92 protein-coding genes and 2 pseudogenes (2 of these 94 cut by a window edge) are annotated in these 115,343 nt (G+C 67.5%); 45 read left to right on the top strand and 49 right to left on the bottom strand.

Features of this window, described 5'->3' with window-relative positions; genetic code table 11:
• On the bottom strand, window positions 1-16 hold the 5' end (the start) of the coding sequence (locus tag OYT95_RS20335) for a sucrase ferredoxin (RefSeq protein ID WP_268788808.1). It extends 914 nt beyond the left edge of the window; 16 of the gene's 930 nt are visible here — the first part of the coding sequence; the start codon lies at window positions 14-16; its stop codon lies beyond the left edge, outside the window.
• Window positions 17-78: 62 nt separating this feature from the next.
• On the opposite strand from OYT95_RS20335, the gene OYT95_RS20330 reads away from it, so the two are divergent.
• The 3 genes from OYT95_RS20330 (at window position 79) to OYT95_RS20320 (ending at window position 2,460) form a co-directional block, all read left to right on the top strand.
• On the top strand, window positions 79-1,047 hold the full coding sequence (locus OYT95_RS20330) for an ABC transporter substrate-binding protein (protein ID WP_037230143.1): 969 nt from the start codon (window positions 79-81) through the stop codon (window positions 1,045-1,047).
• A 73-nt stretch (window positions 1,048-1,120) separates the two neighbouring features.
• Window positions 1,121-1,939 carry a DUF2786 domain-containing protein gene (locus tag OYT95_RS20325; protein WP_112302455.1) on the top strand — a complete coding sequence of 273 codons (819 nt, stop codon included), beginning with the start codon at window positions 1,121-1,123 and terminating at the stop codon, window positions 1,937-1,939.
• Window positions 1,936-2,460 carry a TIGR04338 family metallohydrolase gene (locus OYT95_RS20320; protein ID WP_037230149.1) on the top strand — a complete coding sequence of 175 codons (525 nt, stop codon included), beginning with the start codon at window positions 1,936-1,938 and terminating at the stop codon, window positions 2,458-2,460. Before OYT95_RS20325 ends, OYT95_RS20320 begins: the two co-directional genes overlap by 4 nt.
• A 5-nt stretch (window positions 2,461-2,465) precedes the next feature.
• Here the strand turns inward: OYT95_RS20320 and OYT95_RS20315 are convergent, their stop codons facing one another.
• Together OYT95_RS20315 and OYT95_RS20310 are read right to left on the bottom strand one after the other, a co-directional pair.
• Window positions 2,466-2,945 carry a nitroreductase family deazaflavin-dependent oxidoreductase gene (locus OYT95_RS20315; RefSeq protein WP_112302456.1) on the bottom strand — a complete coding sequence of 160 codons (480 nt, stop codon included), beginning with the start codon at window positions 2,943-2,945 and terminating at the stop codon, window positions 2,466-2,468.
• Complete coding sequence (locus OYT95_RS20310; protein WP_268788807.1) at window positions 2,923-4,530, bottom strand: MFS transporter; 1,608 nt, start codon at window positions 4,528-4,530, stop codon at window positions 2,923-2,925. The genes OYT95_RS20315 and OYT95_RS20310 overlap by 23 nt, the downstream gene beginning before the upstream one ends.
• Window positions 4,531-4,597: 67 nt before the next feature.
• On the opposite strand from OYT95_RS20310, the gene OYT95_RS20305 reads away from it, so the two are divergent.
• Window positions 4,598-5,257: a winged helix-turn-helix transcriptional regulator gene (locus tag OYT95_RS20305; protein WP_037230154.1), complete on the top strand. Its 660-nt coding sequence runs from the start codon at window positions 4,598-4,600 to the stop codon at window positions 5,255-5,257.
• Between the two features lie 404 nt (window positions 5,258-5,661).
• Window positions 5,662-6,456: an LLM class F420-dependent oxidoreductase gene (locus OYT95_RS20300; protein ID WP_037230156.1), complete on the top strand. Its 795-nt coding sequence runs from the start codon at window positions 5,662-5,664 to the stop codon at window positions 6,454-6,456.
• A gap of 68 nt (window positions 6,457-6,524) precedes the next feature.
• Here the strand turns inward: OYT95_RS20300 and OYT95_RS20295 are convergent, their stop codons facing one another.
• Window positions 6,525-7,739: an acetyl-CoA C-acetyltransferase gene (locus OYT95_RS20295; protein WP_268788806.1), complete on the bottom strand. Its 1,215-nt coding sequence runs from the start codon at window positions 7,737-7,739 to the stop codon at window positions 6,525-6,527.
• Window positions 7,740-7,994: 255 nt separating this feature from the next.
• On the opposite strand from OYT95_RS20295, the gene OYT95_RS20290 reads away from it, so the two are divergent.
• The 4 genes from OYT95_RS20290 (at window position 7,995) to OYT95_RS20275 (ending at window position 14,086) form a co-directional block, all read left to right on the top strand.
• Complete coding sequence (locus OYT95_RS20290) at window positions 7,995-9,461, top strand: class I adenylate-forming enzyme family protein (RefSeq protein WP_268788805.1); 1,467 nt, start codon at window positions 7,995-7,997, stop codon at window positions 9,459-9,461.
• Window positions 9,462-9,525: 64 nt separating this feature from the next.
• Complete coding sequence (locus OYT95_RS20285; RefSeq protein ID WP_268788804.1) at window positions 9,526-11,346, top strand: DUF3556 domain-containing protein; 1,821 nt, start codon at window positions 9,526-9,528, stop codon at window positions 11,344-11,346.
• Window positions 11,343-12,776 (top strand): phytoene desaturase family protein, encoded by a 1,434-nt coding sequence (locus tag OYT95_RS20280; protein ID WP_268788803.1) that lies wholly within the window; start codon window positions 11,343-11,345, stop codon window positions 12,774-12,776. The genes OYT95_RS20285 and OYT95_RS20280 overlap by 4 nt, the downstream gene beginning before the upstream one ends.
• Window positions 12,773-14,086, top strand: a complete 1,314-nt coding sequence (locus OYT95_RS20275; RefSeq protein ID WP_370181938.1) for a PucR family transcriptional regulator — start codon at window positions 12,773-12,775, stop codon at window positions 14,084-14,086. Before OYT95_RS20280 ends, OYT95_RS20275 begins: the two co-directional genes overlap by 4 nt.
• 18 nt (window positions 14,087-14,104) lie before the next feature.
• On the opposite strand, the gene OYT95_RS20270 is transcribed toward OYT95_RS20275, so the two are convergent.
• Window positions 14,105-15,514 (bottom strand): aminotransferase-like domain-containing protein, encoded by a 1,410-nt coding sequence (locus OYT95_RS20270; RefSeq protein ID WP_268788802.1) that lies wholly within the window; start codon window positions 15,512-15,514, stop codon window positions 14,105-14,107.
• Between OYT95_RS20270 and OYT95_RS20265 the strand changes: the two genes are divergently transcribed.
• On the top strand, window positions 15,513-16,445 hold the full coding sequence (locus tag OYT95_RS20265) for a DMT family transporter (RefSeq protein WP_268788801.1): 933 nt from the start codon (window positions 15,513-15,515) through the stop codon (window positions 16,443-16,445). The two genes, OYT95_RS20270 and OYT95_RS20265, sit on opposite strands and share 2 nt — an antisense overlap.
• A gap of 43 nt (window positions 16,446-16,488) precedes the next feature.
• Here the strand turns inward: OYT95_RS20265 and OYT95_RS20260 are convergent, their stop codons facing one another.
• The 3 genes from OYT95_RS20260 to OYT95_RS20250 are packed head-to-tail and all read right to left on the bottom strand — an operon-like array spanning window position 16,489 to window position 20,363.
• Window positions 16,489-18,180, bottom strand: a complete 1,692-nt coding sequence (locus OYT95_RS20260; RefSeq protein ID WP_112302464.1) for an acyl-CoA dehydrogenase family protein — start codon at window positions 18,178-18,180, stop codon at window positions 16,489-16,491.
• An 18-nt stretch (window positions 18,181-18,198) separates the two neighbouring features.
• A complete protein-coding gene (locus OYT95_RS20255) occupies window positions 18,199-19,704 on the bottom strand; it encodes a class I adenylate-forming enzyme family protein (RefSeq protein WP_128640642.1) in 1,506 nt (501 codons plus the stop codon).
• A gap of 23 nt (window positions 19,705-19,727) precedes the next feature.
• On the bottom strand, window positions 19,728-20,363 hold the full coding sequence (locus tag OYT95_RS20250) for a TetR/AcrR family transcriptional regulator C-terminal domain-containing protein (protein ID WP_112302466.1): 636 nt from the start codon (window positions 20,361-20,363) through the stop codon (window positions 19,728-19,730).
• 135 nt (window positions 20,364-20,498) lie between these two features.
• On the opposite strand from OYT95_RS20250, the gene OYT95_RS20245 reads away from it, so the two are divergent.
• Window positions 20,499-22,310 (top strand): ABC transporter substrate-binding protein/permease, encoded by a 1,812-nt coding sequence (locus tag OYT95_RS20245; RefSeq protein WP_268788800.1) that lies wholly within the window; start codon window positions 20,499-20,501, stop codon window positions 22,308-22,310.
• A gap of 4 nt (window positions 22,311-22,314) precedes the next feature.
• Complete coding sequence (locus OYT95_RS20240; protein WP_005249317.1) at window positions 22,315-23,040, top strand: amino acid ABC transporter ATP-binding protein; 726 nt, start codon at window positions 22,315-22,317, stop codon at window positions 23,038-23,040.
• Window positions 23,041-23,108: 68 nt separating this feature from the next.
• On the opposite strand, the gene OYT95_RS20235 is transcribed toward OYT95_RS20240, so the two are convergent.
• Genes OYT95_RS20235 through OYT95_RS20210 form a run of 6 tightly spaced genes read right to left on the bottom strand, consistent with a single transcriptional unit; the run spans window position 23,109 to window position 30,846 of the window.
• The gene (locus OYT95_RS20235; RefSeq protein WP_268788799.1) at window positions 23,109-26,501 is read right to left on the bottom strand and encodes an NAD-glutamate dehydrogenase domain-containing protein; all 3,393 of its coding nucleotides are present in this window, start codon (window positions 26,499-26,501) and stop codon (window positions 23,109-23,111) included.
• Window positions 26,502-26,544: 43 nt separating this feature from the next.
• Window positions 26,545-27,408, bottom strand: a complete 864-nt coding sequence (locus tag OYT95_RS20230; protein ID WP_268788798.1) for a biotin-dependent carboxyltransferase family protein — start codon at window positions 27,406-27,408, stop codon at window positions 26,545-26,547.
• Window positions 27,405-28,055: a 5-oxoprolinase subunit B family protein gene (locus OYT95_RS20225; RefSeq protein WP_112299953.1), complete on the bottom strand. Its 651-nt coding sequence runs from the start codon at window positions 28,053-28,055 to the stop codon at window positions 27,405-27,407. Before OYT95_RS20225 ends, OYT95_RS20230 begins: the two co-directional genes overlap by 4 nt.
• Complete coding sequence (locus OYT95_RS20220) at window positions 28,052-28,807, bottom strand: LamB/YcsF family protein (protein ID WP_268788797.1); 756 nt, start codon at window positions 28,805-28,807, stop codon at window positions 28,052-28,054. The genes OYT95_RS20225 and OYT95_RS20220 overlap by 4 nt, the downstream gene beginning before the upstream one ends.
• Window positions 28,797-29,585 (bottom strand): putative hydro-lyase, encoded by a 789-nt coding sequence (locus OYT95_RS20215; protein WP_128640637.1) that lies wholly within the window; start codon window positions 29,583-29,585, stop codon window positions 28,797-28,799. Before OYT95_RS20215 ends, OYT95_RS20220 begins: the two co-directional genes overlap by 11 nt.
• A complete protein-coding gene (locus tag OYT95_RS20210) occupies window positions 29,578-30,846 on the bottom strand; it encodes an MFS transporter (RefSeq protein WP_112299956.1) in 1,269 nt (422 codons plus the stop codon). The genes OYT95_RS20215 and OYT95_RS20210 overlap by 8 nt, the downstream gene beginning before the upstream one ends.
• A gap of 169 nt (window positions 30,847-31,015) precedes the next feature.
• On the opposite strand from OYT95_RS20210, the gene OYT95_RS20205 reads away from it, so the two are divergent.
• Window positions 31,016-31,729 (top strand): GntR family transcriptional regulator, encoded by a 714-nt coding sequence (locus tag OYT95_RS20205; protein WP_037230199.1) that lies wholly within the window; start codon window positions 31,016-31,018, stop codon window positions 31,727-31,729.
• A 16-nt stretch (window positions 31,730-31,745) separates the two neighbouring features.
• Here the strand turns inward: OYT95_RS20205 and OYT95_RS20200 are convergent, their stop codons facing one another.
• From OYT95_RS20200 to OYT95_RS20180, 5 genes are all read right to left on the bottom strand, one after another.
• Window positions 31,746-32,630, bottom strand: a complete 885-nt coding sequence (locus OYT95_RS20200; RefSeq protein ID WP_268788796.1) for a hydroxymethylglutaryl-CoA lyase — start codon at window positions 32,628-32,630, stop codon at window positions 31,746-31,748.
• Window positions 32,631-32,659: 29 nt separating this feature from the next.
• Entirely contained in the window at window positions 32,660-33,985 is a 1,326-nt protein-coding gene (locus OYT95_RS20195) for an SLC13 family permease (protein WP_268788795.1), read from the bottom strand.
• 81 nt (window positions 33,986-34,066) lie between these two features.
• On the bottom strand, window positions 34,067-35,287 hold the full coding sequence (locus OYT95_RS20190; protein ID WP_268788794.1) for a CaiB/BaiF CoA transferase family protein: 1,221 nt from the start codon (window positions 35,285-35,287) through the stop codon (window positions 34,067-34,069).
• Window positions 35,288-35,470: 183 nt separating this feature from the next.
• On the bottom strand, window positions 35,471-36,118 hold the full coding sequence (locus tag OYT95_RS20185) for an IclR family transcriptional regulator (RefSeq protein ID WP_037230209.1): 648 nt from the start codon (window positions 36,116-36,118) through the stop codon (window positions 35,471-35,473).
• Window positions 36,119-36,287: 169 nt separating this feature from the next.
• Window positions 36,288-36,995, bottom strand: coding sequence for a FadR/GntR family transcriptional regulator (locus OYT95_RS20180; protein ID WP_128640634.1), 708 nt, complete (start codon window positions 36,993-36,995; stop codon window positions 36,288-36,290).
• 79 nt (window positions 36,996-37,074) lie between these two features.
• Here OYT95_RS20180 and OYT95_RS20175 point away from each other — a divergent pair, with 79 nt between their 5' ends.
• From OYT95_RS20175 to OYT95_RS20165, 3 genes are read left to right on the top strand one after another with little or no spacing between them, the layout of a single operon-like run.
• Window positions 37,075-37,830 carry a (Fe-S)-binding protein gene (locus OYT95_RS20175; protein ID WP_037230213.1) on the top strand — a complete coding sequence of 252 codons (756 nt, stop codon included), beginning with the start codon at window positions 37,075-37,077 and terminating at the stop codon, window positions 37,828-37,830.
• Entirely contained in the window at window positions 37,827-39,308 is a 1,482-nt protein-coding gene (locus OYT95_RS20170; RefSeq protein ID WP_268788793.1) for a LutB/LldF family L-lactate oxidation iron-sulfur protein, read from the top strand. Before OYT95_RS20175 ends, OYT95_RS20170 begins: the two co-directional genes overlap by 4 nt.
• The gene (locus tag OYT95_RS20165; protein ID WP_268788792.1) at window positions 39,305-39,916 is read left to right on the top strand and encodes a LutC/YkgG family protein; all 612 of its coding nucleotides are present in this window, start codon (window positions 39,305-39,307) and stop codon (window positions 39,914-39,916) included. Before OYT95_RS20170 ends, OYT95_RS20165 begins: the two co-directional genes overlap by 4 nt.
• A gap of 43 nt (window positions 39,917-39,959) precedes the next feature.
• Here OYT95_RS20165 and OYT95_RS20160 read toward each other — a convergent pair whose 3' ends face one another.
• Window positions 39,960-40,766, bottom strand: a complete 807-nt coding sequence (locus OYT95_RS20160; RefSeq protein ID WP_268788791.1) for an alpha/beta hydrolase — start codon at window positions 40,764-40,766, stop codon at window positions 39,960-39,962.
• The gene (locus OYT95_RS20155; protein ID WP_037230223.1) at window positions 40,763-41,779 is read right to left on the bottom strand and encodes a PHP domain-containing protein; all 1,017 of its coding nucleotides are present in this window, start codon (window positions 41,777-41,779) and stop codon (window positions 40,763-40,765) included. The genes OYT95_RS20160 and OYT95_RS20155 overlap by 4 nt, the downstream gene beginning before the upstream one ends.
• Window positions 41,780-41,936: 157 nt before the next feature.
• Here OYT95_RS20155 and OYT95_RS20150 point away from each other — a divergent pair, with 157 nt between their 5' ends.
• On the top strand, window positions 41,937-44,003 hold the full coding sequence (locus OYT95_RS20150) for a PhoX family protein (protein ID WP_037230377.1): 2,067 nt from the start codon (window positions 41,937-41,939) through the stop codon (window positions 44,001-44,003).
• A gap of 40 nt (window positions 44,004-44,043) precedes the next feature.
• Here the strand turns inward: OYT95_RS20150 and OYT95_RS20145 are convergent, their stop codons facing one another.
• The 10 genes from OYT95_RS20145 to OYT95_RS20100 form a co-directional block, all read right to left on the bottom strand.
• Window positions 44,044-44,856, bottom strand: coding sequence for an NmrA family NAD(P)-binding protein (locus OYT95_RS20145; protein WP_268788790.1), 813 nt, complete (start codon window positions 44,854-44,856; stop codon window positions 44,044-44,046).
• Between the two features lie 4 nt (window positions 44,857-44,860).
• Window positions 44,861-46,810: a hydantoinase B/oxoprolinase family protein gene (locus OYT95_RS20140; protein WP_268788789.1), complete on the bottom strand. Its 1,950-nt coding sequence runs from the start codon at window positions 46,808-46,810 to the stop codon at window positions 44,861-44,863.
• Window positions 46,807-48,909 (bottom strand): hydantoinase/oxoprolinase family protein, encoded by a 2,103-nt coding sequence (locus OYT95_RS20135; protein WP_112299968.1) that lies wholly within the window; start codon window positions 48,907-48,909, stop codon window positions 46,807-46,809. Before OYT95_RS20135 ends, OYT95_RS20140 begins: the two co-directional genes overlap by 4 nt.
• Before the next feature lie 182 nt (window positions 48,910-49,091).
• Window positions 49,092-49,748: an SRPBCC family protein gene (locus tag OYT95_RS20130; protein ID WP_037230233.1), complete on the bottom strand. Its 657-nt coding sequence runs from the start codon at window positions 49,746-49,748 to the stop codon at window positions 49,092-49,094.
• The gene (cutA, locus tag OYT95_RS20125) at window positions 49,745-52,243 is read right to left on the bottom strand and encodes an aerobic carbon-monoxide dehydrogenase large subunit (RefSeq protein ID WP_268788788.1); all 2,499 of its coding nucleotides are present in this window, start codon (window positions 52,241-52,243) and stop codon (window positions 49,745-49,747) included. Before cutA ends, OYT95_RS20130 begins: the two co-directional genes overlap by 4 nt.
• On the bottom strand, window positions 52,240-52,884 hold the full coding sequence (locus OYT95_RS20120; RefSeq protein WP_037230237.1) for a (2Fe-2S)-binding protein: 645 nt from the start codon (window positions 52,882-52,884) through the stop codon (window positions 52,240-52,242). The genes cutA and OYT95_RS20120 overlap by 4 nt, the downstream gene beginning before the upstream one ends.
• Window positions 52,885-52,886: 2 nt before the next feature.
• Window positions 52,887-53,798 (bottom strand): FAD binding domain-containing protein, encoded by a 912-nt coding sequence (locus OYT95_RS20115; protein WP_268788787.1) that lies wholly within the window; start codon window positions 53,796-53,798, stop codon window positions 52,887-52,889.
• 76 nt (window positions 53,799-53,874) lie between these two features.
• Window positions 53,875-55,302 (bottom strand): uracil-xanthine permease family protein, encoded by a 1,428-nt coding sequence (locus OYT95_RS20110; protein WP_128640626.1) that lies wholly within the window; start codon window positions 55,300-55,302, stop codon window positions 53,875-53,877.
• Window positions 55,303-55,466: 164 nt separating this feature from the next.
• Entirely contained in the window at window positions 55,467-57,170 is a 1,704-nt protein-coding gene (locus OYT95_RS20105; protein WP_268788786.1) for a PucR family transcriptional regulator, read from the bottom strand.
• Between the two features lie 91 nt (window positions 57,171-57,261).
• Window positions 57,262-58,365 carry an XdhC family protein gene (locus OYT95_RS20100; RefSeq protein WP_268788785.1) on the bottom strand — a complete coding sequence of 368 codons (1,104 nt, stop codon included), beginning with the start codon at window positions 58,363-58,365 and terminating at the stop codon, window positions 57,262-57,264.
• Window positions 58,366-58,545: 180 nt separating this feature from the next.
• Between OYT95_RS20100 and OYT95_RS20095 the strand changes: the two genes are divergently transcribed.
• A complete protein-coding gene (locus OYT95_RS20095) occupies window positions 58,546-59,733 on the top strand; it encodes a CaiB/BaiF CoA transferase family protein (RefSeq protein ID WP_112299974.1) in 1,188 nt (395 codons plus the stop codon).
• A gap of 23 nt (window positions 59,734-59,756) precedes the next feature.
• On the opposite strand, the gene OYT95_RS20090 is transcribed toward OYT95_RS20095, so the two are convergent.
• Window positions 59,757-61,118 (bottom strand): amidase, encoded by a 1,362-nt coding sequence (locus OYT95_RS20090; protein WP_268788784.1) that lies wholly within the window; start codon window positions 61,116-61,118, stop codon window positions 59,757-59,759.
• 144 nt (window positions 61,119-61,262) lie between these two features.
• On the opposite strand from OYT95_RS20090, the gene OYT95_RS20085 reads away from it, so the two are divergent.
• Window positions 61,263-62,438 (top strand): MFS transporter, encoded by a 1,176-nt coding sequence (locus tag OYT95_RS20085; RefSeq protein WP_268788783.1) that lies wholly within the window; start codon window positions 61,263-61,265, stop codon window positions 62,436-62,438.
• A 43-nt stretch (window positions 62,439-62,481) separates the two neighbouring features.
• On the opposite strand, the gene OYT95_RS20080 is transcribed toward OYT95_RS20085, so the two are convergent.
• The 4 genes from OYT95_RS20080 to OYT95_RS20065 form a co-directional block, all read right to left on the bottom strand.
• On the bottom strand, window positions 62,482-63,330 hold the full coding sequence (locus OYT95_RS20080; protein ID WP_268788782.1) for a hypothetical protein: 849 nt from the start codon (window positions 63,328-63,330) through the stop codon (window positions 62,482-62,484).
• A 160-nt stretch (window positions 63,331-63,490) separates the two neighbouring features.
• A complete protein-coding gene (gene proS / locus OYT95_RS20075; protein WP_268788781.1) occupies window positions 63,491-64,927 on the bottom strand; it encodes a proline--tRNA ligase in 1,437 nt (478 codons plus the stop codon).
• A gap of 220 nt (window positions 64,928-65,147) precedes the next feature.
• Window positions 65,148-65,855 carry a class F sortase gene (locus OYT95_RS20070; protein WP_268788780.1) on the bottom strand — a complete coding sequence of 236 codons (708 nt, stop codon included), beginning with the start codon at window positions 65,853-65,855 and terminating at the stop codon, window positions 65,148-65,150.
• Window positions 65,852-67,153 (bottom strand): ice-binding family protein, encoded by a 1,302-nt coding sequence (locus tag OYT95_RS20065; RefSeq protein WP_268788779.1) that lies wholly within the window; start codon window positions 67,151-67,153, stop codon window positions 65,852-65,854. Before OYT95_RS20065 ends, OYT95_RS20070 begins: the two co-directional genes overlap by 4 nt.
• A 754-nt stretch (window positions 67,154-67,907) precedes the next feature.
• Here OYT95_RS20065 and OYT95_RS20060 point away from each other — a divergent pair.
• The 3 genes from OYT95_RS20060 to OYT95_RS20050 all read left to right on the top strand — a co-directional run bounded on the left by OYT95_RS20060 (window position 67,908) and on the right by OYT95_RS20050 (window position 69,600).
• Entirely contained in the window at window positions 67,908-68,171 is a 264-nt protein-coding gene (locus tag OYT95_RS20060) for a hypothetical protein (RefSeq protein WP_328286503.1), read from the top strand.
• A 283-nt stretch (window positions 68,172-68,454) separates the two neighbouring features.
• Window positions 68,455-69,135 (top strand): TetR/AcrR family transcriptional regulator, encoded by a 681-nt coding sequence (locus tag OYT95_RS20055; RefSeq protein ID WP_268788777.1) that lies wholly within the window; start codon window positions 68,455-68,457, stop codon window positions 69,133-69,135.
• Between the two features lie 303 nt (window positions 69,136-69,438).
• Window positions 69,439-69,600, top strand: coding sequence for a hypothetical protein (locus OYT95_RS20050; RefSeq protein ID WP_158461285.1), 162 nt, complete (start codon window positions 69,439-69,441; stop codon window positions 69,598-69,600).
• Between the two features lie 173 nt (window positions 69,601-69,773).
• On the opposite strand, the gene OYT95_RS20045 is transcribed toward OYT95_RS20050, so the two are convergent.
• Window positions 69,774-72,794 carry an NAD-glutamate dehydrogenase domain-containing protein gene (locus OYT95_RS20045; protein ID WP_268788776.1) on the bottom strand — a complete coding sequence of 1,007 codons (3,021 nt, stop codon included), beginning with the start codon at window positions 72,792-72,794 and terminating at the stop codon, window positions 69,774-69,776.
• A gap of 181 nt (window positions 72,795-72,975) precedes the next feature.
• Between OYT95_RS20045 and gabT the strand changes: the two genes are divergently transcribed.
• From gabT to OYT95_RS20030, 3 genes are read left to right on the top strand one after another with little or no spacing between them, the layout of a single operon-like run.
• Window positions 72,976-74,334: a 4-aminobutyrate--2-oxoglutarate transaminase gene (gene gabT, locus OYT95_RS20040; RefSeq protein WP_268788775.1), complete on the top strand. Its 1,359-nt coding sequence runs from the start codon at window positions 72,976-72,978 to the stop codon at window positions 74,332-74,334.
• 31 nt (window positions 74,335-74,365) lie between these two features.
• Window positions 74,366-75,832 (top strand): aldehyde dehydrogenase family protein, encoded by a 1,467-nt coding sequence (locus OYT95_RS20035; protein ID WP_128640617.1) that lies wholly within the window; start codon window positions 74,366-74,368, stop codon window positions 75,830-75,832.
• A complete protein-coding gene (locus OYT95_RS20030; protein WP_268788774.1) occupies window positions 75,829-76,662 on the top strand; it encodes a gamma-glutamyl-gamma-aminobutyrate hydrolase family protein in 834 nt (277 codons plus the stop codon). Before OYT95_RS20035 ends, OYT95_RS20030 begins: the two co-directional genes overlap by 4 nt.
• Window positions 76,663-76,785: 123 nt before the next feature.
• Here OYT95_RS20030 and OYT95_RS20025 read toward each other — a convergent pair whose 3' ends face one another.
• Together OYT95_RS20025 and OYT95_RS20020 are read right to left on the bottom strand one after the other, a co-directional pair.
• The gene (locus OYT95_RS20025; RefSeq protein WP_268788773.1) at window positions 76,786-77,526 is read right to left on the bottom strand and encodes a cache domain-containing protein; all 741 of its coding nucleotides are present in this window, start codon (window positions 77,524-77,526) and stop codon (window positions 76,786-76,788) included.
• Window positions 77,523-78,275, bottom strand: a complete 753-nt coding sequence (locus OYT95_RS20020; RefSeq protein WP_217999419.1) for a FadR/GntR family transcriptional regulator — start codon at window positions 78,273-78,275, stop codon at window positions 77,523-77,525. The genes OYT95_RS20025 and OYT95_RS20020 overlap by 4 nt, the downstream gene beginning before the upstream one ends.
• Before the next feature lie 162 nt (window positions 78,276-78,437).
• Here OYT95_RS20020 and OYT95_RS20015 point away from each other — a divergent pair, with 162 nt between their 5' ends.
• The 8 genes from OYT95_RS20015 to OYT95_RS19980 are packed head-to-tail and all read left to right on the top strand — an operon-like array spanning window position 78,438 to window position 87,051.
• Window positions 78,438-79,988, top strand: coding sequence for an APC family permease (locus tag OYT95_RS20015; RefSeq protein WP_128640614.1), 1,551 nt, complete (start codon window positions 78,438-78,440; stop codon window positions 79,986-79,988).
• Complete coding sequence (locus OYT95_RS20010) at window positions 79,978-81,177, top strand: cytochrome P450 (RefSeq protein WP_268788771.1); 1,200 nt, start codon at window positions 79,978-79,980, stop codon at window positions 81,175-81,177. The genes OYT95_RS20015 and OYT95_RS20010 overlap by 11 nt, the downstream gene beginning before the upstream one ends.
• A 44-nt stretch (window positions 81,178-81,221) precedes the next feature.
• The gene (locus OYT95_RS20005) at window positions 81,222-81,413 is read left to right on the top strand and encodes a ferredoxin (protein ID WP_037230252.1); all 192 of its coding nucleotides are present in this window, start codon (window positions 81,222-81,224) and stop codon (window positions 81,411-81,413) included.
• A gap of 4 nt (window positions 81,414-81,417) precedes the next feature.
• Window positions 81,418-82,686 (top strand): NAD(P)/FAD-dependent oxidoreductase, encoded by a 1,269-nt coding sequence (locus OYT95_RS20000; RefSeq protein ID WP_268788770.1) that lies wholly within the window; start codon window positions 81,418-81,420, stop codon window positions 82,684-82,686.
• A 35-nt stretch (window positions 82,687-82,721) separates the two neighbouring features.
• Complete coding sequence (locus OYT95_RS19995; RefSeq protein WP_037230255.1) at window positions 82,722-84,089, top strand: glutamine synthetase family protein; 1,368 nt, start codon at window positions 82,722-82,724, stop codon at window positions 84,087-84,089.
• The gene (locus OYT95_RS19990; RefSeq protein WP_037230257.1) at window positions 84,086-84,793 is read left to right on the top strand and encodes an ABC transporter substrate-binding protein; all 708 of its coding nucleotides are present in this window, start codon (window positions 84,086-84,088) and stop codon (window positions 84,791-84,793) included. The genes OYT95_RS19995 and OYT95_RS19990 overlap by 4 nt, the downstream gene beginning before the upstream one ends.
• A complete protein-coding gene (locus OYT95_RS19985; RefSeq protein WP_268788769.1) occupies window positions 84,786-85,544 on the top strand; it encodes a gamma-glutamyl-gamma-aminobutyrate hydrolase family protein in 759 nt (252 codons plus the stop codon). Before OYT95_RS19990 ends, OYT95_RS19985 begins: the two co-directional genes overlap by 8 nt.
• A 1-nt stretch (window position 85,545) precedes the next feature.
• Complete coding sequence (locus OYT95_RS19980) at window positions 85,546-87,051, top strand: aldehyde dehydrogenase (RefSeq protein WP_268788768.1); 1,506 nt, start codon at window positions 85,546-85,548, stop codon at window positions 87,049-87,051.
• A 45-nt stretch (window positions 87,052-87,096) separates the two neighbouring features.
• Here OYT95_RS19980 and OYT95_RS19975 read toward each other — a convergent pair whose 3' ends face one another.
• Together OYT95_RS19975 and OYT95_RS19970 are read right to left on the bottom strand one after the other, a co-directional pair.
• Complete coding sequence (locus OYT95_RS19975; protein ID WP_128640610.1) at window positions 87,097-88,653, bottom strand: PucR family transcriptional regulator; 1,557 nt, start codon at window positions 88,651-88,653, stop codon at window positions 87,097-87,099.
• A gap of 175 nt (window positions 88,654-88,828) precedes the next feature.
• Window positions 88,829-90,370: a PucR family transcriptional regulator gene (locus OYT95_RS19970; RefSeq protein ID WP_268788767.1), complete on the bottom strand. Its 1,542-nt coding sequence runs from the start codon at window positions 90,368-90,370 to the stop codon at window positions 88,829-88,831.
• Window positions 90,371-90,497: 127 nt separating this feature from the next.
• Between OYT95_RS19970 and OYT95_RS19965 the strand changes: the two genes are divergently transcribed.
• From OYT95_RS19965 to OYT95_RS19955, 3 genes are all read left to right on the top strand, one after another.
• The gene (locus OYT95_RS19965; protein WP_442972517.1) at window positions 90,498-92,558 is read left to right on the top strand and encodes a hydantoinase/oxoprolinase family protein; all 2,061 of its coding nucleotides are present in this window, start codon (window positions 90,498-90,500) and stop codon (window positions 92,556-92,558) included.
• A complete protein-coding gene (locus OYT95_RS19960; RefSeq protein WP_268788765.1) occupies window positions 92,555-94,525 on the top strand; it encodes a hydantoinase B/oxoprolinase family protein in 1,971 nt (656 codons plus the stop codon). Before OYT95_RS19965 ends, OYT95_RS19960 begins: the two co-directional genes overlap by 4 nt.
• 402 nt (window positions 94,526-94,927) lie before the next feature.
• Window positions 94,928-96,208, top strand: coding sequence for a purine-cytosine permease family protein (locus OYT95_RS19955; protein WP_268788764.1), 1,281 nt, complete (start codon window positions 94,928-94,930; stop codon window positions 96,206-96,208).
• A 69-nt stretch (window positions 96,209-96,277) separates the two neighbouring features.
• On the opposite strand, the gene OYT95_RS19950 is transcribed toward OYT95_RS19955, so the two are convergent.
• Window positions 96,278-96,745 (bottom strand): maleylpyruvate isomerase N-terminal domain-containing protein, encoded by a 468-nt coding sequence (locus OYT95_RS19950; RefSeq protein ID WP_268788763.1) that lies wholly within the window; start codon window positions 96,743-96,745, stop codon window positions 96,278-96,280.
• A gap of 34 nt (window positions 96,746-96,779) precedes the next feature.
• On the opposite strand from OYT95_RS19950, the gene OYT95_RS19945 reads away from it, so the two are divergent.
• The gene (locus OYT95_RS19945) at window positions 96,780-97,442 is read left to right on the top strand and encodes a class I SAM-dependent methyltransferase (protein WP_128640606.1); all 663 of its coding nucleotides are present in this window, start codon (window positions 96,780-96,782) and stop codon (window positions 97,440-97,442) included.
• Between the two features lies 1 nt (window position 97,443).
• Here the strand turns inward: OYT95_RS19945 and OYT95_RS19940 are convergent, their stop codons facing one another.
• Entirely contained in the window at window positions 97,444-98,046 is a 603-nt protein-coding gene (locus tag OYT95_RS19940) for a TetR/AcrR family transcriptional regulator (RefSeq protein ID WP_268788762.1), read from the bottom strand.
• A gap of 31 nt (window positions 98,047-98,077) precedes the next feature.
• Between OYT95_RS19940 and OYT95_RS19935 the strand changes: the two genes are divergently transcribed.
• Window positions 98,078-98,674, top strand: coding sequence for a DUF2867 domain-containing protein (locus tag OYT95_RS19935; RefSeq protein ID WP_268788761.1), 597 nt, complete (start codon window positions 98,078-98,080; stop codon window positions 98,672-98,674).
• A gap of 14 nt (window positions 98,675-98,688) precedes the next feature.
• Here OYT95_RS19935 and OYT95_RS19930 read toward each other — a convergent pair whose 3' ends face one another.
• Window positions 98,689-99,624 carry an RNA polymerase sigma-70 factor gene (locus OYT95_RS19930; RefSeq protein ID WP_268788760.1) on the bottom strand — a complete coding sequence of 312 codons (936 nt, stop codon included), beginning with the start codon at window positions 99,622-99,624 and terminating at the stop codon, window positions 98,689-98,691.
• Between the two features lie 207 nt (window positions 99,625-99,831).
• Between OYT95_RS19930 and OYT95_RS19925 the strand changes: the two genes are divergently transcribed.
• On the top strand, window positions 99,832-100,317 hold the full coding sequence (locus tag OYT95_RS19925) for a carboxymuconolactone decarboxylase family protein (RefSeq protein ID WP_268788759.1): 486 nt from the start codon (window positions 99,832-99,834) through the stop codon (window positions 100,315-100,317).
• A gap of 117 nt (window positions 100,318-100,434) precedes the next feature.
• Window positions 100,435-100,857, top strand: a complete 423-nt coding sequence (locus OYT95_RS19920) for a hypothetical protein (protein WP_128640603.1) — start codon at window positions 100,435-100,437, stop codon at window positions 100,855-100,857.
• Window positions 100,858-100,880: 23 nt separating this feature from the next.
• Here the strand turns inward: OYT95_RS19920 and OYT95_RS19915 are convergent, their stop codons facing one another.
• The 4 genes from OYT95_RS19915 to OYT95_RS19900 form a co-directional block, all read right to left on the bottom strand.
• Window positions 100,881-101,660 carry a DUF899 domain-containing protein gene (locus tag OYT95_RS19915; protein ID WP_268788758.1) on the bottom strand — a complete coding sequence of 260 codons (780 nt, stop codon included), beginning with the start codon at window positions 101,658-101,660 and terminating at the stop codon, window positions 100,881-100,883.
• Window positions 101,661-101,807: 147 nt separating this feature from the next.
• Window positions 101,808-102,224: a hypothetical protein gene (locus tag OYT95_RS19910; protein ID WP_112299998.1), complete on the bottom strand. Its 417-nt coding sequence runs from the start codon at window positions 102,222-102,224 to the stop codon at window positions 101,808-101,810.
• A 123-nt stretch (window positions 102,225-102,347) separates the two neighbouring features.
• A complete protein-coding gene (helR, locus tag OYT95_RS19905) occupies window positions 102,348-104,492 on the bottom strand; it encodes an RNA polymerase recycling motor ATPase HelR (RefSeq protein ID WP_268788757.1) in 2,145 nt (714 codons plus the stop codon).
• A gap of 4 nt (window positions 104,493-104,496) precedes the next feature.
• A complete protein-coding gene (locus OYT95_RS19900) occupies window positions 104,497-104,667 on the bottom strand; it encodes a hypothetical protein (protein ID WP_268788756.1) in 171 nt (56 codons plus the stop codon).
• Window positions 104,668-105,260: 593 nt separating this feature from the next.
• On the opposite strand from OYT95_RS19900, the pseudogene OYT95_RS19895 reads away from it, so the two are divergent.
• The 4 genes and pseudogenes from OYT95_RS19895 to OYT95_RS19880 all read left to right on the top strand — a co-directional run.
• A pseudogene (locus OYT95_RS19895) lies at window positions 105,261-105,512 on the top strand (AAA family ATPase); the annotation flags it as partial.
• A gap of 51 nt (window positions 105,513-105,563) precedes the next feature.
• Window positions 105,564-106,214, top strand: a complete 651-nt coding sequence (locus OYT95_RS19890; protein ID WP_268788755.1) for a DUF1345 domain-containing protein — start codon at window positions 105,564-105,566, stop codon at window positions 106,212-106,214.
• Window positions 106,211-106,735 (top strand): annotated as a pseudogene (locus OYT95_RS19885) (bile acid:sodium symporter). The gene OYT95_RS19890 and the pseudogene OYT95_RS19885 overlap by 4 nt, the downstream one beginning before the upstream one ends.
• A 112-nt stretch (window positions 106,736-106,847) precedes the next feature.
• The gene (locus tag OYT95_RS19880) at window positions 106,848-108,113 is read left to right on the top strand and encodes a hypothetical protein (RefSeq protein WP_037230294.1); all 1,266 of its coding nucleotides are present in this window, start codon (window positions 106,848-106,850) and stop codon (window positions 108,111-108,113) included.
• A gap of 16 nt (window positions 108,114-108,129) precedes the next feature.
• Here OYT95_RS19880 and OYT95_RS19875 read toward each other — a convergent pair whose 3' ends face one another.
• Window positions 108,130-108,876: a glycoside hydrolase family 25 protein gene (locus tag OYT95_RS19875; protein ID WP_037230296.1), complete on the bottom strand. Its 747-nt coding sequence runs from the start codon at window positions 108,874-108,876 to the stop codon at window positions 108,130-108,132.
• Window positions 108,877-109,117: 241 nt separating this feature from the next.
• On the opposite strand from OYT95_RS19875, the gene OYT95_RS19870 reads away from it, so the two are divergent.
• Window positions 109,118-115,343: the 5' end (the start) of a non-ribosomal peptide synthetase gene (locus tag OYT95_RS19870; RefSeq protein WP_268788754.1), read on the top strand. It continues 19,439 nt past the right edge of the window; the window shows 6,226 of its 25,665 coding nt (coding positions 1-6,226); the start codon lies at window positions 109,118-109,120; its stop codon lies beyond the right edge, outside the window.

Here is a 115,343-nt window from a genome sequence, read left to right as displayed (position 1 = left end):
TCGTCTGCACGCTCACGCACCAGACTGTATAAGGTTAGGTTCGCCTATCTTCTACCCCCTTCGAGATCGAGGTCCAGGATGCGTTCAGCCACGTGCTCCCCGAATGTCACCGACGTCCAATGGCAAGAGATCGTCGATGCCCTGACACGACGAGAATTCGGCGCCGGGCTGGGAGCAGCCGCGCTGGCCGCGCTCACCGCCGCATGCGCGCGACCCGACGCCGCAACTGGCAGCGACAGCGGCGCCCAGCGCACCGTCACCCACGCCATGGGGACGACGACGGTGAGCAATCGGCCCAGTCGCATCGTCGCCCTCGACAGCCTCCCCATCGACACCGTCGTCACACTCGGAAAGACACCGGTCGGCGCAGCTCAGGCGGGTTCCGCCGACGCGCTGCCCGCATACCTCGGCGGCGGACTGGACAGCACCACCGTCGTCGGGTCGATCGCCGAACCGAACCTCGAGGCGATCGCCGCGCTACAGCCCGACCTCATCCTCAGCAGCAAGCAGCGGCACGGCGACCTGTACGACGCGCTGTCGGCAATCGCGCCCACCGTGTTCTCCGTGTCGCCTGCGGTCGACTGGCAGGGGACGCTGCGGCTGTTCGCCGAGGCCATGGGGGAGACGGAAGCAGCCGAACAGAAGCTGTCGGCGTTCCACACCCGCGCCGCCGCGTTGAGCGAAACCAACCGGGGCCGCACCGCGCACGTCATCCGCGTGATGGACGACGGCCTGCGCCTCCACGGACCCGGCACGTTCTCCGGTTCCGTGCTGACTGCGGCCGGCTACACCATCACCGGACAGCCGTGGGACGCGAAGAACGACATGTCCGAGATCTCGCTCGAGAATGTCGCCCTGATCGACTCCGACATCGCGTTCGTCGCCAACACGTCCGCACCGGGGGAACTGGGGATCGACCCCGTACTCGTCGGGCAGATGGGGCCGTCACGACGCGACGGCGTCCGCCAGACCGACTACCGGGTGTGGATCACCGGCATTGGCCTCACCGGCGCAAACCTGATCCTCGACGACCTCGAGCGGCTGTAGGCGGCTCCGCCGCCCGTGCGCGGTTAAGGAGTGTCAGGACTCGTCAACCACGCACGGGGGCTAGCCTGCCTGGGTGAGTTCCGACAAGATGCTGACCCGCATCGGTGGGCTCCTCCGGCAGGCGGAATCCACCGACAACCCGCACGAGGGCGAGGCCTTCATGGCCGCCGCGCAGCGGCTCGCCACCGCCTCCTCGATCGACCTCGCGGTGGCGCGCGCACACGCCGCGGGCAGGGAGAAGCGGGCCACCCCCACGCAGCGCCTGATCACGATCGGTGAACCGGGCAAGAAGGGTCTGCGGACGTACGCGCAACTGTTTCTTGTGATCGCCGCCGCCAACGACGTCCAGTGCGACATCGCCCAGACGTCGGCCGTCATCTACGCGTACGGATTCGCCGGCGACATCGACGTCTGCGAGGCCCTGTACGCGAGCCTGCTGATCCAGATGGTCCGGGCGTCCGACGGCTACATCAAGTCGGGTGAGTACCGCAGCGAGACGACGCTGCGGACGCAGGTCGAGAAGCGCGGGCGCCGCCGGGTCGCGACACGGGTGCGACGGCCCGTCGCCGGTGTCACCGCCCGCTTGAACTTCCAGCTCGCCTACGCCGCGCGGATCGGGCAGCGCCTCGCCGACGCCAAGAAGGAGGCCGAGGATCAGGCGGTGTCCGTGCCGGAGTCGTCGGCGGAGACGGCGCTGGTCCTGCGCGACAAGCAACTCGAGTTGAAGGACTACTACTCGGAGAACTCGCAGGCCCGCGGCACGTGGCGGGGAGGGCGCGCGTCCGCCGGACATTCGTCGAGTGCCCGCCGGGCCGGCGACCGCGCCGCCCGGACCGCACGACTGAGCAACTCACCCGAACTGTCGACCGCCCGCAAGCAGATCCCGTCGTGAAGCGGCCCCGCGACACTCAGCGGACCGCCGTGTACGACGCGGAAGCCCTGGTGCGCACCATGTTCGACCGCGCCGACGAGCGTGGACTGCGCGTCGTCGACGTTCTGGGATCGCAGGTGACGCTGCCGGTGGAACGCAAGTTCGCGTCGATCGATTCGGTGCAGGACTACGTGGACCGGGTGCTCGCCCTGAATTGGGTGCGGTCGACGTGGACGCGGGCAGCCACCCCGATTCACGTCCGCGCGCGGTCGGGCAACAAGGCCGCGCACTACGAAAGCGATTGCGCGACAATCGCGGTACCCGAGCACAGGAACGGCAACGCTTGGGCCTTCCGCGAACTGGTGGTGCTCCACGAAGTCGCCCACCACCTCGATCCGTCCGACCCCGAGTACCCGACGGTCGCGCCGCACGGACCGGAGTACGTGGACCGCTACCTCACCCTGGTCGGGGAGATCATCGGCCCCGAGGCGGCATTCGTCCTGCGGACCATGCTCCTCGCGGGCGGGGTCCGGCTGAACTGACGACCTCAGGCCCGGGTTCGCAGCCTGACGAAACGGATCTCACGGCCCGCCGCCCGGAAGTCGGACGCGCTGCCGTCGACGTCGAAGCCCATGCCCCGGGCGATCCGCATTCCGAGTTTCGGATGCTCCGCCGCGTAGTGCGCCATGAAGTCCGCACCGGTCTCCGGATCGAGGAATTCGGCTGTCACAGGCAGTCGCCGACGGCCCACCTGGATGTTCGCGTGCGGCTGCGCCCGCAGGTTCCGGTACCAATCGGACTTGGGTCCGAACCCGGCGGCCAGCACGTACCCGTCGCCGACGGCGTCGTGGTTGACCACCTCGAGCACGACCTGCCGCCGGGCGCCGGTCTTGCGTCCGACGTGTTCGAGAAGCAGGAATCGACCGCCGAGCAGCGACCCGAGATGGAAGCGGTAGAGGTAGATGGGGGCGCGAAAGAACGCCCGCCGGATGCCGGTGGGCGGGTCAGGCCTCTGCGTGACCTTCACACACCCAGTCTTCCACGTCCGCCGCGTGGTCGGGTGGTGATGCGGCCGCGTCCGTTTCGGAAACGATGGGCGGAAGATGCCGGAAGTACACGGCGTCGACGACGGCGACCAGCAGCGCGATCGCGGCGGCGACCCATCCGACGACGTGCACGCTGGTGGTGAAGGCCTCGCGGGCGGAGTCGAGCAGCGCGGCGCCATCGGGCCCGAGTTGTGCCGCCGAAGTCGCGGCGCCGGCGAGGCTTTCGCGTGCCCCGTCGGCAAGGTCGTCGGGAACATCCGGGGCGATCGACAGCTGGGTGCGGTACACGAGCGCGCCGAGGCTACCCACCACGGCGAGCCCGATGGCGTACCCGAACTCGGCGCTCGTCTCGGACATGGCGGCAGCCGAACCGGCTTTGGCACTGGGCACCGAACCCACGACGATCCCGGTGCCGAGCGTGACCAGCGGTCCGCAACCGAGGTTCATGACGGCCAGGCCCGCGATGATCGCGACCAGTCCACCGTCTGCGTCCGCGAGCGTGTAGAGGAAGCAACCCGCCGCGGCGACCAGCATGCCGCCGGAGATCGCGAACACCGGCCGGATGTGTTGCGCGAGTATCGGGGCTCCGCCGAAACTGACGATCGCCGCGAGCGCCGCCGGTAGCATCGCGAATCCCGCCTGCAGCGGCGTGAGACCGGCGACGAGTTGCAGGAACTGCGCGGTGAAGAACATCAGCGAGCCGATGACGGTCACGAGCATCATGCTGATCACGACGGTCGTGAACGCCCGGTTGCGGAAGAGACTCAGATCGACGAGCGGGTCGTCCAGGCGTTGCTGCCTGCGCACGAAGACCCACCCGAATGCGGCGCCCACGACCACGGCGAGACCGGATGTCGCGGCCCAGCCGTGGGTTGCGAACTCCTTCAGCCCGAACACCGCGGGCAGGATGGCGGCGAGCGACAGGGCGACACTGGTCAGGTCGACGCGACCCGCGGCCGGATCGCGTTCCTCGGGAAGCAGAATCGGCCCGAGGACGAGCAGCAGGACCATCGCCGGCACGCCGAGGAGGAACACCGAACCCCACCAGAAGTGCTCGAGCATGAAACCGCCGACGACGGGTCCGGCGGCGGCACCGCCCATGAACCCGATCATCCACAGCCCGATCGCCACCGACCGTTGCCGGGCGTCGCGGAACATCGTGCTGATCAGGCCGAGAGTCGACGGCGCCAGCGTGGCACCGGCGATGCCGAGCAGCGCGCGTGCGGCGATGAGCATCTCCGGGCTCGTGGAAAAGGCGGCAACCACCGACGCGGCCGCGAACCCCGCGCCGCCGAGAAGCAGCAGGGTGCGGCGCCCGATCCGGTCACCGAGCGTGCCTGCGGTCAGCATGAAGCCGACGAGCAGGAATCCGTAGATGTCCATGATCCACAACTGCTCGGTGGCACTGGCGTCGAGATCCCGACTCAGGCTGGGCAGGGCGAGCAGCAGCACGAACACGTCGATGGACACGAGCAGGGAGGCGAGGCCGAGGACCGCGAGACCGGCCCATTCGCGAGTGCCTGCGGTGGCGGTCCGGGTTGGTGAGGGATCGGTCGATTCGCTCATGAGAGCCACCGTAACCAGGCGTGGTCCTAAAACACAACCACTTAGTCGTGATTTGGTACCATCAGGTATGGCGTCCCGACGTACCTACGGCTCCTACGACGACGGCTGCGCCGCCGCCCACGCACTCGACCTGGTCGGGGAGCGGTGGTCGCTGATCGTGGTCCGCGAACTGATGCTCGGGCCCAAGCGCTTCACCGACCTCCGCACTGGCGTACTGGGCGCGAGCGCGAATGTGCTGTCGCAACGACTGCGCGACCTCGAGGACGCGGGCGTCGTCCGCAGGGTCACCCTCGGACCTCCGACGCGGGCGCAGGTCTACGAACTGACCGAATGGGGGCTCGAACTCGAGCCGGTGCTCCGGGCGCTGGGACGCTGGGGAGTGCGCTCGCCCACCATGCCGCACGGCGCGCAGGTCAGCAACGAGACCACCGTGCTGTCGATGCGGACCATGCTGGAGGACACCCCGCTCGGCGACGTGCAGGTGCGCCTCGAACTTCGACTCGGGAGGGGAGACGTCATCCGAATCGACACCACCGACGGTCTCGTCATCGAGCGCGGCGCCGCCACCGATCCCGATGCGGTGGTGACCACCGAATCCACCGTCTTCACGTCCATGGCGTTCTACGGCCGCGACCTGGACGAGGCCGTAGACGCCGGCGACGCCACCGTCGACGGCGACCGGGCAGCGGTACGGCGCTTCCTCGACCTGCTGCCCGAGTTGACCTGAGCCGCAACACCCGTCCGATCCGCGGGCCCAGCGCATCGTGCCCGGATCCACGTCGACGCCGCTCGCTTCACCGATGTTCGCCCGCACTGCACCGAACTTCGCAAAGAAGAGCAGGTCGCAGGCCTTTCAACTCGTCCAGCGGAATGTCGGGCGCCATCAGGTCGGCGGCGAGGCGCGTGTGCACCTCGACGGGAATCACCTCGTCCGCGTGCGGACACCCAGCCGGCGGACACAGCCCTCATGGTCGAACGAACCTCTCCTCGGGTTCGGAGGTGAATTCATGCTGTGCACGGGTCACGGCCGTAGTAGCCGCACTCGGCGCGGGCGAGCAATATGGTTCAGGGAGGGACTTGCACGCACGGGCCCTGCACGCAGGGTCTCCGTACTCATCCGAGGAGCCACGAATGACTCGTCCAGTTCGCATCGGTGTCCAACTTCAGCCGCAGCACGCGCCCGACTACGGGATGATCCGCGACGCGGTGCTGCGGGCCGAGGACGCCGGCGTCGACATCGTCTTCAACTGGGATCACTTCTATCCGCTGTACGGCGACCCGGCCGGCGCGCACTTCGAGTGCTGGACGATGCTCGGGGCGTTCGCCGAGCAGACGGAACGGGTGGAGATCGGCGCCCTCGTCACGTGCGCCGGCTACCGGAATCCGGACCTCCTCGCCGACATGGCCCGGACCGTCGACCACATCAGCGGCGGACGGCTGATCCTGGGCATCGGCTCGGGCTGGTTCGAGCGCGACTACGACGAGTACGGCTACGAATTCGGCACCGCGGGGTCGCGGCTGAACCTGCTCGCCGAATACCTTCCGCGGATCACCGCGCGGTTCGGCAAGCTGGAACCCGCACCCACCCGGCACATTCCGATCCTCATCGGCGGTGGCGGCGAGAAGAAGACGCTGCCGCTGGTCGGTCAATACGGCGATATCTGGCACAGCTTCAGCGACATGGACACGTACAAACGCAAGTCGGGGATCCTCGCCGGGTACGCACGGGATGCCGGGCGCAGCCCCGACAGCATCCAGCACTCCACGTCGTGGCCGGGTGTCGACGACGCGGCAGCCCACGTCGACGCCGGCGTCACCCTCTTCACCGTGGGTGTGGGCGGTCCGGACTACGACCTCGGCACCCTGAAGGAGGCCATCGCCTGGCGGGACGAGAACACCCCGCCGCCGCTGTCGGGCCTGGCCTAGGTGCTTCGCACCCGTGCGTGGTTGACGAGTCCAGAGACTCGTCAACCACGCACGGGCGGCGGAGCCGCCTACAGCCGCTCGAGCACCATCGCCATGCCCTGTCCGCCTCCGACGCACATGGTTTCGAGGCCGAACTGCTTGTCGTGGGTGGTCAGGTTGTTCAGCAGGGTGGCGGTGATCCGGGCACCGGTCATGCCGAACGGGTGGCCGAGGGCGATGGCACCGCCGGAGACGTTGAGCTTGTCCTCGTCGATGCCCAACTCCCGCGCCGACCCGATCACCTGCACCGCGAACGCCTCGTTGATCTCGACGAGGTCGATGTCGGAGATGCCCAGGCCCGCGATCGCCAGGGCACGCTTGGACGCCTCGATCGGGCCCAGCCCCATGATCTCCGGCGACAAACCGGACACCCCGGTGGACACGATCCGGGCCAGCGGGGTCAGTCCCAGCTCCTTGGCCTTGGTGTCGGACATGATCACCAGGGCGGCGGCGCCGTCGTTGAGCGGGCACGCGTTGCCGGCGGTGACGGTGCCGTCCGGACGGAACACCGGCCTCAGCTGGCTGACCGCCTCGTAGGTGGTGCCGGCGCGGGGGCCGTCGTCCTTCGTCACGACGGTGCCGTCGGGCAGGGTCACCGGGGTGATCTCGCGTTCGAAGAAACCGTTGCCGATGGCCTCCTCGGCGCGGTTCTGCGAGCGCACCGCCCAGCGGTCCTGCTCCTCGCGGGTGATGCCGGTGATCTGCGCGACGTTCTCCGCGGTCTGGCCCATCGCGATGTAGGTGTCGGGGACCAGCCCCTCCTGCCGCGGGTCGACCCACCCCTGGCCGCCCTGGGCGAGCTTCTCGGTGCGGGTCTGCGCATCGGCGTACAGCGGATTCTGGGTGTCGGGCAGCGAGTCGGAGTTGCCCGCGGTGAACCGGGAGACGGTCTCGACGCCGGCGGAGATGAAGACGTCGCCCTCACCGGCCTTGATGGCGTGCAGGGCCATGCGGGTGGTCTGCAGCGACGACGAACAGTACCGGGTGATGGTGGTGCCGGGGATGAAGTCGTAGCCGAGCTGGACCGCGACGTTGCGGCCCATGTTGAAGCCCTGCTCGCCGCCGGGCAGGCCGCAGCCCAGGATGAGGTCGTTGATGTCGGTGGGGTCGAGCGCGGGCACCTTGTCGAGTGCCGCCTGGACCATCTGCGCGGCGAGGTCGTCGGGGCGCATGCCCTTGAGCGATCCCTTCATGGCGCGACCGATCGGGGAACGGGCGATGGAGACGATGACGGCCTCGGGCATGAGTAACTCCTACCGATTGACGTGGTGGACGGCAGTCGGTGCGGACCTGCAGCCCCTCAGTTCTAAGCATGTGCTTATTTTCTAAGCGTTTGCATATATTGACCACGCCCGCGGCGCGGTGTCAACCCCCGGGGGGTCGCGATTGTGCTCAACCGACAACGAACCGCCCGAACTCGAGCCCCCGAGGCCGTTTCTTGCACGAAAACCCGTCGATAGTGTTGTGGATCACACCACAACGAAAGGGCGGACGAAATCGTGTCGCACATCGGCTATTTCGCTTGGAACCTCGCCACAGAGCGTTCGGACGCGCCGTGCCTGCGCGATGACCGACTCGAACTGACGTACCGGCAGTTCGCGGACCGGGTCGATGCCTTCGCCGCGCAGCTGTCCGAGAACGGTGTCGGACGGGGCGACGTCGTCGCGATCATGCTGCCGAACCGGGCGGAACTGCTCATCGCCCTGATGGCTGCCTGGCGAATCGGTGCGGCCGCGACGCCGGTCAATCCCACTTTCACCGCGAGCGAGGCGGACTATCAGATCGACGACGCCACAGCGGTTCTCGTCGTCAATGAGGGACCCGACGCACCGACCGGCGGCCGTCCGGCGATCGCCGTCGACGACATGGCCACCATCCCCGATCCCGCCTGGGAACCGGGCATCACCGCCGGCGGAGACGACCTCGCCCTGCTGATCTACACGTCCGGGTCGACCGGTCGCCCCAAGGGCGTCATGCTCACCCACGACAACCTGCAGTTCATGAGTGCGTCGATGGTGCAGCACTTCTCGTTGACCGCCGACGACCACTGCCTCCTGATCCTGCCGCTGTTCCATGTCAACGCGATCTGCGTCAGCTTCCTGGCCCCGATACTCGCCGGCGGCCAGTTGAGCGTCACCGGACGTTTCTCGCCGGCGCGGTTCTTCGGCGACGTCGCCCGCCTGCGCCCGACGTACTTCTCCGCGGTACCGACCATCTACGCCCTTCTGGTCTCGCAGGACACCGTCGGCGACACCTCCTCGCTGCGCTTCGCGGTCTGCGGGGCCGCCCCGATCTCGAAGGAACTCCTCGACCGCGCCGAACAGCGTTTCGGACTCGTCATCGTCGAGGGCTACGGGCTGACCGAGGGCACGTGCGCGTCCGCGTGCAATCCGCCTGCCGGTGTTCGCAAACCGGGCACCGTCGGCCCCGCGCTGCCGGGTCAGACCATCGCGATCGTCGACGAGTCCGGGACACCGGTCCCGGCGGGGACGGTCGGCGAGGTGGTGATCCGGGGCGCGAACGTGATGCGCGGTTACCTCGGCCGCCCCGAGGAAACGGAACGCACCGTCGTCGACGGCTGGTTGCACACCGGCGACGTCGGCCGACTCGACGAGGACGGCTACCTCACCCTCGTCGACCGCATCAAGGACATGATCATCCGCGGCGGGGAGAACATTTACCCCAAGGAGATCGAGAACGCCCTCGCCACGCACGACGACGTCCTCGAGGCAGCCGTGATCGGAGCCCCGCACGACGTGTACGGCGAGGTGCCGGTCGCGTACGTGGTCACGTACCCGGACACCACCGTCACCCACGACGTCCTGGCCGAGCACCTGACAAGCCGACTCACGAAAGTCAAACTGCCGGTTGCCATTCACATCGTCGACGCGCTGCCCCGCAACCCCGTCGGCAAGATCGACAAGCCGGGACTGCGGAGCCGGCATCGGCCTGCCGCCGTCAGCTGATCCAGTAGAACTCCACACCTCGGGACGCACCCGAGGCGATGCCCCCTACCCTCAGGAGCCTCCCATGGGATTCAAGACCGGGAACTTCCCCGAAGTCGACCCCGCCACCTTCCTCGACCTTCCGTTCCGCGACCGCCTGCGCGCCATGTCGACCCATTGGGTCGACTACGGCTTCGGAACCCCGAAGATGGTGCACACCATCTACATTCTGAAACTGATCGTCCTCTACCTCGGTATCGGGCTGTCGCTCGCGACGTTCACGTCCGGCCTGAACGTCCTCGACGTCGGCGCCTGGTGGAACCAGCCGATCGTCTACCAGAAGCTGATCCTGTGGACGATGCTGCTCGAATCGGTGGGTCTCGCCGGTTCGTGGGGTCCGCTCGCCGGCCACTTCAAGCCGATGACCGGCGGCATCCTGTACTGGCTGCGCCCCGGGACCATCAGGCTCCCACCGTGGCCGGGGAAGGTGCCGTTCACCTCGGGCGACACCCGTACCGTCGGCGACGTCCTGATCTACGCGGCGTTACTGCTCAACATCATTGTGGCGCTGATACTTCCGGGAGTACACACGTCGTCGATCGACGCGGCCATCACCGACAACTCCGGACTCGTCCGCCCCGCCGTGCTGTTTCCCCTCATCGCGCTGCTGGTGCTGATCGGTCTGCGCGACAAGGTCATCTTCATCGCGGCCCGCAGCGAGCAGTACCTGCCCGCGATCGTCTTCTTCGGGGTCCTTCCGTTCGTGGACATGATCATCGCGCTGAAGCTGCTGATCGTCTCGGTGTGGGTCGGGGCGGGCGTCTCCAAGCTCGGCCACCACTTCTCGATGGTGGTGCCGCCGATGCTGTCCAACACCCCGTGGATGCCGTTCAAGAAGATCAAGCGCGCCCACTACCGCAACTTCCCCGAGGACCTGCGGCCGTCGATCGTCGCCGGTGGTGTCGCCCACGTACTCGGGACGGTCGTGGAAGTGGTGACCCCGCTGGTGCTGCTGTTCTCCACCAACCGCACGCTGACCCTGCTCGCGGTTGCGTTGATGGTGGCGTTCCACCTGTTCATCCTGTCCACGTTCCCGCTGGCGGTGCCGCTCGAGTGGAACCTGCTGTTCGCCTACGCGTCGATCTTCCTGTTCCTCGGATTCCCCGCCTGGGACGGGTACGGCGTCGCCGACATGTCCTCGGTGTGGCTGACCGCGGTGATCGTCGCCGCCCTGGTGTTCTTCCCGATCCTCGGCAACCTGCGCCCCGACCTCGTCTCGTTCCTGCCCTCGATGCGTCAGTACGCCGGCAACTGGGCGTCCGCCACCTGGGCCTTCGCCCCGGGCGCCGAGGAGAAGCTCGACGAGCACATCATCCGTCCCACCAAGAACACGCGCACCCAGCTGCTGGCCACCTACCCGCCCGAGGTCGCGGACGTGGTGATGCACCAGTTGCTCGGCTGGCGGTCGATGCACAGCCAGGGGCGGGCGTTGTTCTCGCTGATGATGCGCCACCTCGGCGACGACATCGACACCTACTCGCTGCGCGAGGCCGAGTTCAGCTGCAACTCGCTGGTGGCGTTCAACTTCGGTGACGGCCATCTGCACAACGAGTTCCTGATCGCCGCACTCCAGCGGCGCTGCAACTTCGCGCCCGGCGAGTTCGTCGTCGCCTGGATCGAATCGCAGCCCATCCACAAGGGCACTCAGCAGTACAAGGTGATCGACGCGGCTCTCGGTGTCATCGAGCGGGGAACGTACAAGGTATCCGACGCGATCGACGAGCAGCCGTGGCTGCCGAACGGTCCCATTCCGTTCGACGTGCAGTGGACACTGGAACGTGACGGCTCGAACGTGCGAACGCGGGAGGCGAAGATGCAGGAGACAGATCTGGTGGTGCGGCCGTGACCACGGCAGTCGTCGTCGGCAGCGGGCCCAACGGGCTCGCTGCCGCGGTCCACCTCGCCCGGCACAGCGTCGACGTCCAGGTCCTCGAGGCCGCCGACACCATCGGCGGCGGCACCCGCTCCGGCGAACTCACCGTCCCCGGCCTGCTGCACGACGAGTGCTCGGCGTTCCACCCGATGGGCGCCGGATCGCCATATCTGCAGACCCTCGACCTCGGCCGATACGGCTTGACGTGGAAGTGGCCGGAGATCGACTGCGCCCACCCCCTCGACTCCGGTGAGGCGGGGTTGCTGCACCGGTCGGTCGCGGCCACCGCCGCCGGACTCGGCGAGGACGGCGGGCGCTGGCAGCGCATGTTCGGCGGGCTCGCCGACGGCTTCGACGACCTCGCCGCCGACCTGATGCGTCCGATCGCGAACGTGCCCCGGCACCCGCTGAAGCTCGCGAGCTTCGGGCCCCGAGCCCTCCTGCCTGCCGCCGTCACGGCCCGCTGGTGGCGCACCGACAAGGCCCGCGCACTGTTCGGCGGTGCCGCCGCGCACGCCTATTACCGCTTGGACCGCCCCGCGACATCGGCGGTCGGCATGATGATCATCGCCGCCGGTCACCGATACGGCTGGCCGGTCGCCGAGGGCGGATCGCAGTCGATCACCGGTGCACTGGCGGCCATGCTCACCGACCGGGGCGGCAAGATCACGACCGGTGTCCACGTCCGCGAGTGGAACGAACTCCCGACCGCCGACGTCGTCCTGCTGGACGTCGCGCCGTCCGCCGCGCTCGGCATCCTGGGCGCTCGCCTGCCCGACCGGGTGGCCCGCGCGTACCGGCGGTTCAAGCACGCGCCCGCCGCGTTCAAGGTCGACTTCGCGATCGAGGGCGGGGTGCCGTGGACCGATCCCGACTGCGGACGCGCCGGGACCGTCCACCTGGGTGGCACTTTCGCCGAGATCGCCGCCGCCGAACGCGACATCGCATCCGGGCGGATGCCGCAGCGGCCGTTCGTCCTCGTCGGCCAGCAGTATGTCGCCGACCCCGGACGATCGAACGGAAATCTGCATCCGCTGTACGCGTACGCCCATGTCCCGCACGGCTACACGGGAGACGCGACGGAGGCGATCACCGCGCAGATCGAACGATTCGCGCCCGGGTTCCGGGACCGCATCGTCGCCACGGTCAGCAGCGGACCGGCGCGCCTGGCCGCGTCGAATCCCAATTACGTCGGCGGTGACATCATCGGCGGGGCCAACACCGAGACGCAGGTGGTGCTGCGGCCGCGCATCGCCCTCGACCCGTACAGCACCGGGATCCCCGGCACCTACCTGTGCTCGGCATCGACGCCGCCCGGCGCCGGGGCACACGGCATGTGTGGGTACAATGCGGCGCAATCGGCCCTGCGCTTTCTGCGACGAGGCGGAGGGGACGTGCTGTGAGCAGTCCCGCCCCCGGCGACCGCGGCGCCGGTGCCAGGCGCCGCATGGCGCGGGTGCCCGCGATGGCGGAGGCCGAGGTCCTCGACATCGTCGCAGGCATCGCCCGGAAACTCGATGCGCGGCAGGCGGAGATCACCCGCACGATGAGCGCGCTGCTCGCGCACGAGATCGACCAACTCGACGAAGACCCGCAACTCGTCGAACTGCTCGAGGCCAGCGTGAACGGCAACGTCTCGACGATCGTGCACGTCCTCGCCAACGACATTCCCGTCGATCACCTGCAGCCCACCACGGCCGCCGTGGAGTACGCGCTGCGGCTGGCGCAACGCGACGTGTCGTCGAACTCGCTGGTCCGCGCGTACCACATGGGCCAGGACGACCTGATCAAGATCTGCTACGACGAGGTCAGCTCCCTCCAATTGTCCGGACCGCTGACCCTCGCTGTGCTCAAACACATTTCGGAGGTCGTGTACAGCTACATCGACTGGATCACGCTGTACGTGTTCGACGCCTACGAGCAGGAACGACGGCGATGGCTGGGTGCCCGCGGCAACGTCCACTCGTCGACCATCCACACCCTCCTCACCGGAACGGGCAACGACGGGTCCGCATTCGAGGCCGAGACGCACTACCGGCTCGAGCAGACGCACGTCGCGATGATCCTGTGGTCCACCGGTCCCGACACCGAGGCGAGCCTCAACACTCTCGACCACTACGTGCGGGACCTCGCCCGCCACCTCGCCACCGACTCCGCACCCATCGTCACCGCCATCGACCGCCGAACACTGTGGGCCTGGCTCCCTTTCGGTCGCCGGAAACCCGTCCTCGACACCACCGAACTCGCCGCGGCCCTGCCCGCGAACCCGGGAATCCGGACCGCGATCGGCCTACCCGCGACCGGGGTCGCGGGATTCCGGCGATCGCACGAGCAGGCCCGCGCCGCCTACTCGGTCGCCACCGTGCCCAACACCCCGGCCCGGCCGATCGTCGGCTTCGGCGACCGCGGTGTAGCCGTCGTCTCGCTCCTCGCCGAGAACCTGGACTCCACCCGTGCCTGGGTGTGGGAGGTCCTCGGCCCACTCGCGGAGAACACCGACCAGGCCGCGACACTGCGGACCACGCTCAGCACCTACTTCGCGACCGGCGAAAGCCACCTCCACACCGCCCAGCAGATGAACCTGCACCGCAACACCGTCAAATACCGCATCACCAAGGCACTCGGCGACCCCGCCACCGGCACGCACAGCAAGCTGGATCTCGCTCTCGCCCTGCAGGTGTGCGAGTTCCTGGGTCCGACGGTGCTGAAGTAGGCGCTTCGCGGAGCCGCCTCAGGTGTTGCGGGCGAGTTTGTCGCCGATCACGCGTAGGCCTTCGGGGAAGGCGCCGGGGTTGGTGCCGGAGTAGTTGAGTCGGATGAATGGCCCGGCGGGTTCGGCGGGGAACCACTCGGCGCCGGGGGCGATGAGCACTCCTGCCGCTTCGCAGTCGCGGACGAGTTGTCCGAGGTTGGTTTCGTCGGGCAGACGCACCCACAGGTTGAGTCCGCCTTTGGGCACGCTGGTGAGGTGGGCGCGGGGGACGTGCTCGCGCAGGCTGGTGACGAGCAGGTCGCGGCGCGCTCGGAGTTGTTGCCGGAGATTGCGCAGGTGGGTCTGCCACCCGGGCTGGGTGACGACGTCCAGTGCCGCGGCCTGGAGGAGTCCGCTGACGTACATCGAGGAGGCTCCGCGGTCGGCGAGGATGCGTTCCCGGGCCGGACCGCGGGCGATGACGGCGGCGACGCGTATGGACGGCGACACGCTCTTGGTCAGCGAGCGGAGGTAGACCACATGGCCGGCGTCGTCGTGCGCGGCGACGGGGTTGGAGTTGGTGTCGATTCCGAAATCGTGGGCCCAGTCGTCTTCGACGAGGAAGGCCCCGTTCGCCCGTACGACCTCTAATATGTTTTCGGCCAACGTGTTCGACCATTGTGCGCCGGTGGGGTTGGCGTAGTTCGGTTGCGCGTAGAACACACGCGCGCCGGTCTCCTCGAAGGCTCGGGCCAGCTCGTCCGGGTCGGGGCCGTCAGGTCCGCTGGGGACGGGGACGACGCGCACTCCGGCCTGGGCCGCGGCCAGGATCGCGCCCCAGTACGTGGGCGACTCCGTCAGCAACGGTTGCCCGAAGGGGACCAGGGCCCGGAAGACGGAGCTGAGCCCGCTCTGGCTTCCGGGCAATACGATGACGTCGCTCGCTGTGGGCGGCGTGACGCCGACCGGTGTCGAGCTGCCGAGCTCGTGGGCGAACCACGATTGCAGCTCCGGCAGACCCGCGGCGGGAGAGGGCGACAGCGCGACGTCGCTGCGGGCTGCTCGGGTCAGCGCCGACCGGACCAGGCGCTCCGGTAGGAGTTCCCGGTCCGGATAGCCGGCGTGCAACGCGATCGCGTCGTTGGGTGCTCGGCGCATCGGGGTCGACAGCGAAGGCAGGCGGCTCGGCGGGGATCGCAGAGCCGCGGTCTGCCATCCGTAGTCGAGCGGCCGCGCCGTCCGAACGGCGCGAACGAACGTCCCGACGCCGGGCCTGCTCTCGATCAGCCCCTGCGCGGTGAGGGTGCGCAGGGCCTTCTGCACGGTGACCGGACTTGCGGCGTATTCGGCGACCAGCGAGCGGGTCGATGGGAGCCGCGCCCCGGGTGGCGCCTGGGCGATCCACTTGCCCAGTGCGGCGACGATGCGCGCACTGCTATCGTTGACCATGACGGTAGATAGTAGCGCTACTCTAATTCACGCACCAGTGTTATCGCATTCTCGTGCCGGTCTCTGGTGGGGCCTGCTCGGGGTGGCGGCGTTCTCGTTCACGGTGCCGTTCACTCGGGTGGCGGTGGGCGGATTGTCGCCGCTGTTCATCGGCTCGGGCCGGGCCGTGATCGCGGCGGTGCTCGCAGCGGCGGCCCTGACGATGACCCGGCAGCACCTGCCGCAGCGTGCGCAGTGGATGCGACTCGCCGTGGTGGCGGCGGGAATCGTCTTCGGCTTCCCGCTTCTCACGTCCTTCGCCCTGACGACTGCGTCCGCCAGCCACGGTGCCGTCGTCATCGCGCTGCTGCCGGCGGCGACGGCAGTCACGGCTGTTCTCCGGGGCAAAGAGCGTCCACCGCTGTCGTTCTGGATCATGGCGGGGGTGGGTGCCCTGGCGTCCGTCCTATTCGCATCCATGCAGGGCGGCGGGGTTGGTCAGTTGCACTGGTCGGACCTGCTGCTGTTCGGAGCCGTCGTGGCCGCCGCTGTCGGATACGCCGAGGGCGGCCTCCTCGCCCGCGAGCTCGGCGCATGGCAGACGGTGTCCTGGGCCCTGGTGCTCTCCGCGCCGCTGATGATCGCCCTGACCGTCATCTCGGCGGTCCGGCAGCCGCCGACCGCCTCACAGATCGAGTGGGCGGCGTTCGCGTACCTGGGCGTGGTGAGCATGTTCCTCGGCTTCTTCGCCTGGTACCGCGGGCTCGCGATCGGGCCGATGGCGCAGGTCAGCCAGGTCCAACTGGTCCAACCCGTGTTCACCCTTTGCTGGGCGGCCCTGCTGCTGCGTGAACAGCTCACCTGGGCCACCGTTCTCGGCGGCGTAGCCGTCGTCGTGTGCGCGGGGACCGCGGTCCGAGCCCGAGGGCGCTCCGCACCCGTGCGCGGTTAAGGAGTCCAGAGACTCGTCAACCGCGCACGGGCGGCGGAGCCGCCTACGCCCGCCTGAGGATCGCCTGCAGGTCGGCGGACGGGGAGAGAGTGCCGTATTCGTGGGTCCGGTCGGGGCCGAGGCGGGCGTCGATGAATGCATCGGCGACGGCGGCGGGCGAGAACCGGGTCAGCAGCGACGCCTGAAGTGCGAGGGCCATCGATTCGACGACGGTGCGGGCACGCAACTGGGCGGACGCAGCGTCGAGTCCGGCGAGTTCGCCGAGTTGACGACGGACCCGGTCGAGGTGGTCGTCCAGCAGCGCGTTGCTGCCGCGGGCCAGGTTCACCTCGGCGTCGAACGCGGCGACGCTGTCGGGTTCGCGGGTCATCGCGCGCAGGACGTCGAGGGCGATGACGTTGCCCGACCCCTCCCACACGGCCATGACGGGCTGCTCCCGGTAGCGGCGGGCGAGCGGGAAGTCCTCGGTGTACCCGTTGCCGCCCAGGCATTCCAGCGCCTCGTAGGCGTGGTGCGGGCCGCGCTTGCAGATCCAGTACTTCGCGACCGCGGTCGCCAATCGGCGGAAGCTGCGTTCCTGCTCGTTCGCGTCCTCGTCGTGTGCCCGGGCGAGGCGCAGCGCGGTGACGGTGGCCGCCTCCGACTCCAGCGCCAGGTCGGCCAGCACCGACGTCATGGCCGGCTGATCGGCCAGGACCTTCCCGAACGCCGAGCGGTGCCGGGCGTGCCACACCGCCTCGGCGACGGACTGCCGCATGCCCGACGTGCTGCCGAGCACGCAGTCGAGGCGGGTGCGCGCGACCATTTCAATGATGGTGCGGACGCCGCGTCCCGGTTCGCCGACCATGACGCCGACGGTGCCGTCGAGTTCGATCTCGGACGACGCGTTGGACTTGTTGCCCAGCTTGTTCTTCAGCCGCTGGATGCGGAAGACGTTGCGAGTGCCGTCCGGGAGGATGCGCGGCAGCAGGAAGCACGAGAGACCCTCGCCGCCCGCACCTTCCGCCTGTGCGAGCACGAGGAACGCGTCGGACATCGGCGCGGAGCAGAACCACTTGTGCCCGGTGAGCAGGTAGTCGGCGCCGGGACCGCCGCGTCCGGCGGGTGTCGCGACGGTGGTGTTGGCCCGCACGTCCGAGCCGCCCTGCTTCTCCGTCATGGACATCCCGAAGATCGCGGACGCCTTGCCGGGTGCATCGAGTTCGGGAGTGTAGCTGCGGGACAGCGCGCGCGGCTTCCAGATCGCGGCGACGTCGGGTTGCAGGTCGAGGGAGGGGATGACGGCGTTGGTCATCGAGATCGGGCAGGAGTGTCCGGGTTCGATCTGCGCGAACATCATGAATGCCGCTGCGCGCGCGACGTTCGCGCCCGGCTTCGGGTCGGCCCACGCCGACGTGTGCGCCCCGTGCGCGACGGCGGCGGAGATGATCCGGTGGTAGCTCGGGTGGTATTCGACCTCGTCGATCCGGTTGCCCCAGCGGTCGAACGTCTTCAGTTCGGGGATGATCGTGTTGGCCAGTTCGGCGTCGTGCTGGAACGTGGCGCTGCCGACGAGTGCGCCGATGTCGGTGAGTTCGCCGGTGGCCCAGTCGGCGTCGTGGCGGCGCACGCCCTCGGCCAGCACCGTGTCGAGGGTGAACTCGTTGACATCGGCGCGGGGCACCGACTGGTTGAGCACGGTGTGCGTCCGGTGGGGTGCGGGATGGGTGACGTTCGTTTCGGAAAAAGTAGTCATGGCACTGTCTTTCGTGAGTCAGCCCGCGGAGCGGATCAGGTGCTTCTGGATCTTGCCGGTGGGGGTGCGGGGCAGTACGGTGGCGAACACGTAGTCGCGGGGAATCTTGTAGCGCGCCAGCTTGTCCGACAGGTAGTCGCGGATGTCGTCGGCACCCACGACGTCCGGTTCGCGCCACACGACGTGCGCGACGACGGTCTCGCCCCACTCGGGGTGCGGCCGGCCCACCACCGCGACGTCCACGACGTCGGGATGGCCGGAGATGGCGTCCTCCACTTCCTTGGAATAGACGTTCTCGCCGCCGGCGATGATCATGTCTTTCGCGCGGTCGACGATGAAGAGGTAGCCGTCGTCGTCCTGGCGTGCGAGATCGCCTGTGCGGTACCAGCCTCCGTCGGCGAACACGGCCGCGGTGGCGGCGGGATCGTCGAGGTAGCCCTGCATCACGGTCTCGGTGCGCAGCCAGATCTCGCCGATCTCCCCGGCGGGCACGTCGACGCCGTCGGGGCCGGCCAGGCGCATGTCGACGCCGGCGAGCGCCGCCCGGCCGATCGAGCCGGCCTTCGCGAGCTGTTCCTCCGGGTAGAGGACGGCCCCGACGGGACCCGTCTCCGTCATCCCGTACACCTGGTAGAAGCGGGTGGTCCGGTACGACTCGACGAGCCGGCGCGCCACGTCGGCTCCGATCGGCCCGCCGCCGTAGAGCCAGGCCCGGACGCTGGACAGGTCGTAGTCGGCGAAATCCGGTACCGCATTCAGTGCCGTGGTGTAGATGACCGGCGGTCCGAAGCACAGCGTGATGCGTTGCTGCTGTACCGCTTCCAGGAAGTGGACGGGGTGGTACTCGCGGACGAGGACGACGGTGCCGCCCATGTAGAGCGTCGCCATCAGCCAGTTGTTGAGCGGCGACGCGTGCCAGATCGGGACGGCCATCAGCAGTCGCTCGTCGCGGGTGATCGACAGGCCGAGGGCCGCCGTGGTCGCCACGAGCACGACGTTTCGGTGGCTGTGCACGCAACCCTTGGGCGCGCCGGTGGTGCCGGACGTGTAGAGGATTTCCGCGGGGTCGTTCTCGTCCGGCTCGATGCCGTCGATGCCGTCCAGGTCCGCGATCGCGTCGTCGAAGCAGGTGCGGCCCTCCACGGCCGTGTCGGTGGACAGCAGCTGCACCGGCGTCTCGAGTCGCTCGATGACGGGTGCGAGTTCGCCGTCGAAGACGCAGACCTTCACCTGCGCGTGCCGCAGGATGTAGTCGACCTCGGGTGCCTGCATCTTGTGGTTGACCGGCACCACCACCGCGCCGAGGCGCCAGGCCCCGAGCATCGCGTAGACGAAACCGGGGGTGTTGAAACACATGAGGGCGACGCGGTCGCCGCGCCCGACACCCAGTTGTCGCAGCAGGGCGGCGGCGCGGCGGCTACCGTCCTGCACGGAACCATACGTATGGTCGCGACCCTGGAAATGGAGAAACGCCTTGTCGGGCGCCTTCCGAACGTTGCTGTCGAATACGCGAACGATGTTCATCGCGCTCCTTGGAGAAGAGGGGTTCAGTCGATGGAGGTGTTGCGGACGGTCTCGGGGATCTGCAGGTTCGCGAAGATGACGGCGACGGCCTCCTCCAGCGAGTAGCCGAAGCTCTCGCCGGTGGCGGTCTTCTGGATCACCAGGCCAAAGATCGCCGACCAGAACGCCTTCGATTCCACGTCGATGCCGGCGCGTAGTTGCCAGCCGGTGCGCATCAGGGTGCGGATCAGCGCGTCCTCGCCCGAGGAGTGCAGTGTGCGGAGGGTGTCGGTGATGAGGTCGCGCAGTTCGCTGCGGCGTCCCGTCATCAGCATCGCCGACGTGAAGAGTTCGACGCTGGGCGCGCCGGGCCCGAGCAGGGAGCCGACGAGTTTCTCCGTGTAGTCGCCGACGGTCTCCGCGGTGGCCGCGTCGTCCTCGGCCCGCTTACCGGCGCGCAGCACGGCACCGCACGCGACCTCGACGAAGAGTCGCTCCTTGGAACCGTAGTAGTAGGTGACCTGGTTGGGGTGGGCCCCGGCGGCGGCGCAGATCTGCGTGATCGGGACACCCTCGCCGTGCTCGAGAAAGAGTTCCGTGGCGGCGGCGAGCAGGGCGTCGCGGGTCTGACGACCGGACTCCCGGGTGGCTCGCGCTGCTCGTCCCGTCTGCGGCACCATGACTGCACTCCTAGTTGTTTGTATGACAAACAATAACTTGACTTTGTTTGTATGACAAACAAGGGGAGTGACGGGCGTCGCCCCGGACGTCCTCCGACCCCGGAAATCCCGACTTCCAGGGTTACGCTGCTCACCATGTTTTCTTCCGTCGGAGCGAAGATCCGTGTGGTGGTGGCGCTACTGCTCACCGTCCTGCTGGCGTTGACCCTGTCGTCGTGTTCGAGTGACGGGGAGACGTCCGGGGCGGCACCGCAGGATCTGTGTTCGCCACCCGGCGTCGGCGCGGCCACCGCGGCCCCGACCAACCTGGCCGCCGCAGGCGCCGCGGCCGAAGACCGCTACACGACGCCGTCGACCACCCCGATCGACCAGATCGACGCGTCGAAACTGAACCTCATCACCCCCGGCGTGCTCACCGTCGGCACGCTGTCCGACGCGCCGCCGAGCATCTGCGTGAACTCGGAGAACCAGTTCACCGGCTACGACAACGAACTACTGAAGGCCGTCGCCGACAAGCTGGGCCTGCGCGTCGACTTCGTCGGCACCGAGTTCGCCGGCCTGCTCGCCCAGGTGGCCGGCCGCCGCTTCGACGTCGGATCCTCGTCCATCACGACGACGGACGAGCGCCGCAACACCGTCGGCTTCACCAACGGCTACGACTTCGGCTACTTCTCCCTCGTCGTTCCCAACGGCGGTCCGATCCAAGGCTTCGACGACCTCACCGCGACGACCCGCATCGGCGTCGTCCAGGGCACCGTCCAGGACGACTACGTCGTGAACACGCTGAAGCTGAACCCGGTGAAGTTCCCCGACTACGCCACCGCCTACGCGAACCTGAAGTCCGGGCAGATCGACGCCTGGGTGGCGCCGTCGCAGCAGGCCGAGGGTGCCATCGCGCCGGGCGATCCCACGTCGATCGTCGAGAACACCTTCAGCGTCAACAACTTCGTGGGCTGGGCCGTCAACAAGGAGAACCAGCCGCTCATCGACGCCCTCAACTCCGGCCTCGACGCCGTCATCGCCGACGGCACCTGGGCCCAGCTGTACTCCGACTGGGTGCCCCGCGAACTGCCCGAGGGCTGGAAACCCGGCAGCAAGGCGGCACCGGCGCCCGACCTGCCCGACTTCGCCGCGCTCGCCGCCCAGAACGCGCAGAACACGACCGAAACCCCGGTCGCGGAACCCAAGTCGACACTCCAGCAGCTGAAGGACACGTTCTTCAACTGGGACCTCTACACGCGGGCGTTCCCCGATCTGCTCAAGACCGGTCTGCCGAACACGCTGATCCTGGCGCTGGCGTCGGGCATCGTCGGCACCGTCCTCGGCATGCTGCTCGCGATGGCCGGGATCTCCCGCACCCGCTGGCTCCGCTGGCCCGCCCGCGTCTACACGGACGTGTTCCGCGGCCTGCCCGCCGTCGTCATCATCCTCATCGTCGGCCTCGGCGCCGGCCCCATCGTCAAGGGACTCACCGGAAACAACCCCTACTGGCTCGGTGCGGCCGCACTGTCACTGCTCGCGTCCGCGTACATCGGCGAGATCTTCCGGTCCGGCATCCAGAGCGTCGAACCCGGACAGGTCGAGGCGTCCCGGGCGCTCGGCTTCAGCTACCGGAAGTCGATGACGCTCGTCGTCGTCCCGCAGGGTGTGCGACGGGTGCTGCCCGCGCTGATGAACCAGTTCATCTCCCTGATCAAGGACTCGTCGCTGATCTACTTCCTCGGCCTGCTCGTCAGCCAGCGGGAACTGTTCGCCGTCGGCCGCGACCTCAACGCCCAGACCGGCAACCTGTCGCCGCTCGTCGCCGCCGGCCTGTTCTACCTGGCGATGACGATTCCGCTGACCCACCTCGTCAACTACATCGACAACCGTCTGCGCACCGGCCGCGCCGACACGTCCGGCACGCTCGACCCGGTGGAACAGTCCATCGTCGTGGAAAGGGGATAAGGCGATGGCCGTCTCTCTCACTGGCACCGACCTGCATCTCGCGTTCGGCACCAACAAGGTGCTCCGCGGTGTCGACCTCCACGTCGACGCCGGCGACACCGTCACCGTGATCGGACCGTCCGGCTCCGGAAAGTCCACGCTGCTGCGGGTCCTCAACCGGCTGCACGAACCCGATCAGGGCGACGTCCTCCTCGACGGAAAGTCGGTGCTGAAGGACAACCCGGACAAGCTGCGGCAGCGCATCGGCATGGTGTTCCAGCACTTCAACCTGTTCCCGCACAAGACGGTCGTCGACAACATCGCCCTCGGGCCCCGCAAGCTCAAGGGGATGTCCAAAGACGAGGCGCGGTCGCTGGCCCTCGAGCAACTCGAACTCGTCGGACTCGCCAACAAGGCCGACTCGCGGCCCGGCAACCTGTCGGGCGGGCAGCAGCAGCGCGTCGCGATCGCCCGCGCCCTCGCGATGAAACCCGAGGTGATGTTCTTCGACGAGGCCACCTCGGCGCTCGACCCCGAACTGGTGAAGGGCGTCCTCGCGCTGATGGCCGACCTCGCCAAGGGCGGCATGACGATGGTCGTCGTCACCCATGAGATGGGCTTCGCCCGCGAGGTGTCCGACACGGTGCTGTTCATGGACCACGGTGCCGTCGTCGAGACCGGCAAGCCGGACCAATTGTTCGACAAGCCCGAAACCGAACGGCTGCAGCAGTTCCTGTCCCAGGTGCTGTAGGCCGCTCCGCGGCCTGTGCGCGGTTGACGAGTCCAGAGACTCCTTGACCACGCACGGGCGCGAAGCGCCTACCGCGTCATCGCCCGGATCCGCCTGGCCGCCACGGAGATCAGCGCCAGGGTGGGCTCGGTGGCGACCTCCGACTCGATCTCCGTCAGCAGTGCACGCGCGCGGGCGAGCCGGGCGGCGTTGTGCTGTTCCCACTGGTCGACCTTGTCGGCCGCGTCCTCGCCGGGTTCGCTGACGGACAGCGCGTCGAGGGTGATGGCGCGCAGCGAGCTGTACAGGTCGTCGCGCAGGGCGAGGCGTGCGAGTGCGTGCCACCGGTCCAGCCGGGGGAGCGCCGTCACGGCGGTCAGCGCGGTGTTGATGTGCAGGTGCGCGGACAGCGCGAAGTACAGTTCGGCGACGTCCTCGGGCCGGTGCTGTGAGATCTCCGCGATGTCCACGATGTCGAGGAGGCAGTACGTGTGCAGCAGGTCCGCGACGTCCGCGGCGAGGCCGGCGTCCGCCCCGCGCGACGTGAGGGCCTCGGTGCGCCGCTCCACCGCCGTGATCTCGTCGCCCCGCAACCATTCCCGCACGCGCGGCCCGAGGTCGCGGACGACCGGCCGGTAGCGGGCGATGGTGGCCTCCAGCGGCAGTGGTTGCGGCCGATGGGTGGTCAGCCACCGCGACGCGCGGTCGATCAGTCGCTGGGTCTGCACCGTCAGTGCGTTCGTGCCCGCCGTCGGCGTCGTGTCGGCTGTCGCCCGGATCCGCTCGAAAGTCGCTCCGAGGTCGAAGATCTCGGTGACCGCGGTGAAGGCGTTCACTGCCTCCGCGGAGTCGGCGCCCGTCTCCTCCCGCAGCCGGAACGCGTACGTCATCCCCGCGCGGTCGACCATGTCGTTGACGACCGACGTCGTGACGATCTCCCGGCGCAGCGGGTGCGCGGCGACCGTGTGCGCGAACTCCCGGCCGAGCCGCGGCGGGAAGTAGTTGTGGAGCCGGCCGGCGTACACCCCGTTGTCGGGGAGGCTGGTGCCCGACACCTCGCTCTTGATGAAACGCTTGACCTGCGCGGTGAGCTGCGCCAACTCCGGGCTCGTCAGCCCCTTCTGCTCACGTTCGAGTGCGCCGAACTGGGCGGACGTCGGGAGCACGTCGATCGCGCGGTCCACGTGCCCGCGCCGTTCCAGGTCGTCGACCATGCGGGAGTGGAAGCTGACGAGTGTGCCCGCCTGCGCCCGGTTCAGGCTCATCATCTCGTTCTGGCTGCGGTTGTCGGCGAGGACGAGCCTGCTGACGTCGTCGGTCATGTCGGACAGCAGCTCTCGCCGGTCCTGCGCGGTGAGGGTGTTATCGGCGGTGGCGCCCGCCAGCGCGATCTTGATGTTGACCTCGTGGTCCGAGCAGTCGACGCCGGCCGAGTTGTCGAGCGCGTCGGTGTTGACGCGACCACCGTTGCGCGCGTATTCAATTCGCCCGAGTTGGGTCAGCCCGAGGTTGCCGCCTTCGCCGACCACCCGGACGCGTAGCGCGGGCGCATCGAGCCGGACCGCGTCGTTCGACTTGTCGCCGACGTCCGCATGGCTCTCCGTCGTCGCCTTGACGTAGGTGCCGACTCCGCCGTTCCAGAGCAGGTCCGCGGGCGCACCGAGGACGGCCCGCACGAGTTCGACGGTGGTGAGGACGCGATCGTCCTCGATCCCGAGAACGCGCCGGGCCTGCGGTGTCAGCCGGACCGACTTCGCCGACCGGTCGACGATCATCGCGCCGTCGCTGAGGACCGCCGTGTCGTAGTCCTTCCAACTCGACCTGCCGACCGCGAAGAGCCGTGCCCGCTCGTCCCACGACCGCTGCGGGTCGGGATCGGGGTCGATGAAGACGTGGCGATGGTCGAACGCCGCGATCAGGCGGATGTGGGGGCTGAGCAGCATCCCGTTTCCGAAGACGTCACCGCTCATGTCGCCGATGCCGACGACGGTGAAGTCGTCGGTGCGGGTGTCGACGCCCATCTCGCGGAAGTGCTGCATGACGCTTTCCCACGCGCCGCGGGCGGTGATGCCCATCGCCTTGTGGTCGTATCCGACGGAACCGCCGGACGCGAATCCGTCGCCGAGCCAGTACTCGCGCTCCAGCGCGATCGCGTTGGCGACATCCGAGAATGCCGCCGTCCCTTTGTCAGCGGCGACCACGAGGTAGGTGTCGTCGCCGTCGCGGCGGACGATGCCCTCCGGCGCGATCACCTGCCGGGTGGTGATGTCGAGGTTGTCCGTCATATCGAGGAGGCTCGAGATGAACTCGCGGTAGCAGGAGATGCCCGCCGACGCCGTCGCCTCCCGGTCGGCGGCAGCGTCACCGGTCGGCACGGGCGGGTTCTTGACGACGAAGCCGCCCTTCGCTCCCGCGGGGACGATGACGGCGTTCTTGACCGCCTGCGCCTTGACGAGTCCGAGGATTTCGGTGCGGAAGTCGTCGCGACGATCCGACCACCGGATGCCGCCGCGGGCGACGTCGTCGAATCGCAGGTGCACGCCCTCCACCCGCGGCGAGTACACGTAGGCCTCGTATTTCGGCCGGGGCAGCGGCAATTCGTCGATCGATGCGGAGTCGAACTTGAACGCGAGAGCTCGCGCGGGCCGACGGTCGCCGGCGTAGTACGTCGTGCGGGTGGTGGCGCGGATCAGGGAGAGCAGTGCCCGCAGGATCCGGTCGGCGTCGATTCCCGCGACGGCGTCGACCGCGTCCACGATGCGGCCCTCGAGCGCGTCCTCCGCGGCGGCGTCGCGTTCGACGCCCGGGTCGAGCCGAAGAGCGTGGAACTCGACGAGGAGTTGCGTGATTGCACTGTTGCTCAGCAGGACTCGTTCGACGTTGCTGCGGCTGTACGGGAGCCCGGCCTGGCGCAGATAGGCGGCGTACGCGCGGAGGACGGTCACCTGACGCCAGCCGAGCCCGGCGTGCAGGACGAGCGCGTTGAACCCGTCGACCTCGGTCTCACCCGTCCACGCCGCCCGGAACGCGTCCGCGATCCGGCTGTCGCGGGTCACACCGTGACCGTCCGTCACGGCGACCAGATCGACGGTGAGGTCGTAGATCCAGGCGCGGTGCCCGTCGGGGCGGGTCAGCGCGGCCGGCCGTTCGTCGAGCGCGTTGACTCCCAGGCTGGACAGGATCGGCAGAACCTCGTTGAGCGGTGCGGGTTTCCCGACCGCGTAGATCTTGAGGTTCTCGTACGGCGCGGACGCCTCGGTGGTGGTGAACGTCAGCGCCACACTGTCGACGTCGAGACGCTCCACCTCGGCGACGTCGCGGATCGCCTGTGCCGGATCGGTTTCGGTGGCGTAGCTGATCGGCAGCGCGGACGCGTAGTGGCGCGCGACCGCGGTGCCCTGACGGTGCGGTTCCGCGAGCAGCGTGCTGCGCCACAGCTCGTGGGACCAGGGTGTGTCGAGTTCCGTGCCGATGCTGTTCATGACGATGGGGTGATCTCCTGTAGTGGGATCGGTGCGAAGCCGATCACGCAGTGGTGAAGCGAATCAGTTGGCCTGGTCGAGCCTGGGCGATCCGGTCGATGTCCTCGTCCGCGACGACGCCGATGACGGGATAGCCGCCCGAGATGGGATGGTCCGCCAGGAAGACGACGGGCTGCCCGCTCGGCGGAACCTGGATGGAGCCGAGCGCGACACCTTCGGTCGGGAGCTCGGCCTCGGACGTCCGCACCAGCGCGGGCGCGTCGCCGTGCCGGTTGAGGCGCGCCCCGATGCGATCGGTGTCCGGGGAGACGGCCCACACCCCCGCGGTCAGCGCGTCGGGGTTGGTGAACCAGTCGTCGCGGGGGCCACCGATGACGCGGACCGGCAGCGTTCCCGCCTCCATCGGGGGAACGGGAGCGACGTCGACGTTCGGGAAGCTTATCGGCGCGGTGCCGACGGGTAGAACGTCGTTGGGTTTCAACGCTTCCGGTCCGATTCCGGAGAGCGTGTCGGTGCTGCGGGAGCCGAGCACGTCCGGCACCGCGACGCCCCCTCGAACGCCGACGTAGCTGCGCAGGCCGACCTGCGCGTACTGCAGGCGCAGCGTCTGTCCCGGCTGCATCACGATGACGCTCGCGTGGCCCATCGGGATTCCGTCGAGCAGCGCCGTGGCGGGTGCACCGGTGACGGCGACGATGGTCACCTCCCGCGCGCGGAGGGCGAGGCCGCCCATCAACACCTCGATGCACGCGCGGCTCTCGTCGTTTCCGACCAGCCGGTTGGCCAGCTTCGCGGACCCGCGGTCGGCGGCGCCGGACACGCCCACACCCGAACTGAGGTAGCCGGGGCGGCCGAGATCCTGGATCAGGCTGAGCGGACCCGTTTCGAGTACTTCGAGTTCACTCACAGTGTTTCCTCGTCGACGAATCGGACGCGGCGCCCCGGCTGCAGCAGCGCCGGAGGGTTCGCGTCGAGGTTCCACATCGGGGAGTCCGTGGTTCCGATGATCTGCCATCCACCGGGTGAGGACCGCGGATACACCGCGCCGTAACCGCCGGCGAGGGCCACGGACCCGGCGGGCACCACGGTGCGGGACTGGGCCCGTCGCGGCACGGTCAGCCGGTCGTCGCCGCAACTCAGGTAGGCGAAACCCGGTGCGAATCCGATGAATACACAACGCCAGGTGGCGGCGGTGTGGGCCGCGATCACGTCGTCGCGACTCATCCGCAGATGGTCGGCGACGTCGGCGAGATCGGCGCCGTCGTAGCGGACCGGGATCGTGACCGGCTCGGATTCGGATGCGCGGCTGTCCTCGTGCACCTCGAGTCCGTCGGTCATCGTCCGCAGCGCACGGCGCACCTCGTCGAGATCGGTGCGCGGTGTCGTGGTGACGAGCACCGTCCGCGCCGCGGGAAGCACGTCCTCCACACCCGGAAGCGGGGTGCGGCGGAGGCGTTCGGTCAGCGACACGACGAGGGGTTCCGACTCCAGTTCGACGAGGAGGGCCCGGGTGCCCGCCGGAAGGATCCGGGTGCCGGTGCTCGCGGTGGTCATGTGAAGGACCCGAGCGTGACGTCGGCACTCTCCAGGGCGTGCCGGACCTGGCGGGCCGTGCGCACGGATCCGGGCGAATCGCCGTGCACGCAGATGCTGTGCACCGACACCGCGACGTCGTCGCCGTCGATCGACTCCACCGTTCCGCTGGACACCATGCGCACGGCCTGGGCGGCGGCGACGTCGGGATCGTCGATGACGGCGCCGGTCACCGAGCGCGGAGTCAACGTGCCCGCGGCGGTGTAGCGGCGGTCGGCGAAACCCTCGGCGACGAAATCGATGCCGTGGGTTTCGGCGGCACGCTGCAACTGCGAGCCGGGTGGGCCCATCAGCGCGAGCGGTTCGGTGAACCGGTCGATGGCCGACGCGATCGCCTCGGCCCGCTCGTAGTCGAGCGCAGCGGAATTGTAGAGCGCACCATGCGGTTTGACGTACGACACGCGGGACCCGGCGGCGCGCGCGAACCCGGCGAGCGCGCCGACCTGGTACAGCGTCTCGTCGCGCAGATCCGCCGGCGACACCGCGAGTTCACGGCGGCCGAATCCGGCCAGATCCCGGAAACCCACGTGCGCACCGATCGCGACGTTGCGCTCGGCCGCACCCTCGCAGGCCCGGCGGATGATCATCGGATCCCCCGCGTGAAATCCGCACGCGATGTTCGCGCTGGTGACGATGCCGAGGAGGGCGTCGTCGTCCGCCAGGGACCACTGCCCGAAGCCCTCACCGAGGTCGCAGTTCAGATCAACGCGCATCGGGAACCTCCAGGACGTACTCGCTGTCCGGGGTGTCGGTGATCAGCATGTATCCGGGCGCATGGGTGATCGCGAACGGCAACCGGGACGCCATCACCGCCGCCTGCGGGGTGACCCCGCAGGCCCAGAACACCGGCACGTCGCCGGGCTCGAAGTTCACCGGATCGCCGAAGTCGGGGGCCGCGACGTCGGCGATGCCGAGTTCCGCGGGATCACCGATGTGCACGGGTCCACCGTGGACGGCGGGCATCCGCGCGGAGATCGCCGCCGCGAGCGACACCTGATGTTCGGGAACGGGCCGCATCGACACCACCATCGGTCCGCTCATCCGGCCTGCGGGCCTGCATTCACGGTTGGTCACGAACATCGGGACGTTGCTGCCCTGCTCGACGTGCCGGAGCGGCACCCCGGCAGCGGCCACCGGATGCTCGAACGTGAAGCTGCACCCGATGTGGAAGGCCACGAGGTCGTCCCGCCACAGCGCCGACACGTCCGCGGTCTCGTCGGCCAGTTCGCCGTCCTTCCACACGCGGTACAGCGGCAGGTCCGTGGTGATGTCGGCGCCGGGGGCGAGCATCGTCTCCCGGGAGCCCACGTCGCCGACGTCGAGGACGGGGCACGGCTTGGGGTTCCGCTGCGTGAACAGCAGAACGTCGTAGGCCCAGTCCTGCGGAACGGCGATGAGGTTCGTCTGCGCGAATCCGGGCGCCAGACCGGCGGTCGGGGTGACACGTCCCGAACGGAACGCGGAGCGGAGGTCGGCCGGTGAGTCAGTCAAGTTGGATCCCGCGGGTCTCGGGGAGGAAGAACAGGGCGAAGACGGCGATGGCGTAACCGAGCGCACCGAAGATCATCGCGCCGCCGATACCCAGCTGGGTGGCCGCCAGGAAACCGACGACCGCGGGGAACACGGCACCGACCGCGCGGCCGAAGTTGTAGGTGAAGCCCTGGCCCGTGCCGCGGGACTGCGTCGGGTACAGCTCGGACAGGAACGATCCGAATCCACTGAAGATCGCCGACGTGCAGAAGCCGAGGGGGAAGCCCAGGATGAGGATCAACGTGTTCGCACCCTCGGGCACCTGCGTGTAGCCCACCATGAAGATCGCCGACAGGAACGCGAACAGCTGCATGGTCCGCTTGCGGCCCAGCTTGTCGGTGAGGATGCCGCCGCTGACGTAACCGAGGAACGCACCCGAGATCAGGATGGCGAGGTACCCGCCGGTGCCGACGACGTCGAGTCCGCGCGAGGTCTTCAGGAATGTGGGCAGCCAGGACGCCAGCGTGTAGTAGCCGCCCTGCACACCGGTTGCGAGCAGCGACGCGAGCACGGTGGTGCGGAGCAGTCCGCCGCGGAAGATGGCGGCGAACGAGCCCGTCTGCTTGCCCGCGGACTCGCGGCGCTCCGTGACGACCTCGGGGTCCTTCAGATTCCGGCGAACCCAGATGATGAGGAAGGCGGGCAGCACACCGGTGAAGAACAGCACGCGCCACGCGACGTCGGGATCGAACAGCTGGAAGACGACCGTGTAGACGATCACCGCCAGCGCCCAGCCCACCGCCCACGCGCTCTGGACGAACGCCACGGCCCGGCCCCGGTACTCGGCCCGGGCGTATTCGGCCACGAGAATCGCACCCGCCGCCCACTCGCCGCCGAAGCCGAGGCCCTGGAAGGCGCGGAAGACGAGCAGCGTCTCGAAGTTCTGCGCGAAGCCGCACAGCACCGTGAAGATCGTGTACGTCGCGACCGTGACCTGCAGGGTGCGGACCCGGCCGATCTTGTCGACGAGGATGCCGGCGAGGGCACCGCCGAGCGCGGACACGACCAGCGTCACCGTCGTCAGCAGACCAGCCTGTCCGGTGGTGAGGCCGAAGTAGGCGGCGATGGCCGCGAGGCCGAGCGGGAGGACCTGGAAGTCGTAGGAGTCGAGTCCGTACCCGCCGAACGCGCCGATGAAGGCTCTCTTTCCCTTCGGCCCGAGGGTGCGGAACCAGTCGAAGGGGCGCGCCTGCGCGACCTCGGTCTGTGTATCTGTGGTCATGGCACCTCGCCTGAAGAAGGGATGTAACTGCCGGAAGAAACGGTGTAACTCCCATCACGGTACAAATCGTTCAACGATCCTGCAATACCCTGAGAGGATCGTTTAACATGGAAGTCATCGCGGAACCGAGCTCACAACTATGATTGCGGTCGAGATCGAAACCTGAGGAGTGGACTTGACCAGCTCGAATGCCCTTCGCGGCGATGCGCATTCCCGCCTGGCCGCTCACCGCGGCCTGCTCGAACGCACCAGCAGGACCACCCGGGTAGCCGGCATTCTGCGGGACGCGATCATCGACGGAACGTTCCGACCTGGGGCGCGACTCTCCGAACCCGACATCTGCGCGGCCCTCGACGTCTCCCGCAACACCGTGCGCGAGGCGTTCCAGATCCTCATCGAAGACCGGCTCGTCGCGCACGAACTCAACCGCGGCGTCTTCGTCCGCGTGCCCACCGCCGAGGACATCACCGAGCTGTACATCTGCCGGCGCGTCGTCGAATGCGCGGGTGTCAACGGCTTCGACCCCGCCACCGGCGACCTGTCCCGCGTCGCCGAAGCCCTCGACCTGGCCGACGAACGGCACGCCGTCGAGGACTGGACCGGAGTCGGCACCGCCGACATCCACTTCCACAGCGCCCTCGCCAGCCTCAACAACAGCAATCGCATCGACGAACTGATGCGCAGCGTGTGGAACGAGGCGCGGCTCGTCTTCCACGTCATGGACGACGCCCACCGATTCCACGGCCCGTACCTCACCCGCAATCACGAGATCTACGACGCACTGAAGGCCGGCAACACCGAAGCCGCAGGTCAGCTACTCAAGACCTACCTCGAAGACGCCGAGGCGCAGATCCTGGGGGCGTACCGCCCCGTGAGCGGTTGACGAGTCCAGAGACTCGTCAACCACGCACGGGCGCGAAGCGCGAGAGCTGCGGTGAGGCTGCGAGGACACGCTTGACCAACGATGCTGCGGCGGTGACCTGCGCCTGATCGATGCCGGTTTCCACATCATGACTGTGAAAATGCGCGACCAGCTCCTCGGTCGCGAGGTTGCCGTGTGCGCCCGGTGCGAACGGGCACCCGCCGTATCCGCCGGCCGCGCTGTCGAAGTGTGCGATCCCCAGATGGCGTGCCGCTTGCAGGGCGGTAGTGAGTGCTTGGCCGTCGGCGTTGTGCAGGTGCAATCCGATGGTGATGTCGGGCAGTGCTTCGCGCACGGCGCCCACCGCGGTGAGCACGTGCCCGGTGGTGGCGGTGCCCAGGGTGTCGGCCAGCCCCAGGGCGCGTATCCCCATGGCTGCGAACTGTTCGGCGACTTCTACCAGACGTGTGGGTGAGACGGTTCCCTCGAACGGGCAGACAAATGCGGTGGATATCCCGCCGAGGAACCGTTGCTCCGGGTAGCCGGCCACCGCCTGGGACAGGTCCTCGAGGGCCTGTGCAGCGGACTTGCCGGCGTTCGCTTGGCTGTGTGCGGAACTGGCCGATGCCGCGATGTGCACGACGTCGACTCCGGCGGCCACTGCACGGTGGACCCCGGTGGCGTTCAGTGCCAACGCGCTGACCTGTGTGGTGGCGCGGTAAGGCTGCAACCTGGCGATGAGTGCGTCGGCGTCGGCCATCTGAGGAACGCGGGTGGGCGAGACGAAGGACACGGCTTCGATCTGCCGGACTCCGGCTGCCACCAGCGCGTCGGCGATGGTGAGTTTGTCGTCGGTGGCGACGAGGACGTTCTCGTCCTGTAGACCGTCGCGCAGGACGACGTCGGTGATGGTGACGGGCATGCGAGAAACCTTCTCGAGAGGGCCGGGGGTCAGAGCGAGGTGGGAACGACGATCAGGGCCCAGGCCACCAGCGGGGCGAGGAGCACGACCAGGCCGCAGTAGGCCAGGACGCTGCGTTGGAACCGTTGACGGTCTTCGACATCGGCCTCGGCCACCACGATGGATCCGTTCGTGGCGAAGGGGCTGACGTCGACGACGGTGGAGGCGAAGGCCAGCGCGATGATGAATCCCAGCGCGCCGAGTTCCCCGGCGGCGAGCATGGGGGCGGCCAGCGGCAGCGCGATTCCCAGCGTGCCGATCGAGGAGCCGACCGCGGAGATGATCGCGGCGGCGTACAGCAGGATCAGCGCGGCGGCGAGAGGGGAGCCGAGGTGGGTGGCGGCGTCGCCGAGGAAGTCGAGGGTGCCGTTTTGTTTGAGCACCGTCATGTAGGTGAGCATGCCGCAAACCAGCACGACGGCCGGCCACGCCACGTTGTCTTCGATCCGGGGCATCTTCTTCGGGGCCATCAGCAGCAGAACCGTGCTGATGCAGATCGAGCTGACTCCGACGTCGACGTTGAAGGCCACCGAACCTACTGCCAGGAGCAGGATTCCGATGAGCGTCGCGACCCGTTCCCGGTTGAACGGGGTGCGGCCGATGACATCGACGTCGGGCAGGACGGCGGTCGCGGAGGCGGTGCCAGATCCCGGGCTGGGATAGGGGCGGGTCGGTGCGGCTGCGCCGGCGCCGGTGATCTCGTCACGGTCTTCGGGCAGCTCGTGGATCAGGTCGCGGCCGTAGATCGCGAACAGTACGGCGAGGAACAGGGTGTTCAGTGCGAAGGGAACGATGAACAGCAGCAGCGGATTCGCCTCGTACCCGGCGGATTTGATCAATCCGTTGACGAAGGCGCCGTAGATCGTGATGGGCGAGAACGCGCAGCCCAGAGCGCCGTGGTTGATGGCCATGCCCATCAGCAGGGGGTTGATCTTCTTTTTCCCGGCCAGCCGCATCGCGATGGGGGCGAGCATGCCTGCCGCCATCGGTGATCCCAGGGCCATCAGCGCGCCGGAGAGCAGGAACATCATCCACACCAGCGCCCAGCGCCGTCCGTGGACCAGGCGTAGGGCCGATTCGACGATGATGTTGATGGTGCCGTTGGCCTTGGCGATGGCGAACAGCAAGGTGATGCCGGCGACGATCAGGAAGATGTCACCGGGAAATGCGTCGACGATGTCGTCGATCGGGATCCCCGACACCCATCCGCCGACGAGGAAGGCGCCGGCGAAGGCGAGGATGCCCATGTTGATCGGCACCTTGGTGGCGATGGTGAAGATCAGTACGAGGGCGAGGATGGAGATGGCGTAGACCATGGGACCGTGTTCTTTCCGTGCGGGGCAAACGGGAAAGGTGCGGCTGCACCAGGGAGCAGAGGGGCGGCGGATGCCCGCGGGTCAGATGACGCCTGCTGTGCGCAGTGCGTTCAGACGGTCGGGCGTCAGGCCCAGCATCCGGCCCAGTACCGGCTCGGTGTCGGCACCGAGATCGGGACCCAGCCATCCGACTTTCGTTGCTTGGCCGTCGAACTGAGGTACCACGCCGGGGAATCGCACCTCCTCGGATGAGCCGTCTTCGACGTCGACCTTGAACGGCTGGATCATCCCGCGGGCCAGATAGTGCTCGTCGGAGACGATGCGGGCAGCGTCGTAGACGTCGCTGGCCGGGACACCGGCGTCGGACAGTTCGGTGACCACGTCTCTCGTGGATCTGGTCGTCGTCCATGCCACGATCGCCTCGTCGAGATCGTCTTCCCGTAGGTAGCGTTTGGTGCCGTCGACCAGGTCGGGATCACTGGCCAGGTCCGGGCGACCGACGGCGTTCATCAGCCTTGCGAAGACCCCGCTGGCGTTCCCGGCGATCAGAACCGAGCCGTCGGCACACGGGTAGGAGCCGCTGGGCACCACACCGGGAAGATTGCCGGCGGTTCGCTCGCGCACCATGGCATAGGCGTCGTAGTCAGCGGTCAGCGACTCCATCGCCATGAAGACCGATTCGTAGAGTGCGACATCGGCGACCTTGGGCCGCGGGTGGTCGCCGCCGCGGGCTTTGGCCAGAAGCATCATCAACGCGCTGACCGCGCCGTAGAGACCGGCGAGGGTGTCGCCCAGCGGTGCTGCCGGACGCACCGGCTCACGGTCGGGATAGCCGGTTACATAGCGCAATCCACCGAACGCCTCAGCGACCCCGCCGAAGCCGGCGCGCTGTGCATAGGGGCCGTTCTGGCCGTAGCCGGAGATCCGAACCAGGACAAGGTCAGGGTTCGCTGCCTGCAACTGGTCGGGGCCGATGTTCCAGCGTTCGAGCGTGCCGGGGCGAAAGTTCTCGATCACGACATCGACGTTGGTGGCCAGGTCGAGCACCAGCTGCTGCCCCTCGGCGCTCTTCAAATCGAGCGTCACCGATCGTTTGTTGCGGGCGATGGTGCGATACATCATCGAGGTGGTGCCCCTGCTGCGACGCCAACCGCGCAGCTCGTCACCACCGTCGGGACGTTCGATCTTGATGACCTCGGCGCCGAAATCAGCCAGCAGCCGAGTCGCGAAGGGCGCTGCGATGAAGTTGCCCAGTTCCAGGACAGTGATGCCGTCGAGCGGACCTGTGGTGGCGTTGTTCATGACGCTCCGATTCCTGTCGGCGATGCGATCAACCTTCGTGATGACCCATTATTTGGGTCATTACGGCCCGAATAATGGGGCAACCATAGTGCTCCGGGTCACAGGGCGCAACGATGCATGCCGGCCGGCACAGGTCGGGATGACAAGGAGAAGACGCACCCGCCGCGGCGAGGCGGCGCCGGTTCAGGAGTCGAGAAGTGACTTTTCGATGCGATGAGCGGCGTCGATGGCCGAGGGACCGAGGCGGGGTCCGGGATCGTCACCGAGCCGGTGCAACGGGCCCGACACGCACACCGACGCGACGATCTCGCCGTGTATTCGTACCGGTGCACTGACCGAGCCGAGGCCGGGAACCCGCTCGGAGAGCGTCTGCCACCAGCCGCGGCGTCGCGCGACGGGGTCGTTGTCGAAATCTCCGGCCAGCACGTGACCGCTCGACCCTTCCGCCAGCGGAAATGTGGTGCCGACCGGCATGGTAGCCCGTAGTTCGTTCGACGATTCGACACTGGCGGCGCACAAGCGCAGGTCACCGCGCCGGACCCACAATTGCGAGGACTCACCGGTGCTGTCGCTCAGCTCCCGAAGCACCGGCATCGCGATATCGGTCATCCCCGCCGCAGTGAAGCGATACCCGAGCCAGTATCGGCCCTCGGCATCTCGACGCAGGTAGCCATAGTGGGCGAGCTCGGCCACGAGACGTTGGGTGGTCGACTTCGACAAGCCGACAGTGCGCGCAAGTTCGCTGGTGATCATCGGTCGTAACTCGACGGCGTCGATGATGGCGAACGCACGCGACAAGACACCGACCGTCTTGCGCTGCTCGTCCGCCATGGCCCGATTCTCCCCACGAAACCACGCCCGCGAACTGCATGGTGTTGCCGCCTGTGTCAAACGATCCTAGCTTCGAGCACCAGCGACACCACGGACAACTGGTCCGGCCACCTCCCCGAGCTCGGCGGCGGCGGTGCCGATGCTTTACTCGCCCGATCGCCGCCCGCCTCTACACGTCACCCGACCCACGCACGGGCGCGAAGCGCCCGTAGAAGCCCTCGATGTGTTCCCGCACCAGACCGGCAGCCTCGGCGCCGTGGCCGTCACGCAGGGCCGCGACGATGCCGCGGTGCTCGCAGCGGAGGTGGGTCGCGACCGCAGGCCAGTCGTCGAGGAGCGGAACGGCCTGCATGACGTAGCCGTGGATGGAGTCGCGGAGCGAGACCATCATCGCCTCGACGAGGACGTTTCCCGCGAGTCCGGCCATCGCGACGTGCAGGTCGGCGTCGAGCCGGTGGAACGCCTCCGGGGAGAGGTCCTCGTCGTCCATCGCGTCGAGCAGGGTGTCGATGGCCGAGAAGTCGAGGTCGCAGGCCTGCCCGGCGGCTTCCTGCACCGCCCACGATTCGAGCAGCGTGCGCGTCTGGACGACGTCGCGGATCGGCAGCGTGCGCGTTGCCATGTGTAGTCGGAGGGCCGCGCCGATGGACGCGGCCGGGTCGGCGGCCACGATCGCGCCTGCGTCCGGTCCGGACCCGACGGCCGTGCGGACGATGCCCATCGCCTCGAGCACGCGCATGGCCTCGCGGACGGACGAGCGTCCGACCCCCAGTTCCTCCGCGAGCGCGCGCTCGGCGGGCAGACGACCGCCGACGGTGAGTTTGCCTGCCGCCAGATCCTGCTCGATGCGGTGCAGGACGACCTCGTGTGTGCGCACGAGCGAAGTTTACCTGGTGTGGTCTGACCACAGTGCGCTACTGTGGTCAGACCACAGCCCAGCCCGGTTGGAGTACCCGATGAAAATCGCCCTGTTCGCCACGTGTCTGGCGGATGCCCTGTTCCCCGAATCCGCCACGTCGACGGTCCGCCTGCTCGAGCGGCTCGGCCACGAGGTCGTGTTCCCGCCGAAGCAGACATGCTGCGGGCAGATGCACGTCAACACCGGCTACCAGGCCGAGGCGCTGCCGCTCGTCCGTCACCACGTGGAGGCGTTCGAGAGCGGACCGTCCTGGGACGTCGCGGTGGCGCCGTCCGGTTCCTGCGTCGGATCCGTCCGGCACCAGCACGCGATGGTCGCCCGCCGGTACGGCGACGAATCGCTCGCGACGCGCGCCGAGGACGTCGCGTCCCGGACGTACGAGCTGTCGGAACTGCTCGTCGACGTCCTCGGCGTCACCGACGTCGGCGCCTACTACCCGCACCGGGTGACGTACCACCCGACGTGCCACTCGCTGCGGATGCTGCGCGTCGCCGACAAGCCGCTGCAATTGCTTCGCGCGGTGCGGGGAATGACGCTGATCGAGCTCCCCGCGGCCGAATCCTGTTGCGGTTTCGGCGGAACGTTCGCGCTGAAGAATTCCGAGACGTCGACCGCGATGCTCGCCGACAAGATGGGCAACGTCCTGAGCACGGGCGCCGAGGTGTGCAGCGCCGGCGACTCGTCCTGCCTGATGCACATCGGCGGCGGACTGTCCCGGCTGCGCAGCGGCGTCCGCACCGTCCACCTCGCCGAGATCCTGGCGAGCACCGAGAAGATCGGGAGCAACGCATGACCACGTTCCTCGGCTCGCCCACCTTCCATGCGGGCACCGGAAACATCCGGGGCACAGAATCTTTCCCCGACGCGGCACGGAAATCACTCGCCGACACCCAGTTGCGCGCCAATCTCGGCGCGGCCACCACCACCATCCGCAACAAGCGCATCGCCGCGGTCGCCGAGGTCGACGACTGGGAGGAACTGCGCCGGGCGGGCAGCGCCCTGAAGGCGGACGTGATGGCGCGGCTCCCCGAACTGCTCGTGCAGTTCGAGGAGAACGTCACCGCCCGCGGCGGCACCGTCCACTGGGCACGTGACTCGGAGGAGGCGAACCGGATCATCACCGACCTCGTCCGGGCCACCGGCTCCGACGAGGTCGTGAAGGTCAAGTCGATGGCCACCCAGGAGACGGGCCTCAACGAGCACCTCGAGGAGAACGGGATCGCGGCGATCGAGACGGACCTCGCCGAACTCATCGTCCAACTCGGCGAGGACAAGCCGAGCCACATCCTCGTTCCCGCCATCCACCGCAACCGCGCCGAGATCCGCGAGATCTTCCTGAAGTCGATGCCCGGCATCGACAAGGACATCACCGACGACCCGCGGGCGCTGGCGATGGCCGCGCGGGCACACCTTCGGCGAAAGTTCCTCTCCGCCAAGGTGGCGGTCAGCGGCGCGAACTTCGGGGTCGCGGAAACCGGGACCCTCGCGGTGGTGGAGTCGGAGGGCAACGGGCGGATGTGCCTCACCCTCCCCGACACCCTCATCACCCTCATGGGCATCGAGAAACTGGTCCCGACGTTCACCGACCTCGAGGTGTTCATGCAACTGCTGCCGCGGTCGTCCACCGCCGAGCGGATGAACCCGTACACCTCGATGTGGACCGGGGTGCATCCCGGCGACGGCCCGCAGAACTTCCACGTCGTCCTCCTCGACAACGGTCGCACCAACGTCCTCGCGGACGAGGTCGGACGGTCCGCTCTTCACTGCATCCGCTGCAGTGCCTGCCTGAACGTGTGCCCCGTGTACGAGCGGGCAGGCGGTCACGCGTACGGGTCGGTGTATCCGGGTCCGATCGGCGCGATCCTCAGCCCGCTACTCACCGGGACCAGCGGTCACGACGACCCGAACGCGTCGCTGCCGTTCGCCTCGACGCTGTGCGGCGCCTGCTTCGACGCCTGCCCGGTGCGCATCGACATCCCCAATATTCTCGTGCACCTGCGCGCGGAACAGGTCGATTCCGAGCGGCACGGACTTCCGGGCGGCCAGGACCTCGCGATGAAGGCCGCGGGCTTCGTGATGGGCTCGGAGAAGCGGTTCGCCGCCGCCGAGACGGCGTCCAAGGTCGGGCGGGTACTGGCCGGCAAGAAGGGACACATCACGTCGCTGCCGTACCCGGGGTCGAAATGGACCGCGAGCCGCGACCTCCCCTCCCCGCCGAAGGAGACCTTCCGACAATGGTGGGCCCGCACTCACGAGGACACGACACGATGACTGCACGCGAAGAGATCCTGTCCCGGATCCGGTCGGCGCTCGCCGAGGCGCCTGCCCCCGAACCCGTTCCCCGCGACTACCACCGGCAACCCGCGTCCGGCCCCGGGGACGTCGAGTTCTTCGCCCACACCGTCGACGACTACCGCGCGCAGGTCCATCGCGCCGACGAGAGCACCGTTGCCGAGATCGTCACCGGACTGATCGAGGAGGGCGCGCGCGCCGTCGTCCCACCGGACCTTCCGGAGGCGTGGCGGCCGCGACGTGACGTCGTCGTCGACGGCGCCCCCGCCGAACTGTCGACGCTCGAACTCGACGCGCTCGACGTGGTCGTCACCGGTTGCACCCTCGGGATCGCCGCCACCGGGACGATCGTGCTCGACGGTGGCGCCGGGCAGGGGCGGCGGGCGCTGACCCTCGTCCCGGATCACCATATCTGCATCGTCCGCACCGATCAGATCGTCGACACCGTGCCGCAGGCCTTCCAGACCCTCGACGCGACCAAGCCGCTGACGTTCATCAGCGGTCCCAGCGCCACCAGCGACATCGAACTCAACCGCGTCGAGGGCGTCCACGGCCCCCGGACGCTGGACGTCGTCATAGTGCGCTGACGCGCCTGTGCGTGGCTTACGAGTCCAGAGACTCGTCAACCACTCACGGGGCGCGGAGCGCCCTCGTGGCGCGGACGATCTCCGCGCCGCCGAACATCACGTCGTCGTTGTGCCCGGCCCCGGCCAGCACGACGGTTTCCACCGGGCCGAGCGCCGCATCGGCAACGCGTCGACTCTGTTCCGGTGGGACGACGATGTCGGCCGTGCCGTAGACCACGGTGGTGGGCACGTCGATGCGTGCGACGTACTCCGCGACGGGGAACCTGTCGCGCAGCAGCAGCCGGACAGGCAGGAACGGGTAGTGATGCCGGCCGACGGCGGCGAGGTCGACGAACGGCGACCGGAGCAACAGGCCCGCGGGCGGATGCTCGGTGGCGAGTTCGGTGACGACGCCGGTGCCGAGGCTTTCCCCGAAGTAGAGCAGCCGCTCCGGCGGCACGCGACGCTCGTCGACGAGGTGCCGGCGGGCCGCCCGGACGTCGAGTGCCAGTCCGTCCTCGCTGGGGTGACCGGGATTCCCGCCGAACCCGCGGTAGTCGAAGAGCAGCGTGGCGAAACCGGCGGCGGCGAGGTCCGACGCCAGCTGCGCCCGGTCGGCCCTGTTGCCGGCGTTCCCGGGGGCCACGAGGACGGTCATCAGCGGGTCCCCGCTCGCGGGCGGGACGTACCAGGCGCCGAGTTCGAGGCTGTCCGACGTGGTCAGCGTGACGTCCTCGGCCCCGGCGATCAGTCGGTCGGCGGGTGGCACCGGGGACGTGTCGGGGTAGTAGATCAGTCGTCGCTGCAACACCCACACGGCGGCGACCAGCAAGGCGACAACCAGGAACGCAACGATCCCGACACGGATCATTGCCGAATCGGGGTTCCGGCCCACTCCAGCAGCTCGGCCACGGGCAGGGTGTTGATCACGTCCGTCGGTTCGACTCCGCGTTCGGCGGCGCGCTCGCAGGCATAGCCCTGCCAGGCGAGCTGACCGGTGGTGTGCGCGTCGGTGTCGATGGAGAACTTGCAGCCGCTGCTCAATGCGAGGTCGATCAGCCGTCCCGGCGGGTCGCGCCGCTCGGGGCGGGAGTTGATCTCGACCGCGGTGCCGTACTCGCGGCACGCGTCGAACACCCGTTCCGCGTCGAACTTCGATTCGGGCCGCGGTCCTCGTGCACCCTCGACGAGCCGGCCGGTGCAGTGCCCGAGGACGTCGACGTGCGGGGACTTCACGGCCTGCAGCATCCGCTTGGTCGTCGTCGCGCGATCGGTGTCCAGGTGCGAGTGCACGCTGGCCACCACGATGTCCAGGTCGGCGAGCAGGTCGTCGTCCTGGTCGAGGGTGCCGTCGACGAGGATGTCTACCTCGATGCCGGTGAGCACGCGGAACGGTGCGAGTTCCGCGTTCAGTTCGGCGACGACGCTCAGCTGGGAGAGCAGCTGCTCCGACGACATCCCGTTCGCGACCGTCAGCCGCGGCGAATGGTCGGTGATCGCGCAGTACTCGTGGCCCAGGGCGGCCGCGCGACGCATCATCTCCCGGATCGGGCACCGGCCGTCCGACCAGTCGGAATGGGTGTGCAGGTCGCCGCGCAGGGCGTCGAGCAGTTCGGTCCCGCCGAGGCCGATCGGCTCGGCCGCATTCCGGAGGTATGTCAGGTACAGCGGCACCGACTCGGCGCACTCACGGATGATCGCGGCGGCCTCGGACCCGATGTCCGGCGGCGACACCCAGCCCCGCTCCTCCAGATCGGCCAGTTCGTCCTCGTCCGCGTACGTCAGCACGTCGGCCGCCCGCCGGAATGCGGCGATCCTCGGTGCCTCGTCACGCGAGCGCTCGAGCCAGAACGCAATTTCCCGCAGCGCTTCGACGGGGTCCATCTTTCAATGGTGCACGGCTGCCGGGCTGCTGGCTAGAAGCAATTTCTGCCAGAACTTAGGGTCACCTCGTTGTCCGCACGTTCACACACACGTTCCCTTCGTCTCGCTTACGACTTCTACGGTGCCGGAGTTGTCCACATTCGAATCGGGAGCCACGGTGAGCTTGAAACCCCTCGCACTGTTCGTCAAACACGACGGAGTGTCCTCGCGCGCATCCGTCACCTGTCAGTACAAGTGCGGAAACGCGTGCTCCCACGACGTGCCCAACACTTCGCCCGGCGAGTACTTCCGGGACATCGCCCGAACCGCCCTGTCGCGGCGCGGGATGCTGCGCGGGACGGGGATGGCCGTCCTAGCCGTCGGCGCGGGCAGTGCGCTGGTGGCCTGCTCGGACGACTCCGGCAACGGAAGCGTCTCCGGCACGGGTGGGTCGGACGGCGCGCCCGCCGGAACGAACTTCGACGCCGTCGCCCCCAACACCGAGGACACCCTCGTCGTCCCCGACGGATACGAGCAGGCCGTCGTGATCCGCTGGGGCGACCCGGTGCTGCCCGGGGCTCCCGCGTTCGACTTCGACAACCAGACCGCCCAGGCGCAGGCGCAGCAGTTCGGCTTCAACAACGACTTCGCCGGACTCCTGCCTGTCGAGGGGCAGCCGAACACCTTCCTGCTGGTGGTCAACCACGAGTACACCACCGAGCCGTTCATGTTCACGGGCTACGACGCCGAGAACCCGTCGCCGGAGCAGTTCCAGACCGCGCTCGCCGCACACGGGCTGTCGGTGGTGCAGGTGAAGGGTGAATCCGCCTCGGGCACGCTCACTCCCGAGTTCGGGCCGTACAACCGGCGCATCACGGCGACGACGGAATTCGTCGTCACCGGTCCCGCCGCGGGCAGCGACTTCCTGAAGACGTCCGCCGACCCGACGGGCACGAAGGTGCTCGGCACCTTGAACAACTGTTCGGGTGGCGTCACACCGTGGGGCACGGTGCTGTCGGGGGAAGAGAACTTCAACCAGTACTTCGCGAACGCCGAACTGGTCACCGACCCGGTCGTCGCCGCACGGCTGAAGCGGTACGGCGTGGAAGGTGCTGCGTCCGAGCGCAAGTGGGAACGGTTCGACAAGCGTTTCGACCTCGCCCAGGAACCGAACGAGGTCAACCGCTTCGGCTACGTCGTCGAAGTCGATCCGTGGGACGCGACGTCCGCGCCCGTCAAGCACACGGCACTGGGCCGGTTCAAGCACGAGGCCGCCACCATCCACGTCACCGACGACGGCACCGTCGTGGCGTACAGCGGCGACGACGAACGCTTCGACTACATGTACAAGTTCGTCTCCAGCCGCAAGGCGATGGACGGCAGCAGCCAGGCGGCCGTGCGCCACAACATGACGCTGCTCGACGCGGGCACCCTGTACGTCGCGAAATTCAGCGGCAACTCGGCGGACCAGATCGACGGGTCGGGCACGCTGCCGTCGAGTGGGACGTTCGACGGCACCGGTGAGTGGATCCCGCTGCTCCGCACCGGTGAGGACGGCAAGGGCGAGTCGCTCGTCGACGGCATGAGCGCCGAAGAGGTGGCGGTGTTCACCCGTCAGGCCGGCGACAAGGTCGGTGCCACCAAGATGGACCGTCCCGAGGACTTCGAACCCAGCCCGACGACCGGCAAGGTGTACGTGGCGCTGACCAACAACACCAAGCGCGGCGTCGACGGTGCCGCGGCGGCCGACGAGGCCAACCCGCGGAACAACAACAAGAACGGTCAGGTCCTCGAACTCACCGATGACCACGCCGGCACCGCGTTCACGTGGAACCTGCTGCTCGTGTGCGGTGACCCGAAGGAGGCCGACACCTACTTCGGAGGGTTCGACAAGGACAGCGTCAGCCCGATCTCCTGCCCCGACAACCTGGCGTTCGATCCGCACGGCAACCTGTGGATCTCCACCGACGGCAACGCGCTGAAGTCCAACGACGGCCTGTTCAGCGTCGTCCTCGACGGCCCGAACCGTGGGGAGACCAAGCAGTTCCTCACCGTGCCCAAGGGCGCCGAGACGTGCGGTCCGATCGTCGGCGAGGAGCGGGTCACGGTGTGTGTGCAGCACCCGGGTGAACTGGACGACGCGAGCGCCGACAACCCGGCGTCGCACTGGCCCGACGGCGGCGACGCTCAGCCGCGTCCGGCCGTCGTGGCGGTGTGGAAGTCGGGCGGCCGGATCGGCGTCTGAGCACGTGAGTGGCAAAGTGTGCCCCGGCACGCTTTGCCACTCACGTGACGGGGGCGGGCGGGCGCCCGAGCAACGACTCGAACATCGCGCCGCCCGCGAGGAACCCGTACCGGTCGTAGAACTCGAACATCGCGGACAACCGCGCGCGACCGTCGTCCGTCAGGTCCCGCCCGTGCCGCGACATCCACTCGTCGACGGACACCTGCTTCACCGACACCGGCCCACCCGCCCGGTCGCACAGTTCCCGGACGCTGAGGGCTTCCGGGCCGCCGAGTTCGTAGGTGGCGCCGTGGTGGATGTCCGGGCCTTCCGACAGCACTCGCGCAGCCACCCCCGCGACGTCCGCGAGCCGGACGAACGAGAACGTCGCGTCGGGACTGTAGGGCAGTTCGACGGTCGTGGCCGAGCCGTCCAGCACCGCCCCGAAATTCTCCGCGTAGGCGCAGGGCTGCAGGACGGTCCACCGGAGCCCGCCGAACGTCCTGAGCACGTCCTCGCACCGCGCCTTGTCGACGTGGTGGGGCATGAGCGGGGTGTACGGCCAGGCCACGGAGTGGTAGACGACGTGCTCGACCCCCGCGGACACGGCCGCCGCCAGCGCGTTTCGCAGCAGTGCCGGCTCGTCGGGGTGCACGTTGGGGGCGATGAAGTACACGCCCCGGCAACCCGACAGCGCCCTGTCCAGTCCCGCGCCCGTTTCGAGGTCGACGGCGAAGTCGCCGGGACGCCGGGCGGTGTGCACCACCCGGCGTACGTCGGCGAGCCCATCGAGCGCCGCGACGGCGGCGGCTCCGGTCTTCCCCGCGGCGCCGAGGACTGCGATCTCGGTGCCGCGGGAGAGTGACTCGGTCATCGGATCACCGGTCGATGAAGTCGAATTCGGCGAACTTCGCACCGCCGGAGAGGCGTTCGTACCCGGGACCGCGGTCGAAGAACGGCTCGTCCAGTCCGCGGTCGTTGCGCATATGCTCGCGCAACGCCTCGGTGGCGTCGACGTCCGCGGCCGGTTCCCCGGTCGACGACGCGAGCACCACACCGTAGTCGACGCGTGCACCCTCGGCGGACACCTTGCCCCACAGCACGTCCCGGACGACTTCCTCCACCGGCCGGTCGAGTGGGTCGCCCCAGCCGCCGCCACCGGTGGTGCGGATGCGCACCACTTCGCCGGCCTTGATCGGTTCGGCGTCGGTCAGCGCGTCGAACTCGCGCTCGTTCGGGCCGCCCGGGTCGAGGACCACCGAGAAGGGCCGTCCGGCCTTGCCGCCCTTGACTCCCCAGCAGGAGAGGATCGAGCGGTCGGCGATGGACATGAAGTTCGCGTCCTTGAGCATCCGGATGTGCTTCTCGTAGCCGAGGCCGCCGCGGTAGCGTCCGGCGCCGCCGGAATCCTTCGCCAGGCCCAGCTTCTCGACGATGAACGGGAACCGGCTCTCGGTGAACTCGGTCGGCAGGTTCCGCGAGTCGGGAACGACGTGGATGGTGTCCTCACCGTCCGCGTAGTGCCTGCCGCCGGAACCGCCGCCGAGCACCTCGCGCATCAGGTACGAGTGCCCGTCGAAGTCCTCGCCGTACACACCCGTGTAGCGGATGGTTTCCTGGTCGGCGGGCATGTTCCCGTCGACGGCCTTCGCGACGACGCCGGCGAGCACACCGAGCAGACGCAGGATCACGAACGTCCGGGCGTTGGTGGGCGCCGGGAAGATCGGGGTGATCAGCGTGCCCTTCTCCGGGAACTTCATCTCGATCAACGGCACGACACCTTCGTTGACGTCGAGTTCCGCCATCCGCTCGGGACTGTCGGCGAGGTTGCGCAGGATCGGCGCGAGCCACTTGATGAGGAAGTTGCCGTCGGCGTAGTCACCGCAGTGGTTGATGGGACCCTTGGCCTGCGGTCCGGTGCCGTTGAAGTCGAGGATGAGGCGTTCGCCGCCCTCGTCCTCCGGGCCGGTCTTGGTGAGCGTGATCCGCTGGCGGTGCAGCATGGGCTCGTCGACGCCGTCGTGTTCGGCGTAGTCCTCCCACGTGTACTCGCCCTTGGGGATCTTGCTGAGGATCTCCCGCCGGTACGTCTCGGTGGTCGCGTCCATCATCGCGTCGAAGCAGGCCTCGACGGTGTCGCAGCCGTACCGCTCGAACAGCTCGGTGAGGCGGCGGGCGCCCATGAGGCACGCCGAGCACTCGGCGTCGAGGTCGGCGGCCAGCGCGTCGGGCATCCGCGAGTTGCGGGTCATGATCCGCAGCGCCGCCTCGTTGGGCACACCCTGATCCCACAGCTTGATCGGCGGGACCATGAGGCCCTCCTCGTACACCGTGGTCGCGCCCGAGGGCATCGATCCCGGGCAGCAGCCGCCGATGTCGTCGTGGTGGCCGAACGCCTGCACGAACGCGACGACGGACGGTTCCGCGTCGCCCGGCCGGGTGGCGAACACCGGGACGGTGACGCAGAGGTCGGGGAGGTGGCCGATGCCGCCTTCGGACAGGTAGACGTCGTTGTGGAAGTAGACGTCGCCGGGCTTCATCGTGTCGAGCGGGAAGTCCCGCGCCACCGGGTGCACCAGCGCCGAATACGAACGGCCCGTGAGCTTCCGGAGGTTACGGTCGTGGATACCGGCGCGGAAGTCGTGCGCGTCGCGGATCATGGGGGAGCGGGAGGTCCGCGAGATCGACGTCTCGACCTCCATCTCGACGCTGGCGAGGTAGCCGGCGACGATCTCCACCAGCACCGGGTCGGGCGTCGTGCCGTCGACCGGTGTCAGCCGGTAGGGCTTGGCCGCCTGCACTGCAACGGGTTCGGTGGTGACGATCATCGGTTCGCTCCGTTCGAGTCGGCGATCTTGGTGATGCGGATGTTGCCGAAGGTGTCGATCCGCGCCTGGAAACCGGGGTGCACGGGGATGGTCGAGCTGAATTCCTCGATCACCGCCGGACCCTCGAGGACGTCGCCCGCGCCGAGCCGGGCCCGGTCGTAGACCTGGGTGGTGACCCACTCGTCGAAGTAGGCCGGACGGGTGCCGGTCACCGCGGACTCGGCCCCGGTCCCCGCCGCAATCTCGTTCAGCGTCGGGCGTTTGATTGGGCCGATGCCGCTGACGCGGAGGTTGACCCACTCGACGTGCTGGTGCGGGTCGCCGCGGAAGTCGTAGCCGTACAGCTCCTGGTGTGCCTGGTGGAACCGCTCCGCGGCCTCGTCCATCAGCTCCTGGGTGACGGCACCCTCACCGACCGGCACCCGGACCTCGAAGGCCTGGCCGAGGTAGCGGAGATCCGCCGAGCGCGCGTACTTGCGCTCCGACTCCCCAAAGCCCTCGTCGGCGAGTGCCCGTTCCGCCTCGGCGGCGAGCGCGTCCAGCCCCGACTGCAGTTCCTCGATCTCCAGCCGGTCGTGCCTGCAGACGTGGGTCTGCACGTAGTCGTTGCGGACGTCGACCGTGAGCAGCCCGAACGCGGACACGTTGCCCGGGTTCAGCGGGACGAGGACGTCCTTGAGACCGAGGATGTCGACGAGCCGGCAGGCGAGCAGCGAACCGGATCCGCCGAACGTGACCAGGGTGAAGTCGCGGACGTCGAGGCCGCGCTTGACCGTGATCTGCCGCAGCGCGTTGGCCTGGTTCCACGCCGACACCTCGAGGATGCCGGTGGCGCAGGCCTCGAAGTCGAGCTTCAGCTGGTGCGCGAGCTGCTCGACGCCCTTGCGGGCCAGTTCGGTGTCGAGGGGGATCTCGCCGCCGAGCAGGTGGGGTGGGATGCGGCCGAGCAGCACGTGGGCGTCGGTGATCGTCGGCTCGCTGCCGCCCTTGCCGTAGCAGAGCGGGCCGGGGTCGGCGCCCGCCGACTGCGGTCCGACGCGGAGCGTGCCCTCGGGGGTCTGCCAGGCGATGGAGCCGCCGCCGGCGCCGACGGTGACGACGTCGATCATCGGGATCTTCGACGGGTACGCCCCGACCCGACCCTCGGTGGTGAGCGCGGGCTCACCACGGACCACGACGGTGACGTCGGTCGACGTTCCGCCGCCGTCGCACGTGAGGACCTGCTCGACACCCGCGACGCTCGCGATGAGCGCCGCACCGAGTGCGCCTGCCGCCGGGCCGGACAGCACCGTCGTGATCGGCTGGTGCACGACCTCCTTGGCGGAGAGCACGCCGCCGTTCGACTTCATCACGTAGAACGGGATGTCGCGGGCCTCGCCCTCGTCGGACGAGAATTCGCGCAGCCGGTTGGCGATGTTGTTCACGTAGTTGCGGATGTTCGGCTTCACGGCCGCGTCGACCAGCGTGGTGATGGACCGCTCGTATTCGCGGTACTCGCGCAGCACCTGGCTGGAAATGCTCACCGTGGCCTCGGGGTATTCCTCGAGGAGGATGTCGCGCACGCGCGTCTCGTGGCTCGGGTTGGCGTAGGAGTGCATGAGGCACACGCCGATGGTGCGGATGCCGCGGTCGGCGAAGAAGCGGGCGGCCGTGCGGACGTCGTCCTCGACGAGGGGGCGGATCTCGCTGCCGTCGAACGCCAGCCGGCCGCCGATGGTGCGGACGCGGTCGGCGGGAACGATGCGGTCGGGCTTGACCCAGAAGTAGGAGTTGCCGTAGCCGTCGGGGACGGACTGGCGGGCGATCTCGAGCACGTGCTCGTAGCCCTCGGTGGTGATGAACCCGAGGTTCTCGACCTTGCCTTCGAGGAGCTTGTTGGTGGCGACGGTGGTGCCGTGGCTGACGGCGCCGATCGCGTCGCCGGTCTCGCCGAGCTTGGCGAGCACCTTCTCGATTCCGGTGAGGAATCCCTGCGCCGGGTCGGCAGGCGTCGAGGGTGTCTTGGTGGTGACGACGGCTCCGGACTCCTCGTCCACAGCCACGACGTCGGTGAATGTTCCGCCGGTGTCGATACCGACCCGAATCTTTCTGGATTCCACGATTCCTCCTGGGCTCGTCTCTGTAAGGCAATTGCACCGCTTCCGCCGCCCCGTTTCTTTGTCACATATCGCCGAACTCACCGGTCCTCGTTCGGCGCTGCCCGCGACCGGGTGCCCCTGCACAGACGACAGCACCCCGAACCGGACGGTTCGGGGTGCTGGGTGACGAGGTGTTCGCGACGCTACTTCGTGCAGGTGCCCCGCACGAGGATGCCGCCGACGAGAACACCGGCGAGGGCGATACCCGCGCCCAGTGCGGCCGACGCGAGAACGGTTGTCGTGGAGGTTCCCTCGGGTACCCGCACCCGCGCGGCGGCCGCCGCGGGAACCGGGGCTGCCGCCGCGACACCGGCGACCGCAGGCGCCTCGCCCGCCGCCGCGGCGACCTCGGCCGGTGGGATGCCGTTGGCGATCACGCCGTCGATGCCCTTGAAGAACACCCCGGCCATCTTCTTCGCGACACCGGTGATCATCCGCTGCCCGACGCCCCCGACCATGCCGCCGACGACGGCGTCCGCGTCGTAGCTGAGCAGGGTGCCGCCGTCGCGTTCCTCGAGCCGCACCGTCACGTCGGCCTTGACGGTGCCGGGGGCGCCGGCTCCCGATGCCGTCATCACGAACGATTGGGGCCGATTCTGCTGCGACAGAATCACTTCGCCGTCATAGGTGCCCTTGATGGACGCGACACCCGCGGTGATGGACAACTTGTAATGGTTGTCGCTGAGCTGCTCGAGGGACTGCACCCCGGGGATGGTCGCCGCGAGGACCCGTCCGTCCTGCAGGTTGTCGTACACGGCCTCCGGTGGGGCCGTCAGTAGGGCGGTGCCGGCGATTCTCATTCGTTCTCCTTGCTCTGTGACGACGCGTGTGCGAGGCGAAGCTCGAACAACTCTGAAGGGGATATCGGCATGGAGGTGATCGGGATGCCTTCCGCGTCCTCGATCGCCGCCGCGATGACGGCGGACGTCGGGATCACGCCCGCCTCGCCTGCGCCCTTCATCCCGAGGGGATTGAGCCCGGACGGGGTGACGGTGTGGTCCATCTCGAGCGAGTCGGGCATCTCGGTGACGAACGGCATCAGGAAATCCATGTACGACGCGTTGAGCATCTGGCCGTGCTCGTCGTAGACGATCTTCTCGTACAGCGCGCCACCGACACCCTGCGCGACGGCGCCCATGACCTGGCCCTCGACGATCCGCGGGTTGATGACGTTGCCGCAGTCGTGGATCACGGCGTACCGCCGCACGTGGATCTCCGCCGTCACGGGATCGGTTTCGACGATCGCCGCGTGCACGCCGGACGCGAACGTCGACGTCGGGGGCGAGTAGTAGCCGGTGGCCTCGAGCCCGGGCTGTTCGCCCTCCCGGACCGGCGGAATCGTCATGTCCGTATCGGCTTTCGCGAATCCGGTGGCCTGCCTCGACGCGTCGTCGAACGCGTAGCGCAGCGGGTTCGACAGCACGGCGACCACACCCAGCGAGATGGACGTGCCCTCGGCGCCGGGCACCGTACCGATCTTGCACACGTGCCCACCACGAAGTTCCAGTTCGGCGGGATCGAGATTCAGCGCCTCACCGGCGATCGTGCGGGCCTTCTCCGCCACCATCCGCGCGGCCACGTGGAACGCCGAACCCGACATCACCGCGCCACGGGACGCGAACGTGCCGACGGCATAGCCGAATCGGCGGGTGTCGCCGGTGACGATCTCCACGTCGGTGACCGGCACGCCGAGGTCGTCCGCGACGATCTGCGCGAACGCCGTCTGGTGTCCCTGCCCCTGGGTAGTCAGACCCGTTGCGGCCTTGACCTTCCCGGACGTTTCGACGAGGACGTGGGCACCCTCGTACGGGCCCGGTCCGGTGCCTTCGACGTAGGCTCCGATCCCGATGCCCACGGCCCGGCCCTCGGCCTTCGCCTGCTTCTTGTACTCGGCGAACCCGTCCCAGTCGATGAGCTTCTTGAGCTTGTCGATCCCGGCCTGGTAGTTGCCGGTGTCGTAGATCAGGGGGCGACCGTCCTGGAACGTGAGGTGGAAGTCGTACGGCATCTCCTCGGGCCGGATGAAGTTGTGTTCGCGGACCTCGATGACGTCCTTGCCGAGATATTTCGCGATCGCGTCCATCGCCCGTTCCATCGCGAACACGGCCTGCGGGCGGCCCGCCCCGCGGTAGGGCGTGACGATGACGGTGTTCGTGTACAGCGAATACGCGTCCACCCGGAACGACTTCGGCTTGTACGGCCCGAGCACCTGCGTCGAGGTGTTCAGCATGACGATGATGCCGTACGGGAGGTAGGCGCCGTTGTCGTGCCAGAACGTGAAGTCGAACGCGAGGAGTGTGCCGTCGTCGTCGAATCCGACCGTCACTTCCTGGATCTGGCCGCGCTCGTGCGCGCTCGACACGAAGTGCTCACGCCGGTCCTCGACCCACTTGACCTCGCTCGAGATGCCCGCCGTCCCGAGCCGCCGTGCGGCCCAGGTGACCATGACCTCCTCCGGCCACGGGTGGACGATCTTGACGCCGAAGCCGCCGCCGACGTCGGGTGCGATGCAGTGGACCTTGTTGTGCGCCATCTTGAGTCGGGCCGCGATCGCCGCTCGGGCCGACGTCGACGTCTGCGTGGACGTCCAGAACGTGAGCGCCTGCTCGTCGGTGTCCCAGCGCGCGTAGACGCCCTTGCCCTCCATCGGCATCGACGCCGACCGCTCGATCTCGAGGTTCAGGGTCAGCCGGTGCGGCGCGTTCGCCAGTTCCGCGTCCACGTCGCCGAACCCGTGCTGCAGGTGCGCCGCGACGTTGTCGGGGACGTCCGCGTGCACGGCGTTGTCCGCCTGCCGCGCCACGTCGATGCCCACGACCGGTGGGAGCATCTCGTACGTGACATCAATCTTGGCGCACGCATCCTCGGCGATGTACCGGTTGTCGGCGACCACCATCGCGATCGCCTCGCCGACATGGTTCACCTCGTCCTTGGCGAGCGGATACCCGTTGCGCGGGGCGGTGATCGCCGGATGCGGGATGAGGAGGGGGAGGTTCTCCGCCATTTCCGGGGAGTCGTCCGCGAGGTCGTCGTACGTGTAGATCGCGTGCACACCGGGCAGATCGAGCGCGGCATCGATGTCGATCCCCGTGATGCGGGCATGCGCGTGCGGTGATCGGACGAACGCGGCGATGAGCGCGTTGTGGCCCAGATCGTCGAGGTAGCGGCCGTTGCCGGACAGGAGCCGGGCGTCCTCCGTGCGGGGAATCGGCTTGCCGAACAACTTCTCCGCCGCTGCGGGCGCGTCGGCGCCCTTGGTCCGCGCGGGCTCGGTGCGGGGTTTCGTGACGCTCATGCTCGCCCTGCCCTTCCACCGACGGGGTTGGTCGTGCCGCGGACCTTCGGGTCGAGTGAGGCCCGTGCCGACTCGTCGTCCTTGCCGAGCGGGAATTCGCCCGAACGCTCGCGCTTGATCTCCGCGGCGCGCAGCACGGCCGCCCGGATGTTCTGGTACCCGGTGCACCGGCAGAGGTTGCCCGCGATCGCGTCGGTGGCCTCCTCGCGGGTGGGCGAGTCGTTCTCCTCGAGGAATGCGGCGATGGTCGTCACGAAGCCGGGAGTGCAGAATCCGCACTGCAGGCCATGGCAGTCGATGAACGCCTGCTGCACCGGATGCAGCGTGCCGTCGGGTTCGACGAGTCCCTCGACGGTGGTGATCTCCCGGCCCTCGAGGCTCGCCGCGAGCACCAGGCACGACCGCACCGGTTTCCCGTCGAGCAGCACGGTGCATGCGCCGCAGACCCCGTGCTCGCACCCGACGTGTGTGCCCGTCTGGCGCAGATGATGCCGGATCGCGTCGGATGCGAGCGTGCGCGACGGGAGCACCACCGTCTGCGTCACCGCGTTGAGCGTGAACGTCACCGCGACGTGCTGTTCGCCCGTGTCCTCCTGCAGTTCGGCGAGTTGCTCGTCGATGCTGCGCGTTGCCTTTGCCATGGTCACCTTCCTCCCGCCGACGCGTGCACGGCGGCAATGTCGAGCACTGCATCCTGCGCGGCCGCGAACCCGACCCGGGCGGTCAGCGCCGCCACCAGCTGCGACCGGTACCGCGCCGTGGCGTGGATGTCGGGTTCGGTGTCGATCCGCTCCCGCGCGAACTCGGACAGATTCCGCCACAACGGGTCCCGGTCGTCCGTCGCGGATGCACCCCGCAGCACGTCCGTGTAGTCGACGACCTCACCGAGTTCGCCGGCCGACACGTACGTCATCCGGGCCTCCGCGACCGCGCCGCCCTCGACCCGCACCTGCGCCGCGACCCCGACGAGTGCGTAGTCGCCGTGCCTGCGGGCGATCTCGTCGATCGCCGTCCCGACACCGGGCTCGGCGGCCGGGACGGTGACGCTCGTGGCGATCTCGTCCGGCTCGAGCGTCGTTTCGAGCGGCCCGGCGAACAGGTCGGTCGAGCGGATTTCCCGGACCCCGCGCACGGAACGCACGGTGACCGAGCCACCGAGCAGCGCGAGCACGGCCGGCATCTCGGCGGACGGGTCGGCGTGAACGATCGAGCCCACCGTCGTGCCGCGGTTGCGGATGGTCGGGTGTGCGACGAGACGCAGCCCGCGGCCGATCAGCGGCTGCACCTGGGCGGCGCCGCGGTCGGATTCGAGCACCGAATGGGTGGTCAGTGCGTCGAACGTGACACCGAGCTCGCGTGACGACGACACCGCGTCCAGCCGGGGGATCGATCCGATGTCGACGAGATGCGCCGGCGCGGCCAGCCGCATCGAGAGCAACGGGATCAGCGACTGCCCGCCCGCGAGCACCTTTCCCTCGTGAGCCACGTCCGCGAGGATCTGACAGGCCTCGTCGATCGACCGAGGTCGGTGATAAGTCAGTGGCGACGGTTTCATTCCTCAGATCCTGCCCGTATCGTACGCTCGACGTTTCGTGAACTAGTGACAAAACTCACGTGCTGACGATGGCAGATCACGTGAGCTGGCCGACCCGATCCGGGGCCGTTCCGTCGTCCGCGGTCGGCTTCGGGTGGTGTCGGCCGGTGCCGGTGTCGTCGGTGTCCCTCGGGGCGATGACCCGGCACAGGTGGTACATCCCGATCACGACGATCGTGCCGAGCGCGATGCCGCTGAGGGAGAAGCTGTCCGTGAACGTCAGCTCCGTGTCACCGATCGCGATGATCAGGCCGGCGGCGATGGGCATCAGGTTGAGCGGGTTGCCGAAGTCGACGCCGTTCTCCTTCCAGATCTTCGCGCCGAGCAGGCCGATGATCCCGTAGAGCACCACCGTGATTCCGCCGAGCACGCCGCCCGGGGTCGCGGAGATGACGGCACCGAACTTGGGGGAGAAGCCCAGCAGCATCGCGATGACGCCCGCCGCGGCGTATGCGGCCGTGGAGTACACCTTCGTCGCGGCCATGACGCCGATGTTCTCGGCGTACGTCGTCGTGGGGGATCCGCCGACGCTGGTCGCGATGGTGGTGGCCAGGCCGTCGCCGATCAGGGCGCGTCCCATCATCGGGTCGAGGTCGGTCTTGGTGATCTCGGCGACGGCCTTGACGTGTCCGGCGTTCTCCGCGATCAGGGCGATCACACCGGGCAGTACGAGGACGATGAACGTGAGACTGAACGACGGCGCGTGGATGCCCACGATGCCGTTCGCCTCGTCGGAGAACGGCGGAAGCCCGATCCACGACGCCGAGGAGACGCCGTCCCAGTTGACCCGGAAGTGCTCGGTGACCCCGCCGGCGACCGGGTCGTACGACGTGATCATGCCGGTCGTCAGGTCGAGCACCCACGACAGCACGTATCCGAACAGCAGCGTCAGGAAGATCGCGACCCGTCCGAGGAATCCGCGGAGCGCGACGCTCGCCACCACCAGCACGACCATCACCGTCAACGCGACCCACTGGTCCTGCGGCCAGTACGTGCCTGCCACGACCGGGGCCAGGTTGAACCCGATCAGCATCACGACGGCGCCGGTGACCACGGGCGGCAGGATCTTGAACACCACCCCGCCGCCGAGGAAGTGGATCAGCACGCCGATCCCGGCGAGCACGAGACCCGACACCAGGATCGCCCCCGTCACCTGCGCCGAGGTGCCGCCCTGGGCGCGGATGGCGGCGATGCCGCCGACGAACGCGGCCGACGTCCCCAGGTAGCTGGGGATCCGGCCCTTGACGACCAGCAGGAAGAACAGGGTGCAGAACCCCGACATCATCACGGCCAGTTGAGGATTGAGACCCATGATGATCGGGAAGACGAACGTGGCCCCGAACATCGAGACCACGTGCTGCCCGCCGAGCCCGATCGTGCGACCCCAGGTCAGCCGTTCGCTCGGGGCGACGACCTCCCCGGGCGCGATGGTCTTGCCATCTCCGTGCAGTGTCCAGATAGGCATAGGGTGACCTTTCAGACAGGTGACGGTGCAGGGGTGCCCGCGGCCAGCTCCGATGATGTGCCGCATGTCACAGTTGCACCTCGATAGGAGGGAAACGTTATTACAGCGTCAGCCACCCGGCGTGAGAAGAATCTGCCAGTGCGTGCCCGGCGAAATTGGCAACTTTAGGAATTGATGCCGCGCATCGCCATGATCTTGAGGGCGAGAGACAAGTCGAGCCGCAATTCGGGGTGGTCGGTGAACGACCCGAGCATCTTCTCCAGCTTCACCACCCGGTACCGCAGGGTGTTGTAGTGAAAGTGGAGTTGACGTGCGGTTTCGGCGATGTTGATGTTGGTGGCGAGCAGCACCTCGAGGGTGCGCCGCATGTCCTGCGCCTCGGCCGTGTCGGCGGTCAGTTCGCGGAGGGTCTCGGTGGCGAACGACTCGAGTTCGCGGTCGTCCTCGACGAGGCTCAGCAGCCGGTAGACGCCGAGGTCGTCGAAATGCGTCACAGCCCAGGCACCGGTGATCTGCCGTCCCACCTTCAGCGCGGTCCGGGCCTGGCCGTAGAGGGCCGGGATCCCGTCCACCGAGTCCGTCGGCCGGGACACCCCCACCCCGAAGGGCCTGCGCCCGCCGCCGCCGTCGCCGCGCACGTAGGCGACGAGTTCGTGGACGAGGTTCATCGTGTCGGTGCCGACACCCATCAGGATCACCGTCTCCGTCGCCAGCGCGGTGACAGCGGCGCCCGTGTCACGGCCCGCGACGGCGCTCGTGAATGCCCGCGCCTGCCGCTCGACGAGGGGCATCCGGGTGGGCATCGACGGCTCGTCCTCGCCGACCGGATCGGGTTCGATCACCACGACGACCACGGGACGGTCCAGGTCCCAGCCGAACGTCTTGGCGTGCGCGACGACGTGCTCGTGTTCGCCGCCGCGGCCCAGCAGCAGGTCCCGCACGAAGTTCGCGCGGTGTTTCTCCTCCACCGAGGACACGACCAGTTCGCGGGCGACCACCAGGGCGCACACCGCCGCCGCCTGCTCGACGAGATACAGGTCTTCGCTGCGCAGCGGGTGCCCGGCGCTGAAGTGCACCAGCCGCCCGTGATCGATGCCGTTGGCCGAAATCGCTGAGACCGCGATGAACTCGTCGCCCAGCCGGTGCAGTCCGAGACCGCCTTCCGTCGAATCGGTGCGGACCCGCCCGGTGGAGTCGAGCGCCGCGCTCGACGCCAGCCGGTTCAGCTCGGACTCGTCGCCTGCCCGGCACAACTGACGTCCGTCGGGTGTCGTGATCAGCACGGCCCCGCCCAGTTCACCCGCAACCGCGACAGCAAGTTCGGCGAATCCACCGCCGGCCATCACGACGTCAACGAGCACTCTCCGCAGCCGGTCCGCCTCGAACACGGCGTCGACCTGCCGGGCCGACAACTCCGCGAGAGCACCGGACAGCGGGTGGACCTGCGAATACAGGTCTGAGACCACGACGACGGGAAGCCCGAGTTCGTCGGCCGCATCGGACATCTCGGCCGGCAGCGTCGCGGTGGGGTCGTCGAGTCGGATGGCGAGCCCGGAGACGCCTCGCCTGTCGAGCCGGGCCAGGAACGCGTCGATCGGCTCGGCCAGCCGGCCGAGAACCGCGGGCGTGGTGATCAGCAACTGTCCGGCCCGGAGCCACGGTCCGATGTCCGGCACCGCCATCACGGCGACGTTCGACACCTCGCGGGACGTGCCGGTCTCGCCGGCGACCAGGATCGGGGAGACGAGGAGATCGGACAGCAGCAGGTCGGCGAACGATTGCGGCGCAACGCCCGGACCAGGCCCGTCGCCGGTGTCGGCGGCTGCGCGGAACCCGGGAGCGGAACTACCGACATCCCTCGCCGTCACTGCAACACCCTGCTCACCTGATCCGATACTCGCCCCGGATGGCGCGAAAGTGTGACCTTAAGTCGCGACCCGAATACCCGTCAAACGATGGTCACGCGGTGCACTCGAGCGGACGGCCGGTCCCGGCCGGCGCATCACGGTGGATCGGACCGCTCAGCTGCTGGAGCTCGAGCCCGGTGGTGCCCCGGGTCGTCTTCATCATCTCGGCGAGGATCGACACCGCGGTCTCCTCGGGAGTGCGGGCGCCCAGGTCGAGGCCGATCGGTGAATGCAGCCGCGCCAACTCGGGCGCGGTCGTCCCCTGTTCGCGCAGCAAGGCGACCCGGCGCTCGTGCGTGGCCCGGCTGCCCATCGCGCCGATGTACGCGGCGTCCGATCGCAGGGCGAGCCCGAGCAGCGGAATGTCGAACTTCTCGTCGTGGGTGAGCACCGCGAGCACCGTCCGGCGGTCGACCGCCGCGGTCTCGAGGAACCGGTGCGGCCACATCACGACGACGTCGTCGGCGTCCGGGAACCGGGCCCGCGTCGCGAACACGGCGCGGGCGTCGATCACCGTGACGTGGTAGCCGGCGAACGCGCCCAGCGTGCACATGGCCGCTGCGAAGTCGATGGCCCCGAAGATGTACATCCGCGGTGGGGGCGCGAAGATCTCGACCATGCACACCGTGTCGGACTGCAGCTGATACACCAGCGACTCACCGGCTTCGAGTCGGCGGCGGACACTCTCGACGTCGGTCTCGGGCAGGTCGAGGTCGCCCGCCTGCCGGCCCCCGGCGATCACGCAGCGCCGGGTCCGTGATCCGTCGCCGGTCTCCGTCACGACGGCAATCGACTCACCGCCGCGGATGCGCCGCGCCACCTGCGCGAAGTCCGGGAAGTCGTGGTGCCCGATGCGCTGCACGAACACCTCGATGGTGCCGCCGCACGTCAGACCGACACCGATCGCGTCGTCGTCCGCCACGCAGAACACTTCCGTCCGGCTGCGCCCGTCGGCCAGCACGTCCCGCGCCGTCTCGTACAGCGCGCTCTCGACGCACCCACCGGACACGCTTCCGAGCACCTCACCGGATTCCGACACGGCCATCGCCGCGCCCGGTGCCCGCGGGGACGACTTCCAGGTGCGCACCACCGTGGCGAGGGCGAAATTTTCGCCGCGGCCGAACCACGATTCCAGGCCCGTCAGGATGTCGCGCATCGTCTCGTCCTCCTCGGGTTTCCTCGGTAGCTCACGCTAACCGGCGGCGGCAGCCCGTCGCGGCACACAATGCGCCGAAATCCCCAGCGGCCGCTTGTGCATTCTCGCCATCGCTATCGATCGGCGGGTCCGCAATTCTCGGACGGTCCCCCTTCCTTCACAGAGAACCGAGGATCCACCATGAACCAGTTGCTCAGCGGGATCCGGGTCCTCGACCTCACGCGGGCCCTCGCCGGTCCGCTGTGCACGGCACTGCTGTCCGATTTCGGCGCCGACATCATCAAGGTCGAGACCCGTTCCGGTGGCGACAGTTCCCGGCAGTGGCCGCCGTTCGACGGCAGCGACAGCCTGTACTTCGCCTCCGTCAACCGCGGCAAACGGTCCGTCGCGCTCGACATGCGCAGCGAGCAGGGTCGGAAACTGCTGCGCCGCATGGCCGTCGACGTGGACGTCATCGTCGAGAACTTCCGACCCGGCGTCCTCGCGGACATGGGGCTCGATCAGGAGTCGCTCGCCGAGGACAATCCCGGAGTGATCGTCATGAGTGTCAGCGGTTTCGGGCCGACCGGCCCCGAGCAGTTCTCCCCGGGACTCGATCAGGTGGCGCAGGGCATGTCGGGTCTGATGTCGGTGACCGGCGCGGGCGACCACACGCCGATGCGCGTCGGCATCCCGATCATCGATACGGTGTCCGGTATCTATGCGGCGCTGGGCATCACGGCGGCACTCGTGTCGCGGGGCCGTGACGGCGCCGGCCATCACGTGCAGACGTCGCTGCTCGAATCGGCCCTGTCGATCATGTCGTTCCAGGCGCAGAACTACCTGAGCACCGGACGCGTCGCGGAGCCGAACGGCAACACGCACCCGACGATCACGCCGTACGGCACGTTCGACACGGCCGATTTCCCCATCATCATCGCGACCGGCTCGGATCGGCACTGGGAGTCGCTGTGCCAGGTTCTCGGGGATCCCGAACTCGCCGACCGGCCCGAATACCGCACCGGCCAGTCACGACTCGCGCACCGCGATCGGCTCACCAAGGAACTCCTCGAACTGCTGTCCGTGCGGCCGGCCGCCGAATGGGTGACGGCGATTCGCGCGGCGGGCATCCCGTGCGGTCCCGTCCACACGATCGATCAGGCCTTCGCCGACCCGCAGGTGCAGGCGCTGAAGATGGTGCAGCCGGTGGCCACACCGAACGGCGGTGAAGTGCCGCTGGTCCGTGGTCCGTTCTGGGTGGACGACGAGACGCTGCCCATCCGGAATGCGCCGCCGATGGTGCTGGGACAGGACACGGCCGAGGTGCTCGGTGATTTCGGGCTGAGCGACGAAGACATCGAGGGCCTGCGGCGAGACCGGGTAATCTGACACCCGCGTCGGCCGTGGTCGCCTCACAACCGGGCGGCCACGGCCAACGCCACGTGCTCACACCACGGCCGCGCGACGACCTGCACGCCGATCGGCAACCCGGACTTCGTGTTTCCCACCGGAACGACGACGGACGGCAGACCCGTGACGCTGATCGCGCGGCAACTCGCCAGGGCCTGCGCCCAGGTGAGCGACTGCCCACCGACGTCGAACAGTTCTTCGCCGAGCGGCGGCGCCGGGATCGAGGCGACGGGAAGGACGAGGACGTCCCCCATCTCGCCGAGCAACCGGTGGACGAGGTCCGACCGCTGCGCCCACAGTCGCTCGACCACTTGCCGATCCACGTCCCGCACGCCGGAGAGCATGGTGGCGATGTTCGCCCCGAAGTCGGTGCCGAGTTCCTCGATGTCGGTGTGGGTTTCGACCGACCGCAACGTCCCGAACAGGTCGTTCCCCTCCGCCAGCGCCCCGCCCTCGTACGAGCGGGCACCGAGCCTTCGGGCCGCACCTGCAACGGCCGCGACGATCTCGACGCCGACGGGCACGGTCCCGTCACCGGGCGCCCACGTGATGTCGAGGCGCGCGAGGTCCACCGAACCCGGGTCCGTCCAGAGATACTGCCGGGACGAGAGCACCCGCAGCACCAGCGCCGCGTCGTCGAGGGTCCGTGCCATCGGACCGATCGTCTGCAGTGTGCCGTGCATGGTCGCCGGATTGGTCAGCAGGTGATCGCCCGACGGGACACCGGGATACTGCCCGTCGGGGTCCACCCGGCCGATCGTCGGGCGCACGGAGCGCAGTCCCGTGCAGTGGGCAGGCCAGCGGACCGAGCCGCCGAAGTCGGTGCCGAGACCGACGACACTCATCCCGGACGCGACCGCCGCCGCCTCACCGCCGCTCGAACCGCCGGGGGAGCGGGGGACGCCGCCGGGCCGGAGGGGGTTCACGGTGTACCCGAACAGGTCGTTGTGCGTGAGGCCGCTGGCCCCGAACTCCGGGGTGTTCGTCTTCCCGACGAGAATCGCGCCGGCCGCCCTCATCGCGGCCACCGCGGGTGCGTTCACAGAAGGCACGTTGTGCTCGAGCGTCCGCGATCCCGCCGTCGTCCGGACACCGGCGGTCGCGATCAGGTCCTTCACCGTGAACGGGACCCCGGCCAGCGGACCGACGTCCTCCCCTCGGCCGATCCGGGTGTCGAGGTCGTCGGCGGCCCGGATCGCCTGATCCTCGGCGACGGTGACGAGAGCATTAAGCTCCGGATTCCGAGCCTTGATGTGCGCCAGGTGGTCGTCGAGCACCTGGCTCGCGGACACCTCCCGGTTCGTCACCGCGCGGGCGATCGTCTGCGCGTCCGAGCCGACCCAGCTGCCGTCGTTACCCCACACATGTCCTCCTCGGCTCGTGTGCTCAGGGGTCGACGCTAGAGGTCCCCGAACCCGCCGCACACGGCCATGGTGCACAGGAATCCGCCGCCCGAGCTGTGAAGAGTTGATACTTCGCCGCGCTACGGGCTCTGGGAGGATCAGGTGATGCTCTCGCCCTGGGTCCGCCTCGCCGCCGCGCTGTTCGCGGTCAGCTGGGGTGCCAACCAGTTCGCCCCGATGCAGCTCGTCTACCGCGAACATCTCGGTCTCGGGAATGGTTCGTTCACCGCAATGCTCGCGTCGTATGTCGTCGGGCTCGTACCCGCCCTGCTGTACTTCGGGCGCGTGTCCGACCGGTTCGGCCGGCGCGCGGTGATCCGCCCGATGATCCCCGTCGGCATCGTCTCCTCCCTCGTCCTCATCGCGGGGGCCGCCGTCCCCGACCTGCTCTACCTGGGCCGGGTGCTGGCCGGACTGGCCTCCGGCATGGCGTTCGGCGCCGGAACCGCCTGGATGAAGGAACTCAGCTCCACCGCGCCCGCCGGGGCGGGTGCACGCCGCGCCGCCGTGTCGTTGTCCGCGGGATTCGGTTGCGGAGCCCTGTTCGCCGGCGTGATCGCGCAGTGGCTGCCCGCCCCCGAACTACTCCCGTACCTGGTGCACATCGCGTTGATGGTCTGCGCCCTGGCGCTGGTGTGGGCGGTGCCCGACGAGCGGATCCGTTCGACTGACCTCACCGCGAAACCCCTGTCGGTGCTGGCGACGCCCCAGTTCCGGTGGGGCATCGCGCCCTGGGCGCCGTGGGTGTTCGGTGTGGCGACCGTGTCGTTCGCGACCCTTCCGCCGCTCGTCTCCGAGTCGCTGCGCTCCACGTCGGTGGCGTTCACCGGGCTGGTGGCGGCACTGACCCTGATCACCGGGGCGGTGATCCAACCGTGGGCCAAACGGTGGTCGCAGCAGGACGACGCCGTCACCGGGATCCGGGTCGGCATCACCCTCGGGGTGCTGGGCTTCGGCGCCGCGACCGTGGTCGCGTATACGGACGGTGCGCTGTCCGTCGCCGCGATCGTCGTCGCGGCCTTCCTCCTCGGATCCTGCTACGGCATCCTGCTCGGTTCCGGTCTCGCGTCCGTCGAAAGGCTGGCGCCGGCCGACGAACTCGCGCAGACCGTGGCGGTGTTCTACTGCCTGATCTACGTCGGCTTCGCCGTCCCGTTCGTCATTTCACTTCTTGCCCCGCACCTCGGCTACGCCACCTGCTTCGCGGGGTCGGCGCTGCTGATGCTGCTGTCCGTGGCAGTGGGCCGGAAGGTCAAGGACCGGCACCTCACCCGCACGTGAGCGGCAAAGCGTGTCCGGGCACGCTTTGCCGCTCACGTGGGGGTTACCGTTCGGTCGCGCCGCACTCGCCGCACGCGGGCACCAGCGCCTCACTGCGCAACTGCGGCGCACCGGCCCGCGACCGCACCGGGAGCAGCGGCGGCCACGGCCAGTGCTGGCCGAGGCGGCCCCGCGCACGCAGGAAGCCGAGGCCGAGCACGAGCCCGAAGATCAGGTGCCCGATCAGCGACAGCGTGATCGTGGTCGGCGTGAGCGGAAACATGTCGTGCTGTCCCCGTGGCGACAGGGCGACCGTTCCGATGAGCCCGGCCCATACCGGGAACACCGCGAAGGTGACGAACGCGAGGAGGACGACGCGGCGTGACCGATGTTGGAGGCCGAGCGCGAGGGCGATGAGGAAGAACGCGATTCCGATGCCGCCGCCGTCGCCGAGGTAGCGCCACAGGTACCCGACGATCGCGCCGGTCCGGGTGTCGGTTCCCGAGTGGAGCCACGTCCCCATCTTCGGAATGAAGTCGCCCCACATCCCGAGCAGATACACGGTGTCGAGGCGGAAGACGTCGTAGGCAAGACACGCGAACATCCCCCAGCCGAGGCCATGACCGACGATGCGGTCGATCGGGTGCGGAGCGAACACGCACAACACGGCGAGGGTGGCGGCGAGCGGAATGATCACCAGCGCACCGGTGGCGTTCATCGGCACGACGCCGAACACCTGCGCCGAGATCGCGAGCAGCGGCAGGGACGCAAGCAGCAGGTACAGGCCGATCCGGGCAAAAGCCCAGTGGTGACGGACCGGCTTCGGGACGGATTCGGCGGCAGGCATGGCCGCGGCGCCCGGCGGATCATGTTCGTGGACGTCGGGGACGGTGGTGCCGAGGATGCGAGGCATGCGACGGGTTCCTTTCGATCGCGGGACTTCTCTCTCCGAGTGGTCGGTTTTCGAGATCCCCAGCGTCCGTCGAGTGCCCGGCCTGCGAATAGTCCCCCGAGGGGTGGTGATAGCCACCCCTGCACGCACCGTGTGCGCCCTTTCGCCCGGGTCGCGCCGCTCAGTAGGCGCGCCCGAAGATCACCCGCTTGCCGTACGCCGACGCCGCGCCGCATCGCACGCACACACCTGTCTCCGGTTCGCCGCCCAGGGGAACGCACCGCGGGGTCGCAGCGGTCAGGGACTTGATCTCCTCCTCGCACGTGGAACTCCCGCAGTGCAGTGCCAGTCCCCACCCCGTCGACACCGCATCCGCGAAGTCCTCCCAGTTGTCGACGGTTCGAGTGTGGCTGTCGCGGAACGCGGTCGCACGAGCGAGCAGAAAGGCCTGAAAGTCGTCCAAGACCCCCGGCATGGTCTCGGGCAGGGAGTCGATCGGCACGGCCTGCTTGCCGTCGCCGAGTCTTCTCACCATCATCACGGTGCCGGCCTCCAGATCCCGCGGACCGAGTTCGAGCCGGATCGGAACGCCGCGCATCTCCCACTCGTTGTACTTGAACCCCGGGGTGAGCTGCGGGCGGGCATCGACATGGGCACGCACTCCTGCCGACCGCAAGCGGCGGGCCAGGTCGTCGGCCGCGTCCTCGACCGCAACGTTGCCGCCACGGGTGATCGGCACGATCACCACCTGGTGGGGCGCCAACCGCGGCGGGAACACCAGGCCCTTGTCGTCCCCGTGAGTCATGACGATGCCACCGATCATCCGGGTGCTCATTCCCCAGGACGTGGTGTGACACAACTCTTCCCGATCCGCCTCGCAGGTATAGCGGATATCGAACGCCGACGCGAAGTTGGTGCCCATGTAATGCGAGGTGCCGGACTGCAGCGCACGGCCGTCACGCATCATCCCCTCGATCGTGTAGGTCGCCACCGCACCGGCGAACCGTTCACCCGGCGTCTTCTCACCCGGGACCACCGGCATCGCGGCCAGCTCACGCGCCACCTCGTGATAAATGTCGAGCGCCAGCATCGTCTCGCGGCGGGCGGCCGCCTCGTCGGCATGCGCGGTGTGGCCCTCCTGCCACAGAAATTCCGTGGTGCGAAGAAACATTCGAGGCCGTAGCTCCCACCGCACCACGTTCGCCCACTGGTTCAGCAGCAGCGGCAGGTCGCGGTGCGAACTGATCCACTTGGCCATCATCTCGCCGATGATCGTCTCCGACGTCGGCCGCACCACCAGCGGCTCTTCGAGCATCTTCCCGCCGGCATGGGTGACCACCGCCAGTTCCGGAGAGAACCCTTCGACATGTTCCGCTTCCCGCCCGAGGTAGCTTTCCGGAATCAGCAACGGGAAGTATGCATTCTCGTGACCGGTGTCCTTGATGCGGCGGTCCAACTCGGACTGCAACAGCTCCCACAGCCGGTACCCGTACGGTCGGATCACCATGGTGCCCTTGGCCGGACCCCGGTCCACGAGGCCCGCCTTGAAGACCACCTCGTTGTACCAGGCAGCGAAGTCCTCACTCTGGGCTGTCACGCCACGCTCATCCCGTGCCATGCCCAGACAGACTACTCGGGAGGCCCGAGCCGTGGTCGATCCTGGCGCACCCGGCTGCCGGCCGCTCGGGCTGCGGCGACAAGATTGATCGGCTACATCTCGACGTGCCGAGAACCTGCGCGGGGTCGTACCCCACAGTCTCGTCGAGTCCACAGCGTGCCTCCACAACCGACCACGGTGGGCCGAATGCTCACCTCCCGTGAACTTCCCGGTTGCCAGATCATTTCTGGCCGGCAGCGGCCGGAGCTTCCCCGGTGTCGGTATCAACCAGAGAGGTGTAGGCCACGATGTTGGACAGGTAGCTACGGGCTTCCGCGTCGTACTCTCCCCCACAGGTAACCAGTTGCAGCGTTTCATCACCGTGAGAGCCGTACACCTCCTCGGCCGGGAACTCCGTCTTCGGATACGTCTCCACCTTGGTGACCGCGAAATGAGCGATGGTGCCGTCGGCCAAGCTCACCTCGATCGAGTCTCCCGCCTCGAGGTCTTTCAATCGGTAGAACACCGCCGGACCCTCATAGGAATCGACGTGCCCCAGGATCACTGCCGAACCCAGTTGGCCCGGAGCCGGCCCGAACTTGTACCACCCTGGCTTGTCGAAATCGGTGGGCACCTCGACTGTTTCGTCGGGATTGAGTCCGAGAGTGATGAGTGATTCGTCCACCCCCAGCGCAGGGATCCGCAGCGCGACCGGCGCCGGCCCGGACGCCCCGTCGGAGGGCACCGGCACGGTGTCGGTCACGGATGGCTGTCCGAGCTGCGGATCTCCCGAATCCTGATAGCTGCGTAGGGCGAGGACAGCCGTCGCGATGAGTATCAGGACCGCTGCCACCACCCACCAGCGTTTTACCCTGCCCATCGCCCCCTCGGGCCCTGGCCACTCGGGGCCCGGGACGGGCTCTGACATTTCGGAGCTCGGGTCGCTCATCGCTGCCTCCTGCGCAGTCGCGCCCCCTGGCCTGCCGCCATGCCCGATCCGGCCAGGGCCAGCACTGCAAGGGATCGGAGAAGCACGCTGTCACGGGAGGGTGGAGTGGTGCCGCCGGCCCCCGTTTCCGGATGCCCCTTGGGGATGATGTATCCGTTGCCGCCAGGGCCGCCCTTGCCTCCGCCGCCGGGGCCGCCTTGCTCACCGGGTCCGCCTTGTTCACCAGGTCCGCCTTGCTCACCGGGTCCGCCTTGCTCACCCGGGCCGCCCTGCTCACCAGGTCCTCCAGGCCCGCCGGGGGGAGCGGGAGGAGCCGGAGGAGCGGGAGGAGCGGGAGGAGCCGGAGGAGCCGGAGGGGCCGGGGGAGCCGGAGGAGCCGGAGGAGCCGGAGGGCCGGGGGGTGCCGGCGGGCCCGGAGGAGCGGGAGGGCCGGGAATTCCGGGGACACCGGGGACACCAGGGATGCCGGGGATTCCTCCGCCGGGTGGGATCGGAATGGGGATGGGGATCGGAATGGGAATCGGAATGATGGGACCGTTGGTGACGGTCGTAGTGGTGGTGGTCGGCGGTGCCGTGGTCGTGGTTGTCGTGGTCGGCGGCGGTGTCGTCGTGGATGTCGGCGGCGGCGTGCCGCAGTTGGGCCGGGTGATGGTGTTGGTGTCCAGAGTGACTGCGCCGTTACGTGCCAATACGCGTCCGTTCACGGTGGTGCCGGTCTGCACCGAGATCGAGGTCAACGCCATAATGGTTCCGACGAAGGTGGTGTTGGTCCCCAGGGTCGCAGAGCTACCCACCTGCCAGAACACGTTGCACGGTGAGGCCCCGTTGATGAGGGCGACCGTGCTGTTCGACGCGGTGATCAACGTGGACCCGGCCTGAAAGATGAACACCGAGTTGGGATCACCCTGCGCATCGAGGGTGACGGTCCCGGTCAGGCCCATCGGACCGGCCGTGTTGTAGGTGCCGTCGACCAGAGTCAGGCCACCGAGATCGGGGGGCGCCGCAGTGGCGGGCGTCCGTCCTGCCGCATCGTTGTATGCCGTCGTCAAGTCGGATTGAGCTTGCAGTGCAACAGCATCGGCAACGTGTTGCGTGCCGTTGATCACCGTTCCTGGTGGAAAGCCGGTGACCGCGCTGCCCGGGCTGACACCCAGATCCCCGGAGATGATCGAAGGGCCGGTGTTGGTGACCGTTTGGCCCGCCAATATCGCGAAGGAGGTGGCTGTCCCCAGTCCGACCGGAGGGTGGGCCGCTGACGCGACTCCACCGAAGATGATCACAGCCGTGGCGGTCGCCATGGCGGCCCCCGCGACAAACCAGCGACGCGGAGTACGCGCCTGGGTCGAAGTGTGCACCGATGTCACGAATTTCCCCTCACCGTGGAGCGGTTGATGGCAGGAATCATTCGCAAACCACCCGGTATGTGTCAACGACCGGCGCGGTGTGTCGGTTATTAAATAATTTACGTCCGAATGGCGAATCCGCGCTCGCGGGAATCGGCAACTTTGGAAACTGTCGACCGAAGAGGCGTGACCGCGGCCGTCACGGCGAAAAGCATTTTTCTTCACAAGAACGAGAAGCACGCGCCTGAGCAAGAGAACCCCGGATCTGACCTGGTAGTGCGCGTTTCGCTCTCGGTTGGACGTACAGCAAGGTTCGCCAATTTATACTGCTTGGACGTTCGATAAGTTAAATTGAAATATTGTTACCAAGCTACATTGCATGCATTTTCATACCCGCGGTACGGTACGCGGCGTCAAACAATTTCAGGAACGGTAAATCCTCGCCCTTTTGGACCGATGTCACCATTCTCGTATTTGTTTATTTTTCTGGTAACAAGTTACGTTGCGATCACGCGTGCTATCTTTCAATGCGTCAGCTTTCAAGTTCCGACCGCTCCGGTCGTAACTGTGGCAACAGAATTTTTTCCGATATTTCGCGTAACGCTCAACATGTGCCTGCAAAGTCAGCCCTCCCGGACTGAACACGCGAGGGTGCGGCACCGAGGCCGCCGATCTCGTCGAACAGCTACCTCATCGGTACGTCAAGGAGATGAAGATGGGCAACGAGCACTCTGCGGGAGCGTCCGACACCGTTCTGCAGATCGCGGCGCTGGGTTGTGATTCGGATCCGCTCTTACCGAGGACTACAGCCGAGGCCGCTCCAGTCTCCGTCGGTGCGACGAAGCTCCCGCAGTTCTCCGCGCGCGTGGACCCGGAGTTGCTGCGGCAGGTGAAGATCGAAGTAGCCACCCGCGGGACGACTTTGCAGGCGGCGACGGCCGAAGCATTCAGGCTGTGGCTATCGTCGAAGTAACCCCGACCGAGGACATCCGATCTCGCCTCCGGCCCCGAGCCGCACAGATTTCATCGGTAGGGATCGTCTCGCCGCCGGCAGGGCAATCTCGAGCATTTCGAGCCTCGCCGATCGTGCACTGTTGCTCGGCGGCACCGACAATGGGACACCGGGAGGGACGCCACAACACGATGGCCGCTGGAGCCGCAGCTGACCCTACGGTCCGACTGGGCACACCGTGACGTGGGACACGGTGGCGGTCCGATTCGTCTCCTCGAAAGGATCGAACGCATACGATCCGGGAATGCAAAGGCTTCCCGCTGATGTTCGCCGCGGACAGCTCATCGAGGCGGCGCTCGCTGTCACCGCGCAACAGGGTCTCGCTGCGCTGACCATCCGTAATGTGGCCGAGGCCGCCGGGGTGTCGCTCGGAGTGGTGCACTACCACTTCGAGCACAAGGAAGAGCTTCTCACCGAGATGGGGCAGTGCCTGATCCTCGAGATCAGTGAGGCGATGCGCCTAGCCTTCAGTCAGCTGGTCGGTCCTCTGGAACTGCGCGGTATTGCGGGTCTTCGAGAACTCCTGGGGGCCGGAATTCGCGGCCTGTGGCCGATCATCGAAGCCAGTCCCGACCATCAGTTGCTGACCTACGAGATCACCGCGCAAGCCCTGCGCCAACGCGGGGCCGGCAATGACTCCGCCGGAGCAATCGCGGCCCGCCAGTACCGCACCATGGACACCGAGGCCGTCGCGTTCCTCGACCTGTGCGCCCACCGGGCCGGCGTCACCTGGAGCACTCCGGTCGACCAGGTCGCGCGCTTCGCCCTGGCTGCGCTCGACGGGCTGGTACTGCGCTGGCTCGTCGACCGTGACAGCGGCGCCACCCTCACCGCACTCGACGATCTGGTCCAGATCATTGCCACGAAGGCCCGCCAGGATTGCTCACCTAAGCACCATCCCGAAACAGTAGGCGACCCCCTGTAACCGGACGGCATCCCCTCAGCCGTCGAATTCGGCATGCCGGCACGCCCCAATAGGGTACGGGACATGCTCGGGCACAGAGCCTGCGGGATTGTTGCCCCGATGTCCCCGCTCGGGCATGAATACCAGCGCCAGCCTGTAGGGCGACAGACGTCTGGTGAAGGCCGGTCTCCCGAACTGGTAGGGACACGTCGTGCGGTCGGTTCATTCTGCTTCCTCAACAGTCGAACCGGGTTCCACGGAATTGCCAACACCGTTGGCGCAGATCGGCTTGCCTGGCCGGGCAAACGATCCAGCGCTGTCCACTTGGCTGCGGCCTGGTGCAGACTGTCTGAGATCAAGCTCGCCGGACAGGAGAGGGCAGGAGAGAAGGAGAGAAGGAGGTCTCATGACGAGGACGCCCGCGTCCAGAAGATCTACGCGGGCGCCAACGAGGTGATGAAGGGAATCATCGCGAAGTCGCTGTAGCCGACGCCGGCTCACGCGACACTCGACTACATGGAGCCTGTGCGGGTGCTCCGTATCAGCAGGTTCAACTCGGCGCCGGCCGTGCAGGCGCGGGAGACGTCCACCACCCCGTCTCGTCGGAGTTCGGCGGTGATGCGGGAGAAGCGGTTGATGGCGTCCGCAGTGCGTTCCTGTCATACGAGCACCTGGTCGTCGCCTCCGGTGTCGAGATCGAGGATGGCCCCGACGAGCGCATGATGGCGTTCGGCGAGGTCGTCGCGCACTGTCGCGGCCGCCATCGCATCCCACCAATTGGTCGTGACGTGGTGCTCGAGGCGGCCGGTCAACCAGGTCAGTCCGAGGACGGAGTCTGTTCGGGCATGGATGGCCGCGGCAGCCTCGACGGGGCAGCCGCCATGTCGGGCGGTCTCGATCAGGTCGAGGACCTCGCCGAGGAATCGCAGTCTCTCGGTGGTCTCGGCGATCGTGGTCGGGTGGGGACGGTGTGCCACCAACTCGCGAACGCTGGGACGGTACCGGTCGATCTCCGCCTCGACGTTCAGTGGGGCGGGGCGGCGGCGCAGAATCCACGAGGCGGTGTGCTCGATGAAGTGCTGGAGAGCGCGGAGGAGGTTCCAGCGTTCGGCCTGCGTGACGTCGGTGCGCTGTTCGGCGTCCGACCACAGTTCGTCGATGTCGAACACGGCCCGGACAACGGCGTAGGCCCGGGCCACTGCCGGGGTTGTGACGCCGAGGCGCTCGTCGAGTTGATAGATCAGGCCGGGGCCTACGTGGTTGATCAGGTCGTCGGCGATCTTCGTCGCCACGATCTCGCGGGCCAGGCGGTGGCCGCGGATCTCCTCCTCGGAGAGTTGTTCGCGGATCCGAGGCGGGAAGTATGCCGACAGGGCCTGCGCGAAGACCGGTTCGTCCGGAACGGATGAATTGAGCAGGTCCTGCTGAACCACGTTCTTCGACTGAGCGAGGAGGATGGCGATCTCGGGTCGTGTCAGCCCGAGACCGGCCTGCGTCCGCGACACCAGCTCTTTCTTTGTCGGCAGAACCTCGGTGGCCCGGTTGATGCCGTTGGTGTGTTCGAGGTTGTCGATGAGCCGCTCGTGACGGTTCAGAAGCTGCGGGGCCTGAGAGGAGGCGAGACTGATTGCCAGCGTTTGACTCTCGCTGTTGCAGAGTACTGCGTCGGCAACGTCCCGGCGTGACGCGGAGAGTAGGGCGTTGCGCTCGTCATGGTTGATTCGCCCGCTGCGCACGGCGCCGTCGAGAGCAATCTTGAGATTGACCTCGAGGTCTGACGTGGCGACCCCGGCGGCGTTGTCGATGAAGTCGGCATTGATCCGACCGCCTCCGAGCGCGTATTCGATGCGTGCCCGCTGCGTCAGCCCGAGGTTGCCGCCTTCTCCGATCACGGCGCAGCGCAGGTGGGCCGCGTCCACTCGCACCGAATCGTTGACCGGATCGGCTGCGTCGGCGTGGGTTTCGGTCGACGCTTTGACGTACGTGCCGATTCCGCCGTTCCACAACAGATCGACGCGGGCCGACAGGATTGCCTTGATCAGGTCGTTCGGTGAGATCAGATTCTGCTGCACGCCCAGGAGTTTCTGGGCCTCGGGCGAGAGCGAGATCCGCTTGGCGGTGCGCGGCCAGATGCCGGCACCGGCGGACAGGGTGTTGCGGTCGTAGTGATCCCAGGTGGTTCCGGGGAGTGTGAACAGGCGCTGGCGTTCGGCGAACGCGCGGGCAGGGTCGGGGTCGGGGTCGATGAAGATGTGCCGGTGGTCGAAGGCGGCGACCAGCTTGATCGACTCGGACAGCAGCATTCCGTTGCCGAAGACGTCACCGGACATGTCGCCGACGCCGACGACGGTGAAGGGGTCGGTGTCGACGTCTACGTCGAGTTCGTCGAGGTGCCTGCGCACCGAGACCCAGGCGCCGCGGGCGGTGATGCCCATGGCTTTGTGGTCGTATCCGGTCGAGCCGCCGGAGGCGAATGCATCTCCGAGCCAGTAGCCGGCGTCGAGGGCAATGTTGTTGGCTAGGTCCGAAAAAGAGGCCGTTCCTTTGTCGGCGGCCACGACGAGGTAGGTGTCGGGTCCGTCGTAGGTGACGGTGCGCTGCGGTGCGATGGTGTGACCGTCGACGATGTTGTCGGTGACATCGAGAAGTCCCCTGATGAACGTCGTATATGCCTCTGCGGGGGTGATGTTCGGATTCTTGCGGACGAATGCGCCCTTGGCGCCGACGGGAACGATCGGGGAGTTCTTGACCGTCTGGGTTTTCATCAAGCCCAGCACTTCGGTGCGGTAGTCCTCGGGGCGGTCGGAGAATCGCAGCCCGCCACGCGCGACGGCGCCGCTGCGCAGGTGGATTCCCTCGACGTCGTTGGCGTAGACGTAGATCTCGCGGTAGGGGACAACCGGCCCGGTCAGCGCGAGTCTGCTCGAGTCGAGCGTGAAGGAGGCGTACGGCTTCGCCGTGCCCGTGGCGTCGGTCTGGTACCAGTTCGTGCGCAGGCACGCGGTGACGAACGACTCCAGCGACCGCATGATCCGGTCTTCGTCCAAGGTCGTTGCGGCATCCAGGTGTTCACGCACGGCCGAAACAGTCTCCGCGACAGCCGTATCTCGGTCGTCGAGGTCGGGATCGAACCGCGCACCGAAGTAGTGCACGAGAGACTCGGCGAACTCGGTGTGCCGCAGCAGGGTGTCGATGACGTAGCTCTCGGACAGGCCGAGCCCCGCTTGACGGACGAATCGGCTTGCCGCACGGATGAGAACGATCGCCCTCCAGGACAGGCCGGCGGCGACGATCAACTTGGCGAAGTCGTCGATTTCGAAGCCGTGGAGCGTCTGCGCCTCGAAGGCTTCCGACACCCGGCTCAGTGACCGGCGTCGTGACACTCTCGGTGCCTGGAAGGTGAATTTGTGGAGTGCGGCCGCGGTGGACATGCCGGGAGGCAGCGGCAGGGTGTCTCGGTCCGCGACGCGCAATCCGAAGTGCTCGAAGAGATGTGCGACGTCGGCGAGGAGTGGTGTGCCGTTCGGCCAGAGGATGACGGCTTCGGCGGTGCTGCCTCCGGTCGTGTCGGACAGAAAGATCATCCGAGGCGTTCCCGATCGGTCGCTGCTGGTGAGCAGTAGTCGGCCGATTGCCTCGTCGACGTCCACAGCCAGGGGTGATTCGAGTTGATCTGCCATTGTGGCGCCGTTGCCCATCGCAGTGTCCTTCCCAAGTCTCGGTGCAGCAAGTGTGCGTGTCCGTCGCCGAAACCGGGTTAGCCAGGAGGGCCATGATCGGTCGTCGAAATGTACAGCTCGGCCATGTCCTGCTGGGCGACTTCGCCCATACAGTCTCGGTAAACCGACTGGAGGACACGACATGACTGCTGTGCACACACCCGTCGGCGGACCGCAGCTCGAGCAGGTACGCCGCATCGTCACCGAGGTACCCGGACCCCGCTCCCGGGAACTGGCAGCCCGCCGTAGTGCCGCCCTCCCCGCAGGCTTGACCAGCGGCGCGAACATCTACACCGCGGCCGCCGGTGGCGGAGTCCTCGTCGACGTCGACGGCAACTCGTTCATCGACTTCGGTAGCGGTATCGCCGTGACCACCGTCGGCAACGCTGCACCGCGTGTGGTCGAGCGGGCTTCCCGCCAGCTGGCGAAGTACACGCACACCTGTTTCCTCGCCACCCCGTACGAGCCGTACATCGAGGTGGCCGAGGCGCTCAACCGGATCACCCCCGGTGATCACGAGAAGCGCACGGCGCTGTTCAACACCGGCAGCGAGGCGGTGGAGAACGCCGTCAAGTACGCGCGGGCGGCCACCGGCCGGCCCGCGGTCGTCACCTTCGACCACGCCTTCCACGGGCGCACGCTGATGACCATGACGATGACGGCGAAGAACCAGCCGTACAAGAGCACCTTCGGTCCCTTCGCACCCGAGGTGTACCGCGCACCGATGGCCTACCCCTTCCGGTGGCCGAGCGGCGCCGAGAACGCGGCCGACGAAGCGTTCGCCCAGTTCGAGATGCTGGTGGATTCGCAGATCGGCGCCGACGCCGTGGCCTGCGTCGTGGTCGAACCCATTCAGGGCGAGGGCGGATTCATCGTCCCCGCCGACGGTTTCCTGCGCCGCATCGCCGACTTCTGCCGGGATCGCGGAATCCTGTTCGTCGCCGACGAGGTGCAGGCCGGCATCGCCCGCACCGGCAACTGGTTCGCCTCCGAGCACGAAGGCGTCGTGCCGGACCTGATCGTGACCGCGAAGGGGCTGGCCGGGGGGATGCCGCTCGCCGCGGTCACCGGTCGCGCCGACATCATGGACACCGCGCACGCCGGCGGGATCGGCGGCACCTACAGCGGCAACCCCGCCGCCTGCGAGGCCGCGCTCGGTGTCTTCGACACCATCGAAGAGGAGAACCTGCTCGCGCGGGCGCAGGCCATCGGCGACCTCATGTTCCGCGAACTGCGCGACATCGCCGCCCACACCGACATCATCGGCGATGTCCGGGGTCGCGGTGCCATGGTGGCGATCGAACTCGTCCAACCCGGCACGAAGACCCCCAACCGCGAGGCCGTCGCCGAGATCAACCGCTTCTGCCTCGCCCACGGTCTGCTCACCCTGACCGCGGGCACCTTCGGCAACGTCCTGCGTTTCCTTCCCCCGCTGTCGATCTCGGACGAACTGCTGATGGAAGGCTTCTCGGTCCTTCGGGAAGCCTTCGCCGCTCTGTAGTACCCCACACCCGAAGAAGGACGACCCTCTCATGACCACACCCGCGCACCTGCACCATCTCGTCGACGGACAATGGCTCGACGGCGCCGGCGATACCGTCGTCAGCACCAGTCCGGCCGAGCCGGACGTCGTCGTTGCCCAGGGACGACTGGCAGACACCGCGGCACTCGACGGGGCCGTCACGGCGGCTCGACGGGTCAGGCGAGAGTGGGCGCGCACTCCCGCGCACGAGCGGGGCGCGATCCTCGTGCGTGCCGCGGGAATCGTGGAGAGCGCAGCCCAGGACTGGGGCACCGAACTCGCCCGCGAAGAAGGTAAGACCAAACCCGAAGGCATTGGCGAGGTACTGCGCGCGGCGCAGATCCTGCGCTACTACGGCAACGACGCCGACCGCGACGCAGGCGAGGTCTTCTCCTCGCCGCGCCGCGGTGAACGCATCCTGGTCACCCGCAAACCCATTGGCGTGGTCGGTGTGATCACGCCCTTCAACTTCCCGATCGCCATCCCGGCGTGGAAGATCGCCCCGGCCCTGACCTACGGCAACACCGTGGTCTGGAAGCCGGCCGGCACCGTTCCGCTCCTGGCGATGCGCCTGGCGCAGGCCCTCACCGACGCGGGCCTGCCTGACGGCGTGCTGAACCTGGTGATCGGTGACCGGACCGTCGGCAACGGTCTCGTCGAGCACCCCGGCATCGACGCGATCACGTTCACCGGCTCCACCGGTGTCGGCCGTAGGATCGCCGCGGCCGGTGCCGCCCGCGGTGTTCCGGTGCAGGCGGAGATGGGCGGAAAGAACGCGGCGGTCGTCCTCGGCGACGCCGACCTCGAGCTGGCCGCCGAGCAGGTGATGTTCGGTGCGTTCCGCTCGACGGGGCAGAAGTGCACCGCGACCTCTCGGCTGATCGTCACCGACGACATCGCCGAGGACTTCCTCGCCGAACTCGGCAAGCGCGCCGACGCACTGAACGTCGGTAACCCCGTTCAGGACGGCACGGAGATGGGACCGGTGGTCGACGCCGCCGCCCGCGCCTCGATCCGGGCGGGCATCGATCGCGCGATCGAGCAGGGGGCGCTGCCCGTCGCCGGCGGCCACGAATACTCCGAGGGCGCCTTGGCAACAGGGTATTTCGTGCCGCCGACCATCCTCGAGCTGCCGTCGCAATTGCCTGATGTCTGGCGTGACGAACTGTTCGGCCCGGTACTGGCGGCCCGGCGAGTAGGCAGCGCCGGCGAAGCTTTCGCCCTGGCGAACGACAGCGAATTCGGTCTCTCTGCTGCCATCTTCACCCAGGACCTCACGCGCACCCTGGATGCCATCGACGACATCGATGTCGGCATCCTGCACATCAACTCCGAATCCGCCGGCGCCGACCCCCACGTGCCGTTCGGCGGCGCGAAGAAGAGCGGATACGGTCCGAAGGAACAGGGCCGCTCGGCGCGGGAGTTCTTCACCCACACCACCACGGTGTACCTGCGCGGCGGACAGTCGACGATATGAGCCCCGGCGCACTCGACGGCACGATCATCGAACCGGTCATGCTCGAGGACGTTCTCCCGGACGGCGGCAGCCACGGAAGCGGCCCGCTGATCGCCGTCGTGGCGCCCCTGAACTTTCCCGGCCTGACGACCGAGACCCGGGACCTCATCGTGCGCTTCACCGGCTCGGCGCTGGCCACGCTGGTGGAGCTGGGAGCCCGGGTCAACGTCATCGACATCTCCCGGGACGCCCCGTTCACCATCGACGAGGAGACCGACGGGGTGATGCTGCTCGGTGGGGGAGATGTCGACCCCACCCTCTACGGGCACACCGGGTTCGTCGACAATCTCTACGGGGTCGACCGGGGAACCGACGAACGCACACTCGCCGCGATCGATCTCGGGCTAGAGCTCGGGGCGCCGATGCTCGGCATCTGCCGCGGCTCCCAGATGATCAACCTCGCCTGCGGTGGAACGCTGATCCCGGATCTGGGGGAGAACAACCCCCACCGGGGCGGTGACGGGGAGCCGATGTTCCTCGACGACCCGGTCGTCGTGGTCGAAGATTCACGCCTCGCGCAGATCCTGTCACGATCGCGGGTGATCGTCCGCAACGGGCATCACCAGGCGGTCGGCGAGGTCGGCGAGGGACTGAGGGTGACAGCCCGCGGTGTGGACGGTGTCGTCGAGGCAGTCGAGCACGAGAGCAAATGGATCGTGGGTGTGCAGTGGCATCCGGAGGACACCGACGGGTCGGAGGAGGACCGGAGGGCCCTGTTCGGCGCGTTCGTCGAGCATTCAACGGCGCATGCTGCGGCGAAACGCGGACAACGGACCACACCCGCGGTGTAAGGAAGTCCAGTACAACTGGATCCCTGGTTGGGGCCGGGCGAGCTCGATCAGCACGCCCGGCCCTCACGCCGCCCCGACCTACCGAACGTGCCGTGCAGCACTGGTTTTCATCCAGGAGGTGTTCTACTCCGCGTCCCGAAGCGGCACCAGCGACCAGGGAGTTGCCCGCACCGGCACCGCTTCGCCCGACCGGGCCACGGAAGCGACCTTGGAACCGGTGATGTACTCCGGATCGTTACCCACGATGACCCGTCCGTCAGCATTGACGAGGACCAGACCGGACCCCGCGCGACGAAGTTGCGGCCACAGCCTCGATTCGATACTCGACACGGGAATATCGGCGCCGGCAACACCGAGGAAGGTTCCGTCGCCGAGCCTGACCGGAACAGCGAAGGTGCACACGTACAGGTCGACACCGGTGTAATCGAGATATGGCCCATAGACCCACTTCTCGTTCCGATCCCGCGGTATCACGAACCATTCCATGTCGGAATAGTCGTAGTAGTACTCGCTACGGGGATTGAGGTCGAGGACCAGCCGCTGCGAATCGGGGCGGTCGCCCCCGTCGGCGCGCCACCATTCGAGGTAATGCTGCCGATCGGCGAGGCTGCCGTCGGCCATGACGACTCCTGCGCCGTTGAACAGCGGCCCGCGTGATTCGAGTTCGCCGACCACGCTGCCCTTGAGCGACTCGAGGTCGGTGGACCGCGGTGTCGTTCCGTCGGCCTGCAACCTGGCCCACAACTCGGTCAACGCATCGCCGATCGAGGCGAGGGAACCGTAGATCACCTCGACGAGGTCCGTCGTCGCTTCCGCGACCGAGTCGACGGCTGCCTGCGGCCGAGAGTCATCGACAGGACTCATTCGTTCCTCAGCTCCATACGTAATTTGATCAGGCGGCGAACGTGGGCAACGCTGTGTGATTCTGCCAGTTCCCGTGCCAGATCGGGATTCTCGGCTTCGATCGCATCCACCAGAGCGTGGTGGGTGGCGGCTTCCTCGGCTGGATCGACCGCTACCTGCGGAAGCCAGATCATCGCCGACAACTCAGCTTGCAGGCTGACCTCGGTTCGGGTCAACCGCGACGACTGCGAGCTCACGGCGACCTCGATGTGGAAGCGGCTGTCGGCGCGTCGGCACTCGAAGGGGTCGGCGGTCTCCCGCATCCTGGTCACCAGCGCCCGCAACCGGGTCACATCGGCGGCCAGGCTGCGGCGGGCCGCCAGGGCGGCGGCTGCGCCGGAGACCGCGAAGTGTTCGTCGCCGATGTCCCGCAGTTCCTCCACGCTCAGCTGCTGCAGCCTGGTCAGCGAATTGCTCTGGACGACGTCGGCCGACGCCTTGACGAAACTGCCACCGCCGCGCCCACGCTTGGTGTACACCAGCCCCTCGTTGCGGAGCACCGCCAGCGCCTCACGCAGGGTCACCGTGGAAACCCCGAGTTGGCCGGCGAGGTCCAGTTCCGGCGGCAGCTGCTCGCCGTCGACCATCACGCCGAGCCCGATAGCTGCGGAAATGCGCTGGACGACCGCATCGGTCCGGGGGCCGCCGCCATCGAGCGGGGCGAGAACAGCGCCGAGCGCAGTCAAGCCTCCGAGCTGGTCGATCGGCACCGGTACCCCCTGAGGTCGTAGAGCTACACAAGATCGTAACGCTGACACCTTGAACTATGAACTATCACTGTATATGTTTAAGCGACGGATGTGACCGGCCCCACAAACCGGACATTCGATTCTCACGGCCCCGCGGTACCTCCCGACGAAAGAACGAGACCCGTGTCCCAGATACCTCTTCAGCGTCCTGACGACGCCATTTCCGACGACGACGCCCAACTGGCCGCTCTCGGCTTCGAGTCCGAGTTCAAACGAGACATGAGCCTGTGGGCGAACTTCTCCCTCGGTTTCACCTACCTGTCCCCTGTTGTCGGCATCTACACCGTCTTCGCGATCGCGCTGGTCGCTGCCGGGCCTCCGATGATCTGGAGCCTGCTGATCGCCGGTGTCGGCCAGTTCCTCGTAGCCCTGGTTTTCAGCGAGGTCGTCGCGCAGTTCCCGGTCGCCGGTGGGGTGTACCCCTGGGCCCGCCGCTTGTGGGGCCGAAAGTGGGCGTGGATGACGGGCTGGGTGTACCTGTTCGCCCTGCTCGCCACGATCGCCGGCGTCGCCTACGGCGCGGGCCCGTTCGTCGCCACCGTGGTCGGGTTCACCCCCTCGGTGACCACCACCATCGCCTGCGCCCTCGCGGTGCTGATCCTGGCCACGGTCATCAACTTCGGCGGGACAAAGGTCCTGGGCTATGCCGCGATCTTCGGTTTCGGGGCCGAGTTGCTCGGCGCACTCGTCGTCGGAATCTGGTTGCTGGTCGCCGAGCGTCATCACGGACTGGGAGTTCTCTTCGACAGTTTCGGGGCGCAGGGCTCGCACAGCTTCCTGTATGCGTTCCTCGCCGCCAGCCTGATCGGTGTCTTCCAGTACTACGGTTTCGAGGCCTGCGGCGACGTCGCCGAGGAAGTCAAGAATCCCGGCATCCAGATCCCGAAGTCCATGCGCCGCACCATCTACATCGGCGGCGCCGCGGCAACCTTCGTGTGCCTGAGCCTGATTCTGTCGGTCGTCGACTTCGGTGCCGTCATCAGCGGCGAAGACCCTGATCCGGTCGCGACCGTCCTCAGCGACGCGTTCGGTCCGGTGGGCTCGAAGATCGTCATCGTCGTCGTGCTGATCTCGTTCGTCTCCTGTGCCCTGAGCCTGCAGGCGGCGGCGAGCCGACTGATCTACTCCTATGCCCGTGACGGAATGATCGTCGGCAGCCGGCTCTGGTCGAAGTTCGACCACCACCGCGCCGTCCCGCCGTACGCGCTGCTGTTCGCCGCCGTCGTCCCCGGAATCTTGATCATCGGGTCGGCCGTGTCCACCGACGCCCTGACCAAGCTGATCAGCTTCGGCGCCATTGGCATCTACATCGCCTTCCAGATGGTGGTCTTCGCCGCGCTGCGTGCCCGCGTCAAGGGCTGGATCCCGAACGGGAAATACCAGCTCGGCAAGTGGGCGATGCCGATCAACATCGGCGCACTGGTCTACGGCGTCGCCGCCATCGTCAACATCAGCTGGCCGCGCACCCCCGACGCCGTCTGGTACGACAACTACATCGTCGCCCTGCTGTGCGCCGCGGTCATCGGATCCGGCCTGCTCTACATGGCACTCGGCCGCTCCCACAGCAACGGGACCGCACCCTTCGGCGACGCGATCCCCCAGCGCCCCAACCCCACCCACGCGGCTTCTGTCGAACCGCAGCCCGAACCCGCAGGAGCAACCGATGTCCACTGATCAACTGACCCAGGCGCCGTTTCTGAACCTGGCCGATCCCACCTTCTCGGTGCAATCCGATGCCGTCCGCCAGGCGCGCGAGGCCAGCTGGTACGCCCATACCAGCTACGGACTCGCCGTCCTGCGGTACGACGAGGTCGGCAAGCTGATGAAAGACCGTCGCCTGCGGCAGGGAAGCTGGGCATGGCCGGCGCACAACGGAGTCCACGACGGTCCGTTCGCGCACTGGTGGACGAGCGCGCTGCTCAACCTCGAAGGCGACGATCACCATCGCCTGCGTCGCCTGATGAACCCCGCCTTCTCGCCGAAACTGATCGGTGGCCTGGTCCCCAGGTTCCAAGCCCTCGCGAACGAGTTGATCGACGGGTTCTACGACCGCGGCCGATGCGACTTCGCCTCCGAGTTCGCCGAACCGTACGCAGCCCGCGTCATCGCGATCATGCTCGGTATCCCCGAGGGCGAATGGAAGAAGATCGCCGCCTGGTCCAACGACATCGGCCTGGCCTTGGGCGTCACACTGAGGCAGGACCTCGCCAAGGTCGAGGCGGCGCTCGAAGGGCTCTACGAGTACGCCGACGAACTGATCGCCGACCGGCGCAAGAATCCGGGAGACGACTTCGTCAGCCGGCTCGTTCTGGCCGAACGTGACGGTGAACATCTCAGCCACGACGAGCTGCGCGTGTCGCTGGTCCTGCTGATCTTCGGCGGGATGGACACCACCCGCAACCAGCTGGGCCTGGCCCTGCAAACGTTCATGAAGTATCCCGACCAGTGGACGCTGCTCGGGAAACGCCCCGAACTGGGCACGGCGGCGGTGGAAGAGGTCATGCGCGTCAACCCGACCGTCACGTGGGTGACACGCGAAGCACTCGAGGACTTCGAGTACCAGGGCGTCGAGATCAAGGCCGGCACCACCATCCACCTGTTGTCCGAATCAGCCGGCACCGACCCGCGGGTGATCGACGGTGAGCCCTTCGATCTGACTGCTCAGCGACCGCCGCACTTCGGTTTCGGTGGCGGCGCACATCACTGCCTCGGACACTTCGTCGCCCGCAGCGACATGAGCGAGGCACTGCCCTTGCTTGCCCAGCGGCTGAAGAACCCGACCGTCGACGGCATCGCCACCTGGTTGCCGCTCAGCGGCAACACCGGCCCGTTCTTCCTGCCGATCGCGTTCGAACGCGGTTGACACCCAACATCATCAGCACTTTTTCGGTAAGAGAGGTAAAAGAAATGGACGTTCGCGTCGACTACGGAATGTGCCAGGACCACGGACAGTGCGCCATCGCGTCACCCAGGGTCTTCCAGATGGATGACGACGGCAAGCTCGTCTACGACAAGCATCCGGAGGATTCCCAACGCGACGAGGTAGAGGAAGCAGCCGACGTCTGCCCCGTGCAAGCGATCTTCCTCGACGAGAGCTGAACCGATGCCTTCGCACGTTGTCATCGTCGGTGGATCGATGGGCGGTCTCCGCGCAGCCGAACAGCTGATCGCCAACAAATTCGACGGAGTCATCACCATCGTCGGCGACGAACAGCACATGCCGTACAACCGCCCGCCCCTGTCGAAGGACGTGCTCGCCGCCGAACGCGACGAACAGAACTCCACCCTCGACCACTGGCACTCCTCGGTCGCCTTCCGCCAACGTAAGAGCATCGCGGATGTGCAATGGAAACTCGGAACACCCGCGGTGTCGAGTGACCTCGACTCCAAGACCGTCACCCTCGCCGACGGCGAGGTACTGCACTACGACGGGTTGGTCGTGGCGACCGGCCTGCGCCCGCGGCGCCTGGACCTGCCGGGACCGAAGTCCGGCCGGCATGTCATTCGTACCCTCGACGACGCCATCGGGTTACGCGGGGAACTCGAGCCGGGAAACCGGGTCGTTGTCGTCGGCGGCGGATTCATCGGATGCGAAACCGCTGCCACCGCCCGCACACTCGGGTGTGAGGTGCACATCGTCGAGCCGCTGGCCGTCCCGATGATCCGGCCCCTCGGCGAGGAATTCGGCAACGCACTACGGCGAGTGCATGAAGCATTCGGCGTGCACGTCCACACCGGGGTATCCGTCGAACGGGCGGTCGCCTGCGGCGATGATTCCGGCCGGCTGTCCGCAGTGATCCTGTCCGACGGCACCCGACTCGACGCCGACGTGCTGATCGAATCGGTCGGCTCCCACCCCAACGTCGAATGGCTCGACGGCAACGGCCTCGACCTCGGAAACGGTGTCCTGTGCGACAACCACCTGCGCGTCGAATCGCGGCCCGACGTCGTCGCAGTCGGCGACATCGCCCGGTTCCCCGATCCGGCCACCGGGAACATCCCGCGCCGAATCGAACACTGGTGCATCCCCACCGATACCGCCAAGCGAGCCGCGGTCTCGCTGATCCACCACCTGAACGGTGCCGGCGAGGACACCACCGTGTTCTCACCGCTGCCGTCGTTCTGGAGTGATCAGTTCGGGCTACGACTGCAGGGCTACGGCTCACCGGGCGACGCCGACCACGTCTCGGTACTCGAGGGGGACCTGTCGAACCCGATCGACGACGACCCGTCCGCACTGGACGGCACCGTCGTCGGTTACTACCGCGGGAGTCAGCTCGTCGGGGTCGTCATGATTTCGCCCGCACCCGCGTCGGCCCGGAAATACCGCGACGCCGTCGAAACCTCGCGCGCCGCAGTCCTCACTTCTTGACCCCGCGACCTACCCACACCACAAGGAGACATCCGATGACCTCATTGGATCAGCACCGGGAACTCAATTCTTCGGATGCCCGTATCGCAGACATCCAGAACCAAATCGACTCCACCGGAGTCGAATACATCTACTACCAGGTCGTGACCCTCACCGGGCGAACCGTCGCCAAGGTCGTCCCCGCCCGGCACCTTCGCCGCAACCTCGTCAAGGGCGTGCAGTTCCACCGCACCGCCATGGTCGATCTGCACACCGACCGCACCGGACAGCTGCTCGGAGGTGGTGTCGACGCGGCCGAGTTCACCGCCATCCCCGACCTGGACACCTTCGCGGTGCTTCCCTGGGACACCACGGTCGCGCGGTTCTTCTGCACCACCTACGAGCCCGACCACATCCCTGACATCGGTGGCGAATACCTCGCCACCGACACGCGCAGCACACTCATTCGGGCACACAGCCAGTTCAAGGCCGACACCGGCCTCGAACTCAAGAGCGGCTGCGAACCCGAGATGAGCTGGCTCGGCGCGAGCATGGACGTCAAGGTCCGCCCGGGTGGCAGCGCCGCATACCAGACCGCGAACCTCGAGCTGATGCGCCCGATCTACCAAAAGGTCATGACCTACGCCCACGCCCTCGGATTCGACATGATCGAAGGAGATTACGAAGACCCCGGGCAGCTCGAACTGAACTGGCAATTCGACCGCTGCACCGCCACCGCCGATCGCCTGATCACCTACCGGCAAATTTGCCACCAGGTCGCCAAGGAGCACGGTGTCATCGCCAGCTTCATGCCCAAGCCCGTCACCGGCTCCATGGGCAACGGCTGCCACCACAACGTCAGCCTGTGGAACGGCGACGAGAACGTCCTCGAAGAGCCGGGCCGCCGCGAACTCCACCTGAGCAAGATCGGCCAGCACGCGCTCGGCGGCATGCTCGACCACGCCCCCGGATCGATCGCGATCATGGCCTCGACAGTCAACTCCTACAAGCGATTCTGGGACGGCGGACAATTCGCCCCCACCGCCGTCAACTGGGGTATGGACAACAAGACCTGCACTGTCCGACTCTCCGCCGTCGGACGTCTCGAGTACAAGATCCCCGACGCCAGCGTCAACCCCTACCTCTCCCACACCGTGCTGCTCGCCGCGATCAAACACGGCATCGACAACGCGACCGATCCCGGGGATCCGCAGATCGGCAGCAGCTACGGCGACGACACCTACGAGACGTTGCCGCTGACCCTCGGGGACGCGGTGCAAGCCTTCAACGACAACACCGTCATTCGCGGCAGTCTTGCCCCCGAGCTCGCCGACCAGTACTCGGCTCTGAAATTCGACGAATGGGCTCGCGCATGCGGCGCCGTGACCGACTTCGACCGCGACATGTACCTGGAGTTCCTGTGAGCAACGAACTGAAACTGATCTGCGTCGACCTGCCCGCACCGCCGCTGTTCGACAAGGCGGCCCCCGACGGAACGCGGGTCGGATACGAGCCCTCCGCGGCCGAACTCGTTGCCGATGTCCTCGGCAAGACCGTCCGCTGGGTCGTGACGTCCTGGAGCGACATGGTTCCCGCCGTGCAGGATGGCCGCGGTGACGCCATCTGGTGCGGTCAGGGCATCACCCCTTCGCGCGCGGAACTGGTCGACTTCACCCGCCCCTACGCAATCTTCGACGAATCGGTTCTCGTCCTCGCGGACAGCGGAATCAACGCCGCGGACGACCTGAGGGGCAAGCGGGTCGGCGCCATCGTCGGCAGCACGAACCTCGCACTCGCGGAGACCTTCGACGGCGTGACGACGGTGCCGTTCGACGGTGCGACCGACGACGTCCTCGGCGACATGGTGCAGGCACTGCGCGATGGCGAAATTGACGCCGTGGTCGACGACGACGTCGCCATCGTGCCGCTCGGGGAGCAGTCCGACCTGGCCGTCGCCTTCACCGTTGCCACCCGGAACCGGTGGGGTGTCTCGGTCGCGAAGGGCAACGACACCCTCCGCATCAGCATGGACGCAGCCTTGAACAAGGTCATCGCCGACGGATCACTCGAGGCCGAGTGGAAGCGGTGGATGCCGGACCTGCCCTTCCCCCTCACCGCCGATGAGTGAGACCGACGGCCAGGGCCGGCCACTGATCGCCGTACCCGGCATCCGCGCCGCCTCGATCAGCGGTCTGCGACGCTCCGGAACCGTGGCTGCCGACAAGATCCTCGAAGCCATCTTCCGGGCCGGGGGAGAACCGGTCATCGTGCCGCCCGGACCGGGCAACGTCGCGCGCCGGCTGACGATCTTCGACGGCATCGTTCTGCCCGGCGGCGCCGACCTGGACCCCGCTACCTACGGGGCCGAACGTGACTCCCGCACGGAGGCATCGGACCCCGTGCAGGACGAGTTCGACCTGGTTACGGCGCGGGCGGTGATCGACCTGGGACTGCCCTTCCTCGCGATCTGCCGCGGCATGCAGGTCGTCAACGTGGCGCTCGGCGGCACCCTGGTGCAGCACGTACCCGACAGCCACATCCGGCACCGCGAATGCATGCACCCCGTCCGGATAGAATCCGGCTCCGCGGTCGCACAGGCGATGGGCGGCCGCGTGTTCGAGGTCTCCTCGTACCATCACCAAGCCGTCGACCGACTCGGCGCGGGACTGCGGGTGGCCGGCCGTGCCGGGGACGGGTGCGTCGAGGTGCTCGAGCACGACAGCTCCCCGATGCTCGGCGTGCAGTGGCACCCCGAGGACGACGCGGACACCGCACCGCACCAGCAAGCACTGTTCGACGCCACGGTCGAGCGCGCTCGGCTCGCCCGGGCACGACGCGACGAACTCGGGCGGGACCTCGTCCGAACGAAGGAGTACTGACATGACCGCAACCGTGCCCAGCGAGGTGGACCGCCTGCTCGAGACAGCTCGGCGACTGTCACCCCGGAACGATGTCTTCATCGACGGCACATTCGTTCCCGCCCTCGCAGGCAGGCGCTTCGACTGCATCTCACCCCGCGACGGCCGGGTACTGACCACCATCGCCGAAGGCGACCGCGAAGACATCGACCGCGCCGTCCAGTCAGCTCGCCGCGCCTTCGAAGACGGTCGCTGGGCCAAGCAGCATCCCCGTGAACGCCGCCGGGTGCTACAGGCCCTCGCGCGGCTGATCGAGGAGAATGCCGACGAGCTCGCTCTTCTCGAAGCCTTGGACATGGGCAAACCCGTCGGGGATGCCCGGGCAGTCGACGTGCGAGTAACGGTGCAGTGCTTCGACTTCTATGCCGAGGCCATCGACAAGCGCTACGACGAGGTGGCGCCGACCGACGACGCCACCTTCGCGACCATCACCCGTGAGCCGTACGGTGTGGTCGCGGCGATTGTGCCGTGGAACTTTCCGCTGATGCTCGCGGCCTGGAAACTCGCCCCCGCCCTCGCGGTCGGCAACAGCGTCGTTCTCAAGCCGGCGGAGGCGTCCTCGTTGACAGCGCTGAAGCTCGCAGAACTCGCCGCGGAGGCCGGCCTGCCCGCCGGTGTCCTCAACGTGGTTCCGGGGTTCGGTGCCACCGCCGGCGCCGCACTGGGACTTCACAACGACGTCGATGCCATCACTTTCACCGGATCGGGCCCGGTCGGGCGGACTCTGCTTCGCGCCTCCGCCGATTCCAACTTGAAGGAGGTCTCGCTCGAGCTCGGCGGGAAGAGCGCTCAGCTCGTCCTCGCGGACGCCACCGGACTCGAGAACATCGCAACATCCGTCGCGAGTGGCATCTTCTTCAACCAGGGTGAAGTGTGTTCGGCCGGTTCGCGTCTGGTGGTGCACCGTTCACGCAAGGATGAACTCGTGGAACACCTGCTGCGGGCCACTGCCAGGATGGAGGTCGGTGACCCCCTCGATCCGGACACTTCCGTCGGCGCGCTCGTGGAGGAGAAACACTTGCACCGCGTGCTCGGCTACATCGCAGCGGCAACCGACGAAGGTGCAACCACCCTCGCCGGTGGCTCGCAGGCACGGATCGACTCTGGCGGGTACTTCGTGGAACCGACGATCTTCGACGACGTCACCCCGGAGATGACGATCGCCCAGGAGGAGGTCTTCGGCCCCGTACTGTCCATTCTCACGTTCGACGACATCGACGAGGGCGTGCGGATCGCCAACGGCACCCACTACGGTCTCGCCGCCGCGGTGTGGACCGACAGTCTGTCGAACGCACACCTCGTCGCGCGTGCCCTGCGCGCGGGAACGGTGTGGGTCAACAACTACGACGGTAGCGATATCACCGTGCCGTTCGGCGGGTACAAGCAGTCCGGGTTCGGAGCGCACGACAAGTCGCTCCATGCGCTCGAGAAGTACACCACGCTCAAGAGCACCTGGATGAAGCTGTAAAGGGACACCTTCCGGTAGTGGTAAGGGTCCCTTGCGAACTCGGATTCAGGGCGCCTCCTGGATCGTGCCGAGCAATTCCCGTGCCTTGACCGCGATCCACAGCTCGGCGCGGACATGGGCGGAGTTGATGTCTCGGCCCGTCAGCTCCACCACTTTGTTCAGACGGTTACGCATGGTGTGGCGATGAATGCCGAGCGTCGCTGCTGCAACTTCCGTCTGCCCGTTGTGTTCGAGAAACGCGGTCAGTGTGGCAACCAAACTGCTTGATGCAGGGTGGGTCGCGTCGTATACATCCAACGCGCCGAGCATCGATTGCTCCAACGTGTGTAGTTCCTCAGCGCTTTGGCTGCCGAGCAGGAGGGAGAAGGTTCCGAGGTCCGCGAAGTTGACGAGCTGCCCCGTCGGTGACCGGCCGGCTCGCATCGCTGCGGTCGCCTGCCTGACACTGAGCGCGGCAGCAACGATCGGAGCGGGCAAACCGAGGCCGCCTCCGAGTGTCCGCTGTAGTTGAGCGCTAACCTGTTGTTGTAGTTGTGATCCGAGCTCCAAGGAGCGTTCGGCTGGGACGATGATCGTGAGCTCGTTCGCTGTTGGGGTCATGAGGTACGGAGTTGCATGCCCGGCGAGTGCCGCCGCGGTCTGCCGCTCGGCGGCCAGGAGGGGCCCGACATTCGTGAGCACGATTGCGGCGATGCGAGAGTCGGCGTCGAAACCGAAGTACCTGAGCAAGCTCACATCGAGATCGTCGCCGAGGCTGAGTAGTGCCTGGGTCACGGCTGCACGCAGGCGTTGCTCCGTATCAACCACTTTGGCAGGTTTGCCCAATTCGATCGAGACCAGCGACACCGCGTGAGCGACCAACAGGCGATCCGAGGACGGGAGGGGCTCAGTCGAGCTGACTGCGAGGTAACCGTGTTGTTCCTGGGCCGCCGAGACGCTCTGAATCGTGCAGTACCCTTCGTCGTCGGCGACGACCTTGCTGGTCTGGCGCCGACCAGACCGCGAGCGAGCCGAATCCGCCATCCGACGGGCAAGGCGAATGACGCGCGCCGAGTCCGGTCCGTGGACGGCGAGGACGCGGTCGTCGGTGTCGATCACGGCAACGGTCGACGAGAGGGCCCGGCCGAGCGCCGAGATCACTGCGGGAATTCCGCCACGCAGTGTTGCTCGGGCGAAGTTCTCCTGTTGGTCGACGACGCGCTGAACGCCGCGGACCTGGTCGGCTGTCAGTTCGTCGATGACCGCGCGGGTGATGGCAATGAATGGCGTCGACGCGGGTACTGCAAGAATCGGTAGACCCAATTCGTCGCCTGCGCTTCGGATGCCGTCGGGGACTCGATCGAAGGTGGTGCCGGTGTCGAACGCGAGCGCGACGGTACCCGCTTGCACGAGCCCGGCGACGTACTCGAACTGTTCGTCTGCTTCGGTTCCGATTTGGAGTCCGGTCGTCATGACCAGTTCGCCGCCGGCGAGCCACGGCGTCGGGTCGGCGAGTTCGATGGCGTGGGCCCAGTCGATCACACGGTCGGCGCCCTCGAGGCCCGCGACGATCGAAAGGCCGAGGTCACGGCGCTGAGTCAGTCTGCGAACGGTGATCGCCACGGTGACACTCTCCCGCCTACCAGGAAACGAGCAATACCCGGCCCCCTGCTCGCCGTCATTCTATGCGCTGGGAATGTGGCGGACTCAGGCGGATTCACGGGCGAGCGGTGAACTCGCCCAGGCGGCTCGGGCGATCACAGCCGGTGTCCTGGGTGTGGGTGTTCCCACGCTGCCGCTAGTCCGGTGTCAGACATTCGAGGCTGAGGTGGATCTCTGTGATCACCGCCGGCGAGCGGAGCGATGTCCGCAGGATGTCCTCGATTTTCTTGATCCGGTAGCGCACGGTGTTCGGGTGGAGGGCGCACTGCGTGGCCGTCGCGGAGACGTCGAGGTCGTTCGCGAAGTATTGACGTAGGAAGTCCAGAAGGTCTGGATGTTCGTCGATGAGGGGTGCCAACTGGTGGGCCGCTTTACGTGAGGTGGGTGCGGTGGCGCGGCCCGCTAACAGCCAGTCGCTGATTCCGACATCTTCGAATCGCGTGGCGGTGGAGCCGCTGCGGGTCGCTGACCGCCGTGCGCACTGTGCATCACGGACCCGTTCTCGACCGGTGCGAAGGTCGGTGAACGGTCCGCTGAACCCGCAGGCCACTCCGTCTTGGAGGTTTTGGATCCACGTGTCGACTGAGCTGCTGGTGGCCGGCACGATCCCGAGCAGTTCGCGGTCGGCCTGCGCCAGGAGCAGTGGCAGGCGCGAGTCGTGGGCAAGGTCCACTACATCCTGTTCGAGAGCGTCGAGCAGGGTATCCGAGCGGAGTGTCCATCGGCCGTCGTCGTAGGTATTCGCTGCGGTCAATGACACCATGCGCAGGTCTGCTTGCCTGCCGAACCGCAGCATTTCCAGTCGGTCGATGACGGAGTCGAGATCGGGTATCTCACCGGAAGCGAGGGTCCGAACGAGAGCGGCTCGTATGGCCCGGTTCTCGGTGGTGGCGCGGTATCGCGAGCGTTCGATCGTATTGAGCAATCGCAGCGCCACCTCGACTGCGGGAGCGGCCAACGGGTCGGGTACTTCGTGGCGTTTGGAGGCAACTGCGAACCAGTAGTTCTGGCCGCCGGGGGCGATCGAGTAGGCACTGACGGCCCATCGACCTACCCGGAATCGTAATCGGCCGGTACGTCCTCTCAACTGAGCGCGGATCAGATGCAGAGGTGCCTCGCCTGCAGATGCGACAACGTCTCCTACCTCGCTGTAGAGCACGACGCTGCTGCGCAGTAGTCCAGCCAGGCGCGCGACGAGGTCTGCTTCGGGGGCGGGAGATGCCATCGCTTCGAGCAGATGATTCTGCATTTGCAGGGTCCGTCGGAGCAGCATCGAGTCCGTCGTCTTCGCCGCTGCCGCCACTCGGGACACGACGTCCATGAACCGCACCTGGGCGGGTACGGAGATCACCGCGAAGTGGTGACGGTTCGCTTCGTCGATGAGGGCGCGCGGCACGGTGTCGGTGACTACTCCCACGCCGTAGCCGAGAGCAGAGACGCCGGCATCGACCAGTTCGCGGACAAGTTGACGCTGGGCGAGGGACGCCTTCTCCTGCCCAACGAAGCGAGTCCCGGTCGTGAGCATCAGGGTGCGGGGTTCCAACCACCGGGCCGGCGCCTCGATCTCGATGGGGTGCGCGCTGACGAGCTGCACGTTCGGGTCGCCGTCGCTCTCGAGAGTCAGGCCGAGGTCCTGTTCGAGCAGCAGGTCGACCAGGCGGAAATACTCAGTTTCCACGTTCGAAACACCTCACCCGGAGATGTTAACAAGTCCAAAGAATGGGGAACAATATTTCGTTTTCTCCAATTGTTTGCGCTGTTTGCCTGGGCAGATACTGGGCGAACCCGAACGCAGGAGTATGACCGTGATCACACCCCCCGAACGCAATCTTCGAGTCGCCGTCGACGTCGGCGGCACCTTCACCGACGTCTGCATCTTCGACTCACGAGCGTCGACCACCCGCGTGGCCAAGGTCCCGTCGACACCGCACGACCCCATGGAGGCCGTCGTCGAGGGTGTCCGCAGCGCCGGAATCGACCTGGCTGACGTCGCCCTCTTCTCCCACGGAACGACAGTCGCGACCAATGCGCTCATCACCAGGAACTTCCCACAAGCAGCACTGGTCACGACCCGCGGGTTCCGAGACGTCCTCGAGATTCGAGACGGGACGAAGGACGAACTGTGGGACGCCTACTCCGATGTGGGTACCCCTTACATCCGTCGTCGCGACCGGTACGAGGTCACCGAACGGATCGACTATGCGGGCGAGATCATCACCCCGCTCGACGAAGCCGGCGCGCGCGAAGTTGCGCGACTGCTGCGCCGCAAGCAGATCCAGACCGTTGCGATCTGCTTTCTGAACTCATACGTCAACTCCGCCCATGAGCTGCGCATGCGGGAAATCCTCGAAGAGGAACTTCCCGGCGTCAGTGTCTCCACCTCCAGCGAAATCCTCCCAGAGATCTTCGAGTACGACCGTGCCTCGACGACTGTCGCCAACGCCGTGCTCGCCCCCTTGGTCAGCGGCTATGTCAACCGGCTCGAGGAACAACTCCGGGCAGACGGATACGACGGCGACCTGCTGCTCCTACACTCCGGTGGGGGCTCGATGACGCCGGCGATGGTTGAGCGTTATCCCGTTCGACTGGCTGCGTCGGGCATCGCGGCCGGGGCCATCGCTGTCGCGGACATCGCCAACCGATGTGGATACCCCAATGCCATCGGCCTCGACATGGGCGGAACCAGCACCGATATCTCTCTCGTCTACGACGGCGAGATCCGGACGACGAAGCAGTGGCAGGTCGAGTACGGTTTCCCGATCTCGTTCCCGAGCATCGAAGTGCTGACCATCGGTGCAGGCGGCGGGTCACTCGCCTGGATCGACGAAGCCGGCTCGCTGCGCAACGGTCCGACCTCCGCCGGTGCGGACCCCGGACCTGCCTGCTACGGGTGGGGCGGTGTCGAACCGACCAACACCGACGCCAATCTCGCGCTCGGCCGCCTCGGCTCGTCGTTGATCGGCGGCGGGCTGAACCTCGATGTCGATGCCGCCGAGAAGGCAATCCGCCGCGTCATCGCCGACCGGCTCGAACTCGACACCGACACTGCCGCCAGCAACATCATCCAAGTTGCCAACGCCAACATGGCCGACGCGGTGCGACTGTTGTCGATCCGCCGCGGCTACGACCCCCGCGACTTCGTCCTCGTCGTCTGTGGCGGTGCCGGTGCCCTGCACGGAGCGGCCCTGGCCAAGGAACTGAACATCCCCACCGTCGTCGTGCCCCCACACCCGGGAATCACCTCAGCGCAGGGTTGTCTGCTCGTCGACATCCGCCACGACCTGTCCGCGATGTTCCAGGGACTCGTCACCGACATCGACACGGCGGCGCTCGAGCGCGAGTTCGTCCGACTCGAACGTGAAGGACTCGAGCGGCTCGAGCACGAAGGTGTACCCGCCGACAGGATGGTGCTCGACCGGAGCATCAGCATGCGCTACTCCGGGCAGTGGCGATCGTTGACCGTCTCGGCAGGTACCGGCGCAGGATTCCTGACCGAGGCTGTCGAACGGTTCCACGAGGAGCATGAGCGGGACTACTCGTTCCGGCGGGACGACACGCCCGTCGAGATCTACCAGATCGGACTCCGCGCGATCGGCACCACACCGAAGCCGCAGTTCCCCCAGGCGAGCGTGCCGTCCACTGAAATGCCTGCCGCCACCGGACACCGGTCTGTCTACTTCGACGAACTCGGCCGGCGAGTCGCGGCTCCGGTGTACAACCGCGACGATCTGCGTTTCGGCACCGAGATCGAGGGGCCCGCGATCATCTCACAGCTGGATTCCACCACCGTAGTGCCGCCGGGAACGACCGCCGTGATCGACGAGTGGGCCAACATTCGCATCAACATCCTGCAGGAGACCAAGTGACTACCTCATCGACGCTCGACCGCACGCTCGACCCCGTGACATTCGAGGTACTCAAGAACGCCTTCGTCACCTCCGTCGACTTGATGTCCGAGCAGATCCTCCGCACGTGCTACTCGTTCGTCATCTACTCCCGCGACTTCTCCTCCGCGCTGTGCGACGCCGACGGCAACACGGTGATGCAGGGCAGCCAGGACATCGCCGTCCACGTGGGCACGCTGCACTTCCAATGCAAGGCAGTCATCGAGGAGTTCGGCGAAGACATCAACCCGGGCGATGTCTTCGCGATCAACGACCCGTACCGCGGCGGAACCCACCTCAACGACGTCAGCTTCATCAGGCCCATCTTCGCCGACGGCACGCTGATCGCTTTCGCACAGAACAAGGGTCACTGGGCCGACATCGGCGGGAGCGTACCCGGATCATTCGACGTGACAGCCACCGAACACTTCGCCGAGGGGCTGCGCATTACGCCGGTACGGCTGTGGCACGAAGGCCGGTTCCTCGCCGATGTCGCGAAACTGCTCGTCGCGAACACCAGGTCGCCGGAGATCAGCATGGGCGACCTGCACGCCCAGGCAGAAGCCACGGGAGTCTGCGAACGCGAGCTCCATAGACTGGTCGACAAGTACGGTCGCGAAACCGTCACCGCCGCCATGCAAGAGGTTCAGGACTACGTCGAACGCATTGTGCGTCAACGCGTCGCGGCCCTACCCGACGGCACCTGGACCACCGAGGACTACCTCGACTCCGATCCCGCCAAACCGGAAGGCCTGGTGCCGATCCGGGTATCGTTGACCATCAAGGGTGATCAACTCAGCTACGACCTCAGCGGCAGCGCCCCCGCGGTCGCCAGCTTCCTCAACTGCGGATACGGCACGGCCTTCTCCGGGATCGTCGCAGGAACCAAGACATTCTTCCCCGATGTTCCACTCAACTCGGGTCTCTACAATGCCATCACCACAGAGCTGGGCCCGGAAGGCACCGTGGTCAACGCAGGGTGGCCGCATGCGGTGACCGGATTCTGTTCCGGGCCTTACGAGAAGATCATGAACGCCATCTTCGAGCTGTGGTCGAAAATCGTTCCCGAGCGGGCCATCGCCTGCTCGTTCAACCTCGAATACCTGCTTATCGGCGGACGGGATGCCCGGGACGCTCAACACCCGTTCTTCATGTGGTACGACTGGATGGCCGGTGGGTGGGGAGGACGGAGCACCAAGGATGGTGCGACCGCGACGGCCCCGGTCTTCGGCGTCGGGTTGGCTGTGCAGCCCTGCGAAGGTCAGGAACGGCTCACGCCGGTCCTGACCAGCGAGCACGCCATTATCACCGATTCCGGCGGTCCGGGTACCCACCGCGGAGGGTGCGGGCTCACCAAGGGCGGCGTCCTGACGGACTGTGACAACACGGTGATGTCGTACTGCTGCGACCGCGCCCGATCGCTGACATGGGGAATCGAGGGCGGACTTCCCTCCATTCCACACGGCGTCTGGCTCAACCGGGGCACACCGGACGAACAGTTCCTCGGCTCCGTCTTCTCCAACGTCACAATCCAGGCCGGTGACTCGTTCGAACGTCCCTCGGCGGGCGGCGGCGGATACGGCGACCCGCTCGACAGAGATCCCGCCGAAGTTGTCGAGGACGTCATCGACGGCTATGTCTCCCTCGAGCGTGCCGCACTCGACTACGGAGTCGTCATCGATGCGATCGACCCGGAGATCGACCACTTCGCCGTGAACGACGGAAAGACGAGACAGCTTCGTCAGAGCATTCGCGAATCGCGCCGCGGGTGGCTCACCACCGACCCCGAAGAAGTTGCGGAGCGCTACCGTAACGGCGAACTCGACATGCTCGATCTCGTCCGCAGATACGGCGTCATCGTCGACTGGGGAACGGGTGAACTCCTCCCCACCACCACAACCCAGTTCCGTTCCCTCCTCCAGACTCGCGCAGCGCAGCACTGGACCTGAACCGCAACCTTGGCGAGGTCTTCCGCACCTCGCCAAGGTTGCGATCCCACCGGGCAGCCCCCGCTTACCACTGCATCAGCCGACCCAGACCACTATGTTTTCGGGCCCATCGTCGACAGATAGCGTTTCTATCCAACGGAATCGGACCCGTACGGGGAGGCAAGAACAAGCGCTCTCAACTACGTGTCCGGCCGGTGCGCGATCAGAAGGCCATCGCGTCGGTCCCACGTGCCTCCCCTCAACATCGAGTCGCACCGCCCCTGCATCGCCTGACCACTCGCTCTCACAGAGAGAATCACCATGTCCGAACGCGACATCGCCACCCCGTCCCCTGACTGCAGTCCCACCGCCGACGAATCCGCAATCCCCGAATCCCAACGCGCGCCCCGATGGTCGCTGACCATGGCGTGGTGGGCGATGTTCAGCGCGATGTTCTGGCTCTACATCGCGTCCGCATCATCCGACGCCGTGGGAGTGCCGAACACCCTTGCCGGAATGGCCCTGACGATCGCCACCTACGGAATAGTCAACAGAATCCTGTCCCGGTACGCGGCCCGAACGGGACTCTCGGTAGAGTCGCTCTCCCGCAGAATGTTTGGTTCCATCGGATCGATCCTCGCCCCCTTGGTGTTTGCGGCAACCGCTCTGTATTACGGCGTGTTCGAAGGATCGATCGTCGCCGTAGCGCTGCAGGACTATTTCGGCGGCGACCTACGCATCTGGTACCTCGTCTGCGTCATCTACATGATTCCACTCGTCCTCGGCGGAGTTGCGACCTGGCTGGACAAGATCAACGGTATCCTTCTGCCCTTCTACGTTATCGGGCTGATTGCGGTGATCGCCGCGGCGACCATCAAACAGGGCTACCCCCACGGATGGCTCGACTCCGCACCGACTACCGGGCCGCTGCCAGGGTGGCTGACCTCGTATCTGATCTACATGGGTGTCTGGGTCATGATGATGTACACCTTCGACTACGCGCGCCTCGCCAAACCTCGAGACGCGAAGTTTCATGGCACGGTCACCTTCGGCTGGGTCTTCTACCTCTTCACCTTCGGCGTGAACGGGCTGATCGGCATCTACATCCTCGATTGCTGGGGAATCGCAGGCAGTGAAAGCGGCGTTGTCCAGGCCGTCGTCAACTCTCTCGGGTTCGCCGGCGTAGTTCTGATTCTCATCTCACAGACCCGCATCAATACCGCCAATTACTACCTCGCTTCGAGCAACCTCCAAGTCCTCGCCGACCGCTCTCTGGGAATAGCCTCGCCGAGGGCGGTATGGGTTATCGCAGCCGGGATACTCGCCTACCTGTTCATGCTCACCGATGTCCTCAGCTATCTACTGAAAGCTCTTGCATGGCAGGGTGTATTGGTCACCGCCTGGGTGGCGATAGCCCTGGTGCACATCGCGCTTCACCGTCCTGGCGGTAAGGCGACAACTGGCAACGGGGTCGGGGCAGGAGCTTTGGCATGGCTCGTTGCCTCCGCGATCGGCATCGCCGCGACGGTGCAAACCACGTACCCGGTACTTGCCCAGCTGGCACCGATAGTCACGGTGGTATTCGCGGCGAGCTTGTATTGGTTGTCGTGTTCCCGGCTGGTCGGAAACCCGATTCGACAGGCGGAAGGAGTCACAACGAACGACCGCAACCACCCAACTCCTGAAGAAGCGCAGACCGTCTGATCCACGATCCGCGGCGCGGTCCGTGTATCCCTACGTGGGGTAGGGATACACGGGTAGGCGTAATCCGAGTCATCCGACGACGAGCGGGAGTTTCGTCGCCAACTCGCCCAGTTCGGCCTTTTCCGCGTCGGTCGGGGACCGCCTCCCGGTGCCGACGAGCAGTGCGTCCTTGTCGGAGAACGAGGCGGGGAACGCGATCCCGGCGATTTGCTCCAGCATGTCGCGGGAACGGGCGAGGCCCTCTGCGGGTGGTTCCGCGGCGCCTGGGAGGTGGGCGATCAGGTCGAGGTGGTGCAGCGTCGACTCCAAGACGTAGGCGGAGAGGTAGTCGCCTGCGATGAGGACCTCGTCGCGGGTCGGTTCCGTGTCGGCGGGGGTCACGAGGGTGATCAGGACGTCCTGCGCGTCGATGATCAGGTGGCACACCAGATCCCGCACGAGCCACCCGGTGCAGCCGGACGGCTGTGCGAAGTCCTCGTCCCGGAGTTCGGCGACCGCCGTGCGCAACGCCGACCACGAGCGTGAGAAAAGATCCACATCCGCACGGTAGTGCGGGCGTACCGTCGATGTCATGACCGAGGACAACCAGGTTGCGCCGTGGGATGACATCTACCGAGGCGACGCGGACGAATTTACGGGACCGGTGCCGTGGAACATCGGCGAGCCGCAGCCCGAGATCGCCGGGCTGATCGCGGAGGGCAAGTTCCGCAGCGACGTGTTGGACGCGGGCTGCGGACATGCCGAGACGTCCCTCCACCTGGCGGCGCAGGGGTACACGGTGGTCGGCCTGGACCTGTCGCCGACGGCCATTGCGGTGGCCCAGGCCGCGGTCGCCGATCGCGGACTGACGACGGCCACGTATCAGGTGGCGGACATCAGTTCGTTCACGGGTTTCGACGGCCGGTTCTCCACGATCGTCGACAGCACCCTGTTCCACTCCCTTCCCGTCGACCGGCGGCGCGACTACCTGCACGCCGTCGCCCGGGCGGCGGCGCCCGGCGCGTCCTACTACATCCTGGTGTTCGCGAAGGGCGCCTTCCCCGAGGGGGAAGGACCGAACCCGGTGACCGACGACGAGCTGCGCGAAGCCGTCGCCGAGTACTGGACCATCGACGAGATTCGCCCGGCCTTCATCCACGCGCTGCTCGGCCCGGAGCAGGCCGCGAGCTGGGAGCACGACGAGAAGGGCCGGGCCATGCTGCCGGCGTGGCTATTGTCGGCTCACCGCGACTGAGTTACGGACGTAGGAGGAATTCTCCGGCGAGTCGGATGGCTTCGCGTGTGCTGTACCCGGGATGGTCCGCGACGATGAAGTGGCGGCCGATCGCGAGCCCGAACATCAGGGTGCTGCGCGCCTCGATCTCGTCGGGGTCGGTGACGAAGGTGCCGAACATCCTCCGCAGGAAGTCCATCCGCTCGTTGTCGATGCGCTGGAGGCGCGTCGCGACGGACCGGTCGTGGTGGGCCCAGGCCCGGATCGCGAGGTCGATCCGTTGAAAGTCCTCCGAGTAGGTCAGTTGCCCCACGCGCCGGATTCTGTCGGCGGGGGTGCCGCCTTCGGCATCGGCTTGGGCGATGACGGCTTTGGTGCAGCGGCGTTCCCACTCGTCGAGCATCTCGGTGAGCAACGCGGGACGGCCGTCGAAGTAGCCGTAGAACCCGCCCTTCGTCACGCCGAGCTCGGCGGCGAGTGTTTCGACGCGGACGGCGTCGGGCCCTCCTCGTGCGAGGGCGTCGAGGCCCGCCTCTATCCAGCGGGTTCGTGTCGTGCGGGCGACGGCGGGAATCGGGCCACCTCCATTGATCGCGTCCGATTTGTACGGTACCGTATAGATCAAATATACGGTGCCGTATAGATCGGGGACGACAGTGCCACGAATAGCAGAGGCCACCTACATCGAGCAGCCCTGGCGCATCCACGAATTCACGAGTGACTTCGATGTCGAGGACGTGTGGTCGTTCCGCACTCCCGGAGCCGGGCCCGACGACTTCCCGACGATGCTCGCAGCGATGCGAGCCGCGGGCGGACCCGCGAAGCAGCCCCGGCTGGTGAGGTTCTTGTTCGCCGTTCGATGGAAGCTCGGGGCACTCTTCGGCTGGGACAATCCCTCGACCGGTGTCGGTGAGCGGGTTGCCTCGCTCCGCGACCGCCTGCCCAGCGATCTCCGCGCCGCTCCGCGCGGCCCGGACGACGAAGGCATGCCCCTCACAGCGGTGTACGAACTCGACACGGAGGCCGCCCGCGAGCTGGCGAACAAGACCGTGCACACCGTCATGCATCTCGGCTGGGCGAGCGGAGCGAACGGCGACTACGAGCTGCAGATGACCGTCCTCGTCAAGCCCAACGGATGGTTCGGGCGGCTCTACATGACCGCCATCGCGCCCTTCCGGTACCTCATCGTCTACCCGGCCCTGACCCGGCAATGGGAACGAGCCTGGCGCGACCGCCATGCGGAGGCGAAGTAGGGAGGTATTCGGCCTCAGCGGCTCACCGCGGTTTCGCGCTCGACGCGCGACAGCTTCTCGGGATTGCGCACGATGTAGAGGCCGGTGATCATGCCGTCGTCCATCCGCACCGCCACGACGTCGTCGATCTCCCCGTCGAGTCGGACGATCAGAGCCGGGCAGCCATTCATCTGCACCGGCTCGACCGACACCTCGCCGTCGATGCGGGGCAGGCCGGCCGCCAGGAGGCGACCCACCTTGTCGGCCCCCATGATGGGTCGCAGCACAGCCTGCTTGACGCCGCCACCGTCACCCAAGAGGACGACGTCCGGTGCGAGCAGGTCGAGCAGGCTCTGCAGATCGCCCGTCTCGAGCGCCCGTTGGAACGCCTCGAGTGCGTCTCGGGACTCGGCTGGGGATACGACGCCGCGCGGTCGGCGGGCCGCGACATGCGCCCGCGCCCGGTGCGCGATCTGACGGACTGCGTCCGGGCTCTTGCCGACGGCGTCCGCGATCTCGCCGTACTCCAGAGCGAACACCTCACGCAGCACGAACACCGCCCGCTCGGTCGGCGCGAGCGTCTCCAGCACCAGCAGCATCGCCATCGAGACGCTGTCGGCCAACTCGACATCCTCGGCAACATCGGGCGCGGTCAGCAGCGGCTCGGGCAACCAGGGGCCGACATAGGACTCCTTGCGCCTGCTGAGTGTGCGCAGCCGGACGAGTGCCTGGCGGGTGGTGATCCGGACCAGGTACGCACGCTGATTGCGCACCGTGTCGAGATCGACGCCCGCCCACCGCAGCCAGGTCTCCTGGAGGATGTCTTCGGCGTCGGCGGCCGAGCCGAGCATCTCGTAGGCGACGGTGAACAGCAGGTTGCGGTGGGCGACGAACGCCTCGGTGGCGGGGTCCGAACGGTCGTCCTGGCTCCCGCCGCGATCTGCGGGCGTGGTCTGCGACGTGCCGGCCATGGGTGGCTCCTCTTCACTCTCGACGGTGTCACACACCAGACACCGGGCCCCGCCGTTTTGTGACACCCGAACTGCAGCCGACCGGTGTTGCCCGCTGCCAAATTACGTGACTTCGAGGCAGCGGCGTGAGCGTTTGTCACAAGGATCGGGTCTCCGGCATCTCATGTTCGTCCAGCAACACACAACACCACGAGTGAGGACGAAGTCATGGACCCCCGATTCAACCTGTTCGACAACGAGATCGCCCTGAAGTTCGGCAAGAGGTTCGCCAACGCTGCCCTGGTGATCGACCAATCGCCGCTGCCGAAGGCCACCCAGCACCTGGTCGAGATCCGGGCCAGCCAGATCAACGGCTGCGGCTTCTGCACCGACATGCACACCAAGGACGCCACGGCTGCCGGCGAGACCCAGGTCCGGCTCAACCTCGTCGCAGCCTGGCGCGAGGCCACCGTGTTCACCGAGCCCGAGCGGGCCGCGCTGGCGCTCAGCGAGGAAGGTACCCGGCTCGCGGACGCCCACCACGGAGTGTCCGACGAGACGTGGGCCCAAGTGCGCAAGCACTACGACGACGACCAGATCGCCGCACTGGTTTCCCTGGTCGCCCTCATCAACGCCGCCAACCGGATCAACGTGATCGTGCGCAACCCGGCAGGTTCCTACGAGCCCGGCATGTTCGCCAGTATGACGAGTTGACCGGCACACAACGGCCCGGTGAAGGATCGCCGACCGATCGGCGATCCTCGACCGGACGAGCCGACCAACTATCGCTGTTCCTGATAGGAGACGACCAGAGCCGAGTACGTTCGTGGCATGGGTGACGAGGCAATCGACCCCGAAGTGGCATATGAAGCCCTTTCCGCCGGCGCGCGCCTCGCCCTGCTGCGAAACCCCGAAGGCATCATGCCGCCGCAGTTCATCGGGCAGGTGATGACCGTATGCGGGCAGGAGTGCGTCGCAGGGATCAGTGGTGGAGCTGATCCGGTACCGCAAATGGCGGTACTCCAAGGACCACTCTCCGAATACCTCTCCCAGTGCAGGTGTGTGCTGGACGCCTGGTGGATCTCTTTGACGCCGCAACTCCGGGCGGTCATCCGATGCCGCGAAGCGGTACCCGAATCGTTGACACTGCAACTACCCAAACACACGCCGTGGACCGCGGTGTCCACTCCGTGTTCTCACCTGTTGGTGCGCGACTATCTCGAATTGCAGGCAACGGGACTCGAACTGATGTAGCCGCAGGCGGGAAGATCGCGCGGTCAGTCTGCGATTTTCTTACCTGCAATCATGTCCGGTTCGTAGTCGTCGTGACGGCGAAGCCAACTCATGAAGGGGTCGTCGCCGCGGCGGGGTTGTGGTTCCCAGTCCTCCTGGCGGCCGCGGGCGGTGAGATCGAGCCAGTGGTAGGTGCCGAGGAGAATGTCGGTGGAGCGCGCGTAGCCAGAGTAGGTGTGGAAGATGCGCTCACCCTGACGGAGGAAAGCACTGACACCGTGCTCTTCGCCGCACCAGTCCTTCCAGGCGGGATCCATCCGCTCGAGCTCCGCCAGATCCTTGTAGTTGTATTCGACCGGTGCGACCGACGCGTCGAGAGTGACGTGGAAGTCGTAGTTGAAGTTGCTGCCGTACGAGGAGTACCAGGGGAAGGTCCAGCCCATGCGCCGGCGGTACTGCTCCAGTTTGTGCAGCGGTGCGCGCGACACAGCCGCGAACGAGGTGTCCCGGGCGTAGAGGTGATCGAGGGGGCCCACGTTGTCCATCGTGAACGAGCAGGACGGGCACCCTTCGTCGGCGTCGGGCTCGAACATGAAGTGGTAGATCAGGAGTTGGCTGCGGCCGCCGAACAGGTCCACGAATCCGGTCCTGCCACTGGGGCCGTCGAATGCGTAGTTCTCGGTGATTTCGACCATCGGTAGCGCGCGCCTGGCGGCGTTGACCCGGTCGCGGTGGCGGGTCAGCTCCTTCTCCTGTGCGAGTAGCTCGCGCCGCGCGACGAGCCATTCCTCGCGGGTAGTGACCTGTGGATCGGACGCTGTCATCGTTCGTCTCCTCTCGAAGGGCACGTGTAATCGTCTCAGGCGACTCTCGTCCAGCCACGGTGTTCGAGAGGGTCGATTCGCGGACCTTCACACAAGACCCCGCTGGTCGCCTTTCGGTTGCACTGGCCTGCCGCCAACGAGTAGGCCCTATTCGAAGTGTGCCGGCCTACATCCATAGCTTTGCGGCATCCGATACCAAGGACTGTGCCGGGCGATTTCACCACACGCCGAACACCTGATGCGCCGCGGCTCGTTCACAACCAGTTTGTTTCCGACAAATGTGTGCACGATGAGCGACTTCGAGTGGCTCGCGTCCACCAGGCCGGTGAATACGAAGTCGTACATGGTCAGCAGCCGTCCACAACATTGACAGGACAATCTTTCGAGGTAGTACTCGTCGCCGGCCAGCATGCCCGGTCTCAGGTCCAGGAGCCGCTCCATCTTTGCGATATCGACTTCATCCGATTTCGTCGACTTGGTTTCATCGTCGAGTTCCGCCCGACTCGGCCCCGAACGCTCGAATTCCTCACGGGACAACGAAACAACGCTGTTGTAGTCAGCCATTTCTTCACTCCCACTTCCCAGACATCGGCCCCCTGTTCAACAAGACCGATTGGTTCTGATCCTTCTCGGCGGCCCCGGGAATGTCACTGGTGGTTCGCTTCTCTAAACGAAACCGCGGCCACGTCAGGAGCTCGTGAGGATGACGAGTTGCCGGGTCGCCCGGGTCATGGCGACGTAGCGGTCGACCGCTCCTTCGATCCCCGTGCCGAAGGTGTCCGGGTCGACGAGGACGACCAGGTCGAATTCGAGCCCTTTCGACAGTTCCGGGGTCAACGACCGGACGCGGGACGTGGCCCGGAACGTCGGATCGCCGATGACGCAGGCGATTCCGTCGGAGTTCGATTCGAGCCAGGTGTCGATGATCGAGGCCAGATCCGACGCGGATCCGTGTACGACGGGAATGTCGTTGCTGCGGATGGAGGTCGGCACGTTGGCGTCCGGGAGCACGGCGCGGATGACCGGCTCGGCTTCTGCCATGACCTCTTCCGGGGTCCGGTAGTTGACGGTCAGAGAGGCCAGTTCGATCCGGTCGAGCCCGACACGCTCGAGCCGTTCCCGCCACGACTCCGTGAACCCGTGCCGGGCCTGGGCGCGGTCACCGACGATCGTGATGCTCCGGGACGGGCAGCGCAGCAACAACATCTGCCACTCGGAGTCGGTCAGTTCCTGTGCTTCGTCCACGACGATGTGCGCGAACGTGCGGTTGAGCAGGTCGGGGTCGTTGCTGGACAGCGCGGCTTCGTCGACCAGCATCTCCTGCAGGTCCTTCTGCCGCAGCTGTGTCATCAAACTTTCACCGTCGTCGTAGGCATCGGACGCGATCAGGTCGTCGATGACCTTGGACCTCTGCTCGCGTTCGGCGGCGACGGCGGCCTGGTGGCGACGCCGGCGTCGTGATTCCTCCGGGTCGCCGAGCCGCTGCCGTGCTGCGTCGAGGAGCGGCAGGTCGGACACCGTCCAGCGCTGGGCGTCCGGGCGTTGCAGCTTCCGAACGTTGTCGGGGCTGAGCCAGGGCGCGCACTTGCGCAGGTAGGCAGGCACCGACCACAGATCTGCGACGAGGTCGGCCGCCTCGATCAGGGTCCACGCCTTGTCGAGGGTCGCGCGTAATTCGTCGTTCTGCTGCAACGACTTCCGGAGCTGGCCGGCCGAAACGTCACCGTCGTACTTGTCGATCAGGATCGTAAGCAGTAGCTCCCAGATCTGCTCGCGCGCCTCGTTGTGCGGAGTACCGGGTTCCGGCGCTTCGAACGCCTCGGCCCAGTCGTCGGCGCTCAACCAGATGTCGGACCACTCGGTCCCGACCGTCATGCCCTCGGTGGGCGGCTCCTCGTAGAACGCGACGGCCGCGTCGATGGCCTTCACCAGATCCGCGGACGACTTCAGGCGGGCCACGTCCGGGTCGGTTTCGACCGTCGCGGTGGCACCCTCGGCGACGAGGTCCCGCAGGGTGCAGAGCTGCACGCCTTCCTCCCCGAGGCTGGGCAGGACATCGGCGACGTAGGCCAGGTAGGGCTCGTGCGGACCGACGAACAGCACGCCGTGACGGAGTCGGGGGTCGGAGTAGAGCAGGTACGCGGCGCGGTGCAACGCGACGACGGTCTTGCCCGTACCCGGCCCGCCGTCGACGACGAGGGCGCCACGCGATCCCGCGCGGATGATGGCATCCTGGTCGGCCTGGATGGTGCCGAGCACGTCACGCATCCGGGCCGACCGGTTGCTGCCCAGGCTCGCGATGAACGCCGACTGGTCGTCGAGCGCGGCGTTGCCTGCGAACCCGTCCGGGGTGAACACCTCGTCCCAGTAGTCGCTGACCCGGCAGCGGGTCCAGCGGTACCGGCGGCGGCGTTCCAGACCCATCGGATTGCCGTGGGTCGCACCGAAGAACGGCTCGGCCACGGGGGAGCGCCAGTCGACGAGCAGCTGATTGCCCGCACGGTCCATGAGGCCGAGTCGTCCCACGTACACGGGCTCGGGGTTGTCTGCACTGACGAAGTGCCCGAGGCACAGGTCCAACCCGTAGCGGCGCAGGGCACGCAGTTCGGCGTTCAGCCGGTGGACCATCATGTCCCGCTCCATCGCCTCCTGGCCCAGCCGGCGAGGTGCCTTGCGCTCGACGTCGATCCGGTGGGACAGGTCGGCGATCGACTGCTCGAGGCTTTCCGCGATGGCCGCGAAGTGTTGCTCGTCGTCGGCGATCAGCGTCGGGTCGGCCTTGGGCGCGAGGTGGTCGGGAAGGTCGAACGCGCTGGTAGTCAATGGGGTCATGTCATCAGCTCCGATCTGAGGTTCGGACGATCGTGTCGAGCAGCAGCGTCGCGGCGACCGCTGCACCGTCGGTGCGGATCGTGCCCGCCACGGCGGCCGCGCGTGCTCCGGTCTCGGGGGTCAGGGCCGCCGTGAGCGCAGGGCCAGGTCTGCCCAGCCACGCGCCGGTGTGCACGACGTCGCGGTCCGGCGGCTCCTGCCACGGGTCGAGGGTCGGTTGGTGTCGAGCGCCTCATCGAACAGCGCATCGCACACTCGCACCTCCGCGCCGAGTGCCTTCAACTGCACCACGAGTCCCACCAACGGTTCGACATCCCCACGCGACCCATACGTCGACAACAACACACGCAATTCGCGACTCCCATTTCCGCAGGTTCTGGCTTCGGCCGGTAATTGTGCGGCACCACCCGGCCCTTGCCGCAAGCCCCCCGGTGCGCTATAAATTGAAAGTGGAAAGGGGTTGGTACTCCTCTCCGCTTCCTCGTCCGATTCGGACAAGTCCCAGACATCGTCGGCGCGTCGTAGATCGAATACGTTCGCACACCATCGAGGTCACTGATCGCGGTAACGCCGTCCGGCCACGGCAGTTGGCGGGATAGACTTCTCGGCACACGCCGCTGGTACGCCCTGGCCTGACGTCTGCCCGTTCGGGCGCAGCCCCCGCCGGGCGCGCCGTGGTGCGGCGCGCGAATCGTGGTGTTTCCCAACACTGTGCGACAGGAGCGTCGGGATCATGAGCGTGGAACGAGAGAACAAGACGACGAACGCGACGGGATCGAGAAGGCGCACCCGGACGTGTTCAACATTCTGCTGCAGCTCCTCGACGACGGCCGCGTCACCGATGCGCAGGGCCGCACCGTCGACTTCAAGAACACGATCGTGATCCTCACCAGCAACATCGGCTCCGACCTGATCCTCGACGGCACCCGCCGGCTGCTGAAGGCGCAGGACATCGGGTTGGAGGTGACCACCGCGGCCGAGGACCACCTCGCCGAGGAAGGGTACGAGCCCGAGTTCGGTGTCGGGAGCGCCGCAGGTGACGGCTCGACACCTCCTGTGGAGGGGTAGACATTGCACGTTCCTCTCCCGACCTCCGCAATCCCGAGGGTGGCCGCCGCGGTGGTGGTCGGTATCGCGGCGGGCTTCGTCGGCGGCCTGGTGATCACAGCCGCGTTGGGGGCTCTCGTCGGTATCGCCGCCGCTGCCGCCGTGTTCGTCGTATCCGGTTGGGCGGTGTTGTGGCCGATGGATGCGGCAGCGACTCGCCGCAACGTGGGACGCGAGGATTTTCGTCCGATAGTCGACGAACTGGTCGTGGTGACAGCGGCTTCAGGAGGTCTCGGAGGAATCATCGCACTGCAGGTGGCGGGTGGATCGTCGGCGGGAACCGCGCACGCCGCCGTGGCCCTGATCGGGGTATTCCTGGCGTGGGCTTCCCTGCACCTGATGTATGCGGCCCGATACGCCTTTCTGTATTACGAGGGATCAGGTCCTGAAAAGTCGACGGGTGGTATCGATTTCAACTCCACCGCCCCGCCCGCGTTTCGCGACTTCTTCTACTTCAGTTACAACCTCGGGATGACCTACCAGGTATCCGATACCGGCGTCTCGAGTTCGGAGATTCGGGCGGTGGCGCTCCGGCACTGCCTGTTGTCCTACGTTTTCGGTGCAGTCATCCTCGCGACGACGATCAACCTGGTTGCCGGAATCCTCACCAGGTGAGGATCCTCTCCGGATCCGACTGCCCGCAAGGCCGCACGAGTAGGGCCGCCGCACTGGGACTCGCACTGCAACTGTTCCTGCCGTTCGTGCTGGGACAGATCGTCCGCCGACTGGTCGGCGACTGGGTGGCACGACATGGATCCGCATCGAGGTACGTCGGCCGCGAATCGGTCGTGCTCGTCGTGTATTCGGCATTCTCGGCGGGCGAACGTGACGGAGTGTGACACTCGGTCCCGTCCACCGCGTTACTGCAACTGGTGTTGCCGTCCATGATGCTCGTGACGGCCATGCTCTGGCTCACGCGATTCACCGCAGACCTGCTGCGGTTCGAACGTGCAGACGTGCGGGCCATCCAGTTCTGTGGAACGAAGAAGGCGCTCGTGACCGGGCTGCCGATGGCGGCGGTCCTGTTCGCCGGGCAGCCCGTCGGGCAGATCATCCTGCCGCTGATGGTGTTTCATCAGGTCCAGCTCACGATGTGCGCTTGGCTGGCGAATCGATATCGGCAACATGTCGCGTGATGCCTGCGCTCTGACCACGGACGCAGATTTCGGGGCTCGAGAGAACCGCGCATCCAGCGTGTTCCCCGGTGTTAATGTTGATCTACTCGGCCACACCGAAAGGTGCACCTCGATGAGAAGATTCACTCGAAAAGTCGGTGGAACCATCGTGGCGCTGACGCTTACCGCTGCCGCATTCGTCGTGTCACCGCCACCGGTGTACGGATTCGCCGAGGATATTTGCTACACCGAGGACGGTGCCCCACCGCACAACTGCGCTCCGCTGCCCCCCGAATGTCTACTCGACGATCCCAACTCGCCGATCTGCGGCGCCGAGGCGTTCCTCCGCTACGGGTTCACGTTGCGCCGCCCGCTCGGCGGACGCAGTCTCGTGCACTCGGACTCGACGTACATCATCGCCCGCACCGTCGGTTTCTCCGAGCAGGATGCGTACTGGATCGCGGCGTACGACGAAGCGACCGACCTCGGCACGTTCGCCCCACGCGACATCTTCGGCCGACTCGTCCCCGATGCCGGTGCGCTGACCACCAAGGACATCAGCGGACTGGTCCGCACCCACTTCGCCACCGGCGGGTTCCTCTTCCACTTCCTGCCCACGTTGCGCGGGCCGGCGGATCCCCTGCCCAACGGGCTGCGCCCCGACGTCGACGATCCCCGGCACGAGATCATGCTCACGCACCTGAGGAATTGGGCCATGGCCGGGCCGGGAAGCGACGCGCCGCTGTGCACGGGAGGTTTCACAAACCTCTCGGAGAACGGCGACTATGCCACGGGTGCAACATGTTACGGAGACGCGAATCCCGTGCAGATCAACGGCACGTACAGCCTGGAGACCCCAGCCGCCATCCCGTTCACGAACATGACCGGGCAGCAGGTCATCTCCGACACGGTCCTGTCGTCACAATTCGACTCCTGGGTCGGTGACAACTCCTGGAATGCGCGGACCGGCATCTACATTCACGCGCTCGGTGATCGCATCTCGCACCATGTCTGCACCGACGCCGGCACGATCACGCCGCCGGGACCGGCCGGGCCGGATTTCGGGATCGATCTGAACCAGCCCACCTGCGACCAGGGCCCCCATGCAGTCCGCCACGAATACGAGACGGGTGTGGATTTCGCCGGACTGGCCCCGGAGGACCGAACCACCGAGGCGGCCCTGTCGATGGTGTACGACGAACTCGTCGCCTTCGCGCGGGTGCGGGGAACCCTCGACGAGCGCGCCACGACGCCGGCGACCAAGAGTGCTCTCCTGGCCGACGGCCTCGTACCGGCGCTCGAGATCCGGGAGCCGGTCGAGCGGTTGAACGCCGTCACCGACGTCGGCTGCCGAGTCGGCGTTCCCGCGTTCCCCGGAAATCCGGCGTGCCGCGATTGATCGCGCCCGCCTGCAGTCAGCTGCCGAAGGGGGATGCGCTGTTGGAGTACCGCGCGAAGTCGCCCTGCGCCCCGCTGTAGACGTTGAGGTCGACGTCGCCGTTGACGCCGGCGATGCGACCGGTGCTGGTGTACTGCCAGAACGTCCAGTTGCTCCAGCCGCCAGGGAGGGGTCCGGGCGTGTTCTGACCGTTGTAGTCGGCGATCCACAGCGGGTAGCCGGCGAACTCGTTCGTGTTCGCCATCGCCGTCCGCCAGAAGTTCGGGTACGTGTAGATGATCGGCTGACGTCCGGTGAGCGATTGGACCGTGTTGAGGTAGCGGTGCGTCCAGTCGATCAAGGCCGCGGGCGGAAGCCCACCGGAATGCTCGATGTCGAGGACCGGGGGCATGTCACCCGGACCGTTGATGCCCAGCACCACCGTCGAGTAGAACGCGGCCTGCGCTTCCGGCGACTGGGTGGGGTCTGCGTAGTGGTAGGCGCCCCGGGCGACGCCGGCCACCCGCATGGCGAGGCAGTCCTGGACAAAGAACGGGTTGACGTAGTTGAGACTCTCGGTGGCCTTGACCATCGCGAAGTCGTGGCCGGCGTTGCGGACGGCGAACCAGTCGATCGGTGACCCGCCCGGGTGTTGCCACGAGGCCACGTCCGGACCTCTGACCGGTTCGGCGGCGGCATGCCCCGGCACCGCGGCCGCGAGTGCACCGGCGAGCAGTAGTGGTGCGATCTTGGAGAACCTTCGGACCTTCACCCCGATAGCCATGCGCCCGACAGTAGCGCCTACTTCGGGCGAGTTCTGGTCAACCGCGGGGGTTGCCGGCTTGCGCGACCACAAAACCAGCCCCTCGGTCTGTTTTGTCCAAAAATTTGACCATCGCAGTAGGTTATGCCACTCTTCCCTAGTCAGATCCATAGGTTACCCAAACCTAACTTGAGTTTTCCCGTAGTCGGTCCCCGGAGCACGAGTCGTCACCCGCTGCTCCCAGCAGATAAGAGAACGACCCTTGGAACCGGCAGAATTCGCGGCTGGTAGCCCCGCCCGCATCGACACGAGTGTCAGCGACCACGATTCGCGACCCTTCGCGCTGACCGCCGCTCAGCGCGGTATCTGGTTTGCCCAGCACCTCATGGGCGACGTGCCGATCACGATCGCGCAGTACGTCGACATCGAGGGCGAACTGGACGTCGACGCCCTTCGCCGGGCCGGTCAGGCCGCTGCCCGCGAGATCGGTAGCGGCATGCTCCGCATCGTCGAGATCGACGGCGCACCGCTCCAGATGGTCGACTTCACCCTCGACGACGGGGTGGAGCATCACGACTTCCGGGCCGAACCGAACCCCCACGCCGCCGCCCTGCACTGGATGCGCGCCGACTACGCCGCACCGCTCGACCTGCTCTCGGACCGGCTGATCCGGGGCGCCACGCTGCAGATCGGCGAGAACCACCACCTCTGGTACTGCCGCATCCACCACATCGCGCTCGACGGCTACGGCGCGATGAAGTTCATGAACCGCGCCGCCGAGTTGTACACGGCCGAGGTCCGGGGCGTGGAGCCGACGGCATCGGTGGCGGGCGACCTCCGGGACGTCTCGGCGGCCGAGGACGTGTACCGCGGTTCCTCCCGGTTCCGCACCGACCGCGACTACTGGGCGACCCGCTCCCGGGACCTTCCGGCCCCGACCGGCCTCGCGGGCCGCAGCGCCCCGGCGCAGGCCCGGTCGCGGTGGCACGGCGGCCCGGTGCCCACCGACATCGCCCGGTCCGTGGACCGGGCGGTCGAGCGCCTCGACTCCGCCTTCGCCGCTGTCGCCGTCGCCGCGACCGCCGCGTTCGTCGCCCGGATGACGGGTTCCGACGACGTCGTTCTCAGCCTGCCCGTGTCGGCCCGCACCAACGCCGTCCTGCGCCGATCGGGCGGCATGGTGTCCAACGTGGTGCCGCTGCGGGTGTCGATCACCCCCGGGACGACGGTCGGCGCGCTGGTCTCCGCCGTCCAGCTCGAGCTCACCGGTGCGCTGCGCCACCAGCGCTACCGCAGCGAGGACATCCGGCGCGACGCCGGTGCCGCCCGGGATCAGCGGGGCTTCTTCGGGCCCGCGATCAACATCATGAACTTCCACTCCGAGATCACCCTCGGCGAGCTCACCGGACAGTTCCACGTGCTGTCGACCGGACCGGTCGAGGACCTCTCCGTCAACCTCTACCCGAGTGTGGCGGGAAGCTCGTCGCGCATCGATTTCGAGGCGAACCCCGCCCTGTACGGGGACGGGGAGCTCGCCGAACACCACGCACGTTTCCTCGACCTGCTCGCCCGGTTCGCCGGCGCGGACCCGGACGCTCGGGTCGCCGCCCTGGACGTGCTGACGGCGGACGAGCACGCACAACTCGTGCCTGCCGCCGGCCCGGTGGCCCCCGCCCCGATGCTGCTGGCCGAGCTGTTCGACTCGGGTGTCCGGGCGAATCCGGACGGCACGGCACTGATCCTCGACGGCACCACGATCGGCTACCGCGAACTCGACGAGCGCAGCACCGCGCTCGCACGACTGCTGCTGACCCGCGGCGTGGGCCCCGGCGATTTCGTGGCGGTGTCGTTCACCCGGTCCGTCGACTCCGTCGTGGCGGTGTGGGCCGCGGCGAAGTCGGGTGCGGCCTTCGTCCCCGTCGACCCGGCCTACCCGGCCGAGCGCATCGCCCACATGCTGTCCGATTCCGGAGTCACCCTCGGACTGACGGCAACCGCCCACCGTGACCTGCTTCCGGGTACCGCCGTCGAATGGCTCGCCCTCGACGACCCCGCGCTCGCGTCGGCGTGCGCGGAACTGTCAGTCACGCCGGTGACGGACGCCGATCGGCCGGCCCGGCTGACGCCCCACCATCCGGCGTACATGATCTACACGTCCGGTTCGACGGGCACGCCGAAGGGCGTGGTGGTGACGCACACCGGCCTGGCCACGTTCGCCGCGCCGGCCCGGCCCGAGCTCGGCGTGACCCGCCACTCGCGGGTGCTGCGCTTCTCGTCGTCGAGTTTCGACGCGTCCGTGTTCGAAATGGTGCAGGCGTTCAGCGCGGGCGCGGCGATGGTGATCGCACCTCCCGACGTCTACGGCGGCGACGACCTCGCGGCCCTGCTCCGTTCTCAGCGGGTCACCCACATCATCAGTGCACCCGCGGTGCTGGGAACGGTGGATGCCGCCGGCCTCGACTCGCTCGAGGCCGTGGTCGTCGGCGGCGACGTGTGCCCGCCGGATCTCGTCGAGCGCTTCGGCAGCCGCTGCCGCCTCTACAACAGCTACGGTCCCACCGAATCGACGATCGTTATCACCATGACGGGTCCGCAGACCGACCCCGCGGCGATCACCATCGGCGGTCCGATGCAGGGCGCACGCGCACTGGTCCTGGACCGCTGGCTGCGGCCGGTGCCCCGCGGAGTGACGGGGGAGCTGTATCTCGGCGGCCCCGGGCTCGCCGAGGGATATCACGGCCGGTCGGGTCTGACGGCGTCGCGATTCGTCGCCGATCCGTTCGCCGCGGCCACGGGCGACCGCTTGTACCGCACCGGCGACCTCGTGCGGTGGGGCCGCGGCGAGAGCCCCGTCCTCGAGTACGTGGGGCGCAGCGACTTCCAGGTGCAACTGCACGGACTGCGGATCGAACTCGGCGAGATCGATGCGGTGCTGTCGGCGCACGAGTCGGTGGACTTCGCGGTGTCCGCCGTGCACGAACGCGAGGGCGGCACCTCGGTGCTGGTGTCGTACGTGCGGATCCGGCCGGATCACCGTTTCGATCCCGTCGCGCTGGCCGCGTTCGCCGGTGAGTTCCTCCCGGCGCACATGGTGCCGTCGCTGACGATGCCGCTCGAGACGATCCCGCTGACGCCCGCGGGCAAGGTGGATCGCGGTGCACTGCCCACCCCCGAGTTCGGCACCACCGCAACGCCGTTCCGCGCGCCGTCGACGCCGATCGAGCAGATCGTCGCCGACGCGGTGGCCGAGGTGCTGCACGTCGACGCGGTCGGCGTCGACGACTCCTTCTTCGCTCTCGGCGGCGACAGCATCGTCGCGATCCAGCTGGTGTCCCGGGCGAAGGCCGCCGGCGTGGCGTTCACCCCGCGGGACGTGTTCGAGCGCAAGACCGTTGCCGGGCTCGCCGAGGTCGCGGTCGACCTGGCCGCGGCGCAGGATCTGCGCCTGCCCGAACTGCCCGGCGGGGGAGTGGGCGCCCTGCCGCTCACACCGATCGGTCGTGACGTCCTCGGTCGCAGCCACGGGGACCGCGCCCGCCTCGACACCTTCTACCAGGCCGTGACGCTGACGGCGCCCGCCGACGTCGACCTGCCGCGGCTGCACCGGACCGTCGCGGCGATCCTCGACCACCACGACGCGTTGCGCTCCCGCCTCTCGGCAGACGGCCGGGAACTGGTGGTCGAGCCCGCCGGGTCCGTGCGTGCCGACGATGTCGTCACATACGTACGTACCGATTGCATGCCCGGCACCGAACAATTCGACGCCGTCCTCGACACCGAATGCCGGGCCGCTGCGGGCCGCCTCGACACGGCCGCCGGCACGATGCTGCAACTGGTGTGGGTCGACCCCGCCGACGCTCCCGGAACACTCCTCGTGATGGCCCATCACCTGGTGGTCGACGGAGTGTCGTGGCGGATCCTCGTGCCCGACTTCGCCACCGCCTGGGCGCAGGTGGCCGCCGACCGCGCCCCCGAACTTCCGCCGGTCGCGACGTCCGCTCGCCGCTGGGCGCACGCCCTCGCCGAGACGGCGGGCACCGACTCGGTGCCGGCCGAACTCGACGTCTGGCGGTCCATCCTCGACGGCCCGGTTCCGGCACTCGGTTCCCGTTCGCTCGATCCTGCCGTCGACACGGGCGCGACCACCGGGCGGGTGTCCGCCGAGATCGGACCCGACGTCACCGCCGACCTCCTCACGACTCTGCCGACCGCGTTCCGCGGGGGCGCCACCGACGGCCTGGTGACGGCGCTCGGTCTCGCCTTCGCCGCGTGGCGCGGCGACCGCACACTGCTGTTGTCCCTCGAGGGCCACGGCCGCGACGAGTCCCTCGTGCCCGGCGCCGACCTGTCGCGCACCGTCGGCTGGTTCACCACCGCCTACCCGGCCCGGATCGCGCTGGACGCGCTCGACGTCGCGGACGCACTGGCAGGCGGACCCGAGGCCGGGCGGGCCGTGAAGGTCGTCAAGGAGCAGCTGCGTCGTATTCCGGGGAACGGCACCGGTTTCGGACTGCTGCGTCACCTCCGCGACGACAGCGGCGTAATCCTGAATGCGCTGCCCTCTCCGCAGGTCAGCTTCAACTATCTCGGACGCGTCGGCGCCGGCGACCTCCCGGACGCGGTGCGCGAGAACGGCTGGATTCCCGCAGCCACCCGCGTCGACCTCAATGTGTTCAGCGGCGCGGGACTGTCGACCGCCTTCGTCCTCGACATCAATGCCGTGGTCGGCGACGACGGCCGGCTGACCGCCACGTTCGACTTCCCGTCCGGAGTGCTGACCGCGCCCGAGGTCGAGCGGTTGGCGGACCTGTGGCGGACGGCGCTCGAGGGCCTCGCCTCGCACGTGCGGGGCTCGGGCCCGGCCGGGCTGACTCCGTCCGACGTTCCGCTGGTGTCCGTGGGCCAGGACCGGATCGAGCTGTGGGAGAACAGCTACGGACGGCTCGACGACATCTGGTCGCTGTCGCCGCTGCAGTCGGGTCTGCTGTTCCACGCCGGCCTCTCCGCCGGCGCGGTGGACGTGTACACGTCGCAGATCCTGCTGGATCTCGGTGGCGACGTCGACGCGGGCCGGTTGCACCGCGCAGCGCAACGCCTGCTGGAGCGGCACGCGGCTCTGCGGACCGCGTTCGTCTACGACACCGACGGTGTCCCCGCGCAGCTGGTCCTCGATTCGGTGACCGTGCCGTGGCGCGAGGTCCACCTGCACGGGGAGGCGGGCGGGCTGGACGAACTCGTCGCCGCCGAGCGCGCGACGCGGTTCGACATGTCGGCAGCGCCGCTCCTGCGGTTCGTGCTGGCACACTCCGGCGACCGGACGTCGCTGGTGATCACCAACCACCACATCCTGTTCGACGGATGGTCGATGCCGCTGTTCGTCAAGGATTTCCTGCTGCTGTACGCGTCGGACGCACCGATCGCGGCGCCCGCGCGCCCCTACCGCCGATACCTGGCGTGGCTCGCCCAACAGGACCGCGCCGGCGCGCTCGACGACTGGGCGGCCGCCTTCGACGGCTCCACCGAACCGACCGTCCTCGCCCCGCAGCACACCGGCCACGGCTCGGCTCCCCGGGACGTCGACGTCCCGGTCACGGCGGAACTGGCCGGACAGCTCACCCGGATCGCCCGTGAGCACGGCGTCACCGTCAACACGGTGATCCAGGCCGCGTGGGGACTCCTGCTGTGCGGCTTGCTGTCCCGTGACGACGTGGTGTTCGGCGCCACCGTGTCCGGACGTCCAGCCGATCTGCCCGGCGTCGAGGAGACGCTCGGGCTGTTCATCAACACCGTTCCCGTCCGCGTACGCCTCGATGCGGACGAACCCGTCTCGTCCCTCCTCCGCCGGCTGCAGGACGAACAGGTGCGTCTGCTCGACCGGCACCAAGTCGGGCTCACGGAGATCCAGTCGGTCGCCGGGCCGGGCAGTGTGTTCGACACGCTCACCGTGTTCGAGTCGTATCCCGTCGACCGCGCGGCCCTCGACCCGGACACCGACATCGCCGGCCTGCGGGTCCGCGGTATCGACGTCACCGACGCCACCCACTACCCACTCGCGCTCGTCACGGTGCTCGAACCGGATCTGCACCTCACGCTGGAGTATTCGGCCGACACGTTCGGCGAGAACGACGCCCGTCGGATCTCGGATCGATTCGCGCGGGTGCTGACGGCGATGACCCGGACGCACACCCCGGTCGGTGCCGTCGATCTACTCGGGGACACCGAACGCGCCCTCACCCTGCAGGCGTGGAATGCGACCGATCATACGGTCGACGCCGTCACTCTCGTCGATCTCCTCGACGCCGCCGCGCTCCGCACACCCGACACGGTGGCGGTGACGTTCGAACGGGAATCGCTGTCGTACGCCGAGTTCGAGGCCCGGGCGAACGCCCTTGCGCGCCACCTGATCTCGCAGGGGGTGGGCCCCGAATCCATCGTGGTCGTCACGCTGCGCCGGTCACTCGATCAGTTCGTCGCCCTCCACGCCGTCG

It is taken from the genome of Rhodococcus sp. JS3073 (assembly GCF_026810085.1).
Lineage (GTDB): Bacteria > Actinomycetota > Actinomycetes > Mycobacteriales > Mycobacteriaceae > Rhodococcus_F > Rhodococcus_F wratislaviensis.
Note: the sequence above shows the minus strand (reverse complement) of the source record. Positions and strands in the feature narration are given on the sequence as shown.

What these genes read in the sequence shown, in the direction of transcription:
- OYT95_RS20055 (WP_268788777.1), top strand. Translation starts at nt 68,455, where the DNA reads ATGCAAAGGCTTCCCGCTGATGTTCGCCGCGGACAGCTCATCGAGGCG.
- OYT95_RS20240 (WP_005249317.1), top strand. Translation starts at nt 22,315, where the DNA reads ATGGCCGTCTCTCTCACTGGCACCGACCTGCATCTCGCGTTCGGCACC.
- OYT95_RS20030 (WP_268788774.1), top strand. Translation starts at nt 75,829, where the DNA reads ATGAGCCCCGGCGCACTCGACGGCACGATCATCGAACCGGTCATGCTC.
- OYT95_RS20330 (WP_037230143.1), top strand. Translation starts at nt 79, where the DNA reads ATGCGTTCAGCCACGTGCTCCCCGAATGTCACCGACGTCCAATGGCAA.
- OYT95_RS20005 (WP_037230252.1), top strand. Translation starts at nt 81,222, where the DNA reads ATGGACGTTCGCGTCGACTACGGAATGTGCCAGGACCACGGACAGTGC.
- OYT95_RS19985 (WP_268788769.1), top strand. Translation starts at nt 84,786, where the DNA reads ATGAGTGAGACCGACGGCCAGGGCCGGCCACTGATCGCCGTACCCGGC.
- OYT95_RS20285 (WP_268788804.1), top strand. Translation starts at nt 9,526, where the DNA reads ATGGGATTCAAGACCGGGAACTTCCCCGAAGTCGACCCCGCCACCTTC.
- OYT95_RS20310 (WP_268788807.1), bottom strand. Translation starts at nt 4,530, where the DNA reads ATGAGCGAATCGACCGATCCCTCACCAACCCGGACCGCCACCGCAGGC.
- OYT95_RS20185 (WP_037230209.1), bottom strand. Translation starts at nt 36,118, where the DNA reads ATGGCGGACGAGCAGCGCAAGACGGTCGGTGTCTTGTCGCGTGCGTTC.
- OYT95_RS19980 (WP_268788768.1), top strand. Translation starts at nt 85,546, where the DNA reads ATGACCGCAACCGTGCCCAGCGAGGTGGACCGCCTGCTCGAGACAGCT.
- OYT95_RS20100 (WP_268788785.1), bottom strand. Translation starts at nt 58,365, where the DNA reads ATGCGCGACATCCTGACGGGCCTGGAATCGTGGTTCGGCCGCGGCGAA.
- OYT95_RS20045 (WP_268788776.1), bottom strand. Translation starts at nt 72,794, where the DNA reads ATGGCAGATCAACTCGAATCACCCCTGGCTGTGGACGTCGACGAGGCA.
- OYT95_RS20140 (WP_268788789.1), bottom strand. Translation starts at nt 46,810, where the DNA reads ATGATCGTCACCACCGAACCCGTTGCAGTGCAGGCGGCCAAGCCCTAC.
- OYT95_RS20270 (WP_268788802.1), bottom strand. Translation starts at nt 15,514, where the DNA reads ATGGTCAACGATAGCAGTGCGCGCATCGTCGCCGCACTGGGCAAGTGG.
- OYT95_RS20080 (WP_268788782.1), bottom strand. Translation starts at nt 63,330, where the DNA reads ATGCCTCGCATCCTCGGCACCACCGTCCCCGACGTCCACGAACATGAT.
- OYT95_RS19995 (WP_037230255.1), top strand. Translation starts at nt 82,722, where the DNA reads ATGACCTCATTGGATCAGCACCGGGAACTCAATTCTTCGGATGCCCGT.
- cutA (WP_268788788.1), bottom strand. Translation starts at nt 52,243, where the DNA reads ATGAGCGTCACGAAACCCCGCACCGAGCCCGCGCGGACCAAGGGCGCC.
- OYT95_RS20210 (WP_112299956.1), bottom strand. Translation starts at nt 30,846, where the DNA reads ATGACCACAGATACACAGACCGAGGTCGCGCAGGCGCGCCCCTTCGAC.
- OYT95_RS19925 (WP_268788759.1), top strand. Translation starts at nt 99,832, where the DNA reads ATGGACCCCCGATTCAACCTGTTCGACAACGAGATCGCCCTGAAGTTC.
- OYT95_RS20245 (WP_268788800.1), top strand. Translation starts at nt 20,499, where the DNA reads ATGTTTTCTTCCGTCGGAGCGAAGATCCGTGTGGTGGTGGCGCTACTG.
- OYT95_RS20255 (WP_128640642.1), bottom strand. Translation starts at nt 19,704, where the DNA reads ATGAACATCGTTCGCGTATTCGACAGCAACGTTCGGAAGGCGCCCGAC.
- OYT95_RS20070 (WP_268788780.1), bottom strand. Translation starts at nt 65,855, where the DNA reads ATGAGCGACCCGAGCTCCGAAATGTCAGAGCCCGTCCCGGGCCCCGAG.
- OYT95_RS20300 (WP_037230156.1), top strand. Translation starts at nt 5,662, where the DNA reads ATGACTCGTCCAGTTCGCATCGGTGTCCAACTTCAGCCGCAGCACGCG.
- OYT95_RS20235 (WP_268788799.1), bottom strand. Translation starts at nt 26,501, where the DNA reads ATGAACAGCATCGGCACGGAACTCGACACACCCTGGTCCCACGAGCTG.
- OYT95_RS20155 (WP_037230223.1), bottom strand. Translation starts at nt 41,779, where the DNA reads ATGGACCCCGTCGAAGCGCTGCGGGAAATTGCGTTCTGGCTCGAGCGC.
- OYT95_RS20025 (WP_268788773.1), bottom strand. Translation starts at nt 77,526, where the DNA reads ATGAGTCCTGTCGATGACTCTCGGCCGCAGGCAGCCGTCGACTCGGTC.
- proS (WP_268788781.1), bottom strand. Translation starts at nt 64,927, where the DNA reads ATGGCACGGGATGAGCGTGGCGTGACAGCCCAGAGTGAGGACTTCGCT.
- OYT95_RS20060 (WP_328286503.1), top strand. Translation starts at nt 67,908, where the DNA reads ATGAAGATGGGCAACGAGCACTCTGCGGGAGCGTCCGACACCGTTCTG.
- gabT (WP_268788775.1), top strand. Translation starts at nt 72,976, where the DNA reads ATGACTGCTGTGCACACACCCGTCGGCGGACCGCAGCTCGAGCAGGTA.
- OYT95_RS20165 (WP_268788792.1), top strand. Translation starts at nt 39,305, where the DNA reads ATGACTGCACGCGAAGAGATCCTGTCCCGGATCCGGTCGGCGCTCGCC.
- OYT95_RS20305 (WP_037230154.1), top strand. Translation starts at nt 4,598, where the DNA reads ATGGCGTCCCGACGTACCTACGGCTCCTACGACGACGGCTGCGCCGCC.
- OYT95_RS20120 (WP_037230237.1), bottom strand. Translation starts at nt 52,884, where the DNA reads ATGGCAAAGGCAACGCGCAGCATCGACGAGCAACTCGCCGAACTGCAG.
- OYT95_RS19875 (WP_037230296.1), bottom strand. Translation starts at nt 108,876, where the DNA reads ATGGCTATCGGGGTGAAGGTCCGAAGGTTCTCCAAGATCGCACCACTA.
- OYT95_RS20000 (WP_268788770.1), top strand. Translation starts at nt 81,418, where the DNA reads ATGCCTTCGCACGTTGTCATCGTCGGTGGATCGATGGGCGGTCTCCGC.
- OYT95_RS19910 (WP_112299998.1), bottom strand. Translation starts at nt 102,224, where the DNA reads ATGGCTGACTACAACAGCGTTGTTTCGTTGTCCCGTGAGGAATTCGAG.
- OYT95_RS19920 (WP_128640603.1), top strand. Translation starts at nt 100,435, where the DNA reads ATGGGTGACGAGGCAATCGACCCCGAAGTGGCATATGAAGCCCTTTCC.
- OYT95_RS19930 (WP_268788760.1), bottom strand. Translation starts at nt 99,624, where the DNA reads ATGGCCGGCACGTCGCAGACCACGCCCGCAGATCGCGGCGGGAGCCAG.
- OYT95_RS20160 (WP_268788791.1), bottom strand. Translation starts at nt 40,766, where the DNA reads ATGATCCGTGTCGGGATCGTTGCGTTCCTGGTTGTCGCCTTGCTGGTC.
- OYT95_RS20190 (WP_268788794.1), bottom strand. Translation starts at nt 35,287, where the DNA reads ATGAACAACGCCACCACAGGTCCGCTCGACGGCATCACTGTCCTGGAA.
- OYT95_RS19880 (WP_037230294.1), top strand. Translation starts at nt 106,848, where the DNA reads ATGAGAAGATTCACTCGAAAAGTCGGTGGAACCATCGTGGCGCTGACG.
- OYT95_RS20095 (WP_112299974.1), top strand. Translation starts at nt 58,546, where the DNA reads ATGAACCAGTTGCTCAGCGGGATCCGGGTCCTCGACCTCACGCGGGCC.
- OYT95_RS20010 (WP_268788771.1), top strand. Translation starts at nt 79,978, where the DNA reads ATGTCCACTGATCAACTGACCCAGGCGCCGTTTCTGAACCTGGCCGAT.
- OYT95_RS20145 (WP_268788790.1), bottom strand. Translation starts at nt 44,856, where the DNA reads ATGACCGAGTCACTCTCCCGCGGCACCGAGATCGCAGTCCTCGGCGCC.
- OYT95_RS20085 (WP_268788783.1), top strand. Translation starts at nt 61,263, where the DNA reads ATGCTCTCGCCCTGGGTCCGCCTCGCCGCCGCGCTGTTCGCGGTCAGC.
- OYT95_RS20175 (WP_037230213.1), top strand. Translation starts at nt 37,075, where the DNA reads ATGAAAATCGCCCTGTTCGCCACGTGTCTGGCGGATGCCCTGTTCCCC.
- OYT95_RS20130 (WP_037230233.1), bottom strand. Translation starts at nt 49,748, where the DNA reads ATGAGAATCGCCGGCACCGCCCTACTGACGGCCCCACCGGAGGCCGTG.
- OYT95_RS20200 (WP_268788796.1), bottom strand. Translation starts at nt 32,630, where the DNA reads ATGCCCGTCACCATCACCGACGTCGTCCTGCGCGACGGTCTACAGGAC.
- OYT95_RS20250 (WP_112302466.1), bottom strand. Translation starts at nt 20,363, where the DNA reads ATGGTGCCGCAGACGGGACGAGCAGCGCGAGCCACCCGGGAGTCCGGT.
- OYT95_RS20260 (WP_112302464.1), bottom strand. Translation starts at nt 18,180, where the DNA reads ATGACTACTTTTTCCGAAACGAACGTCACCCATCCCGCACCCCACCGG.
- OYT95_RS20035 (WP_128640617.1), top strand. Translation starts at nt 74,366, where the DNA reads ATGACCACACCCGCGCACCTGCACCATCTCGTCGACGGACAATGGCTC.
- OYT95_RS19945 (WP_128640606.1), top strand. Translation starts at nt 96,780, where the DNA reads ATGACCGAGGACAACCAGGTTGCGCCGTGGGATGACATCTACCGAGGC.
- OYT95_RS19955 (WP_268788764.1), top strand. Translation starts at nt 94,928, where the DNA reads ATGGCGTGGTGGGCGATGTTCAGCGCGATGTTCTGGCTCTACATCGCG.
- OYT95_RS20220 (WP_268788797.1), bottom strand. Translation starts at nt 28,807, where the DNA reads ATGCGCGTTGATCTGAACTGCGACCTCGGTGAGGGCTTCGGGCAGTGG.
- OYT95_RS20170 (WP_268788793.1), top strand. Translation starts at nt 37,827, where the DNA reads ATGACCACGTTCCTCGGCTCGCCCACCTTCCATGCGGGCACCGGAAAC.
- OYT95_RS19915 (WP_268788758.1), bottom strand. Translation starts at nt 101,660, where the DNA reads ATGACAGCGTCCGATCCACAGGTCACTACCCGCGAGGAATGGCTCGTC.
- OYT95_RS20065 (WP_268788779.1), bottom strand. Translation starts at nt 67,153, where the DNA reads ATGGCGACCGCCACGGCTGTGATCATCTTCGGTGGAGTCGCGTCAGCG.
- OYT95_RS20295 (WP_268788806.1), bottom strand. Translation starts at nt 7,739, where the DNA reads ATGCCCGAGGCCGTCATCGTCTCCATCGCCCGTTCCCCGATCGGTCGC.
- OYT95_RS20115 (WP_268788787.1), bottom strand. Translation starts at nt 53,798, where the DNA reads ATGAAACCGTCGCCACTGACTTATCACCGACCTCGGTCGATCGACGAG.
- OYT95_RS20195 (WP_268788795.1), bottom strand. Translation starts at nt 33,985, where the DNA reads ATGGTCTACGCCATCTCCATCCTCGCCCTCGTACTGATCTTCACCATC.
- OYT95_RS20225 (WP_112299953.1), bottom strand. Translation starts at nt 28,055, where the DNA reads ATGACCACCGCGAGCACCGGCACCCGGATCCTTCCGGCGGGCACCCGG.
- OYT95_RS20110 (WP_128640626.1), bottom strand. Translation starts at nt 55,302, where the DNA reads ATGCCTATCTGGACACTGCACGGAGATGGCAAGACCATCGCGCCCGGG.
- OYT95_RS20265 (WP_268788801.1), top strand. Translation starts at nt 15,513, where the DNA reads ATGACGGTAGATAGTAGCGCTACTCTAATTCACGCACCAGTGTTATCG.
- helR (WP_268788757.1), bottom strand. Translation starts at nt 104,492, where the DNA reads ATGACCCCATTGACTACCAGCGCGTTCGACCTTCCCGACCACCTCGCG.